This window comes from Sulfitobacter sp. PM12 (genome assembly GCF_045586035.1).
Taxonomy (GTDB): Bacteria; Pseudomonadota; Alphaproteobacteria; order Rhodobacterales; family Rhodobacteraceae; genus Sulfitobacter; species Sulfitobacter pontiacus.
In genome coordinates this window covers 169,911-285,253 of sequence record NZ_CP151534.1, presented here as the reverse complement: position 1 = coordinate 285,253, position 115,343 = coordinate 169,911, and the positions used below count along the sequence as shown (strand labels likewise).

93 protein-coding genes, 3 tRNA genes, 3 rRNA genes and 14 pseudogenes (2 of these 113 cut by a window edge) are annotated in these 115,343 nt (G+C 57.5%); 80 read left to right on the top strand and 33 right to left on the bottom strand.

The window, feature by feature from the left end:
* The 11 genes from AADW22_RS18560 to AADW22_RS18510 form a co-directional block, all read left to right on the top strand.
* Nucleotides 1-510, top strand: the 3' portion of a protein-coding gene (locus AADW22_RS18560; RefSeq protein WP_005848795.1) for an ABC transporter permease. Its footprint begins 432 nt before the window's first position; the window shows 510 of its 942 coding nt (coding positions 433-942); its start codon lies off the left edge, out of view; it ends in the stop codon at nt 508-510.
* Nucleotide 511: 1 nt separating this feature from the next.
* Nucleotides 512-1,399 (top strand): ABC transporter permease, encoded by an 888-nt coding sequence (locus AADW22_RS18555; RefSeq protein ID WP_064216922.1) that lies wholly within the window; start codon nt 512-514, stop codon nt 1,397-1,399.
* 1 nt (nt 1,400) lies between these two features.
* Nucleotides 1,401-3,086 (top strand): ABC transporter ATP-binding protein, encoded by a 1,686-nt coding sequence (locus AADW22_RS18550; protein WP_407474923.1) that lies wholly within the window; start codon nt 1,401-1,403, stop codon nt 3,084-3,086.
* The gene (locus AADW22_RS18545) at nt 3,083-4,249 is read left to right on the top strand and encodes a M20 aminoacylase family protein (RefSeq protein ID WP_009824267.1); all 1,167 of its coding nucleotides are present in this window, start codon (nt 3,083-3,085) and stop codon (nt 4,247-4,249) included. The genes AADW22_RS18550 and AADW22_RS18545 overlap by 4 nt, the downstream gene beginning before the upstream one ends.
* 70 nt (nt 4,250-4,319) lie before the next feature.
* A complete protein-coding gene (locus tag AADW22_RS18540) occupies nt 4,320-5,459 on the top strand; it encodes a M20/M25/M40 family metallo-hydrolase (RefSeq protein WP_114865640.1) in 1,140 nt (379 codons plus the stop codon).
* Between the two features lie 532 nt (nt 5,460-5,991).
* Nucleotides 5,992-7,451: ribosomal RNA gene (locus AADW22_RS18535) — 16S ribosomal RNA — on the top strand.
* A 245-nt stretch (nt 7,452-7,696) separates the two neighbouring features.
* Nucleotides 7,697-7,772 (top strand) — tRNA-Ala (locus AADW22_RS18530).
* A 100-nt stretch (nt 7,773-7,872) separates the two neighbouring features.
* A tRNA-Ile gene (locus AADW22_RS18525) sits at nt 7,873-7,949 on the top strand.
* 605 nt (nt 7,950-8,554) lie between these two features.
* Nucleotides 8,555-11,420 (top strand): 23S ribosomal RNA (locus tag AADW22_RS18520).
* Between the two features lie 183 nt (nt 11,421-11,603).
* Nucleotides 11,604-11,718 (top strand): 5S ribosomal RNA (gene rrf / locus AADW22_RS18515).
* The 16S, 23S and 5S rRNA genes sit together here with 3 tRNA genes alongside, the layout of an rRNA operon.
* A 69-nt stretch (nt 11,719-11,787) precedes the next feature.
* Nucleotides 11,788-11,864 (top strand) — tRNA-Met (locus AADW22_RS18510).
* Nucleotides 11,865-11,960: 96 nt separating this feature from the next.
* Here AADW22_RS18510 and AADW22_RS18505 read toward each other — a convergent pair.
* From AADW22_RS18505 to tnpA, 4 genes are read right to left on the bottom strand one after another with little or no spacing between them, the layout of a single operon-like run.
* Entirely contained in the window at nt 11,961-12,182 is a 222-nt protein-coding gene (locus AADW22_RS18505; protein WP_407473997.1) for a hypothetical protein, read from the bottom strand.
* Nucleotides 12,183-12,184: 2 nt separating this feature from the next.
* Nucleotides 12,185-13,816 carry an IS66 family transposase gene (tnpC, locus tag AADW22_RS18500; RefSeq protein WP_407473998.1) on the bottom strand — a complete coding sequence of 544 codons (1,632 nt, stop codon included), beginning with the start codon at nt 13,814-13,816 and terminating at the stop codon, nt 12,185-12,187.
* A 60-nt stretch (nt 13,817-13,876) separates the two neighbouring features.
* The gene (gene tnpB, locus AADW22_RS18495; RefSeq protein WP_407473999.1) at nt 13,877-14,227 is read right to left on the bottom strand and encodes an IS66 family insertion sequence element accessory protein TnpB; all 351 of its coding nucleotides are present in this window, start codon (nt 14,225-14,227) and stop codon (nt 13,877-13,879) included.
* On the bottom strand, nt 14,224-14,631 hold the full coding sequence (gene tnpA, locus AADW22_RS18490) for an IS66-like element accessory protein TnpA (RefSeq protein ID WP_407474000.1): 408 nt from the start codon (nt 14,629-14,631) through the stop codon (nt 14,224-14,226). Before tnpA ends, tnpB begins: the two co-directional genes overlap by 4 nt.
* A 176-nt stretch (nt 14,632-14,807) precedes the next feature.
* Between tnpA and AADW22_RS18485 the strand changes: the two are divergent.
* The 7 genes and pseudogenes from AADW22_RS18485 to AADW22_RS18455 all read left to right on the top strand — a co-directional run bounded on the left by AADW22_RS18485 (nt 14,808) and on the right by AADW22_RS18455 (nt 21,838).
* Nucleotides 14,808-15,978: pseudogene (locus AADW22_RS18485) on the top strand (IS3 family transposase).
* Between the two features lie 426 nt (nt 15,979-16,404).
* Nucleotides 16,405-17,213 (top strand): annotated as a pseudogene (locus tag AADW22_RS18480) (transposase); the annotation flags it as partial.
* Between the two features lie 126 nt (nt 17,214-17,339).
* A pseudogene (gene istA, locus AADW22_RS18475) lies at nt 17,340-18,939 on the top strand (IS21 family transposase).
* Entirely contained in the window at nt 18,929-19,720 is a 792-nt protein-coding gene (gene istB / locus AADW22_RS18470; RefSeq protein ID WP_407473986.1) for an IS21-like element helper ATPase IstB, read from the top strand. Before istA ends, istB begins: the two are co-directional and overlap by 11 nt.
* A gap of 94 nt (nt 19,721-19,814) precedes the next feature.
* Nucleotides 19,815-20,390, top strand: a pseudogene (locus tag AADW22_RS18465) (transposase); the annotation flags it as partial.
* A gap of 2 nt (nt 20,391-20,392) precedes the next feature.
* Nucleotides 20,393-21,338 (top strand): annotated as a pseudogene (locus tag AADW22_RS18460) (IS3 family transposase); the annotation flags it as partial.
* A 359-nt stretch (nt 21,339-21,697) separates the two neighbouring features.
* Nucleotides 21,698-21,838: a hypothetical protein gene (locus AADW22_RS18455; protein ID WP_288960592.1), complete on the top strand. Its 141-nt coding sequence runs from the start codon at nt 21,698-21,700 to the stop codon at nt 21,836-21,838.
* Between the two features lie 319 nt (nt 21,839-22,157).
* Here AADW22_RS18455 and AADW22_RS18450 read toward each other — a convergent pair whose 3' ends face one another.
* On the bottom strand, nt 22,158-22,472 hold the full coding sequence (locus AADW22_RS18450; protein WP_288960593.1) for a putative quinol monooxygenase: 315 nt from the start codon (nt 22,470-22,472) through the stop codon (nt 22,158-22,160).
* A gap of 337 nt (nt 22,473-22,809) precedes the next feature.
* On the opposite strand from AADW22_RS18450, the gene AADW22_RS18445 reads away from it, so the two are divergent.
* From AADW22_RS18445 to AADW22_RS18420, 6 genes are all read left to right on the top strand, one after another.
* Entirely contained in the window at nt 22,810-24,336 is a 1,527-nt protein-coding gene (locus tag AADW22_RS18445; RefSeq protein WP_407474922.1) for an acyl-CoA synthetase, read from the top strand.
* 100 nt (nt 24,337-24,436) lie between these two features.
* Nucleotides 24,437-25,600, top strand: a complete 1,164-nt coding sequence (locus AADW22_RS18440) for an acyl-CoA dehydrogenase family protein (protein ID WP_407474929.1) — start codon at nt 24,437-24,439, stop codon at nt 25,598-25,600.
* Nucleotides 25,601-25,652: 52 nt separating this feature from the next.
* Nucleotides 25,653-26,630, top strand: coding sequence for an NAD(P)H-dependent flavin oxidoreductase (locus AADW22_RS18435; RefSeq protein ID WP_407474921.1), 978 nt, complete (start codon nt 25,653-25,655; stop codon nt 26,628-26,630).
* Between the two features lie 31 nt (nt 26,631-26,661).
* Entirely contained in the window at nt 26,662-27,399 is a 738-nt protein-coding gene (locus tag AADW22_RS18430; RefSeq protein ID WP_288960597.1) for an enoyl-CoA hydratase/isomerase family protein, read from the top strand.
* Between the two features lie 42 nt (nt 27,400-27,441).
* A complete protein-coding gene (locus AADW22_RS18425; RefSeq protein ID WP_407474920.1) occupies nt 27,442-28,647 on the top strand; it encodes an acyl-CoA dehydrogenase family protein in 1,206 nt (401 codons plus the stop codon).
* Nucleotides 28,648-28,659: 12 nt separating this feature from the next.
* Nucleotides 28,660-29,793 carry an acyl-CoA dehydrogenase family protein gene (locus AADW22_RS18420; RefSeq protein ID WP_407474919.1) on the top strand — a complete coding sequence of 378 codons (1,134 nt, stop codon included), beginning with the start codon at nt 28,660-28,662 and terminating at the stop codon, nt 29,791-29,793.
* A gap of 44 nt (nt 29,794-29,837) precedes the next feature.
* On the opposite strand, the gene AADW22_RS18415 is transcribed toward AADW22_RS18420, so the two are convergent.
* Nucleotides 29,838-30,482: a TetR family transcriptional regulator gene (locus AADW22_RS18415; RefSeq protein ID WP_005848303.1), complete on the bottom strand. Its 645-nt coding sequence runs from the start codon at nt 30,480-30,482 to the stop codon at nt 29,838-29,840.
* A gap of 398 nt (nt 30,483-30,880) precedes the next feature.
* On the opposite strand from AADW22_RS18415, the gene AADW22_RS18410 reads away from it, so the two are divergent.
* From AADW22_RS18410 to AADW22_RS18325, 18 genes are all read left to right on the top strand, one after another.
* The gene (locus AADW22_RS18410; protein ID WP_407474918.1) at nt 30,881-32,449 is read left to right on the top strand and encodes a long-chain-fatty-acid--CoA ligase; all 1,569 of its coding nucleotides are present in this window, start codon (nt 30,881-30,883) and stop codon (nt 32,447-32,449) included.
* Complete coding sequence (locus tag AADW22_RS18405; protein WP_407474917.1) at nt 32,446-33,456, top strand: phosphotransferase family protein; 1,011 nt, start codon at nt 32,446-32,448, stop codon at nt 33,454-33,456. The genes AADW22_RS18410 and AADW22_RS18405 overlap by 4 nt, the downstream gene beginning before the upstream one ends.
* Nucleotides 33,456-33,848 carry a DUF6285 domain-containing protein gene (locus tag AADW22_RS18400; protein ID WP_407474916.1) on the top strand — a complete coding sequence of 131 codons (393 nt, stop codon included), beginning with the start codon at nt 33,456-33,458 and terminating at the stop codon, nt 33,846-33,848. Before AADW22_RS18405 ends, AADW22_RS18400 begins: the two co-directional genes overlap by 1 nt.
* A gap of 46 nt (nt 33,849-33,894) precedes the next feature.
* Entirely contained in the window at nt 33,895-35,226 is a 1,332-nt protein-coding gene (locus AADW22_RS18395; protein ID WP_184584332.1) for an acyl-CoA dehydrogenase family protein, read from the top strand.
* Nucleotides 35,226-36,077 (top strand): crotonase/enoyl-CoA hydratase family protein, encoded by an 852-nt coding sequence (locus AADW22_RS18390; protein ID WP_407474915.1) that lies wholly within the window; start codon nt 35,226-35,228, stop codon nt 36,075-36,077. The genes AADW22_RS18395 and AADW22_RS18390 overlap by 1 nt, the downstream gene beginning before the upstream one ends.
* Nucleotides 36,078-36,112: 35 nt before the next feature.
* Entirely contained in the window at nt 36,113-36,904 is a 792-nt protein-coding gene (locus AADW22_RS18385) for an enoyl-CoA hydratase-related protein (RefSeq protein ID WP_288960605.1), read from the top strand.
* 38 nt (nt 36,905-36,942) lie between these two features.
* Nucleotides 36,943-38,103 carry an acetyl-CoA C-acetyltransferase gene (locus AADW22_RS18380; RefSeq protein WP_407474914.1) on the top strand — a complete coding sequence of 387 codons (1,161 nt, stop codon included), beginning with the start codon at nt 36,943-36,945 and terminating at the stop codon, nt 38,101-38,103.
* Between the two features lie 132 nt (nt 38,104-38,235).
* Entirely contained in the window at nt 38,236-39,393 is a 1,158-nt protein-coding gene (locus AADW22_RS18375; RefSeq protein ID WP_168593030.1) for a C4-dicarboxylate TRAP transporter substrate-binding protein, read from the top strand.
* A gap of 75 nt (nt 39,394-39,468) precedes the next feature.
* Entirely contained in the window at nt 39,469-40,017 is a 549-nt protein-coding gene (locus AADW22_RS18370) for a TRAP transporter small permease (protein WP_407474913.1), read from the top strand.
* On the top strand, nt 40,010-41,314 hold the full coding sequence (locus tag AADW22_RS18365; RefSeq protein ID WP_005848322.1) for a TRAP transporter large permease: 1,305 nt from the start codon (nt 40,010-40,012) through the stop codon (nt 41,312-41,314). Before AADW22_RS18370 ends, AADW22_RS18365 begins: the two co-directional genes overlap by 8 nt.
* Nucleotides 41,315-41,547: 233 nt before the next feature.
* Complete coding sequence (locus tag AADW22_RS18360) at nt 41,548-42,795, top strand: acetyl-CoA C-acetyltransferase (protein ID WP_407474912.1); 1,248 nt, start codon at nt 41,548-41,550, stop codon at nt 42,793-42,795.
* 88 nt (nt 42,796-42,883) lie between these two features.
* Nucleotides 42,884-43,645 carry an SDR family NAD(P)-dependent oxidoreductase gene (locus AADW22_RS18355; RefSeq protein WP_407474911.1) on the top strand — a complete coding sequence of 254 codons (762 nt, stop codon included), beginning with the start codon at nt 42,884-42,886 and terminating at the stop codon, nt 43,643-43,645.
* A 21-nt stretch (nt 43,646-43,666) separates the two neighbouring features.
* A complete protein-coding gene (locus AADW22_RS18350) occupies nt 43,667-44,446 on the top strand; it encodes an SDR family NAD(P)-dependent oxidoreductase (RefSeq protein ID WP_260005882.1) in 780 nt (259 codons plus the stop codon).
* Nucleotides 44,447-44,552: 106 nt separating this feature from the next.
* Entirely contained in the window at nt 44,553-45,377 is an 825-nt protein-coding gene (locus AADW22_RS18345) for an enoyl-CoA hydratase-related protein (RefSeq protein WP_407474910.1), read from the top strand.
* 51 nt (nt 45,378-45,428) lie between these two features.
* Complete coding sequence (locus AADW22_RS18340) at nt 45,429-46,586, top strand: acyl-CoA dehydrogenase family protein (protein ID WP_005848330.1); 1,158 nt, start codon at nt 45,429-45,431, stop codon at nt 46,584-46,586.
* Between the two features lie 9 nt (nt 46,587-46,595).
* The gene (locus tag AADW22_RS18335) at nt 46,596-47,684 is read left to right on the top strand and encodes a CaiB/BaiF CoA transferase family protein (RefSeq protein WP_407474909.1); all 1,089 of its coding nucleotides are present in this window, start codon (nt 46,596-46,598) and stop codon (nt 47,682-47,684) included.
* Between the two features lie 39 nt (nt 47,685-47,723).
* Nucleotides 47,724-48,494, top strand: coding sequence for an SDR family NAD(P)-dependent oxidoreductase (locus AADW22_RS18330; RefSeq protein WP_407474908.1), 771 nt, complete (start codon nt 47,724-47,726; stop codon nt 48,492-48,494).
* A gap of 156 nt (nt 48,495-48,650) precedes the next feature.
* Complete coding sequence (locus AADW22_RS18325) at nt 48,651-49,679, top strand: phosphotransferase family protein (protein ID WP_407474907.1); 1,029 nt, start codon at nt 48,651-48,653, stop codon at nt 49,677-49,679.
* A 182-nt stretch (nt 49,680-49,861) separates the two neighbouring features.
* Here AADW22_RS18325 and AADW22_RS18320 read toward each other — a convergent pair whose 3' ends face one another.
* Nucleotides 49,862-50,500: a TetR/AcrR family transcriptional regulator gene (locus tag AADW22_RS18320; protein WP_407474906.1), complete on the bottom strand. Its 639-nt coding sequence runs from the start codon at nt 50,498-50,500 to the stop codon at nt 49,862-49,864.
* 70 nt (nt 50,501-50,570) lie between these two features.
* Between AADW22_RS18320 and AADW22_RS18315 the strand changes: the two genes are divergently transcribed.
* From AADW22_RS18315 to AADW22_RS18300, 4 genes and pseudogenes are all read left to right on the top strand, one after another.
* Nucleotides 50,571-51,617: a phosphotransferase family protein gene (locus tag AADW22_RS18315; protein WP_407474905.1), complete on the top strand. Its 1,047-nt coding sequence runs from the start codon at nt 50,571-50,573 to the stop codon at nt 51,615-51,617.
* Nucleotides 51,618-51,630: 13 nt separating this feature from the next.
* Nucleotides 51,631-52,365, top strand: a complete 735-nt coding sequence (locus AADW22_RS18310) for an SDR family NAD(P)-dependent oxidoreductase (RefSeq protein ID WP_288960613.1) — start codon at nt 51,631-51,633, stop codon at nt 52,363-52,365.
* Between the two features lie 35 nt (nt 52,366-52,400).
* Nucleotides 52,401-52,730, top strand: a pseudogene (locus AADW22_RS18305) (acyl-CoA dehydrogenase family protein); the annotation flags it as partial.
* A pseudogene (locus tag AADW22_RS18300) lies at nt 52,722-53,647 on the top strand (acyl-CoA dehydrogenase family protein). The pseudogenes AADW22_RS18305 and AADW22_RS18300, both read left to right, overlap by 9 nt.
* 93 nt (nt 53,648-53,740) lie before the next feature.
* On the opposite strand, the gene AADW22_RS18295 reads toward AADW22_RS18300, so the two are convergent.
* The 3 genes from AADW22_RS18295 to AADW22_RS18285 are packed head-to-tail and all read right to left on the bottom strand — an operon-like array spanning nt 53,741 to nt 56,789.
* Nucleotides 53,741-55,633: a DUF2207 domain-containing protein gene (locus AADW22_RS18295; RefSeq protein WP_407474904.1), complete on the bottom strand. Its 1,893-nt coding sequence runs from the start codon at nt 55,631-55,633 to the stop codon at nt 53,741-53,743.
* A gap of 4 nt (nt 55,634-55,637) precedes the next feature.
* Nucleotides 55,638-56,186, bottom strand: a complete 549-nt coding sequence (locus AADW22_RS18290) for a LemA family protein (RefSeq protein WP_407474928.1) — start codon at nt 56,184-56,186, stop codon at nt 55,638-55,640.
* 60 nt (nt 56,187-56,246) lie between these two features.
* Complete coding sequence (locus AADW22_RS18285) at nt 56,247-56,789, bottom strand: hypothetical protein (RefSeq protein ID WP_180829910.1); 543 nt, start codon at nt 56,787-56,789, stop codon at nt 56,247-56,249.
* Between the two features lie 153 nt (nt 56,790-56,942).
* Between AADW22_RS18285 and AADW22_RS18280 the strand changes: the two genes are divergently transcribed.
* Nucleotides 56,943-57,827: a hypothetical protein gene (locus tag AADW22_RS18280; RefSeq protein ID WP_168593015.1), complete on the top strand. Its 885-nt coding sequence runs from the start codon at nt 56,943-56,945 to the stop codon at nt 57,825-57,827.
* A gap of 333 nt (nt 57,828-58,160) precedes the next feature.
* Here the strand turns inward: AADW22_RS18280 and AADW22_RS18275 are convergent, their stop codons facing one another.
* The gene (locus AADW22_RS18275; RefSeq protein WP_407474903.1) at nt 58,161-59,054 is read right to left on the bottom strand and encodes a LysR family transcriptional regulator; all 894 of its coding nucleotides are present in this window, start codon (nt 59,052-59,054) and stop codon (nt 58,161-58,163) included.
* 103 nt (nt 59,055-59,157) lie between these two features.
* Here AADW22_RS18275 and AADW22_RS18270 point away from each other — a divergent pair, with 103 nt between their 5' ends.
* The 3 genes from AADW22_RS18270 (at nt 59,158) to AADW22_RS18260 (ending at nt 61,921) form a co-directional block, all read left to right on the top strand.
* On the top strand, nt 59,158-60,051 hold the full coding sequence (locus tag AADW22_RS18270) for a pirin family protein (protein WP_407474902.1): 894 nt from the start codon (nt 59,158-59,160) through the stop codon (nt 60,049-60,051).
* Between the two features lie 36 nt (nt 60,052-60,087).
* Nucleotides 60,088-61,176, top strand: a complete 1,089-nt coding sequence (locus AADW22_RS18265; protein ID WP_407474901.1) for an NAD(P)/FAD-dependent oxidoreductase — start codon at nt 60,088-60,090, stop codon at nt 61,174-61,176.
* Between the two features lie 115 nt (nt 61,177-61,291).
* Nucleotides 61,292-61,921 (top strand): hypothetical protein, encoded by a 630-nt coding sequence (locus tag AADW22_RS18260; RefSeq protein WP_407474900.1) that lies wholly within the window; start codon nt 61,292-61,294, stop codon nt 61,919-61,921.
* A 40-nt stretch (nt 61,922-61,961) separates the two neighbouring features.
* Here AADW22_RS18260 and AADW22_RS18255 read toward each other — a convergent pair whose 3' ends face one another.
* The 5 genes from AADW22_RS18255 to hmgA all read right to left on the bottom strand — a co-directional run bounded on the left by AADW22_RS18255 (nt 61,962) and on the right by hmgA (nt 67,149).
* On the bottom strand, nt 61,962-62,531 hold the full coding sequence (locus AADW22_RS18255; protein ID WP_407474899.1) for a hypothetical protein: 570 nt from the start codon (nt 62,529-62,531) through the stop codon (nt 61,962-61,964).
* Nucleotides 62,528-63,601, bottom strand: coding sequence for a DUF3500 domain-containing protein (locus tag AADW22_RS18250; RefSeq protein ID WP_407474898.1), 1,074 nt, complete (start codon nt 63,599-63,601; stop codon nt 62,528-62,530). The genes AADW22_RS18255 and AADW22_RS18250 overlap by 4 nt, the downstream gene beginning before the upstream one ends.
* 296 nt (nt 63,602-63,897) lie before the next feature.
* Nucleotides 63,898-65,148, bottom strand: a complete 1,251-nt coding sequence (gene fahA / locus AADW22_RS18245) for a fumarylacetoacetase (RefSeq protein WP_407474897.1) — start codon at nt 65,146-65,148, stop codon at nt 63,898-63,900.
* A 10-nt stretch (nt 65,149-65,158) separates the two neighbouring features.
* On the bottom strand, nt 65,159-65,794 hold the full coding sequence (gene maiA, locus AADW22_RS18240) for a maleylacetoacetate isomerase (protein ID WP_407474896.1): 636 nt from the start codon (nt 65,792-65,794) through the stop codon (nt 65,159-65,161).
* A gap of 5 nt (nt 65,795-65,799) precedes the next feature.
* A complete protein-coding gene (hmgA, locus tag AADW22_RS18235) occupies nt 65,800-67,149 on the bottom strand; it encodes a homogentisate 1,2-dioxygenase (RefSeq protein WP_407474895.1) in 1,350 nt (449 codons plus the stop codon).
* Between the two features lie 152 nt (nt 67,150-67,301).
* Between hmgA and AADW22_RS18230 the strand changes: the two genes are divergently transcribed.
* Nucleotides 67,302-67,757: a MarR family winged helix-turn-helix transcriptional regulator gene (locus AADW22_RS18230; RefSeq protein ID WP_407474894.1), complete on the top strand. Its 456-nt coding sequence runs from the start codon at nt 67,302-67,304 to the stop codon at nt 67,755-67,757.
* Between the two features lie 17 nt (nt 67,758-67,774).
* Here AADW22_RS18230 and AADW22_RS18225 read toward each other — a convergent pair whose 3' ends face one another.
* On the bottom strand, nt 67,775-68,560 hold the full coding sequence (locus tag AADW22_RS18225; protein ID WP_407474893.1) for an IclR family transcriptional regulator: 786 nt from the start codon (nt 68,558-68,560) through the stop codon (nt 67,775-67,777).
* Nucleotides 68,561-68,679: 119 nt separating this feature from the next.
* Between AADW22_RS18225 and AADW22_RS18220 the strand changes: the two genes are divergently transcribed.
* The 4 genes from AADW22_RS18220 (at nt 68,680) to AADW22_RS18205 (ending at nt 75,112) form a co-directional block, all read left to right on the top strand.
* Complete coding sequence (locus AADW22_RS18220; protein ID WP_407474892.1) at nt 68,680-70,539, top strand: TRAP transporter permease; 1,860 nt, start codon at nt 68,680-68,682, stop codon at nt 70,537-70,539.
* A 19-nt stretch (nt 70,540-70,558) separates the two neighbouring features.
* The gene (locus AADW22_RS18215) at nt 70,559-71,590 is read left to right on the top strand and encodes a TAXI family TRAP transporter solute-binding subunit (protein ID WP_407474891.1); all 1,032 of its coding nucleotides are present in this window, start codon (nt 70,559-70,561) and stop codon (nt 71,588-71,590) included.
* Between the two features lie 75 nt (nt 71,591-71,665).
* Nucleotides 71,666-73,294 (top strand): alkaline phosphatase family protein, encoded by a 1,629-nt coding sequence (locus AADW22_RS18210; protein ID WP_407474890.1) that lies wholly within the window; start codon nt 71,666-71,668, stop codon nt 73,292-73,294.
* Nucleotides 73,295-73,345: 51 nt separating this feature from the next.
* Entirely contained in the window at nt 73,346-75,112 is a 1,767-nt protein-coding gene (locus AADW22_RS18205; protein WP_407474889.1) for a SulP family inorganic anion transporter, read from the top strand.
* Between the two features lie 124 nt (nt 75,113-75,236).
* On the opposite strand, the gene AADW22_RS18200 is transcribed toward AADW22_RS18205, so the two are convergent.
* The 8 genes from AADW22_RS18200 to AADW22_RS18165 all read right to left on the bottom strand — a co-directional run bounded on the left by AADW22_RS18200 (nt 75,237) and on the right by AADW22_RS18165 (nt 83,373).
* Complete coding sequence (locus AADW22_RS18200; protein WP_407474888.1) at nt 75,237-76,547, bottom strand: TRAP transporter large permease; 1,311 nt, start codon at nt 76,545-76,547, stop codon at nt 75,237-75,239.
* Nucleotides 76,540-77,019, bottom strand: a complete 480-nt coding sequence (locus tag AADW22_RS18195) for a TRAP transporter small permease (RefSeq protein ID WP_407474887.1) — start codon at nt 77,017-77,019, stop codon at nt 76,540-76,542. The genes AADW22_RS18200 and AADW22_RS18195 overlap by 8 nt, the downstream gene beginning before the upstream one ends.
* A 199-nt stretch (nt 77,020-77,218) precedes the next feature.
* Nucleotides 77,219-78,328: a C4-dicarboxylate TRAP transporter substrate-binding protein gene (locus AADW22_RS18190; RefSeq protein ID WP_407474886.1), complete on the bottom strand. Its 1,110-nt coding sequence runs from the start codon at nt 78,326-78,328 to the stop codon at nt 77,219-77,221.
* A gap of 376 nt (nt 78,329-78,704) precedes the next feature.
* On the bottom strand, nt 78,705-79,571 hold the full coding sequence (locus tag AADW22_RS18185; protein ID WP_407474885.1) for an oxygenase MpaB family protein: 867 nt from the start codon (nt 79,569-79,571) through the stop codon (nt 78,705-78,707).
* 85 nt (nt 79,572-79,656) lie between these two features.
* A complete protein-coding gene (locus AADW22_RS18180; RefSeq protein ID WP_407474884.1) occupies nt 79,657-80,010 on the bottom strand; it encodes a hypothetical protein in 354 nt (117 codons plus the stop codon).
* A gap of 126 nt (nt 80,011-80,136) precedes the next feature.
* On the bottom strand, nt 80,137-81,009 hold the full coding sequence (locus AADW22_RS18175) for an SDR family NAD(P)-dependent oxidoreductase (RefSeq protein ID WP_407474883.1): 873 nt from the start codon (nt 81,007-81,009) through the stop codon (nt 80,137-80,139).
* Between the two features lie 2 nt (nt 81,010-81,011).
* A complete protein-coding gene (locus tag AADW22_RS18170) occupies nt 81,012-81,779 on the bottom strand; it encodes a crotonase/enoyl-CoA hydratase family protein (RefSeq protein WP_407474882.1) in 768 nt (255 codons plus the stop codon).
* A gap of 61 nt (nt 81,780-81,840) precedes the next feature.
* Complete coding sequence (locus tag AADW22_RS18165) at nt 81,841-83,373, bottom strand: AMP-binding protein (protein WP_407474881.1); 1,533 nt, start codon at nt 83,371-83,373, stop codon at nt 81,841-81,843.
* Between the two features lie 307 nt (nt 83,374-83,680).
* Here AADW22_RS18165 and AADW22_RS18160 point away from each other — a divergent pair, with 307 nt between their 5' ends.
* The 3 genes from AADW22_RS18160 to AADW22_RS18150 all read left to right on the top strand — a co-directional run bounded on the left by AADW22_RS18160 (nt 83,681) and on the right by AADW22_RS18150 (nt 85,974).
* Entirely contained in the window at nt 83,681-84,298 is a 618-nt protein-coding gene (locus AADW22_RS18160) for a TetR/AcrR family transcriptional regulator (RefSeq protein WP_005848500.1), read from the top strand.
* Between the two features lie 118 nt (nt 84,299-84,416).
* Nucleotides 84,417-84,824 carry a Zn-ribbon domain-containing OB-fold protein gene (locus AADW22_RS18155; RefSeq protein WP_407474880.1) on the top strand — a complete coding sequence of 136 codons (408 nt, stop codon included), beginning with the start codon at nt 84,417-84,419 and terminating at the stop codon, nt 84,822-84,824.
* 10 nt (nt 84,825-84,834) lie between these two features.
* A complete protein-coding gene (locus tag AADW22_RS18150; RefSeq protein WP_407474879.1) occupies nt 84,835-85,974 on the top strand; it encodes a thiolase family protein in 1,140 nt (379 codons plus the stop codon).
* Between the two features lie 33 nt (nt 85,975-86,007).
* On the opposite strand, the gene AADW22_RS18145 is transcribed toward AADW22_RS18150, so the two are convergent.
* Both AADW22_RS18145 and AADW22_RS18140 read right to left on the bottom strand, forming a co-directional pair.
* Entirely contained in the window at nt 86,008-87,072 is a 1,065-nt protein-coding gene (locus AADW22_RS18145) for an MBL fold metallo-hydrolase (protein ID WP_407474878.1), read from the bottom strand.
* Between the two features lie 760 nt (nt 87,073-87,832).
* A complete protein-coding gene (locus AADW22_RS18140; RefSeq protein WP_306285956.1) occupies nt 87,833-88,228 on the bottom strand; it encodes a RidA family protein in 396 nt (131 codons plus the stop codon).
* Between the two features lie 250 nt (nt 88,229-88,478).
* Between AADW22_RS18140 and AADW22_RS18135 the strand changes: the two genes are divergently transcribed.
* From AADW22_RS18135 to AADW22_RS18055, 17 genes and pseudogenes are all read left to right on the top strand, one after another.
* Entirely contained in the window at nt 88,479-89,474 is a 996-nt protein-coding gene (locus tag AADW22_RS18135; RefSeq protein WP_407474877.1) for an ABC transporter substrate-binding protein, read from the top strand.
* A gap of 66 nt (nt 89,475-89,540) precedes the next feature.
* Nucleotides 89,541-90,347 (top strand): ABC transporter ATP-binding protein, encoded by an 807-nt coding sequence (locus tag AADW22_RS18130; RefSeq protein WP_407474927.1) that lies wholly within the window; start codon nt 89,541-89,543, stop codon nt 90,345-90,347.
* Nucleotides 90,344-91,195: an ABC transporter permease gene (locus AADW22_RS18125; protein ID WP_306285959.1), complete on the top strand. Its 852-nt coding sequence runs from the start codon at nt 90,344-90,346 to the stop codon at nt 91,193-91,195. The genes AADW22_RS18130 and AADW22_RS18125 overlap by 4 nt, the downstream gene beginning before the upstream one ends.
* Nucleotides 91,195-92,475 carry a cytosine deaminase gene (locus AADW22_RS18120; RefSeq protein ID WP_407474876.1) on the top strand — a complete coding sequence of 427 codons (1,281 nt, stop codon included), beginning with the start codon at nt 91,195-91,197 and terminating at the stop codon, nt 92,473-92,475. Before AADW22_RS18125 ends, AADW22_RS18120 begins: the two co-directional genes overlap by 1 nt.
* Nucleotides 92,472-93,878, top strand: a complete 1,407-nt coding sequence (locus AADW22_RS18115; RefSeq protein ID WP_407474875.1) for an FAD-binding oxidoreductase — start codon at nt 92,472-92,474, stop codon at nt 93,876-93,878. Before AADW22_RS18120 ends, AADW22_RS18115 begins: the two co-directional genes overlap by 4 nt.
* Nucleotides 93,875-94,474, top strand: a complete 600-nt coding sequence (locus AADW22_RS18110) for an NAD(P)H-dependent oxidoreductase (RefSeq protein ID WP_407474874.1) — start codon at nt 93,875-93,877, stop codon at nt 94,472-94,474. The genes AADW22_RS18115 and AADW22_RS18110 overlap by 4 nt, the downstream gene beginning before the upstream one ends.
* 2 nt (nt 94,475-94,476) lie before the next feature.
* Entirely contained in the window at nt 94,477-95,076 is a 600-nt protein-coding gene (locus AADW22_RS18105; protein WP_306285963.1) for an NAD(P)H-dependent oxidoreductase, read from the top strand.
* A gap of 18 nt (nt 95,077-95,094) precedes the next feature.
* A complete protein-coding gene (locus AADW22_RS18100) occupies nt 95,095-96,018 on the top strand; it encodes an isopenicillin N synthase family oxygenase (RefSeq protein WP_306285964.1) in 924 nt (307 codons plus the stop codon).
* Nucleotides 96,018-96,809 (top strand): creatininase family protein, encoded by a 792-nt coding sequence (locus AADW22_RS18095; protein ID WP_407474873.1) that lies wholly within the window; start codon nt 96,018-96,020, stop codon nt 96,807-96,809. The genes AADW22_RS18100 and AADW22_RS18095 overlap by 1 nt, the downstream gene beginning before the upstream one ends.
* Nucleotides 96,810-96,970: 161 nt before the next feature.
* On the top strand, nt 96,971-98,356 hold the full coding sequence (locus AADW22_RS18090; RefSeq protein ID WP_132997220.1) for an IS1182 family transposase: 1,386 nt from the start codon (nt 96,971-96,973) through the stop codon (nt 98,354-98,356).
* A gap of 183 nt (nt 98,357-98,539) precedes the next feature.
* Nucleotides 98,540-99,072, top strand: a pseudogene (locus tag AADW22_RS18085) (IS3 family transposase); the annotation flags it as partial.
* Nucleotides 99,072-99,719 (top strand): annotated as a pseudogene (locus AADW22_RS18080) (transposase); the annotation flags it as partial. The pseudogenes AADW22_RS18085 and AADW22_RS18080, both read left to right, overlap by 1 nt.
* Nucleotides 99,720-99,735: 16 nt before the next feature.
* Nucleotides 99,736-100,072 (top strand): annotated as a pseudogene (locus AADW22_RS18075) (transposase); the annotation flags it as partial.
* A gap of 62 nt (nt 100,073-100,134) precedes the next feature.
* Nucleotides 100,135-100,290: pseudogene (locus AADW22_RS18070) on the top strand (IS3 family transposase); the annotation flags it as partial.
* A gap of 58 nt (nt 100,291-100,348) precedes the next feature.
* A pseudogene (locus AADW22_RS18065) lies at nt 100,349-100,588 on the top strand (transposase); the annotation flags it as partial.
* Nucleotides 100,589-100,829: 241 nt separating this feature from the next.
* Nucleotides 100,830-102,238 (top strand): annotated as a pseudogene (locus tag AADW22_RS18060) (IS110 family transposase).
* Nucleotides 102,238-103,186: pseudogene (locus AADW22_RS18055) on the top strand (IS3 family transposase); the annotation flags it as partial. The pseudogenes AADW22_RS18060 and AADW22_RS18055, both read left to right, overlap by 1 nt.
* Before the next feature lie 109 nt (nt 103,187-103,295).
* Here the strand turns inward: AADW22_RS18055 and AADW22_RS18050 are convergent.
* The 5 genes from AADW22_RS18050 to AADW22_RS18030 form a co-directional block, all read right to left on the bottom strand.
* Nucleotides 103,296-104,441 (bottom strand): glycosyltransferase, encoded by a 1,146-nt coding sequence (locus tag AADW22_RS18050; RefSeq protein WP_407474872.1) that lies wholly within the window; start codon nt 104,439-104,441, stop codon nt 103,296-103,298.
* Nucleotides 104,442-104,445: 4 nt separating this feature from the next.
* Nucleotides 104,446-105,420, bottom strand: a complete 975-nt coding sequence (locus AADW22_RS18045) for a glycosyltransferase family 2 protein (RefSeq protein WP_407474871.1) — start codon at nt 105,418-105,420, stop codon at nt 104,446-104,448.
* A complete protein-coding gene (locus AADW22_RS18040; RefSeq protein ID WP_407474870.1) occupies nt 105,413-106,570 on the bottom strand; it encodes a glycosyltransferase in 1,158 nt (385 codons plus the stop codon). Before AADW22_RS18040 ends, AADW22_RS18045 begins: the two co-directional genes overlap by 8 nt.
* Nucleotides 106,571-106,572: 2 nt before the next feature.
* On the bottom strand, nt 106,573-108,618 hold the full coding sequence (locus AADW22_RS18035; protein ID WP_407474869.1) for an HAD family hydrolase: 2,046 nt from the start codon (nt 108,616-108,618) through the stop codon (nt 106,573-106,575).
* A gap of 181 nt (nt 108,619-108,799) precedes the next feature.
* The gene (locus AADW22_RS18030) at nt 108,800-109,138 is read right to left on the bottom strand and encodes a helix-turn-helix domain-containing protein (protein WP_407474868.1); all 339 of its coding nucleotides are present in this window, start codon (nt 109,136-109,138) and stop codon (nt 108,800-108,802) included.
* Nucleotides 109,139-109,334: 196 nt separating this feature from the next.
* On the opposite strand from AADW22_RS18030, the gene AADW22_RS18025 reads away from it, so the two are divergent.
* The 4 genes from AADW22_RS18025 to AADW22_RS18010 all read left to right on the top strand — a co-directional run bounded on the left by AADW22_RS18025 (nt 109,335) and on the right by AADW22_RS18010 (nt 114,452).
* Nucleotides 109,335-110,123 carry a sulfotransferase family protein gene (locus AADW22_RS18025; protein WP_407474867.1) on the top strand — a complete coding sequence of 263 codons (789 nt, stop codon included), beginning with the start codon at nt 109,335-109,337 and terminating at the stop codon, nt 110,121-110,123.
* Nucleotides 110,124-110,428: 305 nt separating this feature from the next.
* On the top strand, nt 110,429-111,481 hold the full coding sequence (gene sbnA / locus AADW22_RS18020; protein WP_407474866.1) for a 2,3-diaminopropionate biosynthesis protein SbnA: 1,053 nt from the start codon (nt 110,429-110,431) through the stop codon (nt 111,479-111,481).
* Nucleotides 111,478-113,028 (top strand): FAD/NAD(P)-binding protein, encoded by a 1,551-nt coding sequence (locus AADW22_RS18015; protein ID WP_407474865.1) that lies wholly within the window; start codon nt 111,478-111,480, stop codon nt 113,026-113,028. Before sbnA ends, AADW22_RS18015 begins: the two co-directional genes overlap by 4 nt.
* On the top strand, nt 113,025-114,452 hold the full coding sequence (locus AADW22_RS18010) for a Y4yA family PLP-dependent enzyme (RefSeq protein WP_407474864.1): 1,428 nt from the start codon (nt 113,025-113,027) through the stop codon (nt 114,450-114,452). The genes AADW22_RS18015 and AADW22_RS18010 overlap by 4 nt, the downstream gene beginning before the upstream one ends.
* Before the next feature lie 6 nt (nt 114,453-114,458).
* Here the strand turns inward: AADW22_RS18010 and AADW22_RS18005 are convergent, their stop codons facing one another.
* Nucleotides 114,459-115,034, bottom strand: a complete 576-nt coding sequence (locus tag AADW22_RS18005) for a PAS and helix-turn-helix domain-containing protein (protein WP_037941581.1) — start codon at nt 115,032-115,034, stop codon at nt 114,459-114,461.
* 105 nt (nt 115,035-115,139) lie between these two features.
* Here AADW22_RS18005 and AADW22_RS18000 point away from each other — a divergent pair, with 105 nt between their 5' ends.
* Nucleotides 115,140-115,343, top strand: partial view of an acetyl-CoA acetyltransferase gene (locus AADW22_RS18000; RefSeq protein WP_407474863.1) — the beginning only. Its footprint extends 969 nt past the window's final position; the window shows 204 of its 1,173 coding nt (coding positions 1-204); its start codon is at nt 115,140-115,142; its stop codon lies off the right edge, out of view.

Here is a 115,343-nt window from a genome sequence, read left to right as displayed (position 1 = left end):
TTTGTCATCGGCTATATCCTGATCCAGATTTTCGCCATCGACCTGAAATGGGTGCCGGTGCAGGGCTATAAATCGCCAACCGATGGCATCGGACCGTTCTTTAGCCGTGCGATCCTGCCGTCGCTGACGCTGGCTACGATCTATATCGCGTTGATTGCGCGGATGACGCGGGCGTCGATGCTTGAGGTTCTGGGCGAGGATTATATCCGCACCGCCCGTGCCAAGGGGGTGCGCGAGAATGTCGTGCTGTTCCGCCATGCGCTGCGCAATGCGGCGGTGCCGATCCTGACCATCATCGGCACGGGGTTCGCGCTGCTGATCTCGGGCGTGGTGGTGACAGAAAGCGTGTTCAACATCCCCGGGATCGGGCGGCTGACAGTCGATGCCATTCTGGCGCGCGACTATCCGGTTATTCAGGCGATGATCCTGCTGACCGCGGGCATCTATGTGACGGTCAACCTGTTGATCGACATTTCCTATTCATTCTTCGATCCAAGGATCCGGTACTGATATGACGCAGATCCCAAGCTCTCGGCACAGCGCCTTTCAAGTTGTGACCGGTTTATTCTCTGTCCCCAAAGCGATGCGGATCGGTGTCGGTCCGACGATTGCGGCGGTGATCCTTGTGGCGATTGTCCTCGCGGCGGTGCTGGCCCCTTACTATGTGCCCTATGACCCGCTTGAGATGAATGCGATGGCGCGGCTGAAGCCGCCGTCGGATGACTTCTTGCTGGGCACGGACCCTTACGGCCGCGATATCTTTAGCCGCGTCGTGACGGGGGGGCGCGTGTCGTTGCTGATCGGTGTCGGGGCGGCGGTGGTCAGCGTGGCCGTGGGGCTGCTGATTGGTCTGGTCGCGGGGTATTTCCGGCTGGCCGACAGTATCATCATGCGGATCATGGACAGCCTGATGGCGATCCCCGCGATCCTGCTGGCGATTGCGCTGGTCGCGCTGAACGGGCCGAGCGTGACATCGGTGATCATCGCGATCACCGTGCCGGAGGTGCCCCGCGTTGTGCGGCTGGTCCGGTCGGTGGTGCTGACCGCGCGTGAAGAACCCTATGTCGAGGCGGCGATCGCGCTTGGATCGTCAATGCCCAAGGTCTTGTTGCAGCATCTGATGCCCAACACCTTTGCGCCGTTGATCGTGCAAGGCACCTATATCTGCGCCTCTGCCATTCTGATCGAGGCGATCCTGAGCTTTCTGGGGGCGGGCGTGTCGACCGAGATCCCCACATGGGGGAATATCATGGCCGAGGGGCGGAGCTATTTCCAGATCAAGCCGGGGCTGATCTTCTGGCCGGGGTTGATGCTGTCGCTATGTATTCTGGCGATCAACCTGTTGGGCGACACGGCCCGCGATATCCTTGATCCACGTATGAAAAAGCGGGAGGTGTGAGATGGAATTCAAGTCCAAAGACTTTACCGATGCCAAACGCGTGCTGAAAATACGCGGGCTGACGGTGGGGCTGGCGGGGCGGCCCAAGGCCGATCCGGTGTTGCGCGGGATCGATCTGGATATCCGCGCGGGCGAGACCCATTGTCTGGTGGGCGAAAGCGGGTCGGGCAAATCTGTCACCTCGCTGACGGCCATGGGGCTGCTGCCCAAGGATGCGCTGGAAATTCAGGGCGGGTCGATTGATCTGGAAGGGATCGAGATCACCCAAGCCAAGCCGGCGCAGATGCGGGCCTTGCGGGCGCGGCGGATCGCGATGATCTTTCAGGAACCGATGACGGCGCTGAACCCTGTTTTGCGGGTGGGCGAGCAGATCGAGGAAGTGCTGAACATGCACAGCGATCTGTCCCGCGCCGAGGCCAAGGCCCGCACCATCGATATGATGGAGCAGGTGCATCTGCCGGATGTGGAACGCATCTATGCCGCTTTCCCGCATCAGCTCTCAGGCGGGCAACGGCAACGGATCATGATCGCCATGGCGTTGATCCTTGACCCTGATCTGTTGATCGCGGACGAGCCGACGACGGCGCTGGATGTGACGACGCAGTTGCAGATCCTCAAGCTGATTTCAGAGATGCAGGAACGCCACGGCACGGCGGTGCTGTTCATCACGCACGACATGGGCGTGGTCGCCGAGATCGCGGATACGGTCAGCGTCATGCAGAAAGGGCGCATTGTTGAAAGCGCGCCGATCCGGCAGCTCTTGACCGCGCCCAAGGAAGATTACACTCGCAAGCTGTTGCAGGCGGTGCCCAACCTTGATCCGCGCGCCCCTCGGGCACCGGCGGAGGCGCGGGATGTGATCACCGTGGACGGGCTAGAGATGACCTATGGCGGGGGCGGTTTCTTTCGCGCCAGCCAAGGGGTGCGGGCGGCGCAGGATGTGAATTTCACCATCCAGCCGGGGCGCACCCTTGGGATCGTGGGCGAAAGCGGGTCGGGGAAATCCACCGTGGCTCGCGCCATCATGCGGCTGATCGACCCTACGGCGGGAAAGGTGACCGTTGCCGGGACCGAGATCGCGCAGTTGTCGCGCCGTCAGTTGCAGCCGCATCGCAAGCATTTCCAGATCGTGTTTCAAGACCCATATCGGTCGCTGAACCCGCGCTGGACCGTGGCGCGCAGCCTGTGCGAGGGGCCGATCAACTTTGGCACCAGCCGCGCCGATGCGATGGAACACGCCGCCGAGCTGATGGAGCTGGTGGACCTGCCGCGCGATGCGCTGGACCGCTATCCGCATCAGTTCTCTGGCGGGCAGCGCCAACGGATCGCCATCGCGCGCGCCGTTGCGATGAAGCCCGATCTGCTGGTCGCGGATGAGGCCGTGTCGGCGCTGGATGTCAGCGTGCAGGCGCAGGTGCTTGACCTGCTGGATGACGTGCAGGAAAAATTCGGCATCGCCATGCTGTTCATCACCCATGACTTGCGGGTCGCCGCGCAGATTTGCGACGAGGTGCTGGTGATGCAGAAAGGCGTTGTCGTCGAACATGGGCCCGCTGGCGAGGTGCTTGCCGCGCCACGCCACGACTACACCCGCAACCTGATCGAGGCCGCACCCGGCCGGCATTGGGATTTCGCCAACTTCCGTGCGCTGGACCGCACGCCCCCCGTGACAGGAGCCACCCTATGACCACCATTCCAAAGATCGAATCCTTTGCCAGCGATCTGACCGCGATCCGTCAGGATTTCCACGCCCACCCCGAACTGGGGTTCGAAGAGGTGCGGACCTCGGGCATCGTGGCGGCGCAGCTGCGCGCCTATGGGGTGGACGAGGTACACGAGGGCATCGGCGGCACCGGCGTCGTCGGGCTGATCAAGGGGCAGGGGGGTGGCAACCGCCGCGTGGGTCTGCGCGCTGATATGGACGCGCTGCCGATCGAGGAAACCTCGGGCGTGGCCTATGCCTCCACCAATCCGGGGCGGATGCATGCCTGTGGTCACGACGGTCATACCACGATGCTGCTGGGGGCCGCGCGCTATCTGGCCGAGACGCGCGATTTTGATGGCACCGTGGTGCTGATCTTCCAACCCGCCGAGGAAGGTCTGGGCGGTGCGCGCCGCATGATCGCCGAGGGGCTGTTTGAACGCTTCCCCTGTGACGAGATCTACGGGATGCACAACGATCCGAATTCGGAACCCAATGTTGTGTCTGTCACGCCGGGGCCCGCGATGGCGGGGGCGAGCTTTTTCGACATCACGATCAAGGGCACCGGCAGCCACGCCGCCGCGCCGCATCAGTCGAAAGACCCGATCGTTATCGGCTCCGCTTTGGTGCAACAGCTGCAAAGCATCGCCAGCCGCAATATCATCCCTACCAAGCCCATCGTTCTGTCGGTGACCAAGTTCAATGCGGGCTCTGCCTATAACGTGGTGCCCGATACGGCGACGATTGCTGGCACCATTCGCTATTTCCACGACGATGTGTCCCAGCTCGCCGATCAGCGCATCCGCGATATCTGTGCGGGCATGGCGCTGTCTTACGGGGTGGAGATTGATGTGGACCTGCGCAATGTCTTTGACGTGCTGATGAACGACCCCGACCTGACCACCGCCTATGTCGCAGCCGCCGCAGATGTGGTGGGCGCTGACCTGTCGTCAGAATCGACCGAGCAGGCCACCGGATCAGAGGATTTTGCCGATATGCTGAAAGTCGTGCCCGGTGCCTATTGCCGTGTCGGACACGCGGGCAATGTGCCGCTGCATAATCCGGGCTTCGTGCTCGATGACGCGATGCTGCCCGTGGGGGCATCGATCTATGCGCGCATCGTGGAAACACGTCTGCCCAAGGCCTGAAGTTACGCTATCATAAAGAACGTCTGGCGGTGCCGCAGATCACGGCATCGCACTAGGGAGGAGACCCGACATGACCAATCCGCTTGAGCTGCCGTTTGACACGGAAGAGATGATCGCAGGGCTGCGCCCCTGGATTGAAACCGAAAGCCCGACCTTTGACGCGGGGGCCGTGAACCGGATGATGGATCTGGTGCAGCATGATCTGGCGGCCTTGGGTGCGCGGGTTGAACGGATCCCGGGCCGGATGGGGTTTGGCGACAGCGTCCGCGCCACCATGCCCCACCCCCGTGCGGGTGAGGGGGGTATTCTGCTCTTGGGGCATATGGATACGGTCCACCCTGTAGGCACGTTGCAAAAGCTGCCGTTCCGCCGCGAGGGGGGGCTTTGCTATGGCCCGGGGCTGATGGATATGAAGGGCGGGAACTATGTCTTCCTTGATGCGCTGCGCAAATTGCTGGCCGCCGGGGTCGAAACTCCGCTGCCCGTCACCGTGCTGTTCACGCCGGATGAAGAGGTCGGCACACCGTCGACCCGCGCGCTGATCGAGGCCGAGGCCAAGCGCCATAAATATATCCTTGTGCCCGAACCTGCCTGCCCCGACGGCGGCGCGGTGATCGGGCGCTATGCCATCGCGCGGTTTAACCTGCAAACCCGCGGCAAACCCAGCCACGCGGGATGGGCGCTGAAGGATGGCGTGTCGGCGATTGCCGAAATGGCAAAGCATGTCGCCGTGATCGAAGGCATGACCAGCGACGACTGTACCTTCTCGTTGGGGGTGTTCAACGCGGGCCAATGGGTGAACTGCGTCTCTTCGGTCTGCGATGCCGAAGTCCTGTCTATGGCCAAGACCCAGGAACAACTGGATGCGGGCATCGCCAAGATGATGGCCTTGAACGCGGACCAGGGGAATGTGGTGATGGAGGTCACGCGCGGCGTGACCCGCCCCGTGTGGGAACCGGACCAGCCCGGCACGATGGCGATGCTGGGGGTGGCGCAAGAGATCTCGCGCGAGCTGGGGTTCGAGATGACCGGCCAATCGGCAGGCGGCGGATCGGACGGGAACTTTACCGGTTACCTCGGATTGCCCACGCTCGATTCCATCGGGGTCCGGGGGCAGGGGCTCCATACACTGAATGAACATATCGAAGTCGACAGTCTGGTAGAGCGCGCAAAGCTGGCCGCGGGGCTTTACTGCCGGCTTGGGGCATAGGAGCCGGAATGGGGGCACAGCGCCAGCAGCACGCGATATCAGCGCGGTTCCGAATAAAATCGAAAAAAACGATGTTTTTTGAAAAAAGCTGTTGCAGCCCCCAAATCACAGGTCTATAGAGCGTTCTACCGGAGACGCAGACATGCAGACACGGGGCGCTAGACGGGGACGACGGGCTACGGTTCGGGTCTTACGTAGCGGAGAAATTCTGAGGTAATTGAGGCGGGGCGCGCTGAGAAGTTTACGGCGCATCTTGGTTTCTTTTGTCTCGACGCTCTTTGAAATTGATAGATATCTGAAGAGATATGTGGGCGGTTTGGTTCATTCGATGGATCAACGTCTGTATATCGCGCCGATAGCGACGCACTTAGGTGCTTAGCGATTATTCGGTGTCAGCTTCACTGTTTGGACGGCTTGTTGTTACTTTTGTAACTTTAAGCACTTCAAACGGAGAAAACGCCTGTATCATTCAGTAAGTGATGCAGGTTTGATGTGCAGAGGTTCGACGTCAAGGATACGCAGTAATGCGTTTCAACTTGAGAGTTTGATCCTGGCTCAGAACGAACGCTGGCGGCAGGCCTAACACATGCAAGTCGAGCGCACCTTCGGGTGAGCGGCGGACGGGTTAGTAACGCGTGGGAACATACCCTTTTCTACGGAATAGCCTCGGGAAACTGAGAGTAATACCGTATAAGCCCTTCGGGGGAAAGATTTATCGGGAAAGGATTGGCCCGCGTTAGATTAGATAGTTGGTGGGGTAATGGCCTACCAAGTCTACGATCTATAGCTGGTTTTAGAGGATGATCAGCAACACTGGGACTGAGACACGGCCCAGACTCCTACGGGAGGCAGCAGTGGGGAATCTTAGACAATGGGCGCAAGCCTGATCTAGCCATGCCGCGTGTGTGATGAAGGTCTTAGGATCGTAAAGCACTTTCGCCAGGGATGATAATGACAGTACCTGGTAAAGAAACCCCGGCTAACTCCGTGCCAGCAGCCGCGGTAATACGGAGGGGGTTAGCGTTGTTCGGAATTACTGGGCGTAAAGCGTACGTAGGCGGATTGGAAAGTTGGGGGTGAAATCCCAGGGCTCAACCCTGGAACTGCCTCCAAAACTATCAGTCTAGAGTTCGAGAGAGGTGAGTGGAATTCCAAGTGTAGAGGTGAAATTCGTAGATATTTGGAGGAACACCAGTGGCGAAGGCGGCTCACTGGCTCGATACTGACGCTGAGGTACGAAAGTGTGGGGAGCAAACAGGATTAGATACCCTGGTAGTCCACACCGTAAACGATGAATGCCAGTCGTCGGGCAGTATACTGTTCGGTGACACACCTAACGGATTAAGCATTCCGCCTGGGGAGTACGGTCGCAAGATTAAAACTCAAAGGAATTGACGGGGGCCCGCACAAGCGGTGGAGCATGTGGTTTAATTCGAAGCAACGCGCAGAACCTTACCAACCCTTGACATCCTGTGCTAACTCGAGAGATCGAGCGTTCACTTCGGTGACGCAGTGACAGGTGCTGCATGGCTGTCGTCAGCTCGTGTCGTGAGATGTTCGGTTAAGTCCGGCAACGAGCGCAACCCACATCCTTAGTTGCCAGCAGTTCGGCTGGGCACTCTAAGGAAACTGCCCGTGATAAGCGGGAGGAAGGTGTGGATGACGTCAAGTCCTCATGGCCCTTACGGGTTGGGCTACACACGTGCTACAATGGCAGTGACAATGGGTTAATCCCAAAAAGCTGTCTCAGTTCGGATTGGGGTCTGCAACTCGACCCCATGAAGTCGGAATCGCTAGTAATCGCGTAACAGCATGACGCGGTGAATACGTTCCCGGGCCTTGTACACACCGCCCGTCACACCATGGGAGTTGGTTCTACCCGACGACGCTGCGCTAACCTTCGGGGGGCAGGCGGCCACGGTAGGATCAGCGACTGGGGTGAAGTCGTAACAAGGTAGCCGTAGGGGAACCTGCGGCTGGATCACCTCCTTTCTAAGGATGTTTCTAGTCAGATGAGCTTGCTCATCTCGTGAAACACTTAGCAGGTCAGTAAACAAAACTGACCATATTCAAGGCATCGCAAGATGACCTTTCGGACCGAGCCGTCCTCATATCTCTTCAGCAAGCGTCTCACGCAGTGAGGCGCGAAGCCCCGACAGGGTACCGCGCAGCGGTGTCCCGAGAGGGGTCGGGTTGCTTCATGCAGCCAACGTAACACGCAGCCCTCGGGCTACGCTGGGGCCTTAGCTCAGCTGGGAGAGCGCCTGATTTGCATTCAGGAGGTCAGGAGTTCGATCCTCCTAGGCTCCACCAAGCATACGGCCCTTGAATAACCGCTTGGGCTGGTCCCTCTCGGGACATTCCTTCGGAATGCCCTGCCGGGACGTCGCGGTTTTGCTTTGCAAAACACGCTGGGTCGGTAGCTCAGGTGGTTAGAGCGCACGCCTGATAAGCGTGAGGTCGGAGGTTCAAGTCCTCCTCGACCCACCAAGATCTTTGCCAGCTAAAGATCGTCGCCCAAACAGGGTTTTGCGCAGCAAAGCGCGCGTTGGGCAAGCACACGATTTGACCATTAAGCACTGTACGCAGTTCTTAATCGTCCAATCGGACGGCGCGCAAGCGCATGGGTGACATTCCTTTGGAATGCATCTGATTGACATCGTAAAGAGAGATACAGTTACTTTAAGAGTAATCTTGAAGTAACAAACAACACGATCTGATCGCACCGCGTTAGGTGATGATCTCGGTTGCTGCTCCTTTTGGAGCCGGCGTTTACTTGACTGTTTCCTCGGTCTTTTGAACGTATCGCGACTGAAAGCGACGTGTTGTCCAAGTCAAGTACACTAACCAGAGTAGTGACGCCTACTTCCTGCACGGAAGGTAGGCTAGATGCACTACTCGCTGTCCACTCTGAGAGAGTGGGCGGGTAAAAGTATGCTTTTGATCTGGAATAAGGGAAGACAGTTTCTTACCAGCTTCTGTCTCCCGCGTTGGGCTGACGTCCTGCACTCTACCGGCCGTTTGAGGGTCTAAATTGTCCTCAAGTAGCCGAATAGGCGGTAGGACATTAAATCAGTCTTTCTTTTTCTGGATCAAATCAAGCGCGAAAAGGGCGTTTGGTGAATGCCTTGGCAGTAAGAGGCGATGAAAGACGTGATACTCTGCGATAAGCCATGGGGAGCTGAGAATAAGCTTTGATCCATGGATTTCTGAATGGGGCAACCCACCTGATTGTTTATTGTTGTCCTACCGCTTTGCTACTTGAGGACGTAAGTTCGCAAGGTGCAGACGGTGGGTTCATCAGTAAGCAGAACCAGGTATTTATAGACTGAATACATAGGTTTATAAAAGCAAACCCGGGGAACTGAAACATCTAAGTACCCGGAGGAAAGGAAATCAATTGATACTCCCCTAGTAGCGGCGAGCGAACGGGGACCAGCCGAGCCATGAGTGTGGTTAGAATGCGTTGGAATGCGCAACCAAAGTGGGTGATAGTCCCGTATAAGAAGCATGATTGGACGTATTAAGTAGGGCGGAACACGTGAAATTCTGTCTGAAGATCGGAGGACCACCTTCGAAGGCTAAGTACTCCTTACTGACCGATAGTGAACCAGTACCGTGAGGGAAAGGTGAAAAGCACCCCGACGAGGGGAGTGAAACAGTACCTGAAACCGAACGCCTACAATCAGTTGGAGGGTCTTTACGGCCTGACAGCGTACCTTTTGTATAATGGGTCATCGACTTGGTCTCACAAGCAAGCTTAAGCCGTTAGGTGTAGGCGTAGCGAAAGCGAGTCTTAATAGGGCGTTGAGTTTGTGGGATCAGACCCGAAACCGAGTGATCTAGGCATGGCCAGGTTGAAGATAAGGTAACACTTATTGGAGGACCGAACCCACATCCGTTGAAAAGGATCGGGATGAGCTGTGCCTAGGGGTGAAAGGCCAATCAAACTCGGAGATAGCTGGTTCTCTGCGAAATCTATTTAGGTAGAGCGTCATCCGAATACCCTCGGGGGTAGAGCACTGGATGGGTAATGGGGCCCCACAGGCTTACTGATCCTAACCAAACTCCGAATACCGAGGAGTACTAGATGGCAGACACACAGCGGATGCTAACGTCCGTTGTGAAGAGGGAAACAACCCTGACCTACAGCTAAGGCCCCTAATTCATGGCTAAGTGGGAAAGCAGGTGAGACGACCAAAACAACCAGGAGGTTGGCTTAGAAGCAGCCATCCTTTAAAGATAGCGTAACAGCTCACTGGTCTAAATAAGTTGTCTTGCGGCGAAGATGTAACGGGGCTCAAGCCATGAGCCGAAGCTTAGGATGCATTAATTGCATGGTAGCAGAGCGTAGTGTGACATAGTTCCATGTCTCCTTAGCCCTTCGGGGTATTGGAGACGCGGAGCTTTCTGTGAAGCCGGCGCGTGAGCGATCCGGTGGAGAGATCACTAGTGAGAATGATGACATGAGTAGCGACAAAGAGTGTGAGAGACACTCTCGCCGAAAATCCAAGGGTTCCTGCTTAAAGCTAATCTGAGCAGGGTAAGCCGACCCCTAAGGCGAGGCCGAAAGGCGTAGTCGATGGGAACCAGGTTAATATTCCTGGGCCAGATGGAAGTGACGGATCTCGAGGGTAGTTCATCCTTATCGGATTGAATGGGCTGCTTAGAGGTCCCTGGAAATAGCTCCATCGCTAGATCGTACCCTAAACCGACACAGGTGGATAGGTAGAGAATACCAAGGCGCTTGAGAGAACTATGTTGAAGGAACTCGGCAAAATACCTCCGTAAGTTCGCGAGAAGGAGGCCCGGTTCCTAGGCAACTAGGGGCTGGGGGCACAAACCAGGGGGTGGCGACTGTTTATTAAAAACACAGGGCTCTGCGAAGTCGTAAGACGACGTATAGGGTCTGACGCCTGCCCGGTGCCTGAAGGTTAAAAGGAGGAGTGAGAGCTCTGAATTGAAGCCCAGGTAAACGGCGGCCGTAACTATAACGGTCCTAAGGTAGCGAAATTCCTTGTCGGGTAAGTTCCGACCTGCACGAATGGCGTAACGACTTCCCCGCTGTCTCCAACATAGACTCAGCGAAATTGAATTACCGGTCAAGATGCCGGTTACCCGCGGTTAGACGGAAAGACCCCGTGCACCTTTACTACAACTTCACACTGGCATTAGGCCGAACATGTGCAGGATAGGTGGTGGGCTTTGAAGCGTGGACGCCAGTCTGCGTGGAGCCTCCCTTGAGATACCACCCTTGTTCTGCTTGATGTCTAACCGCGGTCCGTTATCCGGATCCGGGACCCTGTGTGGTGGGTAGTTTGACTGGGGCGGTCGCCTCCTAAATCGTAACGGAGGCGCGCGAAGGTTGGCTCAGAGCGGTCGGAAATCGCTCGTTGAGTGCAATGGCAGAAGCCAGCCTGACTGCGAGACTGACAAGTCGAGCAGAGTCGAAAGACGGCCATAGTGATCCGGTGGTCCCAAGTGGGAGGGCCATCGCTCAACGGATAAAAGGTACGCCGGGGATAACAGGCTGATACTGCCCAAGAGTCCATATCGACGGCAGTGTTTGGCACCTCGATGTCGGCTCATCTCATCCTGGGGCTGGAGCAGGTCCCAAGGGTACGGCTGTTCGCCGTTTAAAGAGGTACGTGAGCTGGGTTTAGAACGTCGTGAGACAGTTCGGTCCCTATCTTCCGTGGGTGTAGGATACTTGAGAGGAGTTGCCCCTAGTACGAGAGGACCGGGGTGAACGATCCACTGGTGGACCAGTTGTTATGCCAATAGCAGTGCTGGGTAGCTATGATCGGACAGGATAACCGCTGAAGGCATCTAAGCGGGAAGCCCCCCTCAAAACAAGGTATCCCTGAGAGCCGAGATAGACCATCTCGTCGATAGGCCAGAGATGTAAGCGTAGTAATACGTTCAGTTGACTGGTACTAATTGCTCGATAGGCTTGATTTGATCCAGTAGAAGAAAGACTTCTTACTAGGACAAAAGCATACACATACAATCAGTCGTACTGACTTGGACAAATCCTTACCCAGAATGGTGAGGGGGCGGGAACGCGCATCCTTCGGATACGCTCTCTCCCGCTTGTTGCTCTTTTGCCAATGGCAAAAGCAGCAACATAGAGGTTTTACTCGGTTTGGTGGTCATAGCGTAAGCAAAACACCCGATCCCATCCCGAACTCGGCAGTTAAGTGCTACTGCGCCAATGGTACTGCGTCTTAAGACGTGGGAGAGTAGGTCACCGCCAAACCTAGCAAAACCTCTACGTATCTCTCAACGATGACAATTAATAAGCCAATACAATAACATTGGCCACAGCCGCGGGATGGAGCAGCCCGGTAGCTCGTCAGGCTCATAACCTGAAGGTCGTAGGTTCAAATCCTACTCCCGCAACCAACTTTGACGAACAGGCCGCAGTCGAAAGACCCGCGGCCTTTTTGCTGTTCGAAAAGCTCGATAGCTAGTAAGCATCCGGCGTAGGCCACAGGTGGGTTATCGGTCGCGATCACGGTCCATTTCGATGAGCTCTTGCAGGTTTTCGATCCCGAATGGAGTGAATGCGATGACACCGTCGTCGCCGGGGCCGTAGACCCAGATCACACCATCTTCGGTTTCCATACCGATGGCGAGATCAAAGATCCGATCAACGGTTTCGCCCAGTTCGACAGCGACGCGGTCGATTGTCTTGACCGAATACACCTTGTTCAGCTGCATGGTTACGCTGCTTGTGGAAGGGATAGAGCTTTCCAGTTCCAAGGCAGAAGCTCATGCACGCGCGAGACGGGCAAGTCGGGCAGCCGGGCGAGAACATCGGCGAGCCAGGCCTGCGGATCGATGTCGTTCATTTTGGCGGTGACGATAAGGGTATACATGGCGGCAGCCCGTTCACCGCCGCGCTCGGACCCTGCAAAGAGCCATGACTTTCTGCCCAAAGCTATGCCACGTAAGGCGCGTTCGGCCGCATTATTTGTCAGACAGATACGCCCGTCATCGAGGAATGCCGTGAAGGCCTGCCAACGGCCATGCTTCTCAAACATGTAGTTGATCGCCTTGGCCACCTTGTTGTGTCTGGACAGTTTCGCGCGCTCTTCCTGCAGCCAGTCGTGGAGGCCGTTTACCAGGGGACGGGACAGGTTCTGGCGGGCGACGAGCCGGGCATCAGCATCCAGCCCATTGATCTCGCGCTCGATGTCGAAGATGGCGTCGATCCGTTTTACCGCTTCCAGGGCGACCGGCGAGATCTGATGGGCGGGTTTGCCCTTGCGGACGTTGCCCGCGATGTCAGCCAGCTCGAAGAACTTCCGGCGCGCATGCGACCAACACAGCGCGCTGGTCACGGGCCCCGCGTCTCGGTCCTCTCGATAGAGGTCGTTGTATCCACCATAGGCGTCCGCTTGCAGCACCCCTTGCCATTCTGCCAAATGCTGATTGGGATTGGTTGCGCCACGATCTCGGGAGAAGCGGAAGAACGCGGCCGGCGGTGCTCCGCCATTCCAGGGGCGGTCATCACGGACATAGGTCCAGAGCCGGGCCTTTTTTGCACCGCCCCGCGCCAGAAGCGGCACGGTGGTATCATCGCCATGTAGGCGGTGACCGGCACGCACGTGGGCCTCGATCGGCGCATGGATCGGCTGCAGGGCGAAAGTCGCGTGCCCGACCAGGTCTGCCAGGGTGGAGAGGCTCAGATCAACGCCTTCACGGGCAAAGCGCTCTGCCTGCCGGTTCAGGGGTTGGTGCTGTCCGTATTTTTCGAAGACGAGCATGGCGATCAGGCTGGGTCCGGCCCATCCGCGCGGGATCGCATGGAACGGGGCCGGCGGCTGGCTGATCTTCTCGCAGGCCCGGCAAGTGAACTTCTCACGCACAGTCTGGATCACCTTCCACTGACGCGGGATCACCTCCAGCGTCTCGGTGACATCTTCACCCATCTTTACGATCCGGTCCGAGCCACAGCAGGTGCAAACGGCAGGTGCTTCGACGACAACCCGCTCGCGCGGCAAGTGATCGGGGAACGGCTTTCGCCCGAAATGGCGGCGTGTGCAGGCGCGCACAGTGCTGGCTTTCTCGCTTGCTTGATCTGCGACTAAGGCATCCTCGGTAGCCGCCGCTTCCATCTCTTCAAGCTGCAGCTCCAGTTGATCGATCAGCCGGGCGCGTCGTTCTGACGAGATACCGTATTTGTCACGGCGCAGTTTGGCGATCTCAAGCTTGAGCTCTTGGATCATCGCCTCGGAGCAGGAGACAACCGCGCGGGCCTGCGCCAGCTCGCTTTCCGCCACATCTGCACGGGCCTCTGCGGCGGCCAGGGCAGCGCGTAATTTAGCGAGTTCAGAGGCGGCGTCAGACATGACCAATATTTACCAGCCGAAGCCGCGAAGCACCAATAAAAACAGGCTTTATGGCGCGAATTAACCAGCCTTTGCAGGACGTTGTGTCCAGCGTGGGTTACGCCAGTCGATGCCCTCCAGAAGATAACCCAACTGCGCCGCCGAGATCTGCACCGCTTCGCCCGACCGGCTCACCGGCCAGATGAACTTACCTGCCTCCAAACGCTTCAAATAGAGCGACATACCCACCCCATCATGCCATAGGATCTTGACCAGATCGCCTTTACGGCCCCGGAAGCAAAATATCTCACCCGTATGGGGATCACGGTCGAGCCCTTCTTGCACCTGTAGTGCCAGCGTGTTCATGCCCCGCCTCATATCGGTGACGCCGCCTGCGATCCACACCTTCACACCCGCCGGGAACGCAATCATTGCCCGTCCACCACTGCCAAAATCCGGGCAAGGGCTTCGGTCTCGACGTCCACCGGCACGATGAGCCGACGCCCATTCGGAAGGGCAATCTCAACCTGACAGTCCGAAGGTGAACAGGAGTTGACTGGATTAGCTCGTGACACGGGCGTTTCCTTCGACACAGTCACCGGCGCGAAAGATACCGGACGAGAAGACCCAAGCTCTCCGTTACGAAACTGCCGCCGCCAAGTGGTCAGCAGCGACCGGCAAATGCCATGCCGCCGCGCCGTGGCTGTCGCTTGGCGGTGGCCAATGAAGCTTTCTTCCACAATGCGCAGTTTGTCATCATCCGACCAATGCCGGCGGCGTTCACCATCGGCTGCGGAAAGTACTTCGATTTGAGGACAATTGATAAAGTCGGACATAAGGTCGGACTTACCATCGGATTGAGCCTGAGATCAGACGGCCGCCGCCGGAGGTTTACGATAGCTACAGGGTAATCCCCCCTAAAATTAGAGGTGTTCAAAAGTAGAATTTATGGACCTGTCGCGGTTTGATGCCGCTCCTTTGATAGCATCTACTGCAACAAAGGAGACTAACTATGGGACTGAAACGCACAGATGAATTCCGCGCTGATGCGGTGCGTATCGCGCTAACCAGTGGACTGACGCGCAAACAGGTGGCTGACGATCTGGGCGTCGGCATGTCGACGCTGAACAAATGGATCACTGCACATCGAGACACGGATGTGGTGTCAAAAGAGGATCTTAGCCTTGCCGAAGAGAATGACCGTTTGCGTCGTGAGAACCGCATTCTCAAGGAGGAGCGGGAAGTGTTAAAAATGGCCACGGTGTTCTTTGCGAGCCAAAAGCCGTGAGGTTTAAGTTCATTGAAGAACACCGAACAACATTTTCCATCAATCTGATGTGCCGGGTTATGGCAGTCAGCCCGCGTGGTTTGCGGGCGCATCGTAGCCGTCCAGCCAGCCGCAGGCAGCGGTCTGATTTGGTCACGCTGGCCCATATCAAAGAACAATCCCGTCTCAGTTTGGGCAGTTATGCACTGCACGGCAGGGTATTGCGCAGCAATGTCCCGAGAGTGGCAGGCCGCGTATGACCGAAGAGCTGAAGGAAATTGGTCTGAATGTAGGGCACCGCCGCGTAGGCAGGCTGATGCGTCAGAACGGCATATCGGTCGTAAGAACTCGTAAATACAAGGCGACAACGGACAGTAATCATAAGTTCAATATCGCGCCAAACCTGCTGGGTCGTGACTTTAACGCTGATGCGCCCAACCAAAAGTGGGCAGGCGATATCAGTTATATTTGGACGCGCGAGGGGTGGCTGTACTTGGCTGTGATATTGGACTTGCATTCACGGCGTGTAGTTGGCTGGGCGGTCTCGAACCGGATGAAACGCGACCTTGCGATCAGGGCTTTGAAGATGGCCATCGCGTTCCGTCAGCCGCCCAAGGACTGCATCCATCACACGGATCGTGGGTCGCAATATTGTTCGCACGACTACCAGAAGATCCTGCGCCAGCACGGGTTCAAGGTGTCGATGTCTGGCAAGGGAAATTGCTATGATAATGCCGCCGTCGAGACCTTCTTCAAAACCATAAAAGCCGAGCTGATATGGCGGCAGTCATGGGAAACGCGCAGGCAAGCTGAGATAGCGATCTTTGAGTACATCAACGGCTTCTACAATCCGCGACGCCGACACTCAGCATTGGGTTGGAAAAGCCCTGTCGCTTTAGAACGCAAGGTGGCCTAACGAGCACCTGGGGGGCACGAAAGCGCGACAGGTCCAAAGCGCGCCGGACGCTTGAGCAACTTGAGGACACCGCGCCCGACGCACTTGCCCAAACCAACGACGACGAATATAAAAAACAGACCCGCAGACTCTCGTTATAAATGAGGGAGCCTCGGGGGGCAGGTCAGAGCGTGACATCCTAATAAACCGTTCCGAGTTGTGGCCCGCCTGCGCGCGGTAGAAACAGCCTGTGCTATCGTTGCTCTATGAAGGGCAGCGGCCGTTCGCTTATTGGTGGTCTGTCTTGGGTCAGAACCCCGTTAAAAAACGTGGTCCATGGGTTGATGCGAACTTGAGAGTGGTGACGCTGTTTTGCAGTGATCCCGGTTAGGAAGATGACAGATCTGCATAGCCCACGCCCTTCTGTAGCCAACAGGAGGACAGACAATGGCAGAGCAAAAGACCTGCAAGGCCCCAGCAATTGAGACTGTGAACGTCGGAGCTGCGGCAGTTGATATCGGTTCGCGTGAACACATGGCTGCAGTGAACCCTGACGTGACAGATGCACCCGTGCGTGCGTTTGGAACTTTCACGCATGATCTGCATGATTTGGCCTATTGGTTCAAATCGCACGGTGTGACCAGCGTCGCGATGGAATCCACGGGCGTGTATTGGATCCCAGCCTACGAGATACTCGAACAGCACGGCTTCGAGGTTATACTGGTCAACGCCCGCTACGCCAAGAACGTACCAGGTCGGAAGACGGACGTCAGCGACGCAAGTTGGCTGCGGCAGTTGCATTCATATGGGCTCCTGCGTGGCAGCTTTCGACCAACGGCTGAGATTGCGACGTTGCGGGCTTATCTGCGCCAGCGCGAACGGTTGGTGGAATATGCAGCTGCTCACATCCATTGACCGGCAGGGTATCGCTTAGCGATGTCCCGAGAGGGGAGCACATGCAGAAGGCACTGATGGAGATGAACGTCCAGCTGCATCATGTCGTCTCTGATATCACCGGCGTGACGGGGATGAAGATCATCCGTGCGATTGTTGCGGGCGAACGGGATTTGGAGGTGTTAGCTGCGTATCGCGACGTGCGTTGCAAGGCTTCAACAGAGACAATCAAAGCCGCGCTCAATGGGAATGATCGCCCCGAACACATCTTCGGGCTGACCCAGTCGCTCGAACTCTATGACTTCTATCAGGCCAAGATGCTGGAATGTGATCGTCACCTCGAGGCGACGCTGGCGGCATTAGGGGTTGTTACGGTATTGATTGTCACCGAGAACTGACCCGGCAACTGTAGAAATTGTCATTGAGAATTGACCCATGTGCAACCTTGCCCCTGCTTGAATCAGCTGGGAGCTATTGGAGTGTTAGACATGGGATTTCTGAGGATTATTCGGAAATGGGCTCTGCGAGACAAGATGCCCATCCGCGAGATTGCGCGCCGGACAGGGGTGTCTCGCAACACGATCAAGAAGTATCTGCGGACAGGGATAGTTGAGCCCGAGTTCCAGATTTTGAACCGACCGAGCAAGTTGGACCCTTATGCTGATAAGCTGACAGGCTGGTTGCTGTCTGAGCAGCGTAAATCACGGAAGGAACGGCGAACGGCCAAGCAGCCTCTCGTGACATTGCCTTTGGCAATGCACTGTCAGCCAGTGGATGCATGCGGATCTGGTTCAGCTCGGTTTTGATGGTTCATATGAGCGTGTCGCGGCCTTCGTGCGGAACTGGAAGGGCGAACGACAGCGCGCTCAACATACGACTGACCGTGGTGTTTTCGTGCCGTTGGTCTTTCAGCCAGGCGAGGCGTTCCAATTCGATTGGAGCGAGGACTGGGCCTATGTCGGGGGCGAGCGCCTCAAGCTTCAGGTCGCCCATATCAAGCTGTCACACAGCCGCGCATTTCTGGTCCGGGCCTATCGGCTGCAAACGCATGAGATGCTGTTCGATGCCCACTGGCATGGCTTTCGGGTGTTTGAGGGTGTTCCGGGGCGTGGCGTCTATGACAACATGAAGACAGCCGTCGACCGGATTGGCGTCGGAAAGAAGCGCGATGTAAACGCACGGTTCCTTGCGATGACCAGCCATTATGTCTTTGACCCTGAGTTCTGCAATCCCGCGGCAGGGTGGGAGAAAGGTCAGGTTGAGAAGAGTGTGCGCGACGCCCGCCATCACGCCAAAGGCGTGCCTGCAGCACGACGGCTTTGGCAACTCATGCCCGCCTTTCCGAACCTCAATGCGCTGAATGAATGGCTGGAGGAGCGCTGCAAGCTTCTGTGGGCCGAGACACCGCATGGCAGATTGCCTGGCAACATTGCGGATGTCTGGGACGCCGAGAAGGCCGCGCTGATGCCACTGCCCAAAATGTTTGACGGCTTTGTCGAGCAGAGCAAGCGGGTATCCCCCACTTGTCTGATAGCATTCGACCGTAATCGCTACTCAGTGCCTGCCAGCTTTGCGAACCGCCCTGTCAGTCTCCGCATCTATCCTGAACGGCTGGTCATCGTCGCCGAAGGCCATGTGGTCTGCACGCATGAGCGCATTATTGAACGCTCACACCGTCAGCCAGGGCGCGTTATTTATGACTGGCACCATTATCTGGCGGTGGTTCAACGCAAACCCGGCGCGCTGCGCAACGGGGCGCCCTTCGTTGAGATGCCAGAAGGGTTCCGGAAGCTGCAGGATCATATGTTGCGTAGGCCAGGTGGTGACCGCGAGATGGTCGACGTCCTGTCCTTGGTGCTCCACCATGACGAACAGGCCGTGCTTTGCGCGGTGGAAATGGCGCTGGAGGCGGGCGTGCCAACAAAAACCCATGTCTTGAACCTACTTCACAGGCTGGTGGATGGCGCACCGATAGACCAGCCTGATGTGACCCCGCCTGCGGCCCTTTCTTTGAATAAGGAGCCCGAGGCCAATGTCGCACGATATGACGGGCTACGCACCACGGAAGGAACACGTCATGCGTCATGATCCCGCCGGTGCTGCCATCGTCATCATGATGCGCAGCCTGAAGATGCCGGGCATGGCACAGGCTGTGCAGGACCTGCATGAGCAGGGATCGCCCGCTTTCGATGCAGCGATCCCCATGTTGTCGCAGCTGCTTAAGGCCGAGATGGCTGAACGTGAGGTGCGTTCCATCGCCTACCACATGAAGGCAGCACGCTTTCCGGCATACAAGGACATCTCTGGCTTCGACTTTGGCGCCAGCGAAGTCCGCGAAGCATTAGTGCGCCAGCTTCACCGATGCGAGTTCATGGACGCGGCTGAGAATGTAGTGCTGATCGGGGGCCCTGGAACGGGAAAATCGCATATCGCTACCGCCCTCGGCATTCAAGCAATCGAGCATCATCGCAAGCGTGTGCGCTTCTTCTCCACGGTCGAGTTGGTCAACGCGTTGGAGCAAGAAAAGGCCCAAGGCAAGGCAGGAAAGATCGCCGAGGTGCTGGTGAAAGCCGATTTGGTGATCTTGGATGAGCTGGGATATCTGCCGTTCAGCGCTTCGGGTGGCGCGTTGCTGTTCCACCTTCTGAGTAAACTCTACGAGCGCACCAGCGTCGTTATCACAACCAACCTGAGCTTTAGCGAATGGGCCAGCGTGTTCCGTGATGCCAAGATGACCACCGCGCTCCTCGACCGCCTCACACATCGTTGCCACATTCTCGAGACCGGCAACGACAGCTATCGGTTCAAGGCCAGCTCGACGACAGCCAAACAAAAACGAAAAGAGAAAGCAGCATTGACGCCATCATAAAGCAAAGAACATAACAACTGGGGGGGGTCAAGTCTCGGTGAAAATGCTGGGTCAGTTCTCAGTGACAATCAACATTGTTACGGAACATGACCCAAGTGATTTGCCGCGCCCGCGCACTAAAACCAAGCAGGTCAGCACCCCATCGTTCGATGTCCGGGCAGCGTTGTTCGGCGTCCTCGGCGTTGATCTGACCCAAATCCACGGGATGGGCCCGTCTCTGTCACTCAAATTGGTTGGCGAATGTGGCACTGACCTGCGCGCATGGCCGAGCGCCAAACACTTCACGTCGTGGCTCTGCCTGGCACCGGGGAACAAGATATCTGGCGGTAAGGTGTTGTCATCTCGAACGCGGCGATCATCCAGCCGCGCTGCAGCCCTATTGCGTTTGGCTGCGGTCACGATCGGGCGCAGCGATACCGCTCTTGGGGCTTTCTACCGCCGACTGGCAGCACGCGCGGGCAAGGCCAAAGCAGTCACTGCGACAGCGCGCAAGATTACCGTCCTGTTCTACAATACCCTCCGACACGGCATGACATACAAAGATCCCGGCGCGTCCCATTATGAAGAACGATACCGCAATCGCGTGCTTGGCAATCTCAAACGTCGAGCCAAGTCATTCGGGTATGATTTGCAAGAGTTACCACTGGAGGCCGACATGGCTGTTTCTTAGGAAGCGGCCGCGTACTTCGCGAAGGATGCAAGGTGAAGTACGCGTTCATTGTCGAGCACCGCGCTCAGTATTCGGTACGCAGGATGTGTCGTTATCTCAATATCCATCCCAGCGGGTTCTATGCATGGATTAAAAATCCATTAAGCCACCGTGCGCGTGAGGATGCGCGTCAGACCAAGCTGCTCGAAGAAGCTTGGAACGACAGTGGCAAGGTCTACGGATACCGTAAGCTGCATGACGATCTGGTGGAGTTGGGTGAGACCAGTTGCCCAAACCGTGTTGCTAGGTTGGCCCGTTTGGCCGGGATCCGCGCTGAGATCGGGTACAAACGTAAGCCGGGCAAGTATGGTGGAAGGCCGTCAGTCGTCGTCGACAACACGTTAGACCGGCAGTTTGATGTGACAGCGCCAGACACCGCCTGGGTGTCTGATATTACTTACATCAAAACCTATGAGGGGTTCCTCTATCTGGCGGTTATCATCGATCTCTACTCACGACGTGTGATCGGCTGGGCGACACAATCGCGGCAACCAACAGACCTCGTGCTGCAAGCCCTTCTGATGGCTGTCTGGCGACGCAAACCTAAGCGACGCGTCCTGATCCACACGGATCAAGGCAGCCAATACACCAGCAGGGACTGGGCGGCGTTTCTGCGGGCCCACAATATCGAACACTCGATGAGCAGGCGCGGGAATTGCCATGACAATGCGCGCGTCCATTGTCCTCGGACCAATGGCGGACAAAGATTTGCCTGAGAGCTTCTTCAACCTGCTCAAACGGGAACGCGTCCGGCGTCGAACATATAAGACCCGCGAGCAGGCCAGACAGGACATCTTCGACTACATCGAAATGTTCTATAACCCGAAACGCAAACATGTCAGAAACGGTATGCTGTCGCCTGTCGACTTCGAAAACAGACAGTTCAATGTGAACCAAGAAGGTGTCTAGGGAACCAGGGGCTATTCACTGCGCGGATCTCTTAGAATTTCACACTACGAAATTCACAATTTCCGGCTTCTCTTATTATGCCTGGCTACGTGGAGCGGTGGGTATCAACGGCTCGGCAACGGCGGTGAATATGGCTAACTTCAGCAGTCATCTAGACTGCGCGGGCCGGTACGTTGCAAATCTGGTGTGCATCTTCCGGGGCGATAGTGTCTCTGGGCGTGGTGTAATTCCGACGGTAGCGCGGGCTGAGTGGAGCCACGCGTTGCTTAGGCGGAGCCCGCGCGGTTTGCTGGGCGACCGTGGACGTTCTCCGGTAGGGTTTGGGTGGCACACCTAACCTACTAATCAAGAAGAACCCAATGACCGAGGACATGATATCAGAAACAGCAGCGTTGAAAGCGCTTCTCTCGGAGACTGCGGGCCATCAAGTTCTGGCCGAGATGCTGGGTTTCGGTGCCGATCGGTTAATGGCCCTCGATGTCGACCATCTGCGAAGATAACATCATAGACCCGGCAAAAATCGCCGGCCTTTAAACCGGCTCAACATCCAGCCGGAGAACAAATTAGACCACCTGCTGGGAAACTATCCGCATATAGGCATCGGTTAGCACTTCGTTGCGCCGGGAAGTCCCAGCAGAACGAATTCATTGAAAGCATCAAACTTCAGCAGTCGGCACTAAGGTCGAGGGGACTTGGGGCCCAGGTCAGTGGATGTGTGAGGGTCAAGCCCATCAAGCTAGCGCATTCAACTAAATCCGCGCCGCAGGATCGTCTGGGGTGCCGGGCGCGAAAATGGCGTGGTGTGGGCTGCGTCGGTGATTATGCGGGCGACAGAATGTGGATTTTGCTATCGGCGACCATGTTCTTGGATTGTTTGCTATACTCTTTCATATGTGGTGCTGCAGCATGTGCCCCTAGGGCCTGCATGCTCTCCCATTGTTCAACGACAACAAATGTATCTGGCCCAAATTCCGCCTGCATTGGTCCTGCACCTTCTACGTCGACTGTGGCCTCGTAGGCGATGCATCCTGGTTCAGCTTTTACGGTAGGGACGTTTTTATTGAATAGATCCAGAAGTGCTTGGCGTTGTCCTGGCCGGGCTGTGATGACGGCAATAACGTGGATATTTGGCATAGGTAACCTTCTTTGGTTGGCGGGCACTTTGGGTTTAGCTTCGGATTAATCGGGCACTTAGATGTGGCTTTGATCCTGTGAGTTTGAGTGCTGTTTCTTATGAATATTTGGTGTAAAACACTAAACCTACAGCGGATGATAAAGCAATGCTTGAAATATATTAATTCAGCAGTTAATTAGTGCAAAGTCGGGGCGTTGGGGGGAGGATTCTTCGCCCGTCGATGTTCTATGATACCGTGCCTTGGGAGGGGATAATGGTTCACTGCAGCAGTCAAAGCGGCGCAAATCGTGAAGATGGCAAGATGCCCGGCGCACCGGAAAACGCTGTGGTTGCGTCATGAAGCATCCATCCTACACGGCCAAAACTGATCCTGATAAAATTGCCTATGAAATGGCAGGTAGCGGCGAAACCCTGAGTTTTGGGCAGCTGGACAAGCGATCCAACCAAGCCGCGCATGGCTTTCGGAAACTGCAAGTGGAAGCCGGCGAAAACATTGCACTACTATTTGAAAACTGTCTGGATTTTGTTGTTATCACATGGGCGGCTCAGCGGTCGGGGGTGTTCTACACCGCCATAAGCTGCCATCTGACTGCGAACGAGATCAGTTATATCGTAGGCGATTGCGCCGCGAAAGTGCTAGTGCTCTCCTCCAAATATGCGGAGCTTTTTCCTGCAATCCAAAGCGCTTGTCCGGATGCTAGAATTTTTGTGAGCGGGAAATGCGACGATCCGGAGATGGACTGGAACGCCTTTGTGCGCGATATGCCCAGTGATCCAATCCAAGACGAGACGGTGGGCGCGGACCTGTTGTATTCCTCAGGTACGACGGGGAGGCCCAAGGGCGTGGTGCGCGAATTCACCCGCCAGCCAATCGAAACGGTCATACCGCCGCTGATGACGGTGCTGTGTGAAACGATGGCGAATATGAACGACCAAAGCGTCTATCTGTCTCCAGCTCCTCTTTATCATGCAGCCCCTTTGCGCACATCAATGATGGCGGTCATGCTGGGTGGCAAATCAATTATCATGGAGCGGTTCGACGCCAGCGAAATGCTACGACTGATCGATCGACACCGGGTGACGCATACTCAGGTTGTGCCAACTATGTTTGTGCGGATGCTCCGTCTACCCCGTGCTGAGCGCGAGGCGTATGACCTTTCCTCGCTAAAGGTGATTTTCCACGCGGCAGCACCTTGCCCGCAAGAGATCAAGAGACAGATGCTGGATTGGGTTGGTCCGATCCTGATCGAATATTACGCAGGTTCCGAGGCAAATGGAGTAACCGTATCGACTTCGGATGACTGGCTGAAGTATCCGGGCACCGTGGGGCGCTCCCTGATTGGTGACATACTTGTGGTCGATGAGAACGGCAGGGCGTTGCCTGCCGGAGAGATAGGCGATGTCTATTTCGACAGCGGTATCGAATTTTCCTATCGTGCAGATCCCGATAAGACTGCCAAGGCTTACTTGCGTCCCGGGTGTTCCACGCTGGGGGACGTCGGCCATGTGAACGAGGAAGGGTTTCTCTTTCTCACAGACCGTGCGTCGTACACGATTATTTCCGGTGGCGTGAACATCTATCCACAAGAAACCGAAGATCTGCTTGCGTGCCATCCTGACGTTGCAGATGTCGCGGTGTTCGGCGTTCCCAATGAGGAAATGGGCGAAGAGGTAAAGGCGGTCGTGCAGCTTGAAGATGGTGTCGCCCCGTCGGCGGCAAAGTCAGAGGAACTGATGGAATACTGCCGCTCTCATCTGTCCCGGATCAAAGCGCCGAAAAGCATCGACTTTCGCACCGACCTACCGCGAACACCGACAGGAAAGCTGACCAAACGAAAGCTCAAGGACGAATACTGGAACTGAGCGTTAAAGCTTGCTGGGGCAGCGCATAACGCCCAGACTCACCGCTCTGATGACAAGAACTGGATCACCGAAAATGACTTTTACCCTCGATAACAGCCGGATGTCCGAACGGGCGTTGGACATCGCCGACCGCGTAGAGGCTTTCGTTCGCGAAAAGATCGTTCCTTATGAAAAGGACGGCCGCCGCAACAGCCACGGCCCGACGGAAGCGCTTGGCGACGAGATGAAGGAGGCGGCCCGACAGGCTGGGGTGATGACGCCCCATATCCTCGAGGACGGCACGCATCTGACCCACCTTGAAACAGCATGTGTGTTGATCCGGTCGGGCCTGTCGCCGCTCGGTCCGGTCGCTTGCAACGTGGGCGCGCCCGACGAGGGCAACATGTATCTGCTGGGCAAGGTCGGATCGGCCGAGATGAAAGAGCGGTTTTTAGCACCGATGGTCGAAGGCAAGATGCGATCCGCCTTTTTCATGACGGAGCCCGCGACCGAAGGCGGTGCCGGGTCTGATCCGATGATGATGCAGACGACCTGCAAGATGGACGGGAACCACTGGGTCATCAACGGGCGCAAGACGCTGATCACCGGCGCTGATGGGGCGGGGCTTGGCATTGTCATGGCAAAATCCGAGGACGGGGCCTGCATGTTCCTTGTTGATCTGCCTGATCCCGCGATCCGGATTGAACGGGTGCTGGACACCATCGACGATTCAATGATCGGCGGACATTCGGTCATCAACATCGACAATCTGCGGGTCCCTGCGAGCCAGATGCTGGGCGAAAGCGGTGAAGGTTTCCGCTATGCTCAGGTGCGTCTGTCGCCTGCGCGTCTGACCCATTGCATGCGCTGGCTCGGTGCGGCGATCCGCGCCAATGAGATCGCGAGCGACTATGCCAACCGGCGTATGGCTTTTGGCAAACCGCTGGTGGATCACGAGGGCGTCGGCTTTATGCTGGCCGAGAATATGATCGACCTAAAGCAGGCCGAGCAGATGGTTTACTGGTGCGCGGATGTGCTGGATACCGGCGAGCTGGGTACGGTCGAAAGTTCCATGACAAAGGTGGCTGTCTCCGAAGCGCTGATGCGGGTCGCGGACCGATGCGTTCAGGTGATGGGCGGGCAGGGCGTGACTGGCGATACGATCGTCGAACAGGTGTTCCGCGAAGTGCGCGCGTTCAGGATCTATGACGGCCCGACCGAAGTGCACAAATGGTCGCTGGCCAAAAAGGTCAAACGGGATTGGAAAAAGGCGCAGGGCGAATGAGCCCTGTCCGTTTCAGTTTGAATTCAACCATTATGAAAGCGGGGGTATTCTGATGGCTCTTCATACGCGGGTCACCGAAATGCTGGGGATTGAAACCCCGATTGTACAGGGTGGCATGATGTGGGTCGGCACCGCCGAGATGGCTGCCGCGGTTTCGAATGCCGGGGGGCTTGGCATATTGACTGCCCTGACCCAGTCGACGCCTGACGCCCTGGCCGCAGAGATCGAGCGCTGCAAGGCTATGACGGACAAACCGTTTGGCGTGAATCTGACCGTGTTGCCATCGGTGAGCCCGCCACCCTACGGCGACTACCGCCGTGTGATCATCGAAGCGGGGGTCAAGATCGTGGAAACCGCAGGGGGGCGGCCACAGGAGCATGTGGAGGATTTCAAAGCCCATGGCATTACGATCCTGCATAAATGCACCTCGGTCCGTCACGCGCTTTCGGCGGTCAAGATGGGTGTGGATATCATCTCTATCGACGGGTTCGAATGTGCGGGCCATCCGGGCGAAGATGACGTGCCCGGTCTGGTTTTGATCCCTGCTGCCGCTGACCAGATTGATGTGCCTTTGCTTGCGTCAGGCGGGTTCGGCGATGGCCGCGGGCTTGCCGCTGCTTTGGCCTTGGGGGCCGACGGGATCAATATGGGAACGCGGTTCTGTGCAACGGTAGAAGCGCCGATCCATGAGAAGGTTAAACAGTTTTTGGTGGCGAACGGGGAACGGGACACCAACCTGATTTTCCGGGGGTTCAAGAACACGGGCCGCGTCGCCAAAAACTCGGTCTCTGACATGGTGGTCGAGATCGGCTCGAAACCGGGTGCCGAATTTGGCGATGTCCAACCCTATGTCTCCGGTGTCAAAGGCCGCGAAGCCTTGATGTCTGGCGATCTCGACAGAGGATTGATCTGGGCGGGGCAGGTGCAAGGGCTGATCAACGACATCCCCACCTGCGAGGCATTGATCGCGCGGATCGTGGCGGACGCAGAATCCATCGTCTCTACACGGCTTGCACGACTGATTGCGTAAGGGTCGACGGTTTGAGAAAGGGAAGAGTGCATTGGCTGAATTGGTACTACGCGAGGACAAGGACGGCTGGACGGTTCTGACGCTGAACAGGCCGGAGAAGTTGAACTCTCTGACCGTCTCGCTGTTCAAGGAGCTGCGCCAGCATATTATTGATCTGCGCGATGACGACGCGGTCCGTTGCGTTGTCTTGCGCGGCGCGGGCAAGTGTTTTTCGGCGGGCCATGACCTTGGCGATATTGCCGAGGGGGAGGATGTGCCGTCAGCCGGGTGGCACTCCGAGACCTTGCGGCTGATGGAAAAGCTGCCAAAGCCGGTGATCGCCGCGGTGCATGGGCATTGCTACACCGGCGCGCTCGAAGTGGCGCTGGCCGCCGATTTCATCGTCGCGGCGGATACAGCCCGTTTCGGTGATACCCACGCCAAATGGGCCCTGACCCCTGTCTGGGGGATGAGCCAGCGGCTGCCCCGGCGTGTGGGCATCGCAACAGCCAAGCGGCTGATGTTTACGGCGGACATGATCGACGCAGATGAAGCGGTGAGGATCGGGCTGGCCGAGTATGCGGTTCCGCTTGATCAGTTCGACGCCGAGATCGAAGGTTTGGTTGCCCGCATCATCGCCAATTCTCCGTTTTCCCATGCCGCGAACAAGCAATTGCTTGAAGCGACAGACATGCGCCCGATGGATGCGGGATTGCAGTGGGAAGTGATGGAGACTGCCGGCATCGGCCCGGACATGGCGGAGCGGATCGCCGCCTTCACCAAAAAGTAAATCCGGCGCGTTTCGGACGAATTTCTTCAGGAGGATTGCAGGATGACGACCCAGACCAAAGAGGAACTGGACGCGTTCCGGGAAGAGGTGGCAGCCTACTTGGACACTGCCCCCACCGACGCGATCCGCGAAGCCGGGCGCAAAACCACCAGTGCCTTTGCACCGTTTGAACAAGGCGCGGCGTGGCAGGCCATTCTGAACGAAAAAGGCTGGGCCGCGCCCGATTGGCCCGAGGAATACGGTGGTACGGGCTGGTCCGCCGAGCAGCGCACCATTTTCGAGGAAGAATACCGCAAGCGGGATCTGCCGCCCTTGCTGCCGAACTCTCTCAAGATGGTGGGGCCGTTGTTGATCGACCTTGGCACCGAAGAGCAAAAGGCCAAATATCTGCCCCGGATCCTGTCGGGCGAGGATTACTGGACGCAAGGGTATTCGGAGCCGAACTCCGGTTCCGATCTGGCATCGCTGAAATGCAGCGCGGTTGCGGATGGGGATGATTACATCATCAACGGCAGCAAGATCTGGACAACCTTCGCCCATAAATCGAACCGGATGTTCATGTTGGTGCGCACCAGCAGCGAGGGCAAGAAACAGCAGGGCATCACCTTTCTGCTGCTGGACAGAACCGACTTTCCCGGAATGGATATTCGCCCGATCAAGGGCCTGGATGGTCATGCGGAATTTTGCGAGGTGTTTTTCGACAATGTCCGAGTGCCGCAATCCGGTCGGGTCGGGGCCGAAAACGAGGGCTGGAGCGTTGCGAAACATCTGCTGAAGCACGAACGCAACGGATCGGCCAACAGCCCCGTTCTGGTCCGCTATCTGAGACGGATCACCGAGGCGGCGCAGGATGAAACATCCCCCTTTGGCGGCAAGCTGTCTGACGACCCGGTGTTCCAGTGCGACCTGGGCGCATTGTACGCGGATGTCGCGACGCTCGCCCAGTTCGAGTGGCTGATCATGGGCGGTCACGAGATGGTCAACGATCCCGCGTTGCCTTCGATTGCCAAAACCATGAACTCTGAATTGATCCAACGTGTATCGGTGATGATGACGCGGGTGGCCGGGCTCGAGGGGCTGTCCATGCAGCTTGACGCGCTGACCGTGGGGTCGGGGGTGGATCCGATGGGAAGCGAGCTGGATCTGATCTCCTTGCCGTTTTACCTCAACAGCCGCGCGACGACGATCTATGCGGGCACCAATGAGGTTCAGCGCGACTTGATCGCACGCAGCCTGCCGATCGCTTGAAAGGGTACTCAGATGGATTTCTCTCAGACCGACGAACAGAAGATGCTGCAAGAGAGCGTGAAGCGCCTATTGGAGCGGAGCTATGATTTCGAGACCCGTCAGAAAATGCTGCAATCCGGCCGCCCGTGGTCGCCCGAGATTTGGCAGGCACTGGCCGAGATGGGTATTCTTGGCCTGCCCTTTGCCGAAGATGTCGGCGGGTTTGGTGGGTCGATGGCGGATGTCGTTGCTGTGGCTGAACCCTTTGGGGCGCATCTGCTGATCGAGCCTTATGTTTCTTCGATCCTGCTGGCGGGGTCTTGTCTGGGGCAATCCGATAGCCCTGCCGCGCAAGCGCAACTTTCCAAAATCATAACGGGTGAACAAACGGCAGCCTTCGCCCATGAAGAGGGGAAGGGGATCGCGGATCCGGCACTTGTTTCATTGGCCGCAACCGAGGCAGCGGACGGATTCACCCTGAGCGGTGAAAAGCGGATGGTCCTTGGGGGCGCGCAGGCCGAAGCGCTTGTCGTATCGGCACGAGCGCGCGGCACGGCACCTGACAAGGATGGCCTATCTTTGTTTATGGTCGATCCAAAACAGCAAGGGGTCAGCATCAGATCTTTCATCACCATTGACGGCCGCCACGCCGCGCATATCACGTTCGATGCGGTTCAAATCCCGTCCGAGCGCAGGATCGCCGAAGATGCCCATAGCGTACTGCAAACAGTGATCTCTAGGGCAATCGTCGCGCTCTGCGCTGAAGCCGTGGGCGCTATGGGGGCCTTGCTGCGACTGACAAGCGAATATGCATCGACGCGCAAACAGTTCGGCACGCCTATCGCCACGTTTCAGACCATTTCGCACCGCTTGGCGGATATGAAGATCGCCTATGTAAAGGCCCGCTCCTGCCTGCTGTACACGACGGCGCTGATGGATGCCGGACAGGCAGGCGCGCAGGATATTTCGATCCTGAAAGGGCAGATCGGCACATTGGGACGAGAAATTGGCGAAGCAGCGATCCAGACCCATGGCGGCGTCGGTATGACGGACGAGGTCAGCATAGGTCACTTCCACAAGCGGATCCTGACAATCAATGCGCTGTTCGGAGATAGTGAGTATCACTTCCGTGCGGTCGGCAAATCTCTCGCCACTGCCAAAGCGTAGAAATATGATGCGGAGGGAGGTATGGCTATCTCACCTCCGCGATATCAGCTACGCGCCATTAGGCCGCCCAAGATGACCGCGATCATCTGCTCCGTATAGGAGCGGCGTATGTCGTCATCAATTCTATCGACGCCGTGCATATAGTTCAGCACTTCTCGGGACGAGAATATCTGGTCACATGCCCCGATGACGATGAAGTAGAAAAACTTGTAGTCGACAGACTGGAACTCTCCTGCCGCGACACCTTCGGAAATCATCCGCTTGTAGGCGTCATGGATCGGTTCGATGTACGACTTTATCATGGTCCGTCTGACTTCTTCGGTTTCGTCGCGCATCGTCGCGGTCAGCAGGCGCTGTAAGTAAGGGTATTTGAAGTACATGTTGACGAGACCGGAGAGGTGGTACCGCATCTTCGCGGTCGGGCGCATGTCCATCTCGACCAAGGCTTCAAGCTGGGTGACCGCTTCCGCCAGATCTCGGTGAAGAAGGGCGCGCATCAAGCCGCTTTTGTTGCCAAAGTAATACTTCACCAAAGCAGAGTTCACCCCAGCCTTCGCCGCAATATCGATAATGGGCACCAGCAAGGTGTCCCGTTCACACATGAGCTCGCTTGCGGCGGTGAGCAAATCATCTCTTGTTGACGCACGTTCTTCGAGTGGTGCGGTGACTGCGGCTACCTTTGAATTCATTGCTCAACTAACTCCTGTAGGTAGAACCTTATTACTCAGTGCCGATCAGAATGTCACGGACGATTCGGTCGCACTTCAAGCCAAGAAGCCATTGAAGCTTGCCAGTCCCGCCTCCTTTGCGACGAGATCGGCTGGGGGATCGCATGAGAGTTTGTGATATTACTGTTCTTTATAGCGGTGGCGCATGGTCTTAAAAACCTCATTAACTACACAATTATCACTTTACAGGCGCAACTTAACTGCGTAGCTAATATGCCTATGTGATGTGCTTGGTCTGGGAGGTCGCCCATCACGATTGGTAATTAAGCGCGACGTTTTCGCATACCAAGAAGGCTGTGTCGCAGCGCGGTACCGTCCGCCGGGCCATGAGGATGTCGGTAACGTCGGGAGGAGACGAGATGATTGATCCAGAGGCAATGAGCTCGATTAGCGCGGTCGCACGAAGCGCTGCACAGCGCGCACCTGACAAGATCTGCAATCGGTTTGAAGGGCGCGATACGACCTTCAAGGATTTTGATCGTCACGTCGATCAGGTTGCACACGGCTTGGACGCGGGCGACGCCAAAGTCGTCGCTTACCTTGGGAAAAACTGCGACCACGTCTTCGAGATTTTCATCGGCGCGACGCGCGTCGGTGGGATGTTCGCGCCCTTGAACTGGCGGCTTGCGCCTGCCGAAATTATCGAGATTTTACGCCAATACCCGCCACAGATGCTGTTCTTCGGGCCTGAGTTCTCGGAAGCGATCAAGGAAATCAGCGCAGCACTTCCGGACATTCAGATCCTCGCTATGGAGGAGGGCGATGGACCTTGGGAAACATACGAGGCATGGCGTGATGCTCAGTCGAGCGAACCTGTTGTTGACCGCGCTTCAACGCATGATCCGGCTATGGTTTTGTTTACATCCGGCACCACAGGTGTGCCGAAAGCCGTGCTACTGAGCCACAGTAACTTGCTACAGCCGAAACTGGACTCCCTGGCCGTCAAACATATCTATGACCACTGGGACGACGAGGATATTGGGTTTGTTGCGATGCCCTTGGCGCATATCGGCGGCATTGGTTTTTGGACAATCGCCTTTGTGAACTGCTGTACCAGTGTCATCCTCCGAGAGTTTGACCCTGTAGCGGCCCTTGATGCAATCCACACAGAGCGCGTTTCAAAGCTGTTCGTAGTGCCTGCTGCCTTGCAGATCGTCATCCAGCACCCAGAAGCAAAGCGCGTCGATTTTTCTTGCGTCAAAACCGTGATGTACGGTGCTGCGCCCATGCCCCTGCCGCTACTGAAAGAGGCCATCGAAGTCGTTGGTTGCCAGTTTATCCAATGTTACGGCATGACGGAGACGACGGGCACGATTGCGATACTTCCACCAGAGGACCACGTGCCCGAGGGATCCGAGCGGATGCGTAGCGCCGGACGGCCCGCGATGGGGTGTGAAATCGCTATTTTCGACCCAGACGGCAAGCCCGTCAAAGCTGGCGAGATCGGCGAAGTGGCCGTCCGGGCACCGGCAAATATGCTGGGATACTGGAAGAACCCGGAGGCGACGACCAAGACGCTGCGCGACGACGGTTGGCTGCTGTCGGGCGATGCGGGCTATCTTGACGAGGACGGCTACCTGTTCATCCACGACCGCATCAAGGACATGATCATTTCCGGCGGCGAAAATGTATACCCTGCCGAGGTGGAGAGCGCGCTATATGCGCATCCCTCCATCAGTGAGGCAGCGGTGATTGGCGTGCCTGACCCCAAGTGGGGCGAGGCCGTTCGGGCGGTTGTGACGCTCAAGCCCAATGCAACCCTTGACGAGAAAGAAGTGCTGACTTGGATGCGCGGTAAGCTCGCTGCATTCAAATGTCCCAAGGCGATTGACGTCATCGACGTGATGCCGCGCAATGCGTCCGGCAAGCTGCTTAAGCGCGACCTGCGCGCGCCCTATTGGGAGGGCCGCGAGCGGCAGGTGAATTGAACGCAGCACAAGACATCTTGCATCCTCAGACGACCCTCGAGAACGGATTGGCGCGGCTGGTGCCCACCCTCGATCCTGCGGCGCAGGGTATCAAGGGGCTGCGGCGGCTATCGGGCGGGGCCAGCCAGGAAACCTGGTCTTTTCAGATGGATGGTGGGCAGGGGTACCACTTGATCTTGCGCCGCGAACCTGCCGCGGCGCGGTCGGGCGGCACCGGCATCGGCATGGCGGCCGAAGCCCGAGTGATCAAACGCGTGGCTGCAGCAGGCGTGCCCGCACCACAGATCGAACATGAGCTGACGCCAGATGACGGCATCGGCGCAGGCTTTGTCATGCTGCGCATCGACGGGGAGGCGCTGCCCCATCGCATCCTGCGCGACGACAGCTATGCCCCGGCGCGGGCGAAGTTCGCCCGTCAGGCCGGTAAAATTCTGGCGAGAATTCACCAGAGCGACCCGACTGGCCTGCCCATTCCCGTGCTGTCTCCGCGCGAGGTGTTGGATGATCTTGGCCATCGACACCGCGCATTTGGTGCCGCGCGCCCTGTCTTTTCGCTTGCGCTGCGCTGGCTGGCCGAAAATGCGCCAGAGCCGCGCGGGCCAAAGTTGGTGCATGGGGATTTCCGCATGGGCAATCTGATGTTTGGTCCTGAAGGGATACGCGGTGTTCTGGATTGGGAACTGGCGCATATCGGTGATCCGATGGCCGACATGGGTTGGCTTTGCATGGAAAGCTGGCGCTTTGGTAATACCGATCCCGTTGGCGGTTTGGGCCGTCGCGAGGATTTGTTTGCAGGGTATGAAGCGGCAGGGGGCGATCCTGTCGATCCGGCTACGGTGCGGTGGTGGGAAATACTCTCGGCGTTGCGGTGGGGTGTCATCATCGAAGAGATGGCCGCGTGGGTGCGCGAAGGTACTGACACCAGCGTGGAACGTCATGTGATCGCGCGGCGCGCCTCGGAAACAGAAGCGATATTATTGCTTCATCTGCTGGAAGGGGCCGCATGATGCAGGACCAGCCAAGCCCCGACGCGATTTTGACGGCCGTTGCTGCATGGCTGCGTGGCACCGCTGCGGATGCACTGCCTGCGCATGCCCGGTTCGAGGCCAAGGTCGCGGCAGGCGTGGTTGAACTTGTCCGGCGCCAGATCGGGGCGGAACCGTCCGAAAGCGAGGAAGCCCGGATGCTGTCGGCGCTGGTGGGTGCCACGGGCGGGCTGGACGCGTTGACCGCGCGTCTTTGCGCACAGATCGAAAATGGCGAAACGGATCTATCGACGCCGGGGCTGTCGGACCTGTTGATCGCAACCACGCTGAACAAGATCGACATCGATCAACCGGAGTTTTCCGCGGCAGCCCGCTTGCGGGCATTGGCGCAGCGCAGGCGAGGGTTGCCGTAGCAGACCAACAAAAGCCGCCGCCAATCGACACAAGGAACACCCGCAGATGAACTTTGATCTACCTTCTGAAATTACCGATCTTGTGACCCGCCTTGATACGTTTATCGAAGCAGAAATCGTACCGTTGCAGGCCGAGGACGATAACGAACGGTTTTTCGACCATCGCCGGGAATACGCGCGCACGGATTTTGAAAACGGCGGGCTGCCCCGGCCCGAGTGGGAAGCCTTGATGGCCGAGGCCGTCCGCCGCGCCGACAAGGCCGGGCTGTACCGCTTTTCCCTGCCTGCGGAATTCGGCGGGCAGGACGGCGGCAATCTGGCCATGGCCGTCGTGCGCGAGCATATGGCCGCCAAGGGGCTGGGGCTGTTCAACGACCTGCAGTCAGAGCATTCGGTAATTGGCAATTTTCCGGTCATCGTCATGCTACGCGATTTCGGGACAGAAGCGCAAAAGCAGACATTTATCTCGGGCGCGCTGAGCGGCGACATCCGCATGGCCTTCGGGTTGACCGAGGAAGCGCATGGGTCGGATGCCACGCATATGGAAACCCGTGCTGTGCGCGAGACCCGCGATGGCAAATCCGGCTGGCGCATTGACGGTGAAAAAATGTGGACCACAGGGATGCACACCGCGACCCACTGCGTCACCTTCGCGCGCACCTCTGGCGAAGATGGCGCGGCGGATGGGATCACCGCTTTCTTGGTTCCTGCCCAGACACCGGGGCTGAAGATCGAGGAATATCTCTGGACCTTCAACATGCCCACCGATCATCCGCGGATCAGTTTCAACGACGTCTGGGTGCCGGATGATCTGATGTTCGGACCAGAGGGCGGCGGCTTGGCGCTGGCGCAGGCGTTTGTGCATGAAAACCGCATCCGGCAGGCGGCGAGTTCGCTGGGGGCTGCGGTATATTGTATCGAGGAATCCGTGCGCTATGCCCGCGCCCGAAAACCATTTGGCAAAGAGCTGGCCGCAAATCAGGCGATCCAGTTCCCCTTGGTCGAATTGGCCACGCAGGCAGAAATGCTGCGCCAGCTCATCCGCAAGACAGCCTGGGAGATGGACCGCATGCCACACCCCGAGGTCGCCAAGAAACTGTCTGACAAGGTGAGCATGTGCAATTATCAGGCCAACCGTCTGTGTTGCGAGGCCGCGGACCGCGCCATGCAAATTCATGGCGGCATCGGATATTCCCGGCACAAACCGTTCGAACATATCTACCGTCATCACCGCCGCTACCGCATCACCGAAGGCGCAGAAGAGATCCAGATGCGAAAAGTCGGCGCATGGCTGTTCGGTTACCTTGGCCCCCGACGCGGCAACATTCCCGATCCGACGCCGCGCAGCGTTGCGGCCCCGCTAAAGGGAGAGAACTGATGGCTGTTGTACGCACTGATCTGACGGGCGGGGTCATGACGCTCACCCTCGATCGGCCGGAAAAGTTGAACGCCTTCACGATTGAGATGATGCAAGAGCTTATCGACGCCTTCGATGTGGCCGATGCAGATGACGCGGTCCGCGCTGTTGTGGTGACCGGGGCGGGCCGGGCGTTTTGTGCCGGTGCGGATATTTCCGGCGGGACCAAGGGCTTTGTGGATGTGGAAAAGCGCAAGATAGGCGACGGCATCGTGCGCGATGGCGGCGGTCTGTTGACCTTGCGCATCTTTGACAGCCTCAAACCCGTGATCGCCGCCGTCAACGGCGCGGCTGTCGGCGTGGGTGCCACGATGCAGTTGCCGATGGATATGCGGCTTGCCTCCGAGGATGCCAAATTCGGTTTCGTCTTTAGCCGCCGTGGCATTGTGCCAGAGGCCTGTTCATCGTGGTTTCTGCCGCGTGTGGTCGGTATCTCCAAGGCGATGGAATGGAGCACGACGGGTCGCATCTTTGATGCGCAGGAAGCATTTTCCGCCGGATTGGTCCGCTCGGTCCACAAACCCGCCGATCTGATTGGGGCCGCGCAGGAACTAGCCGAGGAAATAGGCGCAAACAACGCCCCGGTTTCTGTCGCTCTGACACGTCAGGTGATGTGGCGGATGTTGGGCGCCGATCACCCAATGCAGGCGCACCGCGTCGACAGCCTTGCGATTGAACTGCGAAGCGCCTCCGCCGATGCCGCAGAGGGTGTGCGCAGTTTCACGGAAAAGCGTCCGGCGGTTTTTCCCGACAAGGTCAGTACAGATTTGCCCGACATCTTTCCCGATTGGTCGGCGCCGAAATGGCAATAGCCAACCCGATCCCCGAAATTAAAGGAGCCCTGCCGATGACAACTTCTACTCTTGATGACCGTCTCGCAGTCACCCGCGAGGGGCGTGTCAGCACGGTGCGCCTGAATGACCCCAAGACGTTGAATTCCATGGATACGCCGATGGCCCTGTCCCTGCGCGAAGTGTTGCGTGCCGAGGCCAAGGTTTCCGGTTGCATCATTCTGGCGGGCGGAGCGCGCGGATTTTGCTCTGGGGCCAACCTGTCCGGCGATCTTGCCCCCGGTGACGGGGAACTGGATGCAGGTCAAACACTAGAGGACGCCTTCAACCCCTTGGTTGAAACGATCCGGACCTTGCCAGTGCCTTTCATCACAGCGGTGCGCGGTGCAGCGGCGGGGGTAGGTGCGTCTCTGGCGATGTCGGGTGACATCATCACCTGCGGTCGATCGGCCTATTTTCTTGAGGCCTTTGCGCGGATCGGGCTGGTTCCCGATGGCGGCGCAGCGTGGTTTTTGACGCGCTCGGTTGGACGGGTGCGGGCAATGGAATTGATGATGCTTGCAGAAAAACTACCGGCGGAAAAGGCGTTTGAGTGGGGCCTGATCACCAGGTTGTTCGAGGATGACGTTGTCGAGGCGGAAGCGATGAAGATTGCGCAAAAACTGGCGGACGGGCCAACCCGTGCACTGGCGCTGACCCGGCAATCTGCATGGGCAGCGGCGGATTCCAGTTTCACCGAAACCCTGCAATTGGAACGTGTTCTACAACGCGACGCGGGCAATCACCCTGATTTTGCCGAAGGTGTCGCGGCATTCATGGAAAAGCGTGCCGCGCGTTTCGGCGGCTAAGCAGGCGTTCTGCGCCCTACCTAAAGGAAGGTAATAAAATGACCGAAGCTTATATCTGTTCTGCATTGCGCACCCCTGGTGGCCGTCGTGGCGGCAAGGTGTCCGGGTGGCACCCCGTGGATCTGGCCGCGCGCGTTTTGGACGCCACGGTGCAGAATACCGGCATTGATCCCGCTGCCATTGAGGATGTTATCATGGGCTGCGTCGGTCAAAGTGGCGAACAAGGTTTGCATATCGGTCGCAATGCGGTGCTGGCCTCGTCCCTGCCCGAAAGCGTACCGGCGGTTTCGATTGACCGCCAATGCGGCTCTTCCCAGCAGTCGATCCAGTTTGCGGCGCAGGCCGTCATGTCCGGCACTCAGGACCTGGTGATTGCTGCGGGCGTTGAATCCATGTCGCGGGTACCGATGGGGACCACAGGCGTCTTCACGCGAAACTTCGAGCCCGGCTCGGCCAAGTCGCCGGGTCTTGACGCCAAATATCCCGGCGTGGCCTTTAGCCAGTTTTCCGGCGCCGAAGCGATTGCGCGCAAGCATAACTTCAGCCGCGAGGATCTTGATGCATTTGCTTTGCTGAGCCATCAGCGTGCGGCAAAGGCGACCGAAGCAGGTGCATTCGACCAAGAGATCGTGCCCCTTGAGCTCGAGAATGGCGAAATGCACCGGACGGACGAGGGCATCCGTGCCGACGCCTCGATGGAGGCGCTGGCCGGCGTGAAGACGCTGAAAGAGGGCGGCGTGATCACCGCCGGCAACGCCAGCCTGATTTGCGACGGTGCCTCGGCGGTTCTGATTGCCAGTGCCGCGGCGGTCAAGGCCCACGGGCTGACCCCCCTCGCACGGATCAGGTCCATGACGGTAACGGGTGGCGATCCGGTAATCATGCTCGAAGAGCCGCTTTTCGCCACCGATCGCGCCTTGGCCCGCGCAGGCATGACGATCGACGAGATTGATCTTTACGAGGTTAACGAAGCCTTCGCCTCGATCCCTCTTGCTTGGCTCAAGCACACAGGTGCCGACCCTGATCGTTTGAACGTCAACGGCGGGGCCATTTCGCTGGGTCACCCATTGGGCGCTTCGGGTGCCAAGCTGATGGCGACATTGGTGCATGGATTGCGCGCCCGCGGAAAACGCTACGGGTTGCAGACCATGTGCGAGGGCGGCGGGCTGGCGAACGTCACCATCGTCGAAGCGCTTTAAGCTAAATTCTGGCTGCGGTTCGTGGAGTATCTCAGCCGAATGACCGCTCCGCTGCGTCGCTTCGGGGCACAGACAGTCACCAACAAGTCGGGGAAAACCGACGACTTACTGAAAATCAAAGGGAGAAGTTAAATGAAGTTTTCTAAATTGTTCAAAAGCAGCGCGTCTGCTTTGGTTCTTGCAGCAGCATCAGTGGGCACATTCTCGACATCGGCCGAGGCACGCGATTTACGCTATGCGATTGGCTGGCCCCCGGGCGCGCTGCCGACAGAGGCGATCGAGACCTATGCTGATGCCGTAGAAGAGGCATCTGGCGGCGACGTCACGGTAAAGGTTTTCCCACTGTCTTTGCTTAACTTTCTGGAGTCGACATCGGGTGTACGTGACGGGATTGCCGACATAACAACTGTTTTGACACCGTATTTCCTATCCGAATTCCCCAATACAAACTTCGTGACCGAGCTGGCTAGCTTTAGTGAAGTGGTGGAAGGCGACCCTGATCGGATGGCCTTTGCTTTCACCGGCGCGATCATGGAATACGTCATGTTCAACTGTGGCGACTGCTTGAGCGAGTTTGCGGCCCAGAACCACGTTTACACAGCGGGTGCGGGGACACCCCCCTACATGCTGCAGTGCACAAAACCGGTCGTTTCGGCCGAGGATCTGAAGGGTGCTCGTATCCGCACGCCTGGTGCCTTCTGGAGCCGCTGGATCGAGGCGATGGGGGCCACGCCCGTCTCCATTTCGATCAACGAGACTTTCGAGGCGCTGAACCAGGGCGTCATTGACTGTACCGCATCATCAGCGTCGGAGCTGACGAACTTCAGCTTTATTGATGTGGCGACAGACATCACGACAAACCTGCCGGGGTCTTCCTTTGTATCAGGTCTTACAAATGTGAACGCCGATACATGGGCTGGCCTTGATGACGCAGGCAGAACCGCGATGTTGAAAGGGTCTGCCGTCGTGGCGGCGGAAATGAACTGGGCCTATTATGGTGAGGCACGAGACAACATTGCCAAGGCCAAGGAACAGGGGATCACTTTCCACGAGGCAGAAGCAAGTTTGCGCACGCAAAGCGTCGAGTGGATCAACGAAGACATCTCGAACGTCGTTGACATCTACGCCGAGCGTGGCGTTACGGGCGGTGAAGAAAGTGTCTCGAAGGTGCGTGAGCTCATGACCAAATGGGTTGGTTTGGTGAAAGACGTACAGGATGCTGATGCGCTGTCCGATCTTTACTGGACCGAAGTTCTGTCGAAGGTCGATGTATCGACCTACGGGCAGTAAGCGATCTGCTGCACCGACGGTACGTCGTTTTCCGACGGTGCAGCAATCTTCATCCCACAGATAAGTGAGGCTCGAATGAAGCTTTTTCAACGCGTGCTCGAACCGTTGGTCTCGGTAATGGGACTGGTCGGCATCATCTGCGTAACGCTCATGATGTTGCACATTACGACCGATGTAGTTTTGCGGTTTGTTTTCAATTCGCCGATCAGAGGTACGATCACTATCGTTTCCCATTATTACATGGTGATACTTGGCTTTTGTTCGCTGGCGGTGGCTGAATCGCGCGATGCCCATGTTTCTGTCGAAGTCTTCACCGAGCTGATGCCGCGCAATGTTCAAAGCGGGCTGGCCGCGATCGCCGCGTTTCTGGCTGCGATTGTTTTCGGGTTCGTCACGGTTCGTACCTGGATAGAAGCTATTCACAAAATGGAAATCAGCGCGGCAATCCAGCAAGGGTCGCTGACCATCCCTGTGTGGCCAAGTTATTTCGCGCTGCCTTTGGGCTGCGGTTTGATGGCTGTAACCGCGCTATGGCGTGCGCAGGCGATTGCCAGAGGCGCACAATCTACTTTTGGCCCTGACATGAATGGCGAATTGCCAGCGGAGGAGCTTGCAAATGGATGATATCGGTATTGGTCTCAGTGGCTTGGGGCTTTTGTTTGTCCTGATTGCCTTGCGCGTTCCTATCGGCGTTGCTTTGATCGGGGTAAGCTTCGGCGGGCTCTATGTTCTTTTGGGCTGGAGGGTTGCCTGGGGCGCGCTTGCGGTCATGCCCTATCAGTTTTCCGCAAACTGGGTGCTTAGCTCGGTCCCCATGTTCTTGCTCCTTGGGTTTATTTGTTATCATGCTGAGCTGACCCAAGGGATGTTCAGGGCCGCAAGGGTATGGACGTCAGCGCTCCCGGGCGGGCTTGCCATTGCGGCGGTCTTTGGTTCTGCAGGTTTTGCGGCAGTATGCGGGTCGTCCGTGGCATGTGCCGCGGCAATGGGGCGTATTGCCGTGCCCGAGATGATGCGCGCGCGCTACAATGCCGAACTTGCGACAGGCACAGTTGCCGTCGCGGGCACCATCGGAGCCTTGATCCCGCCCTCGATCATCTTGATTTTGTATGGTGTCATCGCACAGGTATCAGTGCCGCAGTTGTTTCTGGGCGGCATCACTGCGGGGGTGATCTCGGCGATTGGTTACTGCGTGGTCATTCTGGTTCGGGTCAAAATTAATCCAGCTATGGCACCCGTAGGGGTTCGCGCCTCATGGGCAGAGCGACTTTCGGCGCTCAAAGATACCTGGCCGATTGTCGTGGTCATGATCGGGATTTTTGGTGGGCTTTTCTCTGGTGCTTTCACTCCGACAGAGGCTGGCGCGATTGGCGCGTTCCTTTCATGCCTGGTGGGGCTGGCCCGCAGGACACTGAATTGGCGTCGCTTCCGGCTTGCCGTTGAGGAGACGATGATTACGACTGCTGCCTTGATCGTCATCGGCGTTGGCGCGACATTGCTGACAAGATTTCTGACCCTGTCAGGTGCCGGAGATTACCTGTCAGACTCCATCATCGGATTATCGGCCAATCCGGCCATGATCCTCTTTGGCATCATATTGGTCTATCTCATTCTTGGTATGTTTCTCGAGCCGATTGGCGCGATGCTGCTGACGATGCCGATTGTTCTGCCGATCGTGCAGGACGCCGATTGGTCACTGCTTTGGTTCGGGATCGTGCTCACCAAACTCCTGGAAATCGGGATGGTGACGCCCCCAATCGGGATGAATATTTTTGTCATCAAGGGTGTCGTCGGAAATATTGCCACAACAACCCAGATTTTCCGTGGCGTGATGTGGTTTATCCTTATGGACCTAGTGGTGCTGGCGGTGCTGGCGATCTGGCCTGAAATCACACTATTCTTGCCCGAAATCATGAAGTGAGACGCACCAAATTCCCACGCAACACTTATTGTGTCGCCTCACTTTGTGAACGAGGCGGCGTTATAATTAACAGACTATTCGCGCAGTTAACTTAATTAACTACTTGACTAATTAACGTTGTGGTGAGAAGCCTGCAATAAGTGAATTTAACTGTCGGCTTAGGCGGCGGTGAACTGGGCGCGAAGCAAACGGCAGGCGGCGCGCCGGCCGAACTTTAGAGAAGGAAACCCTCAATGGCTGAAGCATATATCATTGACGCTTGCCGCACCCCTCGCGGTGTTGGGAAGGTCGGGAAGGGCGCGCTCGCGCACCTGCATCCTCAACACTTGGGGGCCACTGTCCTAGCCGCGCTGCGGGATCGCAACGATCTGAACACAGCTGATGTGGATGACATTATTTGGGGTACGAGTACGCAAAAAGACAAGCAGGGCGGCGACCTTGGTCGCATGGCGGCGCTGGATGCGGGCTATGACGTCAAAGCGTCAGGCGTCACGCTTGACCGTTTCTGCGGCTCCGGGATCACCACGGTTTCGCTGGCTGCAGCCCAGATCATGTCAGGGATGGAGGATGTCGTCATCGCGGGCGGCACCGAAATGATGAGCTATACCGGGCAGATCGCTGACCCGAAGAAACCCTTTATGATGGACGCGGGCAACCTGAGCCTGCGAGCGAAGCACCCGCAGACCCAGCAGGGTTGCAGTGCAGACGCCATCGCGACGATTGAAGGCATTGATCGCGCTGCAGCAGATCAGCTGGCCGTGACGAGCCAAGAACGCGCTGCCAAAGCCATCGCCGAAGGTCGTTTCGACGGCTCTATCGTACCAGTGCGCGACCCCGAGACCGACGAACTGGTTTTGGACAAGGAAGAATTCCCGCGTCCCGGCACCACGCTTGACTCTCTTTCGACCCTCAACACGGTTTTCGACAAGTTCATGGAGTTCCCGATCGATGACAAGGGGACAACCTACGGTGACATGATTTATGCGCGCTATCCTGAGTTGAAGGGGAAAATGCAGCACATCCACCATGCGGGGAATTCCTCTGGCGTTGTGGATGGCGCGGCGGCACTTTTGCTGGCGTCCGAAGGCTATGTAAAAAAGACAGGCATGAAGCCACGCGCGCGCATCGTGGCGACGGCGAACATCGGCGACGATCCGACGTTGATGTTGAACGCTCCTGTTCCGGCAGCACGCAAGGTTCTGGAGAAAGCGGGTCTGACCACTGACGATATCGACGTTTATGAAATCAACGAAGCCTTTGCCGTGGTTGCGGAAAAGTTCATTCGGGATCTCAAGCTCGACCGTTCCAAGGTGAACATCAACGGCGGCGCGATGGCGCTCGGTCACCCTATCGGTGCGACCGGTTCCATTCTGATCGGTACTGCCTTGGATGAACTAGAGCGTTCTGGTGGTCGGTATGGCCTGATCACGATGTGTGCGGCCGGTGGCATGGCCCCCGCAATCATCATCGAGCGGGTGTAAGCCTTTATCCGTGCAGAGGGCTGGTCATGATCGCCCTCTGCAAGTTTTCGCTCCCTCGAAACGAGACGACCCCAAGAAGAGACCTAGAATGACCCCACCCTTAAGTATCGACTTGAGCCAAAACAGAGCGCTGGTCACAGGAGCATCGAGCGGCTTAGGCGCACATTTTGCTTCTGTTCTTGCGGCGCAAGGGGCTGATCTGGTTCTCGCAGCACGACGCACAGACAAGCTGGAGGAGGTCGCAGCGCCATTGCGTGCGATGGGGCGCGATGTCCAGGTTGTTCAAATGGATGTGGGCTCCCCCGAAGCGGTTCAGGCGGCGTTTGCGGATATGCCACCCTGTGACATCGTTATTAACAATTCGGGTATCGGTCAGAATTCTTGGCTTGCCGATATGGATGAAGACGAGTGGCAGCAGTTGATAGATGTCAACCTGAGCGGGGTCTGGCGTGTGTCCAAACAGGCTGTCGCAATGTTTCGCAAAGAGAAGACAGCCGGGGCCATCGTTAACATTGCGTCAATTACAGCATCGCGAACTGCGCTCAAATCAGGGGCGTATGCGGTAACCAAGGCCGGTGTTATTCATATGACCAAATCGCTTGCGATTGAGGTCGCGCGTGACGGCATTCGAGTCAATGCATTGGCACCGGGTTATTTCCAGACAGAGTTGAATGCGGATTTTCTGGGATCCGAAGCGGGGAACCGCATGGCTGCGCGCATTCCGCAACGCAGGTTTGGGGCCATGGAAGAATTGAATCTTCCATTGCTCATGCTGGCGGCCAAACAGAACAGCTACATGACCGGCGCGACCATAACCGTGGATGGCGGTCATAGCATCAATGCCCTTTGAGATAACTTACGGAGAACGCGAATGAAACTTGATAACTCGATCTCGGCAGTCATCACAGGGGGTGCCTCCGGACTGGGGCTTGCCACAGCGCGTGCATTGGCTTCACATGGCGTGAAGGTCGCACTGTTTGACCTGAACGAGGAAGCCGGCGAGACCATTGCAGCTGAATTGGGGGGCGTGTTTTGCAAGGTGAACGTGGCGGACGAAGCCAGCGTCGACGCTGGCTTTGACAAGGCGCGCGCGGCCAACGGTCAGGAACGTATTCTCGTTAATTGCGCGGGCATCGGGAATGCGATCAAGACCGCTGGTCGGGATCGCAAAACTGGTGGTATTTCCCAGTTCCCGATCTCCGAATATCGCAAGATTATTGAGGTCAACCAGATCGGCACCTTCATCTGCACCGTGAAGGCCGCCGCGGGTATGATGACCCTCGACCCGGAGGACGGAGAGCGTGGCGCGATCATCTCGACCGCTTCCGTTGCGGCAGAGGACGGTCAGGTCGGCCAAGTCGCATATTCGGCGTCGAAAGCCGCGATTGTTGGTATGACCTTGCCAATCGCCCGTGACCTTTCGGCGGAGCATATTCGCGTCAATACAATCCTGCCCGGTCTCTTCGAGACGCCGCTTTTGATGAGCCTGCCCGAAAACGTTCGGCAATCCTTGGGGGCGATGGTGCCCAACCCTGCTCGCCTTGGTAAGCCGGAAGAATATGCCTCTCTGGCTCTCGAAATGGTGCGCAATCCCTACCTGAACGGCGAAGACATTCGCTTGGATGGTGCTATCAGGATGGCACCGCGCTGATTGGCCGCTGTGACGTTGGGGGAGGGGGCGGTCCCTCCTGCCACATCACGGCACTGCAAAAGTCGACGTGGGAACCTGACTGCGCCGCGGGAAAATGGAGAATGGAATGACTGACGTAAAAACCAAAGATGCCAAGGATATCTGGGCGCGCGATTTCGACTATATCTCGGTCAAACGTGACGGCCATATCCTTGAAATTACGATTGATCGCGCGGATCGCTACAACGCTCTTCACGGCGGGGCGCATCAGGAATTGCACGATATCTTTGATGGATACGAGCAGGACCCGGATCTGTGGGTCGCCATCATCACCGGGGCCGGGGACAAAGCTTTTTGCTCGGGCAACGATCTGAAAGCCACAAGCGAAGGGCAGGATATTGAACCCGCCAGCAGCGGCTTTGGCGGTCTCACTGATCGCTGGGGTCGGGAAAAGCCGGTTATCGCGGCGGTGAATGGCGTGGCAATGGGCGGTGGATGCGAGATCGTTCTAGCATCCGATATTGCCGTGGCGGATGCCCATGCGAAATTCGCGCTGCCCGAGGTGAAGGTTGGCCTGTTCGCAGCTGCGGGTGGCGTGCAACGTCTCACGCGCCAGATTGGTCGTAAAGCCGCGATGGAGCTGATCCTGACAGGCCGTGCGATTACAGCCGACCGTGCCTGCGAACTAGGCATCATTAACCGCGTTGCAGGTGAGGGTGAAACGGCGATGGATATCGCACGTGAAATCGCCAAGGAAATCACGCTGGTATCGCCGACTGCCGTCAGGGCGTCAAAGCGGGTGCTCAACGCCCTTGAAGAAGACATCGAGCGTCTGCCCGAAGCCTTCGCAGGCAACACGGTTGAATTTGACGTCGTGCTGAAATCCAATGACGGTAAAGAGGGCGTCAAAGCCTTTGTCGAAAAACGCGCGCCGAACTGGACGAATAGCTAAGCCGTTTGTGCCACCGATGCCCAGACCCATCAAAGCAACGAGGGATGTCCCATGATCAAAAGACGTATTTTTGAAGAAGAGCACGATATGTTTCGCGACAGTGTTCGCAAATGGATCGCGGCCGAGGTTGCCCCCCATGCTGAAAGCTGGCGTCAGAACAAACACGTTAGCAAGGAAGCTTGGAAATCCGCTGGGGACAACGGTTTTCTGGCGATGTTTGCCGATGAAAAATACGGCGGCATGGGCCTTGATGATTTCCGCTTTGACATGGTTCTCAACGAAGAACTGGGCAAGGTGGAGAGCTCTTTCTTTATCACGCTGCACAACCGCATCGTGGCACCCTATCTGCAAAAGTTCGGCACCGACGATCAGCGCGACCGGTACATGCCGGGGATCGTTTCGGGCGACACCATTCTTGCGATCGGCATGACCGAACCGGGATGCGGCTCGGATCTTGCGGCGATCAAAACCCGCGCCGAAAGGCAGGGGAACCATTGGGTCATCAACGGATCAAAAACCTACATCTCAAACGGTCAGATTGCTGGCCTCTACCTGATCGCCGCGAAAACGGACCCCGATAATCCGCGCTCTATCGGGCTGTTCTGGGTTCAAGAAGGGGCAGAAGGCTTCTCCAAGGGTCAGAACCTCAAGAAGATGGGGCTGCAAGCGCAGGATACGTCCGAGCTGTTCTTTGATAACGTCAAGGTGCCGGCATCGGATCTGGTTGGCGATGGGACAGATGGCTTCAAATTGATGATGACCAATCTGGCCGAAGAACGGCTGGTGGGGGCGGACGGCTATCTCGCCCGTGCGGAACGCGCTTTCGAGATCACGATGGAGTTCATCAAAGAGCGCAAAGCCTTCGGAAAACCGGTCGGCACCTTCCAGAACAGCCGCTTTGTCATGGCTGATGCGCGCACCAAACTCGATGTCGGCTGGGCCTACCTCGATCATTGTGCGATGGCCCATATAGATGGGGAATGCACAGCCGAAATGGCGGCGCAGGCCAAGTTGTTCACATCGGAGATCGAAGGCGAAATCATTGATGCCTGCCTGCAATTGCACGGCGGTGCTGGATATATGGAAGAGTATGAAATCTCTCGGCTTTATGTCGATGCGCGGATCAGCCGTATCTATGCTGGCACGTCCGAGATCATGCGTGAAATCATCGGTCGCGGCCTTGGGCTGGATGATCGTCAAAAAGGCTGAGGGTTAGTTATGTCGGGACCGCTGAAAGGCCTGGAAGTCATCGAAATGGCCGGGATCGGTCCCGGCCCTTTGGCGGGGCAGTTGCTGGCCGATCTGGGTGCGGATGTGATCGTCATCGACCGCGCCGAAGCGCCAGCTGACAAAACCGATGTGAACCGGCGCGGCAAGCGGTCCGTCTTTTTGGATCTGAAATCTGAAGAGGGGCGCAGTACCGCGCAGGCGCTGATCAATCGGGCTGGCATCGTCATCGAAGGTTTCCGGCCCGGCGTGATGGAACGGTTGGGGCTCGGGCCAGATGACCTTGACGAGACAGTAATCTTTGGCCGGATCACAGGCTGGGGGCAGGACGGACCGCTGAGCCAATCGGCGGGGCATGACATCAATTACCTTGGCCTGACGGGTGCTTTGGCTGCAATGGGCACGGTTGATAACCCGCCGCCGCCGCCGTTGAATCTGGTCGCGGACTATGGCGGGGGTACGATGTTCCTGCTGCTTGGCATCCTTGCCGCTGTGTTCGAGCGGCAGACATCGGGCAAAGGTCAGGTGGTCGATGCGGCAATGGTTGATGGCGTAAGCGCGATGATGGGGCTTTTCCACACCTTCAAAGCGCGTGGCGCGTGGAGCGAGAACCGCGCGTCCAACCTGCTGGATGGCGGCGCTCCTTTCTATCGCTGCTATCGGACCAAGGACAATCTGTTCATGTCTGTCGGCCCGCTAGAGCCGCAGTTCTTTGCCCTGCTGCTGGAAAAGGCCGGGCTGCCCGCCGAGCATAGCGTGGATCAAAACGACCCTGCCACTTGGGCCGAGCGTGCCGAGCTTTACGCACAGGCTTTCGCAAGCAAGACACAGGCGGAGTGGTCCGGCATCTTTAGTGGGACCGATGCCTGCGTGGCCCCCGTGCTGAGCATGGATGATGCGGTAACCCATCCTCATATGGCCGCGCGTCAGACGCTGGTCGAGGTGGACGGCGTTTTGCAGGCCGCTCCTGCGCCGCGTTTCTCGCGCAGCAAACCGACAGGGATCAATACGCCGAAGGCAATGGGCGGGGACACTGCTGCGATCCGCCGAGCGCTGCATGAGGCTCCGAAGTCCGAATGAACATCGCGGCGGGAAACTCTTGCCGCATGGAGGCTGCACATGTTTGATCTGACAGGAAAAACCGCCTTGATCACCGGCGGCAACAGCGGAATTGGTCTGGGCATGGCCGAGGGGCTTGCCAAGTGCGGTTGCGATGTCGCCATTTGGGGCAGGAACGCCGAAAAGAACGCGCAAGCGGTTGAAACGCTGTCGACCCATGGCACAAAGATCAGCGCATACATCTGCGATGTGACCAGTTCAGAGGCCGTGAATGACACATTCGCCGCCACTCTGAACGACCATGGTCGCGTCGATGGCTGCTTTGCGAATGCCGGATTTTCCACGCCTAGTTCGAGCTTTGACCAATCCGAGGATGCGCATTGGCAGCAAATGATCGATATCAACCTTAATGGTGCCTATTACGTCCTACGTGCGGCGGCCGCCCATATGCGGGAGCGGGCCGAAGGCGGGGACAGGTTCGGACGTTTGGTCGGCACCTCCAGTATCGGTGCCTTGAACGGCATGCCCCGCAATCAGCATTATGCGGCTGCCAAGGGCGCATTGATCTCGATGATCCGATCGCTGGCGGTGGAATATGCCCGCTACGGTGTGACCGCCCACAGCATTCTGCCGGGGTTTGTCGAAACACCGCTGACGGACGAAAGCTTTGCCTCGCAGGCGTTCGCCGACAAGGTGCTGCCCAGAATTCCTGCAAGGCGTCTGGGGCAGGGGTCGGACTTCAGCGCGATTGCAGCTTATATCATGAGCGATGCCAGCGCATGGCATACCGGTCAGGATTTCATCATAGACGGCGGGTATATGGTGTTCTGAGCTGGCGTCATGGGCGTAAAGAACAACGAATAGAATTCGATCTACATCAAAAGCCCAAACCGGTGCCGTAATGTCATATCTGTGGATCGGCCAATTCGACCGCATTGCCGGTAGCATAAAGACAGAACGACGGGATTTTGGGATATGGGGGCGCGTATGGACACGGTAGCAAAGGGTGCAATGGATTTCGAGCCGGAAGCGCTTGCCGATTTCCTTGCTGAAACTTTCGGAGGCAAGGCGCCGGTCACGATCGAGCGGATTGCGGGCGGGCAATCGAACCCGACGTATTTTGTCACCCGCGGGGACGTACGGCTGGTCTTGCGCAAACAACCGGGCGGCCCGATTTTGCGCGGGGCCCACGCCATTGATCGCGAGTACCGCGTGCTCGAGGCGCTGCACCCCCAAGGCGTCCCGGTGCCGCGCCCGATCCTGTATCATGCGGACCCTGATCTTTTGGGCACCCCGTTTTATCTGATGGAGCGGATCGAAGGGCGGGTTTTTGCGGATGGTGCCTTGGCGGCGGCAGACAAAGAGGAGCGTCATGCCTCGTGGATGGGTTTGGCCGACGCGATGGCCGCCATGCACAACGTCCGCCCCGAAGCGGTAGGGCTGGAGGATTTTGGCAAACCGGGAAATTACTTTGCCCGGCAAATCGCGCGCTGGTCACGACAGTGGGAAGAAAGCCAGAGCGACCCGATCCCGGAGCTGGATGAATTGTCGGCCTGGCTTGTCGAACATCAACCGCAGGATGACGGACGGGTGAGCCTCGCCCACGGGGACTACCGGATGGGGAACGTCATTTTTCATCCGACCGAACCGCGTGTGGCCGCCATTCTGGATTGGGAGCTTTCTACGCTGGGGCATCCGCTTGCCGATCTCGGCTATTGCTGCATGGCCTGGCACACGGCACCCGAAGAATACGGCGGACTCCTTGGGCTGGACCTCGCGGCAGAAAACCTGCCGACCGAAGAGGCATTCGTTGAGCGCTACATGTCACACTGCCCCGACCTGCCACCGCTGACCTCGTTTCACAAGGCTTTCGCGTTGTTCCGTTTTTCGGTCATCTGGGTGGGCATCGCCGACCGCGTGCGTGCGGGCAATGCGGCGGGCGCGGACGGTGCGGACCCCGTACATCTTGCCAGATGTTTCGCGAGACGTGGTTTGGAAGTGATCGAGCGCGGCTGACGAGAACTCCATTAGGCGGCTGATGGCTAGCCCCCAATCTTAACCAGACATCTCGAACCTGACCGCTATTTGACTGCGGCGCTTTCGGTGGCGGGGACGTCGTGCGCTTTGACATCCTTGATACGTGTCAACGCACTCGGGGCAAAAAACCCGTGCCATGCTATCTACATTGCTTGCAAGGATCACTCCATCTCAAGCATCCATGTGACTGTGGCTGCGAAATGCGCCAGCGTTGATGCGTCGCTCCAAGTGGCGTGGGCGCGGCTCGTGTCACCCAGCCTTGTCTCACGCGCGCTGAGCACTCCGCCCAGATAGGATTCCAGAAATATAAATCGTTGATTTTGTATGGTCCGGCTTTGCGACGGCATCAGCATACGCAGATGTTCCAGGCAACGCTGATAGCCTGAGTTCCAGCGGCCCTCTAGGGCGTCATCGAACAGGGTCCTGTGGGACATGGTGAGCATGTGGAGAAAGCGGTTGTATGTGTCCGTTTCGCCATCTGCTGCTAAGTTGACAGAAGGATAGATAAGAATATCCACGATCTGCGAAATCCGCGTGGGGCCGCCGTCTGCTTCCAGAGCATCAAGCTGGGCGTTTCGGCGTGCGTCGATAACCTTTGCACCGTCCACGATAAGCTCGCGGATCAGCGCCTCCTTCGAGCCGAAGTGATACCCCACAGCAGCGGGGTTCTTTTGGCCAGCAGCTTTGGCGATGTCACGCACTGTAACGCCATCAATGCCCCGATTGGCAAAGAGGCGCTGTGCCTCGCCCTTGAGCCGTTCAACCGATAGGCTGGGCACCTTTGAAGACAGTCTGGTCATATCACGATCCTCTAGAGCACAGAAAATAATGGGTTCCAATAATTCAAATGATTAATACAAATGAATTATGATGAATCAAGCAAACACGGAAACGATCCCGGTCGACCTGCAGGCGCTCACAGCGTGGATGGACGATATCGGGTTGGAACGCGGCCCGCTGAGCAATCTGCAGCTTCTTGCAGGCGGGACGCAGAACATCTTGCTGCGCTTTGACCGGGGCGGCAGAGAGTTCGTGCTGCGCAGGCCGCCGCTTCATCTGCGCAAGAATTCCAATGAGACGATGAAGCGCGAGGCGCGTATTCTGGAAGCGCTTAGCGCGACTGACGTGCCGCACCCCAAGTTCATCGCAGGTTGTGACGATGAAGCCGTGCTTGGTGCCTGCTTTTATCTTATGGCTCCGGTTGAGGGCTTTAATCCTGCAAACGGATTGCCGCAGCTTCACGCCAGCGACCCGGCGATCCGCGCGCGCATGGGGTATTCCTATATCGAAGGGATGGCCGCACTCGGGGCGGTTGACTACAAAGCGGTAGGCTTGGAAGGATTTGGCAAGCCCGACGGGTTTCTGCAACGGCAGACAGGCCGGTGGATGAGCCAGCTGGAAGGCTACGCCGCTTTCGACGAATGGACAGGCTTCAAAGAACTGCCTGATGTCGAAAGGATTGTCTCTTGGCTTGAGGATAATCTCCCCCAAGATTTTACGAGCGGAATTTTTCACGGTGACTGCCATTTGGCAAACACGATGTTTGCCCCTGACAGTCCCGAGCTCGTCGCCTTTGTCGATTGGGAGCTGGCTACGATTGGCGATCCCTTGATCGACCTTGGCTGGGTCATGGCCACTTGGGCCGATGAACATACGCCCGTGGTGGGCGATATCGAGCCCTGGGACGGGTTCCCGACCCTCGATGAACTCATTGCACATTACGACAGGCATTCGACACGCAGTCTGGATGCGGTCGCCTGGTATGGTGTGCTGGCCTGTTTCAAGCTGGGGACACTCCTGGAGGGGACCCATGCACGCGCCAGTGCTGGCAAGGCGCCAAAGGAAACCGGCGATCACCTGCATGCGATGACGATTTCACTGTTCAATCGCGCGCACCGGTTGATCGCGAAGAACTGAGAAGGGAACTGTTATGAATGATTTGGACTTTTCGGGAAAGCGGGTGCTGGTCGTCGGCGGTTCTAGCGGGATCGGCAACGGCATTGCCCGCGGCTTTAGCGCGCGTGGGGCAGAGGTGCATGTCTGGGGCACGCGCGCCTCGGCAGAGGATTACGCGGGTCAAGAAGGCTCTGATCTGGATGGGCTGCATTACGCGCAGGTCAATGTGGCGGACTTCGACGAGTTAAGCGCCTATGCACCGCCCTTCGACAGTCTGGATGTGCTCGTCCAGTCTCAGGGCTTTGTCCGGTACAAGCAGGCGGAATATGCCAAGAAGGGCTGGGACGAGGTGATGGATATCAACATCAACTCGGTCATGCATACGGCGACCAAGTTCAAGCCCATGCTGAGCGCGGCCAAAGGCTCCATCGTGATTGTCAGTTCGGTCTCTGGCTTGCAGGCGAATATCGGCAACCCCGCCTATGCCGCCTCCAAGGCTGCGGCAATCAGCCTTACCAAAACGCTCGGCCAGTCCTGGGCGCGTGACGGGATCAGGGTGAACGGACTGGCCCCCGGACTGGTACCAACCAAGCTGACTGCCGTTACCACACAGAACAAGGAGCGCGCGGAGGCATCTTTGCGCGCAATCCCGGTGCGCCGCTTGGGCACGCCGGAAGAAATGGCCGGTGCCGCCATGTTCCTTGCCTCGCCGCTCGCCTCCTATGTGCAGGGCCACACTCTCATCGCTGATGGCGGTCTCACGCTGTAACAAGCGACCCAGAACAAGTTTAGAACACCCAAATCATGTTCTTTGATTATACCGAAAAAACACAAAACCTGATCGACAAGCTGCAAGCCTTTGTCGATGCCAACATCCTTCCTGTGGATCGCGAGGTCCACGCATGGAACGCCGATCCGGCCAATCGCTGGAAGCCTTGGCCCGGCTTGGAACCTCTCAAGGAAAGGGCCAAGTCGGCTGGCCTTTGGAACCTGTTCCTGCCCGAGGAATATGGCGAATACAGCCCCGGCCTGACAAACCTAGAGTATGCGCCCCTGGCAGAGATCATGGGCCGCAACATGTGGTCTGCCGAAGTCTTCAACTGCTCCGCACCTGACACCGGCAATATGGAAGTCTTTGCCAAGTTCGGCACCGCCGCCCAGAAAGAGGAATGGCTGCTGCCGTTGCTAGCGGGCGCAATACGTTCGGCATATTTGATGACCGAACCCGATCATGCCTGCTCTGATGCGACGAATGTCCGCACTGAAATCCGCAGTGACGGCAACGATTATGTCATCAACGGCAAGAAATGGTGGATTTCAGGCGTCATGGACCCGCGCTGCAAGGTCCTGCTGCTGATGGGCCAGACCAATCCGGAAAACCCGCGCCACACGCAGCAATCAACCGTTATCATTCCACGTGACGCGCCGGGTGTTAAGGTGTTCCGCGCCCAGACAGTATTCGGCGATGTCCATTCACCCGGCGGGCATTGCGAAGTGCATCTGAAGGATGTGCGCATCCCCAAAGAGAACATCATTCTTGGCGAGGGGCGGGGCTTTGAAATCGCACAGGGCCGCCTTGGGCCTGGCCGCATTCATCACTGCATGCGCTCCATCGGATCGGCGCAGCGTGCCTTGGAACTGATGTGTCAGCGCGTGACAGAGCGCAAGACCTTTGGCCGGATGCTTGCGGATCTTCCAGCATTCGGATGGAAATCGCAAAGAGCTATTGCGACATCGAACAGGCGCGCCTGCTCACGTTGAAAGCGGCGGATGCGATTGACCGTCACGGGGCCAAGAACGCCAAGGATTTGATCGGCGCGATCAAAGTCGTGGCCCCGCAAATGGCACAAACCGTGGCGGATCGCGCGATTCAGATCTTCGGCGGCATGGGGGTGAGCGATGACGTGCCCTTGGCAGAAATCCTCGCCACACAGCGTTTTATCCGCCTTGCAGATGGTCCCGACGAAGTGCACGCATCCCAGCTTGGCAAGTTCAAGATCGCGCAATACGCAAAACCCGGTGCCGGTTGGAATAACATCTCTGAAACTTGACTGCTACGATTGTGACTATGGTATTGCAGCTCTGCCCGTCCGCGCAGGGCGTCGATCCTGCAAGGCCCTGACCCTAACGGGGTTTCGCAGGGACTACCAACCTCCACCACCGCCGCCGCCGCCGCCCGATCCGGCAGAGCTGTTGCTATCGTCTGCACCGCTATGGAGCGATGCAGCAACAGCTTCTGCGAAACGTGATAGTCCGCTGATTGCGTCGTCATCATCGCCTACAAACCAGCTTGGTGCATAACTGGGTCCTGTGAGTGACTGGCCTGATATTAAATGAGCTTTGAACGCCTCGCGCCAAGGTTTTTCGATACCGAGGGCGATCGCGCTTGGCAGTAGGGTTTCGAAATGCGCTGGCGACAATTCCGGTGCGTCGCGGATGTTCATGCGGTCCATCTCTCCTACCGTGAGATAGAGGCGCAGCCCCGTGATGTGATCCCTTATCTTTGCCCCTGCACGTGTGGTTGATCCGATCAGCACAAGGAAGATCTGGTTGAACGTCACGCCACCCCAGACGACCAACAAAGCCTGAAAGGCGATATTCATTCCTGTGTCTTCGTAGAGCATGGCGCAAAACAATAGCGCCCCGAAGACCCACATGCCCGCAAGGATTGCCAATCCCAAAAAATTCAGGAGCCGCTTCATCCAAGAGTACGGATTCCTGCGCGATTTCAGCAGCTTCCAGATGCCTGCATTAAGGAATAGGGGCGCGAGACTGGAAAAGAATACGAGCTTCATGGCCGACTCATTAAGATCAATAGCCACCAGCCAGGCAAAGGCAGCCGCACCCGATATGATGATGCCCAGATGGAACAGAATTTTGTTTTGACGGTAAAAGCGCCCGTCGTTTTCAGCCTCGACGCCAACTTTGAAGTTAAGCAAAACTGCTTCGATATCATCTTCGTGTAGTGAGGCCAGGGACATCTCACCTTCATGCGCATGAAGCATGTCCAGAATAGCGATATGACCGGCAGGCAGCCCGTCTGATATGGGCAAGTCAGTCCGCCTGATGGTGACCAGATGATCAAGGCCGTCGAGAACCACGTAGCCCTTCACAGCGAGATCCAGAACCGTGGCAGTAAGCGCCGTTTTCCCTTCATCCCGCAAGGTTCCATCAACGATATAGCTCATCAATGCTGGCGAAATCCCCATTGGAAGATCCCACCGAGGGACGATTGTTCCTGCCTTGGGATCGCGCCCGAACCAAAGCCACGTAAATATCATATAAGCAAAAACGGCCGCAAAGCCGTAGATTAAGACGACCCATCCCAGATTGTCCCGCCACCACCAGTCTGACAGTTGCGCGGTGGTTGGAGGTGCAACAGCGCCCTTGGGGAGCTGTACCATGATCGTCAGCCCTTCGAATGGATCAAGAGCGTGGGTGGTTTCAAACGTGGCACCGCGCCCGGATACTGTCGCGACTGCATCGGCCAACTTGCTGCCGCGGGAACCGGTAAAGGCTATCGGTTCAAAAGGCTGTGCGCCGCTCGACAGGATGACGTGCGCAGATGCACTCAGGATCGGGAAACTCCACTCGTCGCCAGTGACGTTCCAGCGCAATCTGTCGCTCGCGTCTCCGAAGATAATCTGTCGGTCGGTCAAATAGCGGATCTGGTAGATGTGGTTGCCGGTCGAAACGAGCTGAAACTGATCACCGATGCGAATCTTGGTGCCCAGATCGGTGTCAGTTGCCTCCCATGGTTCATTTTCCCCGTTGCGTGTGACCGAAAGGATCTCGAAGCTTACCTTGTATCGCGTGCCGTCCGGCGTAGTGACATATTGCGGGAAGTCGCGATAAATCCCGTGCTGGATATCTGTTCCATCGGCATTCACTTTGATCGTTTCGGTCACATCAAGGACACCATCCTCCCGCACGAGGATATCGGCGTTGAAAGATCGGATCACGTCGCCAGCGTGCGCCCCGTAGGCCCAGATAGAAAGTAATACAGCGGCAAGGACGCGCGCGATGTGCTTGGTCACAGCGTTAAAATCCAACCGTTGGGAGTCTGCGATCCGCGGGCTCTTCGATCTCGAAGAAAGCACTTTGTTCGAAGCCGAAGCTTTTGGCGACCAGATTGGAGGGGAAGCTTTCGACCTTGATATTCAGATCTCGCGCCGCGCCATTGTAATATCGTCGGGCCATTTGGATCTCACTCTCGACAGTATCAAGGTTAGCTGCCAGATCGCGGAAGTTATTGCTTGCCTTCAAGTCCGGATAGGCTTCGGCCAGGGCAAACAGCTTTCCGATGGCCTGCCCCACCAAGTTTTCCGCGCGTGCACGTTTTTGCACATCAGAAGGGTTCAGGGTGGCCGCCGAATTACGGGCTGCAACGATCTCGTCAAAGGTGGCGCGTTCGTGCGCGGCGTATCCTTTTACGGTTTCGATCAGGTTGGGGATCAGATCTGCGCGTCGTTTCAACTGGACATCGATACCGGACCACCCCTCTCGAACGCGCTGACGGGCGCGCACAAGCGCGTTGTACAAAGAGATGAGCAAGACACCAGCAATCGCAACTACGGTAATAATAATCAGAAGCGTATTCAAAGGGTGGTTCCTATTCCAAGTGGAGCATTCAGGGTTGGGGCAAGTGGATCAGAACCGGCAATCGGGCAGGGCAGTCGCGTCAAAACCCCCTTCCACGGGCTCGTCGAAACTGGCATCTATTCTGATCGGATCGAAAGGGGCATAGTCTTGGGCGTCGGGGGAAAGCCGGACGACGTAGTGACAACTCGATCTGACGATGGTCGCACCCTCATTGGTTTCCATCTCTACAACGACGGGCACCGCCGAGACCTCTGTACCGACACCAGCGCTGGTGAATCCCAGTTCGAAGCGCAGGTTAATGCTGCGGATATCCTGGAATTTGTTGCGAAACGCATTGTAATCAGCGGCAAGCTGGTTCGCATCTTTTTCGGGAGTGCCTTTAAGGGTGTAACTGAAAGCGCGTGCCAGCTGCCCCGTGCCGATTGCGTTGTAGTAAGACTGGACGAGATCAAGCGCTGTTGATCTATTGTCGTAATACGTTGATGCGGCGGTCAGGTGTAGCGCGGGTTCCTTAGCTTGTGCCTGGGTGTACGGCAGCACCGCGCATAACCCTGCGCAAAGCAGTGGGCGGAACGCTTTTCGGATATGCATGGGAGCACCTTCTGAAGAAAATGTTTTCAGAAGAGATGTTTATAAGTTGTTCGTTTGTCCACAATGGGCAAAAATTTTTAGCCCAGATATGAGTTGAGAGCGGCGCGGTCGATGCTGTTGTGCGCCCCTCTAGAAAGCGAAACTAGATAGATCATGATCCAGACTGCCGATACCGCACCTTCTTATGACGCAGCACAGCTTATTGCGCGCCCGATGTTCTGGGAGGCGCTGAAGGGAGAGGCAAGCGATCTGTTGAAGGTCCACGCCGTTGCTCCAGAGGTTGTGCATTACCTCGCCGATATACGGCACTGGATCTTGATCCATATGGCGATTGCCTTGCATTTCGAACGCAAGATTGACCCGGCCGCGCCGCCCTTAACGCCGAAAAAGCTTCTGACCGAACTGGCTGGCACGGGGATCGCCAGTCGCAATACTGTGCAGTCCTTCTTGCGAGAACTTTTGCGAATTAAGCTGACAGAACCGCCGAAAACCGGGACATTGCGCCAGCATGCGACTGAAGTCTCGGCAAAAAGCGAAAAGCTTATGTTTGTCTACATCGACATCCACCTTCGCGCGCTCGATATGGTTGATGGGGGCGGGCGTAGTGCACTCTTTAACCGGACCCCGACGCTTTTGCATAAGCTTCAACCCGCTTTCGCCCGAAAAATTTGTTTGAACCCTGCGTGGTACAATCCGCCGGCAATGGTCAACTGCTTTACCAATAGCGTCTCCGGCAGCAGCATCTTGCATGAAATGGTGCTGTCCACCCAATCCAACGAGCCGGATGGGGATGGCCGGTTCTGGCTCGGCACCGTGTCGACAGCGGGTTTGGCCGCACGCTACCACGTATCCGACGCTCATATTTCGCGCATACTGATAAAGGCACAGCAGGTCGGCGGTATCGGCTGGGAAAACGAAAGGCGACGCGGGGCGTGCTGGCTGTCAACGACACTGCGCGACGCTTATCTTTTATGGCAGGCCGAAAAACTGGCTGCGTTATCGAGCGCGTTTAATCGGTGCGTCAGCGCAACCGCATAGGGACAACTTTAAATCGCTCGATGACACTTAGCTGCATTGAGCCAGAAGTATGAGAGCTGGTGGCGTGTTTATATGCAAGGGAAGCCTAAGATTCGGGCCAAGATATTAGGATACCGATAGCGACAAAGGCCAGCAGGGATAGACCCCCGTCGATTTCGAACAACGGTAATCCCTGTAAAACCGCGCTTCGAAGTCCGATAGCTATGGCAGGGGTTTCAATGATACCCTTGTCGGAAGCACGGGGATAGCCGGCGCATTACTTTCATAAAAGATTAGCCGCAGAAATGCGTCGGAAAATCGGCCATCAAAGCCGGCTTTTACGATACACATGTCTTACATCGCATGGGCTTCAAATTCTTTCCACAGCAATGCCGCTACCGCGCGGACGATTGGCTTGGACTGGCGAAACGCATAGATGGTGACGTCGAACGCAAGATGCGTGTGTCGCAAATCTATCTCGCACAGCCGCCCTTGTTTCAACTCTTCCGCAATCATGTGCTCTGGCAGGCGGCCCCAACCGAGGCCTGCGATCAAAAGGTGCTTTTTTGTCTGAAGGTCGCTGACGTACCAACGGCGTTGGCCTTTCTGGACGCCGATTTCGCGGTCGAACAGTCCTCCGGCTTGCCCGCTGTCGCTTGCGATGACCTGATGGAAGCGCCGCAAGTCTGCGAGGCGCTTGGGATTGTCCATCTCAGCCCAAAGGGAGGGTGACGTAACATTGCGCAACGTTGATGTACCGACGGGGATATAGTCGAAACCCTCTTCCTCGAGCATGACCGAGGACATTGGCGAAACAGCGATTGCCGCGGTTCCTGTTTTTACGGCCTCGATGGCACCGGACAGTACCTCGGGGCGCAAGACCACGCGGGTCTCGGGAAAACCTGTTTGCAGTTTGCATAAGACGGGGGTCAGTGCGTTGAGGTCAGCGATGGCATCCACCGCGATCGTGATCGTCTCTTCCTGCCCTTTTTCGAAATGATGGATCAGTTGACCCAGATCCTCTGCCTCCGTCAAAACGCGCAAGGATTGAAGATAGACCCGTTTGCCGACGGGTGTGAGTTCAAGCCGATACCCTGACCGGTCAAACAATTCGGTCCCAGTCTGGAATTCCAGAGCCTTCAATGCCTGGCTGATCGCGGGCTGTGTCCGGTTGAGACGTTCGGCAGCCGCTTTGACCGAGCCCGTTTCAACAACAGCGCGCAAAACATTCAGTTGATCGAGCTTCATCAGGCACCAGAAGTTAAGATTAGATTATATAGATGCGAAATAAGTATAAATATCAATCAAGTTTCGTTTCGCTTATCATCGGATCAACATCCGGAGCAACTCAATGAAACAAGTTTCTTTTCAAGAGCCAGCGCAGCCCGATCAGGTCGGTACATTTACCATCGGACGTGCCCTTCCGAACCGGGCTGTGAATGCGGTCGGCCCTTTCCTGCTTCTTGATCATCTTCCCAAGCGCGAAATTTCTGCCGGTGAGTTACCTGAGCCGGACGGCAGCTTTGCCCATCCCCATGCGGGTATCGTGACCTTCACCTATGTCATGGAAGGTGCGATGACCCATTTTGACAGCCTGGGAAACAACAGCTCCGTCACGGCGGGAGGCGTGCAATGGATGAAGGCGGGCAATGGCATTGTCCACGACGAAATGCTCGCGACGCCCCTGCGCCGGGATGGCGGGGTGCTGCATTCCTTTCAATTCTGGATCAACCTGCCCGCGGCAAACAAGCGCGAGCCTGCGCAATACATGCCTGTCTCATCCCCGGACCTGCCCGTGGCAATGCTCGCGGGTGGGCGCGGGGAGGTCAAAGTTCTGCTTGGCCAGTATGATGGACAATCCTCGCCCATCCCCACCTATGCGGGCGAATTCATCTGGCACGTCAGGATCGAGCCGCTTGCGACGGTCGACATCGCCTTGCACGCCGGTCTGCCAGTCGCGGGATTCCTGCCGACGCATGGGGCCGTGGTCGGTGATGCCAAGATCGACGCTCATACCATCATCGGATTGGACGCCCCGGATGGGACGTTGGAGATCACCAACCCGGCTGTTGAACCGCTCGATCTGCTGCTGTTTGGCGGTGAAGCGATCACCGACCCCATCGCCATGCGCGGCCCGTTTGTCATGAACAGCGACAGCGAGCTGGCGCAAGCGTTCCGCGCGTATCGCGCCGGGAAATTCGGACAGATCACCTATCCCGCCGATCACGCTGCCTACAAATCATAGAATAACGCCGTAAGGCTCCCCAAAAGGTTAGAAATCATGTCACAGAAAATTGCCATTGTTGGCGGCGGTTACATAGGCGCCGAACTCGTGAAGTCTCTCGACGACACCGCGGACGTCACATTGATCGAGCCGCGCAGTCACTTCGTTCACGCGCCGGCCATGATCCGCGCGGTTGTTGATCCTTCGTTGCTGGATCGCGCTCTCATCCCCTATGATCGGCTGCTCACGAACGGCAGGGTCATCGCGTCCAAGGCGACGGTTATCGACGCGGAAGGTGTCACGTTGGAGGACGGCACTCGGGTAGAGGCGGATCAAATCGTTGTTGCCACCGGGTCCAGCAATGCGATGCCCTTCAAGCCTCAAGGTGCCGATATTGCGGGCCTTAGGGGCGACAACCAGCGCATTCATCAGCAACTCAAAGCGGCGCGGCGCATCGGCATTGTCGGGGCTGGTGCCGTTGGCACCGAACTTGCGGGCGAAATCTCCTATGCCATGCAGGACAAGAAGGTGACGTTGATCTCAGGCGACGAGGCGTTGTTCGGGGCGATGCCGTCAAAGCTGGGCACGTCTTTGGCGGCGAAACTGCGCAAGGCTGGCGTCGCGCTCATTCTCGGCCAGCGGGCAGAGAACTTGGAAAGCATGACCGAGCCCTACGCGGGCAGCCTGCAACTTGCCGATGGGTCACAGCACGACTTCGACCTGATCTTTCCGGTTATCGGATCGCGCGCGAATTCCGAGGTGCTTGAAACGCTTGCCGGTGTCCAGAAAACGACGGCCAACCGGATCAAGGTCGACCCATGGATGCGCCCATCCTCGCTGCCGAACGTGTTTGCGGCGGGCGATGTTGCGGATGTCGGCGACGCCATGACAATCGTGGCCACAAGCCGCCAACTCCCTTGGCTCAAGGCGACGCTATCCGGATTGGCAGCGGGCAAGGCGATCGAAGACATGAAGCCCTACAAGCCATGGGGCAGCAAGGCGCCGATCCTCGTGCCGCTTGGTCCCAAACAGGGGAATTCCTTCCTTGTTTTCTTCACCGCAGGAGACTTCCTGACCCGCAAGATGAAGGGCGCGGACCTGTTTCTCAAGAAATACGCAAAGTTGCTGAACCGGCCTGAAAGCTGATCGGCCTACCACCTCTTTCAGAAGGAAATACTATGAAAATCTCCCGAAGATCCCTTTGGTCGTCGACCTTGAACTTGTCGCGACCGTTGAATCCTGGCATGCCGGATCCGGTGCGATGTATTTCGACGAGGCGCTGACGGTGTTTAACGCGCATGTCGTGCCCGCACCACGCGCAGTTGTGAACGGCACCATTCAGATCGCGGGCGAAACCATCGCTATCGAGGATGGTCACGGCTGTCACGACCACAATTGGGGCAATGCCGGTATCGAAGGTGTTCTGAAGGCGTGGCACTGGGGCCGTGCGGAATGCGGCGATTTCACGCTGAACTTCTCCTATATTCTTCACAACGCAGATTACGGCAACAAGGTCGTCTGCAAGTTCATGTTGGCAAAGGATAGTGACATCCTGCTCAGCACGGGTGAATTCGAGGACAGTTTCGTTGGTGAAATCCATGTCGGCCCGCAGTCCGGCAACGGCTGGCCTGACGGCTTCCTGATCGAAGCGCCCTACAATGACAACATGATCCGTATCGAGATTTCAGGCAATTACCTGTTGAGCGACGCGCTCAATTCCGACCAGCAACCGGATGACGAAACTGCACGGCCAGGCTATATCCGTCTTGGTGGCGACATAAGAGTGACGGTGCCGCTAGCGGGCGGAACCGAGGTTGCAACCGGCAACATCATCCACGAAATGTCCTTTTCGGAAAGTATACCCAAAGCGGAAGCAAACTGGCTTTCATAGGTCAAAGCGCGCCCTTGTGAACGGCGCAAGGAAGGCTGGATCACTCGAGCCCAGTTGCGCGCAGGTCTAGGGGAATACCTTTCTCCGCATCGAGAAAACCAAACTCCGCAATTTGGCGCGCGTCTCTATTCTGCATGAGAAATCGCACTGTCGCACGGTGATTTCGCACTTCGTGCATCACGGCGTCGTACTTCAGTACGAGAGAATTTGGTTCAATCTCAACACTTGCCGCGCGCCACTGAGTAACGATTTGTAGAAAATGCCCGACATGATCGTGATAGGCAGTCTGAATACGGGCGTCGTAAAGCGTCAGTGGCAGTGAGGCACCGCCCGCAGTCAATGAGAGATGGCGATGGAGATAACTGACCAAGCGGTCCTCCATTCTATGCGACAGCGGTTCGTCAGCCTTCATCCCTTCAAGCACCGCAAGCTCGGGTTCGGCGATGATCGCATCTTCTAATGGGAACTGGATTGTGAGTCTCAGTTCTGACTCGTCTTGTCGTATTAGAAGTGAACTACCGGGCAAAGCATGGGCCAGTACGCTCCCCGCGCCTCCAAAAAACAATGCATACGCAAGCAAGCTGGCGCGAATAAAACAACGCCATATCATTTTTTCTGGCCGCCATAATCGTCATTCAGATCACGCCAAACCGAATGCGGATGGTTACCGACTTTGCCCGTAGACTTGTTTGACTGCAATGAAAACTCGATCCAGAGGGAAGGGCCGTGAATTCGAACATAGTCGTCTTCGGCGCTTAGTTGCGGCGTTCCGGAATGCCCAAGGTAGGTGTCCGGCAGCTCGGTCGTGTATTTCTGCATGTAGGCTGCGGATTCGACTTCGGTTAAATCCCCGACGTAGGTTTCGATTGCCGCAACAAGCAATGCAATAATATTCTCGTCCAACGCAGCGACGGAAAGGCCCTCGAAACTGTCTGGTATAGCGTTGTCAGCCTGAGGCCCGGCGATGATATCGCGATAGGTCCCTTCAAGTTTTGCGGCCATGCGTTGCTCGTCCGAGAGGGCGCTGAGCAAGGTGGCAAAAGCGTCGCGCTCCTGCGTGAGGGGCTGGTTCACCCGACCGTTCATCTCGAAATAAGGGAAGGGCTCGACGCCTCGGAAAGAGGGCGTGGCCCCTGCCAATTTCCCGTCGGTGTAGGTGTTGGCAAAGGCCATATGGTGACCACCGTAATAAAGCTCCCATGTGCCATATGGTCCGGGTGTACCCAAAAAGGCAAACTTTGTGTTGTAAGAGGAATAGCCAGCCTTGTAGTCGGCGCTGACGGTATTGATATAGTCATCGGCGTTCAAAGTTTGGATCATTTCGTCGAAACCTTCGTCGACATCGTGGCTCGTGGCCTCCATCATGATCGCCTTGACCAGGCCACGCTGCTTGATGCTCAGTTCGCCCAGCAGAACACCGGGGCGTTTGGGAAAGGCCCCGGCGGGAAGATTGCTCCAATGCTCGGCCTGTGAGCGTGAATACTCTACCTGAAGGGTTTCCAAAATGTCGTGGGGAACGTCCTCCTTCAGCAGGTCGATCAGGCAAAGCATACGGTCATAGCCGGGCGTACCACCGCAGCTGGAAGCGTTGTCAGGGACGGGAACGGTTTCCATTAAGGCACTCGTGTCACCCATGCGCAATTGAAGAGCTTCGCTAAGCGCCTGATCCTCTTCAGACATCGGAGGCGGACCGTCGTGAGGTTCTTGCGCGAAGGCCCATGCGTTCGAGAGCGCGGCTAACGCAGCTGCGCAGACAAGACTAGTGTGACGAGGCATTATGAAACCTTTTCCGAAGAAGCATATTCAAATTTTAGTCGCACATCAATCTCTTGGGAAACCGCCCCTCTGTTTCCAAATTTATCAAGCAAAGCGTTTACACATCTGGGGGTTATTCGGTTCACTTAGAGGGACGGGAACGGTCGACGACGGCGCTGCTATAACGCCGCCGACGTTTCTCTTCTGCCGGGATGGTCCGTTCAGTCGATCGCGGGGGCGGGTCGCAGGGTGCCTGCACAGTCGCCAAAACCAATTTTATAACCATCACCCTTTGCCGCGCCGCGCAGGGTGAGCGTGTCTCCGTCCTCAAGGAAGGTGCGCGTCTCGCCGGTATCGAGCGTGAGAGGTTCCTGCCCGCCCCAGCTGAGTTCCAAGAGGCTGCCCCGGTTTTCCTTTTCGGGGCCGGAAATCGTGCCGGAGCCGAGCAGATCGCCCACGCGCATCGGGCAGCCGCTGGTGGTATGGTGGGTGAGTTGCTGCGCTGCCGAGTAATACATCACGTTGTAATTGGTGCGCGACAGGATTGTTTCAGGCTTGCCTTCAGGGGCGAGAGCAACCTCCAAGTCAATATCATAGAGCATTGGGCCGGGTTCTTGCAGATAGGGCAGAAGCTCCTTTTCGCGCGGCGGGGTGGAGGCGCGGAAGGGCTCTAGCGCGTCTTTGGTCACGATCCAAGGGCTGATGGTGGTCGCGGTCGCTTTGGCCTGAAACGGCCCGAGCGGCTGGTATTCCCATGCCTGAATGTCGCGCGCGGACCAATCGTTCAGCAGGACATAGCCGAAGATCATGTCGTCGGCCTCTTGCACGCTAACACGGCCTTTCGAGGGTCTGCCGACAATGGCACCCATTTCGAGTTCCAGATCAAATCGTTTGGACGGGGCGAATACCGGCATCTCCGCATCCGGCGCCTTCAACTGCCCATTAGGGCGGGTCACATCAGTGCCGCTGACCACAACAGAGGAGGCGCGGCCATTATAACCGATGGGGATGTGCAGCCAGTTCGGCGGTAACGCATTGGCCGGATCGCGGAACAGGGAGCCCACGTTGAACGCGTGGTGGCGACCCGCATAGAAGTCAGTGAATTCGGTGACAGTGAAGGGCAATTCCAGCGTCGCGTCTGCCATCGGCACCAAATGCGTTTGCAAGGTGGTTTGCTCAGCGCTTCCTTCCGCCAAAGTGGCAGTCAAATAGGTGCGAAAGCTGCGCCAGACGTCAGCGCCGAGCGCCATGAAATCGTTCCAGGTGCCACGGGCAAAGACTGCCTTGGCAGGCAGATCGAGCAGGCCAGCCTCTTCCAGCGCGGTCACGTCAAGGATCTGATCGCCGATGGCGACGCCCGCGTGCAGGTCGTCTCCGGCGACATGGAACGCGCCGTAGGGCAGGTTGTTCAGGGGAAAGTCGGTCTTGGCCGTATTGGCACTGTCGACCCATGAGCGCATGAGCTGTGTCATATTACTTCCTTTATTTGGCGTCTGGCTGATTTTCGGGGCGCGCGGCGTCAAAGGCCGGGAGGCGCAGGGCCTGCTGTTCGATGTCGAGCAGCCGCGCGAAGGGGGTCATATCGACGCCCCACCGGTGGGCGTTGTAAAGTTGCGGGATAAGGCAAAGATCGCAGAGCAGGGGGGTATCCGCAAAGCTGAAACTTGGGCCGTCCGGCAGCAAGGCTTGATAGGCATGCAGCCCTTCGGTCATCCAATGGCGCATCCAGGCTGTCCCCTCATCGGCGGTCAACCCATGCTGGGTTTTCAGGTGGCTGACGACTTTGAGGTTGTTGATCGGATGAATGTCCGTCGCGATCACCTGTGCCGCTGCTAGTACCTGCGCCCGCTCAAACGCAGGTTCAGGGAGAAGCGCAGCAGCAGGCGCGATATCGTCCAGATAGGACATGATCGCCAGCGATTGGGTTAGCGCCTTGCCATTTTCAAGCAACAACGTCGGCACCCCCTTGATCGGGTTCTTGGCGACATAGTCCGGGGCGCGTTGGTCCCCAGCCACGAGATCGACCGGAACCACCCGATAGGGTAGCCCTTTAAGGTTCAGCGCCACCCGCACGCGGTAGGCCGTGGTCGAGCGCCAGTAGGAATAAAGCGTCAACATCGCGGTTATTTCTTACCCGGCGTGCCGTCGAACTTCTTTTCCATATCCGCCCAGCAATCGATGTAGTTATCCTGAAGCGGGGCCTCTTTCCCGGCAAACTGGGTCAGCTGCTGCGGAAAGCGGGTTTCGAACATGAAGGACATGGTATTGTCCAACTTCTCTGGCCCGAGGTTGGCGTTCGAGGCTTTCTCGAAGGCGTTCCGGTCCGGCCCATGCGGCAGCATCATGTTATGCAGGCTCACCCCGCCGGGCACAAAGCCCTGTGGTTTCGCATCGTATTCGCCGTAAATATTGCCCATCAGTTCGGACATGATGTTCTTGTGATACCACGGCGGGCGGAAGGTGTTTTCGGCCACCATCCAGCGCTCGCGGAATAGCACGAAATCAATGTTTGCTGTGCCTTCTTGGCCCGAGGGTGCGGTCAGCACCGTAAAGATCGAGGGATCTGGATGGTCGAAGAGGATCGCACCGACCGGGCAGTAGGTCCGCAGGTCGTACTTATAGGGGGCGTAATTGCCATGCCACGCGACCACATCGAGCGGGCTTTGACCGATCTTTGTCTCATGGAACTGCCCGCACCATTTCACGGTGACAGTAGACGGCACTTCGCGGTCCTCATAGGCCGCCACCGGCGCTTTGAAATCACGCGGGTTGGCCATGCAATTTGCGCCGATTGGACCACGGCCGGGAAGTTCAAACTTCTGGCCATAGTTTTCGCAGACAAACCCACGCGCGGGACCGTCGAGAAGTTCGACACGGTAGACAAGGCCGCGCGGCAGGATGGCGATCTCCTTGGGCTCGACATCAATGATTCCCAGCTCGGTCGCAAACCGCAGGCGACCCTCCTGCGGGACCACGAGCATCTCGCTGTCGGCGGAGAAGAAATAGGCGTCCTGCATGGATTCGGTCACCAGATAGACGTGGGTGGCCATCCCGACTTGGGTATGCACATCACCTGCCGTGGTCATGGTCCGCATGCCGGTCAGCCAAGTCAAAGGCGCGTCCGTGTGCGGGACCGGATCCCAACGGTACTGGCCAAGGCTGGTCACCGCGGGGTGGATATCGGGTGCAGAGCGGAAATAGGGCAGGTCGATCTTTTCGTAGCGGTGACTGTGTTTGACCGACGGCCGAATGCGATAGCACCACGTGCGCTCTGGCCGCACATCGGTGAATGCGGTGCCGGATAGCTGTTCGCCGTAAAGACCGTAGTTGCATTTCTGCGGGCTGTTCATGCCTTGAGGTAGAGCACCGGGGAGCGCTTCGGTTTCAAAATCATTGCCGAAACCGGGCATATAACCCCGGGTAATCGTCCCTCCATCGGCCTGGATCAGAGAGCTTTTGCCAGTGTCAGTCATAGTTTTTCCCTTCCCTCGATGCTGTGACTTTTGGGCTAGAATACCGATCAGATCCGCCCTATGAGAATCGTTGCACTTGCAACGAATAGGCTGCTGTGGGACACTCCGTCAAGAACATTTCATTTGCAACGATCTAGGAAGGGCGGGCGCATATGGCATCAGATGACTTCAGTCTGTCGGATTTTTTGCCCTACAGACTGTCTGTATTGGCTGCCCAGATGAGCAAGAAGCTGTCGAAGGTTTACGGGGAGCCCTACGGTCTCTCCACGCCGGAATGGCGGGTGCTGGCGCATGTGGCGCATCGCGAGAAAATGTCGGTGCGCGAGATCCATGATAGTGTCTCGCTCGACAAGCCGAGCGTCAGTCGGGCCGTGTCAAAGCTTGAGAAAGCCGACCTTCTTGCCAAGTCGACCAGCGACCGGGATCATCGTTTGGTTGAAATCGAAGTGACCGACAGGGGGCTAGAGGTTTTTCAACAGATCGTGCCTGAGGCTTTGGCCTTTGAAGCGGCGGTACTGGAAGCCTTTAGTGCGCAAGAGCGCCTGCAACTGGACGACCTGCTAGCCCGATTGCAGGGTGTTTTGGACGGGCAGACGGGCAAAGCCTAAACAGTCGATCAACGAAATTAGCCAATGTGGGCGGCGTAGAGCTCACCGATCTCCCGTGCCGTGGCGGTCAGTTTTTCCAGATGCGCTTTGGCGACAGAGGCGACGCTGTGCTGCTCGGCCAGCCAAATGAGGCTGACTGCGCCGACGATGTGACCCCGAGAGCTGATGGCGACCGCTATCGCGCTTGGGATGCCACCGTAGTCTACCGCACGCCCCCAATAGCCGTCCTCTCTTGTGGCGAAACCCTGCACCCGCACTTCGCGCAATTTGGCTGGCAGCGCTAAGGCGGCGACGCGATCCCTACCGGTGGTATGAACTGCCAAACGGGCGGTGTATTCAGCTTCTTGCGCGGGGTCTAACGCGGCAAGAAATGCACATCCCAAGGCAGACCGAAAAGGCGAGGGTCTGTAGCCGATGCAGTCGGGGAAAACGCCATGCTCTGAGAAGGTCCGCGTCGTATCGACGATCTCGACCCGCCCGTTGCCGATGGGTGCGGCAAGGTCCACGCCAAGTCCGGTTGCCTCAGAGAGCGCGAGGATCGCAGAGGCACCGGCTTCGACCAGAGCATCTATCGAATCGGGGTGTGCGTTGACCCGCGGAAATCGGGAGCCAACCCTGTAGCGGCTGTCACTTCTGCTTTGGCTAAGCCAGCGCTGTTGGACCAAAGTGGCGCAGATTCGCAGGATCGTCGGCTTAGGCAATCCAGTCCGTTCAGCCAGAAAGGCCAGGGAACAAACGCCATTGCTGGAGATAACTTCAAGAATGTTGAGCCCGCGTTCGACGGACCGATTTAATTTTGTCATAGCGTTCCACCTAGTGAAATTGGTGTTGGACCGTCAACCCTCTACTGTCTAATTCTTGTGCGGTCGCGTTGTGGTCGAGGAGGACCATGCCGGGCTGCATTTGGAGGAGATGAGGACCGATGCAAAATGTGTTTTCAAAAACCGTGACCGGATTGAATCTGGCACTATCGGCCTTGATCATCGCCGTCGTCTTTTACGTGTCCGTGTTTGGCGTTTTCAGCGAGTCGTATCTGCGCGTGGGGATGTTGTTGGTCGGAGGGCTATTGATCCTGCTAACCCAAATGGAAAATCCACTCGTCGCGGTGGAGAAACCTCTGGCACTGGTCACTGCGGTGTTGCTGGGAGTTTCTGTTTTTCAGTATTTTCGCGCAGCGGCAGAGATCGAAACCGGGCTCTATTTCCTCACTTCCACCGACATCTGGCTCGGCACATTAGGACTGATTGCGGTGATCGAGCTCACACGCCGATCTGTCGGTATGGTCATGGCGAGCGTCGCGGCGCTGGTGCTTCTTTACGGTGCATTCGGACAATATGCGCCGGGTTTCATGCGCCATGCGGGCATGACCTCTGAGGAGTTGATCCAGGTTCTGTGGTATTCCTTTGACGGTGTTTTTGGCCGCCCTATGGCGACAGTGGTCTCGACCATCCTGATCTTTATCATCTTCGGCGCATTTCTCGAATTTCTCACGATCGACCGTGTGCTTGTGAAGCTGGCTCTCGCGGCTACAGGGCGTATTCGTTCGGGTCCGGCGGCGGCGGCGACCATTGCCAGCGGATTGTTCGGCACGATTTCCGGCAGCGCCGTAGCCAATGTTGTCGGCACGGGTGTCATCACGATACCGCTGATCAAAAAACGCGGATTCAAAGCTCATTTTGCTGGCGCGGTTGAGGCCGCTGCCTCGAGCGGGGGGCAGATCACCCCACCGATTATGGGGGCCGTGGCCTTCATCATGGCCGATGTCACCGGCGAGCCCTATCTGACCATTTGTGCTGCCGCCGCCGTTCCGGCGATCCTGTATTACGCGGGTTTGTTCATGTCGACGTCAAGTGCGGCACGGGACATGGAGCTAGACGTTTCCGTACAGCCAAAACTCAGCTTCGTCTGGCGTGAACTTGCGCAGATTATCGTCTTTATGATTTCGCTGACGGCTATCGTCGTTGCCATGGTCGGCGGCTCTTCCCCGGCCTATGCGGGTTTTATCGGCGTGGCCTTTGCCGTCGTGCTTGGGTTCGCGATCAAGCCCGGCTTGCTGACCGACGTGTCTTCTTGGGTCAGGTTCATTCGCGCGGCGGGGCTGATCTCGGCCCAGTTGGTGGTGATCGTGGGCGCGGTTGGTATCATCATCGGGATCTTGAACCTGACGGGGGTCGGGCTGCGGTTCGCGTCGCTCGTGGCAAGCTATGCCGATGGGCAACTGGCTGTATCCTTGGTGCTCATGGCCGTGGCCTGTTTGCTCTTGGGTATGGGGATGCCCACGGTGCCTGCCTATCTGATCATCGTGCTGGTCATGGGGCCTGCGCTGCAACGACTTGGGGTGCCGATCATTCATACCCATATGTTCGTGCTGTATTTCGGCGTGCTCTCTGCGGTGACCCCGCCTGTCGCCCTAGCGGCCTTTGCGGCCGCACCCATCGCCGGAGCCGGCGCGATGCGCACAGCGATTGAAGCCTCACGGTTGGCGCTGCCCGGTTTCGTAATCCCCTTCGCCTTTATCTATCAACCGGCCATGCTGCTTGGTACCGGATATCCGCTGGCGGAATCCGCGCAGTCGATCCTGTTTGTGACGCTCGCCGTGCTGCATATCTCGCGGGCTTGCTACCCCGCGAAAGGCAAGCTGCGCTACGCACCGGTAGGCCTTGGCATTGCCTTTGCGCTTTTGTTTTTCGGACCGCTGGTGTCGTGGATTGCCGTGGCAGCCACCGTGGCACTTTGGTCGGCCGTTCGGTTCGGCGCGTTCATGACGCCCGAAGTTTCATAATACAGAGGAGGACTAACCAATGACCAATTCAACATTCTCGCGCCGTGGCTTTCTCGGCACCGCTGCAGGTGCTGCTGCCCTCGCCGCTATGCCGGGGGGGGCTTTTGCAAAAGACATCCTGCGCATGTCGACCCTCGGGCCGGGCACCAGCCCGAACCTCGTAATGACGACTTTCGCGAATATCGTGAACGGCGCGTTGTCCGACTATGAAATCCAGCTGAATGCCACGGGTGCAGCCAGGCGCCATGTGCTGGAAGTGGCGATGGGGCGCAGCGACTTCTGCATGTCCTCGCCCGTCATCCACTCGCTGATGCGCCGTCAGGCGGCCATGTATGAGAAGATCGAACAGGCGCCTGAACTGGTCAACAATCTGCGCACCGTGCTGAACTTCCCGATGGGGGTCTATCACATCGCGGTTTACGACTCCTCAGGCATCACGTCGATGGATCAGATCGCCGGCAAGCGCGTCTTCCTTGGCCCTCCCGGCGGCGCGGCCTACACCACAATGGCACGTCTGTTCAAAGCCGTAGCGGGGCTGGAAGAGGGCACTGACTACGAAGCCGTCAAACTTGGCTGGGATGCGGCAGCGGCGGCCTTCCAAGATGGCAACCTCGATGTGTACTGTAACCCCACAAACGCCCCTAGCCCCGCGCTGACCCAGATCGCGGTGACCAACAAGATCCGCTTCCTTGGTATCCCTACGGATACGCTGGAGTCTGCAGGCGTTCAGGCGCTCGTGGGCCGCCCCGGCTTCAGCGCCGCGACACTGCCTGCGGGCATCTACGGTGATAATCAGGTGAACGATGAAGACGTCACGACATTGGGCGTCACCGTTGGGATCGTCACCAACAAGGACGCCGATGAAGAGATGGTCTATCAGATGACCAAGGCCTTTTACGTAGGTGTCAAAGAGGCGGGCGAGAGCGCGCCTTGGCTGCGGGCGATCACGCCAGAGGGGGCGGTGCAAGACATCAACCTACCTCTGCACCCCGGCGCTTTGCGTGCCCTGACCGAAATGGGTGTCGAAATCCCCGATGCGGCGAAAGCCTAAAACCAGTGGCCGGGGCTCAAGCAGTTCCGGCCACCCCAACCAACGTCTGAATACTTCTCGAACCCGGACATCTTCATGACAAAAAATGTACTCTTCATCATGTGTGATCAACTGCGATGGGATTACCTGTCCTGTGCGGGGCATCCGGGGCTTGATACGCCGCATATCGACGCCTTGGCCAAACGAGGTGTGCGGTTTGACCGCGCCTATGTGCAATCTACGATCTGCGGCCCCTCACGCATGTCTTTTTACACGGGCCGCTACGTCAGCTCGCATGGGTCGACGTGGAATAACGTACCCTTGAAAGTGGGCGAAATGACCTTGGGCGACCACTTGCGCCCTCTGGGCGTGCGCACGGCGCTTTGCGGCAAGACGCATATGAGCGCCGATGCGGAAGGGATGAAACGTCTTGGCCTGTCGCCGGACAGTGCCATCGGCGCTTTGGTATCTGAATGTGGCTTCGAGCCATACGAGCGCGACGACGGACTGCACCCAAGCACCAGTTACGGCAAGCGCAACAAAGCCTATGATGACTACATGAAAGACCGCGGCTGGGAGGAAGAAAACCCTTGGGACAGTGTCGCCAACAGTGGCGAAGATGAAGACGGCAACATCCTGAGCGGCTGGTTCCTCGACAATTCTGACCTGAAGGCCCGTGCGTCGGACGAAGAAAGCGAAACCCCATACATCACCCGCCGCGCGATGGATTTCATTCAGGAAGCGGGCGACACACCGTGGTGCCTACACCTGAGCTATATCAAGCCGCATTGGCCCTATATCGTGCCTGCGCCCTATCACGACATGTACCCACCCGAGACCCATCAGCCGGTGCTGCGCAGCGAGGCCGAAAAGACGGACCCGCATCCGGTTTTCGGTGCCTTTATGGAAGAGCGGGTGTCCAAAGCCTTCACCAATGACGTCACCCGGACCAAGGTGATCGGTGCCTATATGGGCCTGATCAAACAGATCGACGACCAGATGGGCGAACTGATGGCGTTTCTGGATGCCAAGGGTCTGACCGATGAGACCATGATTGTTTTCACCTCGGATCACGGTGATTATCTTGGGGATCACTGGCTTGGCGAGAAAGAGCTGTTCCACGATCCTTCGGCCCGTATTCCGCTAATTGTAGTCGACCCCAGCAAAGAGGCAGACGCCACACGCGGCACGGTTTCGAATGCGCTGATCGAGGCGATTGACGTGGTGCCGACCATTCTTGACTATTTCGGCGGTACTGCCGTCCCGCATATTATCGAGGGCAAGTCCCTGCGCCCGCTCATGCAGGGCAAGGAGGACCGGCTGCGTGATTTTGTCGTTTCCGAGTACGACTACTCCTTCCGGCAGGCGCGGCGCCGTCTGGGCGTCAGCGTTGCCGAAGCGAAGCTGACGATGCTTTTCGATGGGCGATGGAAATACGTTTTTGCCGAAGGCTTCCGCCCGATGTTGTTCGATTTGCAGGCCGATCCGGATGAGTTCAATGATCTGGGCAACGATCCGAAGCACGCGCATGAATGTGAACGTCTGCAAAAGCTGTTCTTCCAGTGGACCCGCCGCATCAGCCAGCGCACCACGATGTCCGACGCTGAAATCGAACGGCGCGGTGCTGACCTAAACGAAGCGCGGGCGGGTGTGCTTATTGGCTTTCCAACGGAGGCCGACCTTGAAGCTGCCTTTGCAGCAGCAGGTGCCAAACCGAAGGGTTAACCCTTTCTCGAGCTGAAAGCAGAACCTGAGACGCAGGTTCGGGAGAAGCATATGCATCACCGGTTGACCGCGTTGTTCTTGGCGCTTGGCCCCGCGCGACCGTGGTTCAAACAGGTTGATCGTAGCACGGTCAGGGCTGATGCCGTGGCCGGTCTTTCGAATGCGGCCGTCGTATTGCCGCAGGGGGTGGCCTTTGCCATCATCGCGGGTCTGCCGCCGGAATTCGGACTGTTCACCGCTGTCGTCGTGTCATTGATTGCCGGCATCTGGGGATCGTCGATGATCATGGTGTCGGGGCCGACCACGGCGATCTCGGCGGTTGTGTTTGGCTCGATGTCACAGTTCGCGGTCCCGGGCTCTGACGACTATATCGCGTTGGTGCTGTCCCTGACGCTGATGGTGGGGGTGATCCAGATTGTCGCGGGCGTGTTTAAGCTTGGCGGGTTGATCTCCTTTATCTCGCACTCGGTTCTGATCGGGTTCACTGCGGCCGCGGCGTTTTTGATCGCGGCTAGCCAATTGAACGGTGCGCTTGGCTTGTCCAAAGGGGCGGGCGGTGGTGTGTTTGAACGTCTTTACCACGCGGCGGAAAACATCGGCGGAGTAAATGCCACCGCAATGCTCATCTCAGCCGCGACGATCCTCACTCTCGTGCTTATGTCCCGGGTCAGCAAGAAAATGCCCGCGTATATCATTGCTTTGGCCGTAGGGACCGCGGTCGCGTGGGTGCTGGATGCGCCCGCGCAAGGGGTTGCGATGTTCTCTCCACTTCGCTCTATCGTGCCCTCCTTCGGCGCGCCCGAAATATCTTTTGATCTCGTGACGGAGCTGTTGCCCGTCGCGGCGACCGTTGCGTTTGTCGGTCTGCTCGAAGCGATCTCCATCGGGCGTTCTTTTGCCCTGCGGCGGGATGAGCCTTACAACTCCAGCCAAGAGATGGTGGGGCAGGGGCTGTCCAATGCGGTAGGGGCATTCTTTCAGTGCTACGCGGGGTCGGGGTCTTTCACACGGTCGGGGCTGAATGCGGATGCGGGTGCGCAAACCCCGCTGGCAACGATCTTTGCGGCAGGGTTCTTGGTGATCCTGCTTTTCGTGCTGGCCCCCTATCTGGAATATGTCCCAGTTCCCGCGATGGCGGGGGTGATCCTCTTCGTTTCCTACCGGCTCATCAACTTTCACGAGATCCGCCATATCCTGACCTCGAACAAGAGGGAGACAGCTATCTTGGCGGCGACCTTTCTGACCGGCATTTTTACCGAGTTGGACCTTGCCATTGTTATCGGCGTCATCACGTCGCTTTGCGTCTTTCTTTACGATAGCGCCCATCCCATCGTCGCGGTCGGCTCTCCGACAGAGATTAATGGAAGACGGGTGTTCAAAAACGCGGCCAACTATGGGCTGCCGGAATGCCCGCAGATTTCTGTCATCCGGGTGGATGGCCCGTTGTTCTTTGCCTCTGTCGAGAATGTGGAACAGCAATTCAGGCAGGTGGAAGAACGAAGCCCGGTCCCGAAAACGAAGCTTATGGGTTTGAAAGGTCTTTGGAAAATTGACCTATCGGGCGCGGGTCTGCTGTTGAAAGAGATCAGACGCGCGCGCCGGGCGGGCGCTGATTTCCACATCTTTACCACCAACGCACCCGCATTACGGATCATGCGGCAGTTGCATGTATGCGACGAGCTTGGCGAAGATAACATGCACAACAACAAGGGCGAGGCGATTGCCGCTGCGGTCAAAGCTGCGGATGACGACATTTGCCGCAGCTGTGAGCTAAGGATATTCATGGAATGTGCGTCAAAACCCGGTCCTGAAAAATAGCGCGCCTATATCGCCGGGAGCTTTGCTGCTTGGACGTTGGTATTGGCGGGTGACTTACCAAGCGCGAGGAACCGATAGCGAGTTTTGGCGTGACTAAAACCGATTATTCCAGCCCCCTTTTGGTTCATTGACCCATGTAGTTAGGCAACCATAGAGACAATGCTGGGTAGGCAACCAAAAGTACCATGATGAATACCTCGCAGGCGAGGAACCAGCTTACGCCGCTGAACACAGTTGACAACGGTACGCTGTCTCCCGCGACCTGTTTGACCACATAGACGTTGATCCCGACAGGCGGCGTCAGCAGCCCGATCTCGATCATCTTGACGACGATCACGCCGATCCAGATCAGGTTGAGATCGGCTGCCTCAAACGCGGGCAAGAATATCGGAAGCGTCACCAGCATCACACCGATGGGGTCAAGGAACATGCCCAACAGCAGGAATACGATGGCCATGGCAATGACCAGCTGAATGGGCCCGAGGCCGAGATCGGACACCACTTCCGCGATAAAAGTAGGTATACCGGCAATAGCCAGAAAGCGCGTCAGGATCACGGCACCGATGGCGAGGAAGAACAGCGAAGCGGTTGTGTTCATCGTGTCATCCATGCTTCGCCACAGGACTGCCCAGGTCAGCTTGCCTTTGGCTGCCCCGATGACGAAAGCCATCACGGCGCCAACCGCGCCTGCTTCGGTCGGTGTGGCGATGCCGGAATAGATGGAGCCGATGACGCTTAGAACTAGAACCGGCATTGGCCAAACGGCAGCCAGCGCCTGCATCTTTTCCTTCAGGGTGACGTGCTCAGTCATTTTCGGTGCAAGTCCGGGTGACTTTATGCAACGCAGAATGATCATCAGCGTATAAATTGCGCCCGTCATGATCCCCGGAATAAGGCCTGCGATCAGCAGTTTACCGACGGACTCGCCCGTGAACCAGCCGTAGAGAACAAAGGCAATCGACGGGGGAATGAGCGCGCCTAGCGTGCCGGACGCCGCGACGGTGCCGGTGGCGAGGCCTTTGTCATAGCCATACTTCAATATTTCCGGGATCGCCAACCGTCCGACAGCAGCCGAGGTCGCGACTGAAGATCCAGAGGCTGCGGCAAAGCCCGCCGCAGTGAAGTTCGTGGCGACAGCGAGGCCGCCGGGCAGCTTGTTCAGCCACAGTCGCGCGGCGGAATACAGGCTTTGAGTAAGGCCGGTCTGGAACGCCGCCGCCCCCATGAGCAGGAACATCGGCACGGCAGAAAGCTCCCACGACGAGGCAAAGCTGTGCGGTAAGGATCCGAGCATGTTGAGCGCCGCATTCCATCCTCGGACAAGGATAATGCCGACGAACGAAACGCCGCCCAGAACGAACGCGATCGGGACACGCAGTGCGAGCAGGATGAGTATGGCGACAAGAGCGCCGCCGCCGATGGCCAGATCAGTCATGGTTAATTCCTGCAGAATGTTTGGTATCGCCCTGTTTCGACATTTCACGGGCGATGGGTGAACGCCCTGTCAGTACGACGAACACGTGAGACACGGCGAGGAGGGCAAGCCACAAGATCATGAGGCCAATCCCCAGCGGAAAGAACCAGCGGGCGGGCCAGACCGGCAAGTGGGCGGTGGCGGCCTCCCAATACTCGCCGCGCCCGGTCATTTTGATGGCTTGGGCAATCGCGGGGTCCAGCATGTAAATTCCGTAGATGATCCCAAATACACAGCCAAAAAGCTTGATCGCGGCAAGGGGGCGCCCTGCCATGCCTTGGGTGAATAGTTCGACCTCAAGGTGCGCTTCGGTGCGCGTCACATTGCCAAGGGGCAGGAAGCAAATGGCGGGCATGAAATATGCCGCGACCAGCTCCAGCGTCATGGGGACGGGCGCGTTGAAAAGGTATTTGAGGACTACGTCGGACGCCACAAGGAGCATCATTGCGCCTACGAGAAGGGCTGCAAAAATCGCTGGAATTCTCGCAACCCAATTTGCAAAGTGAACCAACTTGGCCATGCTGCTTTGATCCTTGAAATATGCGTCGATTGTCTGAGGGGGGGCACCTGCACCCCGGCACGTCAAAAACCATGGGCAACCATAATGGCTGCCCGCAGTTCTTCGGGCAGGATCATTTTGGCAGTTTGGAGTAGATCTCTGTGCGCAGCGCCTCTTCATAGGCGGCTTGATCCATGCCGATATCAGCTACAATGGCGCTCCACTTTTCCACCAGTGCTTCAAAGTCGGTGGTGACCCGCTCCGCAACTTTGACACCTGTGCCTTCGGCCGTGGTGATGGCAGCGGCGAAGGTAGCACTTCGGAACTCGGTGATCTCTGCCTTGAATTTCTCATCGGGTTCATAAATTTTCAGACCATTTGCTTTGGCGGCTTCGATGGCCTGGTCCGCGTCGGACAAGCCTTCAAAGTTGATCTGTGCTACGAAGGCCGGAAGCTCATCAATGAACGCGGCCCGCTGAGCTTCGGAAAAGTCATTCCATACGTCGAGGTTAAACAGAATGTTGCCCGAACTGATGTAGTCGTTAATCGGCTCGTTAATCATCGACTTCACAAATTCGCCGAGCTTGTATTCATCCAGCCAGGCAGCCGATCCTGTGCTGCAATCGGCTTGGCCGCGCTGCATGGCCTCATACATTTCTGCTGTCGTCACCGACACAGGCACCGCGCCCATTTGCTGCATCAGGTTGGCAACATTGCCGACAGCGCGCACTTTTTTACCCGCCAAATCTGCGGTCGAAGTTACTTCTGGCTTGCACATGAGATAGTATGGCGCGGTCGCCGTTGTCGCCAGCAGCTTGACGTTGTTATCTGCATAGTCGGCAGAACATTCCGGACATTTAAGCAATTGCTGTTCTGTCACGGCAGCCGAATAGGCGAGCATATCGGCGTTGGATGACACCAGCCGACCAAAGTCCGAGAACATCGAAGCCGTTGGAATGCTCGACCGCAGGTAGGCGTCGACGATCCCGCCCGCGTCTACGGTTTGGCTGCCAATGGTGTCCAACATTTCTACCGGCCCTCCCATGGCACCGGCCCAGAACGTCTCGAACGTAAGCTCTCCGCCGGTTGCTTCGGATACGCGGTCGAAATAGGCGACAGTCGCGTCCCTTATCGACCCCGCGGCGGGCAGGAAATGTGCATAGGTGATTTCACGCGCGGACGCGATGCTCGTGCTAAGCGCGAGCGTGGCGGCGGTGATGGCAATGGTTTTCTTCAGGTGCATAACGATCCTCCTTCGTTGTATTTGCCCCCCGCCCTGATGAAATCACGGCGTTGGTGGTGTCGCTCCAAAACCGCTGACGCGGGTCATGGGCAGTCACTCTTTCTGATGTCTTCCTCCGTGTCGCCTCGAACCACCTAACCTCCCAGTGATCCGCGGAACTCCCTCAAAAACTTTAGTAGTTGCTTGTTATAAAGCAAGTAAATTCTTGTGTTCGCTATTTTTCTTGGCAGGTTCGCATGGGTATGCAGTAAGTCGCTGTTATTATTTGATATTACTGAATGGTGGTTGGCACTTCCGACCCTTGCAGCGCTGTTAGCTTGCGCAGATCGTCGGGGCACCCAGAGTTCAATGCGGCGCTACATCCCATCATACACGCTTAGAATTTCGATTGGGGCCGGTAGACCAAGTCTGCTTCGCCAAGCTGGCGTTTCACCCAATTCCGGCGTTGTTCCGTCATGCGGCGGTCGAGCCTGTCTGCGTAGGACGTGCTTCGTTTGCGCCGCGTATCCTGAATGAACGTTTTTGGCGCATGGCCAAGGAAGTAGACCAGCGTCCAGAACTTTGAATTCGGAACATTCAGCAATGCGCGAGATTCCGGCGGCACGAACATCATCAGATGCGCGATGTTCACTTTATGCTCGGCCCAACGCTTCACTTTGACCCAACCGCGAAGATCTTCTGGGGGCGTGAAGCTGTCGATATAGGATTGTCCCAAGCGTATGCCGTCGTCATCGTCGGTTTTCACGCTAATACAGCTGAGATGGAATAGGGCGTTTACGGAATCTTCGATTGTTTCAGGGAATTTGCAGAACTCTTGATATCCCATGATATAGGTGACATAGCGCCAGAAATGGTTCATGTCCTCAATTTCGGCGTCCGTGGTGCGATAGCCCAAAGCGCGGGTGAACAGCCCCATTCCAGGTGAGCCAAGCATGGGCGCGGCCAAAAGGCCCAATTGGCTGATCGGCATGCCAAGTTCTTTTTCATTCCAACGATCGCTGCCGTATACAGCCCGCCGGATCAGGGTATGCAGCAACCGAATACGCAGAGCTACTTTCCAACCCTCACCGTGCAGGCGCATGCCACCTTCTTCGGAGACTTGAAGCCAAAAGTTGCAGGTAAGCAGGAAACGCTTGAATGCGGTCTGATCGCTGTATTGCCCCGTCGACATTAGCGTGCGGCTGATATTGGGCGACCGAAAGCCGTCGATGGAAATGGTACCGGCAAACTGATAGGCGAACACGCCAAACCTGCGGAACACCTTGGCACCGCGTTCCAGTTTTTCCCAATCCAGCCATTCAGGGTCTTCGGAAACCTGCTTCCAGATCTCAACCGAGTTCCTCGGGCGGATTTTCTACGGCGTCGATGCCACCTTCCAGAAATTTGGCGGTGATTTCATGAGGATTGCGCCCACCTCGGCGGATCGACAGCACGGCCTTGTCCGACAGGGGATCACCGACCCAATTCATCATTGCCAGTTTTTTTGCGTATTCCGGGTCATACACCGGCTCCACGCCCGACAACTTTGTCAGCATTTTCTTTGTGTGGGCGGTTCCGGGTCTGCGTCCCGGATCGTCCAGATTTGTGCAAGCAGGCGCGAAGTCATAGCGACCATCGAGGCCCTGCATTCTTGCGTCGATTTCCAACTCGGATTGTAGGTCTTTTTCCTGCATGAGTTTCATGGTGGAATTCCTTAAGCTATACTGACAGAGCTCAACTCGGCTACTTGAGACTGAACATTGAGACAGCGTATGCGATCACGACATTTTCGCTAGGAGAGCGATGCCCTTACCGCTGCGCAGGAAGCATCAGGACATTCCGCCGCCCGAACCGCCGCTTGCCGACATCACCTGGCCAGTGACGTAGTCAGACAGGGGCGAGCACAGGAAATAAACAAGGCCCGCGGCCTCATCGATGTGACCGGCGCGGCCCAGCGGGATCTGCTTGATCTCGCGCTGCTTATAGATGTCTCCGGTTTCTATCTCGTGGTCGATGCCCATGGCTTGCAATGTCTTGACCGGAACACCCAGGCTCACCTCTTCGCCACCGACCTTGATCTGGTTCTGTTCGCTTTGCGGCAGCCCAAGCCGGGTCTGGATCACGCCGAATGCCGCAGAGTTCACGCAGATCTTGCGCGGCCCCCATTCCTTGGCGAGCGATTTGGTCAGCCCGATCATCCCGGCTTTTGCGGCAGAGTAGTTGGACGCGCCGATGTTGCCGAATGACGCAGCAAGCGAGGAGACGTTCACGACCTTGCGCATGACTTCGCGGCCTGCCTTGGCATCTTCGGTGGCGGCAGCGAACATGACGGGTGCCGCGGCCTGAAGTACCCGGAAGGGGACTGTCATATGGATGTCGAGCATGGCCTGCCATTGCTTTTCAGACATTTTGTGAAACATTGCGTCCCAGTGATACCCGGCGTTGTTGACCACAATATCCACACCGCCGAACGCATCGACAGCCGTGTCGATCAGCGCTTTCGGCACCTCGGGGTCCAGCAGATCGCCGACATGCGCCTTGGCGCTCGATCCCAACTCCTGTTCCACCTTCGCGGAAGCTTCACCATCGACATCGGCGAACACGACCTTGGCACCGTTCCCTGCCAGTATTTTCGTGATTGCATAGCCGATGCCCTGTGCGCCGCCGGTAACAACCGCGACTTTTCCTTCAAGCGAGTTCATGGTCATTTTCCTTTCCAGACGGGGTCACGTTTTTCGGCAAAGGCAGCGAGGCCCTCTTTGAGGTCATCAGAGGCTAGAACCGGCTTGATGATCTCTTCCTGAATGCGCCATCCGTCCTCATCGCGCCATTGCTCTGTGGCGGAACGGTGAGCGATCTCTTTGGACGCCACCGTGGCAAGCGGTCCGTTGCGCACGACAAGGGCCGCGTATTCCATCGCCCCTTCAAGGGTGTTGCCCGGTTCCACCAGTTTGTTGACATAGCCAAAGCTGTGCATGTCTTCGGCAGAGCGCGGCTCGGCCGTGATGATCATCTCCATCGCGATGTTGTGGGGGATGCGGTGGGGCAGGCGGAAGCAGCCTCCGCCGATGGCAACCAACCCGCGCTTGGCTTCAGCCAACCCAAAGACCGCGCCCGTTGACGCAACGACCATGTCGCAGCACAGCGTCAATTCCATGCCGCCGGCCAGCGCCTGGCCCTCAACCGCTGCGATAAGGGGCTTGTTGGGCGGGCGGCCCATGATCCCGAAACCCCCGCGCCCCTTAGTGACCGAGCGTTCCCCCTTTGCCGCCGCGATCAAATCCTGACCCGCCGAGAAGGTTGGCCCGTTTGCCTGAATGATGGCACAGCGCAGCTCGATATCGTTCTCGTAGCGGTCGATGATCGCCTCCAGTTCCTCGGACATGGCGAGGTTGAAAGCATTGCGGGCGTCGGGCCGGTCCAGCGTGATGATCAGGACATGACCATCGGTTTCAGTCTTGATATAACTCATTGTTGCACCTTGTTTTCCTTCAGCCCGAAAGCTGTCCCTTGTGATGTCGAACAGGGAAACATCATTCCGCCAGCATGGCGCGGACGGCCTTGCGATCCGGTTTTCCGATAGCCGTCAGCGGGATCGCGTCGACGACATGGATGGCCTTGGGCGCATAGATCGGCCCCTTCTTGTCTTTGACAAAACTCGACAAGGCGGCGCTGTCGATGGTGCAGCCTTCGCGCTGCACGACAACTGCGGTAACGGCTTCGCCCCATTTGTCATGCGGCACGCCCACGACGGCAACGTTGGCAACATCCGGGTGGCTCGAGAGTGTATCTTCAACCTCACGCGGATAGACGTTGAAGCCGCCTGAAATGATCATGTCTTTCTTGCGGTCAACCAGATAGAGGTATCCGCCGTCATCCTCGCGCGCCATGTCACCGGTGTGCAGCCAGCCCGAGCGAAGCGTTTCGGCGGTCTCTTCAGGTCGCTTCCAATATCCATCCATGACCATCGGGCTGCGAATACACAGCTCGCCTACCTCGCCGCGTGCGACAGGTTGATCATCCTCATCAAGGATCGCGGTCTGCACGGCTGCAGTCGGGTGTCCGCAAGACGCCAGCAGTTCGGGTCGCGCCGGGTCGTGGTCTTCGCGCCGCAGGATGGTGATCTGCAACGGCACCTCGGTTTGCGCGTACCCCTGCAAAAAAACAGAGCCAAAGAACTTGAGCGCCTGTTCAAGGCGGGACGGCGATATCGGCGAGGCACCGTAGATTATCAGCTCTAGCGATGACATCTTTTCGACGACAACATCTGGATGGTCAAGAAGCGCATAGATCATCGTCGGCACGACAAATGTCGCGGTGATCTTGTGCTCAAGAATGGTGTCCTGGAATCCTGTCGGCGTAAATCCGTTCGCCATGACAACCATGCCGCCCTTAAGCAGGACGGGAAGCACCAACAGGCCAGCCGCATGAGAAATGGGAGCAACGATCAGCATCCTCGTTTCCGCGGGCCATTCGTATTCGCCCAAGACAGTTTGAACGCTATTCACAAAGGACGGATGACGGTGGATGACCCCTTTGGGCATACCGGTTGTGCCGCCCGTATAAACCACGCAGACGATCTGCGATGAATCTAGTGTCGGGGACAGATCGCCGGGCGTTTGCTGATCGGCGAGGGCACTGATGTCGGTATGCCCCTCCGAAGGCCCCAAGGTTGCGATCTTGCACGCTTTTGAAAGCGGTTCGATACGCGCGGCATAGGCCGTCGGCTCAACGATGAGCATGTCGATTTCAGCGTCGCCGACGATGAACAGATGGTCATCAAGGCTGCCCATCGGGTGTAGCGCGGTGTAGCGAACCCCCATGCATATCGCCGCAGCCATAACGCTGTAGGCTTCAATTGTATTGGTTACTAGCAGCCCCACGGCATCGCCGTTCTTGAGGCCAAGTGCGGCAAATGCTGACTTATACTGTGAAATCCTTGCGCCCAACTGGCGGTAGGTCAGCTTGCTTTTGCCATCGACGATCGCGGGACGGTCGCCAAATCGGCGTATCGCGCGGTCAAACAACTCGCCCATTGTGCAGGTCGAGCTTCCAAGTGTGCTCATCGCAAATCCTCCATTGCGCTGGTCAGCTCACACGATCCTCCCTGTGCCCCGCTAATTAGCTTGCTGACCATCAAGCAAGTTTATTGTGGCGAATTCTAATCCGTCAAGTAGTATCATTGGTGGTAGAAGAATTTGTGATGCTTCGGCATATATCAGTGATGACCAATCTTGTCGGTCATTTGCTGGACCACCAACAAACTATTACATACAATGTATATGGCGCTTCTTTAATAGGGGGCATGCAGCCCGTACCGATATGGGCAGTAGCTCTCATCTGGGCCTACACAGACAAAAATTGGACAGACTGATGCCGGCAGACGTGACACCCAAGAAACGCAGAACTCAAGTCGAACGGCGAGAGAAAGCTGAGGCTAAGCTGATAGGGGCAGCGACGGATCTCGTCGCGAGGAAGGGTTTCGATGGCTTTTCTCTTGCCGAGGTTGGCGATCTGGCGGGATTTAGCCGCGGGCTTCCGGGCCATTACTTCGGTTCAAAGATTGAGCTTCAGAACCGTGTAGCGGAATATGTCGTTTCGGAATTCTACAAGGACGCGGCTGAATTGCCAGTTCGCGAACGGGGGATTCAGCGGATAAACGACCTCATCCGGCACTATATCAAAGTGTCCAAGCTCGAACGGGTTAAGGCACTCACCTTCCTGTTCACGCAGGCACAGATCGAAGAGAGCCTGAAGAAAACAATGACGCGCCTGCACAATCAGGCGATCTCGACGCTCAAACAGGAAATCGAGATCGGTATCGAAAGCGGAAACATCCGCAGTGATGTTGACCCATTGCTACAGGCCGGTGTCATTTACGCATTCTTGCGGGGTCAATTGGCGTTTGCCGTGCTGGATACCAATTACGAAACCGTTCCGCTGGGAGAGGCTTTCATCTCCAATCTCAAACAGTCCATTGCGGCCAAGTAATCTATAACCAGTCATGGTGCGCCAAGATCGCAGCAGTGAGACCTGTGCAACTATAAACTTGTCAAACAACAAGCAAATTTATAGTCTCCTTCAGACGATATGGCGTAGGGGAGACACCATGACCGAAGAAGTGCACGAGTTGTTTCAAGCAGGGGGGACGGAACAACTGCCGGATAACCCGGCGTTGATCGGCGGAGTCTGCAAAGAGTGCGGATATGTGTTTTTTCCGATGCAGAATTATGGCTGCGAGAAATGCGGCTCGACGGAACTAAGCCCAAAAACGCTCACGGGGCGCGGTACTTTGATTGCTTCCGCATTTGTGCATATGCCTGTCGGCACCCCGCGCGATAAGCCATTTCTGGTCGGTTCGATCCAGACAGAGGATGGCGCGATCCTGCGGTCTGTTCTGGAGGCCCCTGATGACGCCATACTGACACCGGGAATGTCTATGATCACGAAACTCGTTCCCGAAACGCGCCCGAACCACGGCGTGCAAGACCTTCGTTTCATACTGGTTGAAGATTGAGGATCAGCACATGGCCAAACTTATCAGCGATCTTCGCCCCGTTTACGTTGTCGGCATCGGCTTTCACCCGTACCAGCGCAGCAGCGATACCAGCTATGTCCAGCTCGGTCTGACCGCCGTTCGCGAAGCGCTTTCAGACGCCGGCGTGACGTGGGAGGACGTCGAGTCGTCCTATGTGGCGCATGCCCTTCTAGGCATGGCGGTTGGCCGCCCGATGCTGCGCCATCTCGGCGATAGCGGTCGCCCCATCGTACACATCGAAAACGCTTCCGCCTCCGGGTCGGCTGCGGTACGGCACGGCTGTATGGAAGTTGCCTCTGGCATCAGCGACGTCGTCCTGGCGGTCGGCGTTGACAAGCGGGAGCGCCCCGAAGTCTATCGCGCCAGCACCGGGCTCCCGGATCTGGCAGAGGACAGTATCCTTCCCTTCACCCACTTCGCTCTGCTGACGGATGAGTATGCGCACAAACATGGCGTAACCCCCGAAGACATGGCGCTTGTCGCCGTGAAAAACCACGCGAACGGCGCGAAAAACGTCAATGCCCAACGTCAGAAGGTCCGCACGATCAAAGAGGTGATGAGCCGACCGATTTCGGGCTCGATCACCGCCTTGCAGTGCACCCCAATCGGCGAGGGCGGCGCGGCGGTCATTCTTGCTTCTGAGGAGGGTATCAAGCGGCTGGGTCTGGATATGGGCCGCGCCGTGCGGATTGCTTCCTCCGCTGCGGGCAGCGAACGGGCGGGCAACAATCTGAACCCCGACACCGCGCTCACTGCTGACATCATGCGCCTTGCCATATCCCAGGCCCAGATCGCGGCGACGGATCTGGATGTGCTGGAAGTGCACGATGCCTTTTCGGTCGAAGAGCTGCTCTATGCCGAGGCCATCGACATCTGTAAACCGGGCCACTACGTGCCGATGCTAAAAGAAGGCGCATGGGATATTGGCGGGCTCTGTGCTGTCAGCCCCTCAGGCGGATTGCTGGCGATGGGCCATCCCGTGGGCCCGACCGGTATCGGTCAGGTGGGCGAGATTACCCGGCAACTTCGCGGCGAGGCGGGTGCACGCCAGCACAAGAACGCCAAGACCGGACTGGCCCATATGGTGGGGGTCGGCGCCGTTTGCTACGCGCATGTCCTGATGAAATAGAACGTATGAAGCATGTAAGGTGATCGGGCGATTTCAAATCGCCCGCCACCACGCGACACCTTGAGCATCGATGTCGCGCGTGGCCTGACCGCGCGTACGTAGGCAGTGGAGATTGGCCAATGCCTCGCCAGCGGCAAGACCATAAATGCTTTCCGTCACTTCGCGGTTAAAGAGAACGGTGAACAGGTCGATGACCCGCTTGGGCTCCCGGATCTCCGCGAGCGCATTTTTCAGGTCTTGTTCATGGCCTTCGATCAGCGTGTCGATGCGTGCATGCAACCCGCGATATGGATCGCCATGCGATGGCAGCACCAACACGTCATCCGGGATCTCCGACTTGATGCGCGCCAGACTACCAATCCAATTGGTCATCGGGTCCGCTTCGGGATTGCGCGCGCGAACCGATACGTTGGGCGTGATCTTCGGCAACACCTGATCGCCTGCGATGAACAGTTTTCGTTTTTCGTTATAAAGACAGGCGTGTTCTGGCGAATGGCCGGAGCCTATGACGACCCGCCAATCGTCTCCTCCCAACGTCAGAATGTCACCTGCTGCAATCCGTTCAAACTTCTCCGGCGGAGTGCAGACAAGCCCGCTATAGCATCGTTGAAGATCCATATTTGCCTCGATCAAAGCATCACTACCGCCAGCCGCGCGAAAGAATGCCGCCTGGCGCGCATCACGCTCCGGCGACATGCCCTTGGCCAATGCAACCAGCTCTTTCTCTTCCTCCGAAGTGATCAGCACCGGCGCATCACAAAGCTTACTAATCCACCCGGCCAGCCCCCCGTGGTCAGGGTGTCCATGGGTCAGAACCAAACGGCCTACGGCGTGTCTCTGAATGGTGGAGTTAAAGATTTTTTCCCAAGCCGCAACGGTTTCCGGAGAGTCGATGCCCGTATCAATGATATCCCACGCCCCATCATGACTGAACAGCCAGATGTTGACCGACACCAGCCCACCACCAACCGGCATACGTGCCCAAAGCAGGTTATCATTCACCTCAACAGTAGAGCCATCGCCGATGAGCGGGGCATCTCCTGCAAATGGATATTGGAGAACATTTTTGACCGCGGCTGAGGCTACTTCGCAAACCATCTCGACTCGTCCTAAACTGGCGTAATCAAAACAGAAATATACACTTATTTGCTATTCATCAAGCAAGGTAACGACCCGAAGTCACCTTCTTGGTCCTTGAGTGACGTAGGCCTCAAAACCGCTTGATATGAGACATTGGCAACTGTCATACCAGAAAGGTAGCTGCCTCGACCGAGGTGGAAGTAACTCAGTTTTCCTGAGACGTATATTTACCTCAAATTCCGGTGATCTTTCGTCGGAGCATATTTAGTACGATCTAGGCTTCCAAGGCTAACGTTTACCCATAATTAGGATTATGTAATAACATGTTCGTCCAAGCGTTCCCCCGAACCCATATTCCGGCTCATATGTGCCGCGGCAGAAACGTATGGGCGTCGCTGTCAAATAGCGCCGCGCATGAGAAGACCTCGACGTAGCCCGACCCCCGCGCGAGCACGGCTACGCTGCATCGCATCTGAGGTCGGTTGGGGCCCGAACTACGCACGCGGCGCGTAAGGCCAGCTGGTCCGGCGAGAACGGCCCATAGGCACCGCATTCACACTTTACGATGCGGTTCCTTCGAAGAAGACATTGCCGAGAGCTCCCGGCAATATAGGGGCCATCGTCGTAAGTCGGGCAAACGGGTCATTCACTAAGGCGGCCTCGAGGTCTATTTTCGTTTTTAGAGGCGTTGCCCAAATTCCACTTCGCATACTGCCTCGGCGAGAATCCGATGGTTAACTACTGCCATCGATATTCACCTGCGGTTCACAACGACAGATCAATCTCTCTGAATAGCAGTCGCTTCGATCTCCACTTTGAATTCTTCGCGGGTGAAGCCACTGACGACAAGCAGCGTGGAGGCAGGGCGGATGGTGACGCCAGCCAGCCATTCATCACGCACAGCCATATAGTCGGGAAAAAAGGCGCGGTCGGTGACGAAGGCGCTGAGCCGTATAACATCAGCGCGGTCACAACCTGCCTCATGCAGGATCGCGTCGATGTTGGCAAAACACTGTTCTGCCTGCTTGCGCACATCTGTAGAGCAGCTTCCATCGGGGGCAAGTCCAAGCTGCCCTGAAGTGACAACCAAGCAGGACGCAGGGGCGCTTTTGATTCCGTGGCTATAATCGCCAAACGGCGGCGCAATGCTGGTCGGATTAAGGGCTGTGGCCATGATTGGAATGCCTTTCTGTGCTAGTTTTGAGTCGTCACGTGATCCCATAAATTAGTTAGCACACGTATAGTTCACAGCTTGAACCGGGCGAACTGAAGTTAGTTATGCCCTTTACTTGGGCGGTTCGGTGAGCAGTGCGTAAATATTAACCCAAGAAGCGCGCGAAGAGATGAATTCTGTCGATCTCTCTGTGCGTACCATGCGGGCATCGCACTAACGTCATCTTCGGAATTTACCCTAGGAGACTTCTATGCCCCTTAAGCAATCCGTTGTCGTCGCAACACTGGCCGCCGCGACCGCAAGCACCGCGATGGCCCAAGACCTTACGCCTGTTTCATTCGGCACCAATTGGTTGGCGCAAGCCGAACACGGTGGATTTTATCAATCCGTAGCAGATGGCACCTATGCGGAATGTGGTTTGGACGTCACGATCGTGCCTGGTGGCCCTCAGGTGAATAACCGCGCGCTCATGTTGGCGGGGCGCATTGATTATCATATGGGGGGCGATCTGTTGCAGGCCTTTACGGCCGCCAAGGAAGGGATCCCCGTCGTCGCGGTGATGGCGACATTCCAAAAACACCCGCAGGTGATCATTTCTCATCCAGGTCAGGCGAAAACATTCGAAGACCTCAAGGGTCTGGACTTGTTGATCGGCGACAATGGATTTGCATCCTACTACCAATGGATGATCGCGGAATACGGCTTCACGGTTGAACAGCGCGAACCCTATACGTTTAACCCCGCGCCCTTTATTGCGGATAAAGGGATGGCAATGCAGGGCTTTTTGTCTTCCGAACCCTATGTGATCGAAAAAGAGGCCGGGTTTGTTCCTGATATCTTCCTGATCGCAGATGCCGGTTATTCAACCTACGCCACGACGGTCGAAGCGATGGCCGATACCATCGCCGACCACCCCAAACAGGTTGCATGCTTCGTAGAGGGTTCGATCAAGGGATGGTACAATTACCTGTACAATGATCACTCCGCAGCCGATGCGATGATCATCGCCGCCAACCCCGACATGACCCAGGACAAGATCGACTTCGCCATTTCGAAGATGCTCTCGGAGGGGATTGTCGACAGCGGCGACGCGCGCGAGCTTGGGATCGGGGCGATGACCGACGCAAAGATCGACGACTTCTACGGCAAGATGGTCGAGGCCGGCGTCATCGAAGGTGATCTGGACTATTCCTCCGCCTATACCACGCAATTCGTCAATGCGAAGGTTGGAATGGACCTGCGCTAAACCCCGCCCGAATTGAATGACGGGGGCGACATTCTTCGCCCCTGTCGCTGCTCAAGAAAGCCTCAAATGTCCAATACTTCTTCTATTCCTCCCATAGGGCAGCGTGACGAGCTGCTGCAAATGTCGAATGTCGATAAGGTTTTTAACGGCAGCGTCGAGGCCCTCAAGGACCTGAACCTGACCGTGAACCAAGGGGATTTCATATCGCTGCTTGGACCATCGGGATGCGGAAAATCCACTGCACTGCGCCTGATCGCCGGCTTGATGCGCCAAACGTCGGGGCAGATCACATGGAACGGCGGGTTAAACGAAGGCGACCTTGGGGTCGTATTTCAAGAACCCACCCTGATGCCTTGGGCGACTGTCGAACAAAACGTCTGGCTGCCGCATCGCTTGCGCGGAAAATCGATGGATGATGTGCGCGGAGATATCATGTGGGCGCTTAAAATGGTGGAGTTGGAGAGCTTTCAAAAGTCCTACCCCCGCGAATTGTCGGGCGGTATGAAGATGCGGGTTTCAATTGCCCGCGCACTGGTCACGCAACCGCGTCTTATCCTGATGGACGAACCCTTTGCCGCGCTTGATGAAATCACCCGGCACAAGCTTAACAACGATTTGCTGATGCTGCGCGACAAGCTTAAATGCACGGTCATTTTCGTCACCCACTCCGTTTTTGAATCGGTATTCCTGTCGGACCGCATTGTCGTCATGGCAGCACGACCCGGTCGGGTGTCTGCCGAAGTCACCGTCGAGGCACCATACCCCCGTACCGAAGAATTCCGCACATCCGCTGATTATGCTGAGCTGTGCCGCAAAGCCTCCGAGGCTCTGCACGGCGCGATGAACCAACATGGCGAAAGGGCATCAGCATGAGTGTGTCGGATATGCAGCCGCCGATCGTAGACCTCGAAGAACAGCAATTCGCGCGTGCACAACGGCGCGAAAGTATTGCAAAATGGGCCTTGCCCGCGATTATGTTGGTGTTGGCGATTTATTCCTGGGACCGAATTGTCGTATGGAGTGACATCCCGCACTATATTCTGCCGCGCCCCGGACTGGTGATGCAGACACTTGTCGCAGATTGGGCGATGTTGTCAGACGCCCTTTGGGTAACGCTTAAAATCACGCTTATGGCGCTTGGTGTTGCTGTCATTGGTGGTGTCGGGCTTGCAGTGCTATTCACGCAGTCGCGTTATTTCGAAATGGCGTTCTACCCTTTCGCGGTGATTTTGCAGGTTACTCCTGTGGTCGCGATCGCACCATTGATTTTTATCTACGTCGATAATCGGCTGGCGGGGTTGCTGTTGTGTGCGTGGATTGTGGCGTTCTTTCCGATCCTTTCCAACACGACGCTTGGACTTAGCTCCACGGATCACAACCTGCGCGACCTATATAAAATTTACGGCGCTACACGCTGGCAACGATTGCGGTATCTGCAATTGCCAACGGCCTTGCCCTACTTCCTTGGCGGGCTACGGATCGCCGGCGGGCTGTCGTTGATCGGGGCGGTTGTGGCCGAATATGTCGCCGGAACCGGCGGGATCGGGTCCGGCCTTGCATTTCGCATCCTTGAGGCAGGGTATCGCCTTAACATTCCTCGCATGTTCGCGGCGCTTTTGCTGATCGCCGTCACGGGGGTAGTGATTTTCACACTCGCCTCCCTACTTAGCCACGCGCTTTTGCACAAATGGCATGAAAGCGCCATCAAACGGGAGAATTAATGGAATTTTGCGTTTTGCCCAGCGGCGCGAAGACTCTTCGAAATGTCACTATACCGGCCTGTCTTATGGGTCAAAATGGTGACCTCATGACCACGGACCTCACCATCAAGGATGGTCTGATTACATCAACGGACGCTGGGCAACCGGCCGAAACTGTAATCGAAATGAACGGCGCAATGGCCCTGCCATGCTTTGTCGATATGCACACGCATCTGGACAAAGGGCATATATGGCCGCGCGCCTCAAACCCTGACGGGTCGTTCATGGGGGCGTTAGCGACGGTACGCGATGACCATGTGAACTGGACGGTAACAGATGTAGAGGCGCGCATGGATTTCGCCTTGCGCTGTGCCTATGCCCACGGCACCAAGGCCATGCGAACCCATATCGACAGCGCCGATGACCTTGCAGCGTCATCCTTTGGCGTGGTGGCGAAACTACAGAAGAAATGGGAAGGCAAGATTGCACTGCAGGCGTCCTGTCTGGTCGCCATTGATCGTGTGTTCCGCACCAAAGACATCTTTCCGGAAGTAGCCAAGCTTGTTGCCGAGACAGGGAATGTCCTCGGCGCGGTGACCTATCCGGTGCCTGACTTGCAAGAGCGCCTGAACGACTTCTTCTACTTCGCGCAAAAATATGACCTCGACGTGGATTTCCACGTAGACGAGACCAATGACCCGACCTCAGACACCTTGCGTACAATCGCTGAAACCGTGCTCGCGCTTGGGTTCAAAAATAAGGTCACTGTGGGGCATTGTTGTTCGATTTCGGTCATGCCTGATGACGTCGCCGCCGGGATCATCGCGCTCGTTGCCAAGGCAGGGTTGCATGTCGTGTCCCTGCCTATGTGCAACATGTATCTGCAAGACCGCGAAGCCGGTCGCACGCCGCGTTGGCGCGGCGTCACGATGGCACATGAACTAAAGGCGGCAGGCGTCAACGTATCGTTTGCTTCTGACAACACCCGTGACCCGTTCTACGCCTACGGAGATCTCGACATGATCGAAGTGATGCGCGAAGCCACGCGGATTTGTCATCTGGATCATGGGCTTACCGACTGGCCCATGTCCTTTGTCACCAACCCGGCACATGCCTGCGGTTTCGAAACGCCAAGCCTGAACCCGGGCACACCCGCCGATCTGATCCTGTGCAGTGCACGCACATGGACGGAGTTTTTCGCGCGCCCGCAGTCGGATCGCATCGTGTTGCGAAACGGTGATCCGATCGACCGCACCCTACCGTCTTACACAGAACTCGACATGATTGTGAGCAAGCCATGACCCCCAATATCGCCGACGCCAAAGCCAAACTGTCCCATCTGGATATGGAACAAAACCCTGCTACCGTGCGGAACAAGTCGCGTGATTTCTTTTGGTATTCCCCAGTTTTGAAGGACGCGATGGATCACCTTGAAGCCGACTTTGTGATCAACGCAAAATCCGAAGACGAGATCATCGAGATTTTGCGTGTCTGCTATGCTCACGATGTCCCCGTGACCATGCGCGGGGGGGGCACAGGCAATTACGGCCAAGCCATGCCGCTTGCGGGGGGCTGTGTGATCCACGTCGCTAAAATGAACAAGGTCAAAGAAATCGGCGCGGGGTATGTTGTTGTAGAACCCGGCGCAGTGATCAAAGAGATCGACGACGAGCTAAAGGAAAAAAGCGGCCAAGAATTGCGGATGTATCCATCAACCTATTCGCAAGCGACCATCGGTGGATTTATCGCTGGCGGTTCAGGAGGGTGCGGCTCTGCTGCTTGGGGTGCGTTGCGCGATATCGGCAACATCAAGCGTCTGCGCGTCATCACGATGGAGGCTGAACCACGAATTCTGGAATTCACCGGTGAAGAGCTCCACCGCGTGTCCCATGCTTATGGCACCAACGGCATCATCACCGAGTTGGAACTGCCCTTGGCGCCGGCCTATGATTGGACAGAATTGTTCGTACGTTTCGACACCTTCCGCGCGGCGACAGAGTTTGCAGGGGCCGCCACCGCGGAGCCCGGAATATTGGTCAAGCTTGCGTCAGTTTACGCGGCCCCCATTGCGCATGCTTACTTTCAACGGGTCAAACCCCATGTCACCGAAGACGACCACCTTGTCGGACTGATGGTCGCGCCGCACAATATGGATGGGTTGGTGACGTTGCTCGAACGCTTTACAGGCGGCAATGTCATCTACCGTTCTGACGACGTCACATGGGATCGCCACCCCGGACCGATGTATGAATTCGGCTGGAACCACACGACATTGCGGGCCATGAAATTCAATAAGGGCCTGACCTATTTGCAGGTTCGCTATGGTAACGACATTGAAAAAGTCATGGCCGCTTACGAGGCCTTTGAGGGCAAGCTACACATGCACCTCGAGGTGATGCGGGAAGGCGCGGGCATCTCGTTTGCCGGTCTGCCAATCGTGGAACCGATGGACAAAGACGCGCTTGATCAGTTGGTCGCAGAGCATGAAGCCATGGATTGCATGATCTTCAACCCCCACCGCTACACGCTTGAAGAGGGTGGGCGGCAATCTACGGATATGCGCCAGTTGGACTTCAAACGTGAATCCGACCCCAAGGGGCTTCTTAATCCCGGCAAGATGATTGCGTGGGACGAACCGGATTTCGATTACGCCGACATGTATTCCTACAAAAACATCCGTGCCAAGCCCGAGACCGCCGCATGACGGCGGCATCATCTAAGGGGCGCGTATTGGTCCTTTTCGCCCACCCCTGCCCCGAAAGCTTCAATGCTGCGGTGCATGAGGTCGTCGTGCAAACGTTGATCAAATCGGGCTGGGAGGTGGATGATTGCGATCTTTACAAAGAGGGGTTTCAGCCCGTCCTGACCGAGATCGAGCGGCGCGGCTACCATGAGGAACCTAAGAACATCGAACCTGTTCGGCCCTATGTCGAACGCGTTAAAGCCGCTGATGCGATTGTGATGGTATTTCCCGTGTGGAATTTCGGGTACCCCGCGATCCTCAAGGGTTTCCTGGATCGTGTATTCCTGCCCGGTATTTCGTTCAGATTGCGCGACGGAAAGGTGCGGCCCGGCCTGACAAACATCAAGAAACTATATGCCCTCACAACGTATGGCGGCACCCGTTGGCGCGCCATTCAGAATGCAGACCCACCCCGCAAAACTGTGACCCGGGCGGTATGGTATGCCTGTGGCATGCCGCGGAAAAAATACATCGGTCTCTATGACATGAACCGAAATTCGCAAGCGAGGCTGAAGGCACACCTTGAACGGGTCCGCCGCGAGATGGAGGCGTATTAGCAATGAAAGCGCTGGTTGTGTACTGCCACCCCCGCGAAGATTCATTCAATGCCGCAATTCGCGATTTGGTCATTTCGCAGTTGAAGGAAAATGGTGCCGAGTATCGCTTGCTTGATCTCTATGCGGAGCGGTTCGATCCGACGCTATCAGCGCATGATCACGAGGTCTACGAGACAGTTCCCGAAAACCGTGCGCGCGTGGACCGCGACTGCCGTGATCTGGAATGGTGTGACGCGCTGATCTTTATCTATCCGACATGGTGGTACGGGTTGCCCGCCATGCTAAAGGGCTGGCTGGATCGGGTGATGGTTCCCGGGGTGTCGTTTATCATGCCCGATGCCGATGGCGGATTAATCAAGCCGGGCTTAACGCATATCACAAAGCTGGGCGTTTTTACGACATGTGGTGCATCCCGTTGGCTTACCTTCTTTGTCGGGGCTCCGGGCAAACGTACGCTTTTGCGTGGTGTGCGCTTGCTGCTGGCGAAACGGTGCAAGACCAAGTTTGCAGCACATTTCTTAATGGACAGCTCCACGCCTCAAACCCGCGCAGCACATCTGAATGTCGTCAAAGCCCGCCTGAACCAACTTATTCGTATATAACATACAGGAAACCGAATTATGGACATACCTGTCATTGACTGGAGCCGCTTTACGAGCGGCGATGACCCTGCCGGGGTCGTGGCAGATATCGGTCAGGCCTGCCGCGAGACCGGATTTTTCGTTATCACGGGCCACGGTATTTCCCAAGATCTGATCACGAATGTCTTCGCGATGGCTGACACGTTTTTTGCGCTTCCCGTGCGCGACAAAGAGGATGTTGCCATATCTAAAAACCCGCATAATCGCGGGTGGGCCCAGGTAGGCAGCGAAGCGTTAGATGAAACGTCGGGTCTTAAAGATCGCAAGGAAGCATTTAACGTGGGGTTCGACTTGGCCACCGATGATCCGCGCGTGATCGCGGGTGATCCATTTCGGGGCGTGAACGTTTGGCCCAAGGTGACTGGTTTCAAAGAGGTCATGCTAGAGTATTACGCCAGTGTCCTCACCCTTGGTCGTGCATTGCACCGCGCGTTCGAGACCGACCTGGGGCTGCCATCTGGCTATTTTGAACCGCATTTCACCGAACCTATGGCGACGTTGCGGGTGTTGTCTTACCCCGCCGCCCCGGATGGCGAGGGGATCGGCGCGGGGGCGCACAGCGATTACGGGTCGGTCACGCTGCTGATGACCGATGGCGTTGCTGGCCTGCAGGTCAAGCCGCGCGGGGGGGATTGGACATCTGTGCCCCATATCAATGGCGCATTTATCGTGAACATCGGGGACTGTCTGATGCGCTGGTCCAACGACATCTATGTGTCGACGCCACACCGCGTTTTGCCCCCAAAAACCGCGCGTCGATCTATCGCCTTTTTCTTGGATCCGAACCCCGACAGTCTCATCGCAGCGTTGCCCGGTACAGGACCCGCCAAACACGCCCCCATAACAGGCGCGGACTATCTGCGCGCGCGCCTTGATGCCACCTACAAGCCGGAGCCTACATAATGAGACGCCTTGACTGGACCGAATTCCGCACGACAGAGTTCGCCGACTTCGACGGCGAAAAAACCATCGCAATTTTGCCCACGGCCGCGATCGAGCAGCACGGGCCTCACCTGCCAGTAGGCGTGGACACGTTCATCAACGAAGGGATGCTTGCCCACCTGCGAGAGACCTTGCCCGATGACATCACTGTTGTGATCCTTCCTGTTCAGGCTATCGGTAAATCGAACGAACACATCCACGCCAAGGGCACGCTGACATATACAGCCAAAACGGCGCTGGATGCGTGGATGGAAATCGGGCTGTCCGTGGCGCGGGCGGGCATCAAGAAAATGGTGATCGTCAACTCACATGGGGGGAACCTCGATCTGATTTCCATTCTGGGCCGCGAGTTGCGGGTGCAGGCTGGCATGATGGTGGTTAAGTGCCAATGGGGTAATTTTGGCAAACCTGAAGGCATGTTTTCAGATCAAGAGAACAAATTCGGAATCCACGGCGGGGACTACGAAACGTCGTTAATGCTGCATTTCAAACCTCACCTTGTAGACATGGCGAACGCCAAAGACTTCCGTTCAACCGCAGAAACGGCACCCATCTCTCCAATCGGGCCCGTTAATCTTGCCTGGGTTTCCAAAGACCTGAATGCAGCTGGTGCTGTCGGCGAAGCGCATCTTGCGACGGCCCAGAAAGGAAAAGCTGCGTGTACATTCCAGGTGGCTGGTTTCATCGACATGTTGGCGAAATTGCGTGATTTACCTACAGATGGGTATGATCGCACAGTTCCGGGTAAGTGAGCTGGGGAGTGCGCCTAAGGTAACTGTCGCATTCCCGCGCCTTTCCGTCACCCACCCGAAGCGCAGCGTCTCTTACACTGGGCGTATTTTGTTGAAAAACTCTTCCTTGATCGCGGCCTGAACTGCTGATTCAATTCCTTTATTCGGGGGGAGTATTGGCGATGATGGGACCACGACAGGAGGCGCAACCGGCGCTGTTCTACGAGTTCTCGCTGGAGGATCATGTTCCCCAAGATCACCTGCTTCGATCCATTGATCGGTTCGTTGACCTGAGCAGCATCCGCGCCCACCTTGCGGATTTCTACAGCCATACCGGCCGCCCGTCGGTCGACCCCGAGCTGCTGATCCGGATGTTGCTGGTCGGCTATTGCTTCGGCATTCGCTCTGAGCGACGGCTCTGCGAAGAGGTGCATCTGAACCTCGCGTATCGCTGGTTCTGCCGCCTCGATCTGAGCGACCGGGTCCCGGATCACTCGACGTTTTCCAAGAACCGGCATGGGCGTTTTCGCGACAGCGAACTGCTGCGCCACCTGTTTGAGACGACTGTCGCGCGCTGCATCGCCGAAGGTCTGGTCAGCGGCCAGCGAATGGCGATTGACGCCAGCCTGATCGAAGCCGATGCGAACAAGCAGAACTCCACGCCGAAGGAAGACTGGGACGCAGCGCACATTGATCCGGCTGATGCGCCCCGCGCCGTGCGCGAGTATCTCGACACGCTGGATAAGGCTGCATTTGGCGCGGCCAGCGAGGTGCAGCCCAAGTTCACCTCGCATTCTGATCCCGCCAGCCAATGGACGGCGGCGCGTAAGGGTCCGGCATTCTTCAGCTATTCCGATAACTACCTGATAGACACGGATCACGGTGTCATATTGGACGTTGAAGGCACCCGTTCGATCCGACAAGCCGAGGTTGGATCGACCCAGACCATGCTTACACGGGTGAAAGCCAAGTTCGGCCTGGTCCCCGACTGGATGATCGCCGACACAGCCTATGGTTCAGGCCCCATGCTCGGCTGGCTCGTGGAACGCAAGATCGATCCTTACATCCCTGTGATCGACAAGGCCGGACGCCCCGATGGGACCTGGACACGCACAGATTTTGACTGGGATGCGCTGAACGACCAATACATCTGCCCCGAGGGCCACGCGCTCAAACAGTTCCGCCGGAATTACTCTGATCCAAGCCGGGGGCCGACGGGCAAGGGCACCGCGCGCTATCGCGCCTTGAAAGAAGTCTGCCAGGTCTGCCCGTCCAAGCAAAAATGCTGCCCCAACGCTGAGGCGCGCAAGATCACCCGCGAGGAGCACGAAGACGCGCGTCAGGTTGCCAGAGATTTGGCCAAAACTGACGAATATCAGATTGCGATGAAGCTCAGAAAAAAGGTCGAAATGCTCTTTGCCCACCTCAAACGCATTCTCGGGCTGGGACGACTGCGATTACGCGGCCCATGCGGTGCAAATGACGAATTCCTCCTCGCCGCAACCGCCCAAAACCTCCGCAAACTGGCTAAGATTTTTCCTGCACCGCAGCAAACGCGCAAAGCCTGATAGGAACGACGCTCGCGCGCTCTTCAAAGCGCAGCTTTCTGCGCAAGCAACACGCTGTTTTTCCACAGAATGGGCTCAAAGACGTCGTACGGGATGTAAGAGGTGGGTGCGCAAATCTGAACAGCGGGGATAAGTGGATTTTCCGCGCAACAGCAGCATGATGCTGCAAGTGAGGAGACGACTATGACAAGACGACCGTGCCGGAATCACAGTCCGGCATTCAAGGCAAAAGTGGCCGTGGCCTCGATCAAGGGCGAAAAGACGCTGATCGAGCTGGCACAAGATTTCGACGTTCATCCGAACCAGATCAAGCAGCTGCGCGATCAGCTGCTTGAGGGTGCGACTGGTGTTTTTGGGGACGCCGCGAAGGCCGAACCAGAACCGGTGATCGACGTGAAGACCCTGCATGCGATGATGGGAGAGCTGACGCTTGAGAACATTTTTTGACCGACGCGCTCGGCAGGGCGGGTCTGTTGCCGAGCGCAAAAAAATGATCGATCCCACAGCCAAGCTGAGCGTCAGCCGCCAAGCGATCATGCTGGGGCAGTGTCTATTACGCGCCTCGCGCCGTGTCGGACGCCGATCTGAAGCTGATGCACCGGATCGACAAGCTGCACATGGAGTTTCCCTTCGCGGGTAGCCGCATGCTGCGGGGCCTGTTGGTGCAGGAAGGTTTCAAGGTCGAACGGCTGCACGTTGCCACGCTGATGAAGCGCAAGCCCGTCGGATCGCATTGCAGATCATCCAAACGACAATTGTCTGTGCCCCTGACCGGCTGCGTGAACTTTTGCGCAACATGACCCGTATGAAGTTGATGCGCACCCTGGCAGCTTGGCGTCCGGATCTGACAAGGTATCGGGACGTCGAGGAAGCCTACAAGATCGCGCTCAAATCACTGGCGCGTCGCTATCTCGAACTGCATGATGAAGTTGCGGACCTTGACGATATGATCGAGGCAATCGTCACAGATTTAGCCCCAGAGCTGATTGCACGTAACGGCGTGGGCCTGAACAGCGCTGCACAGTTGTTACTTACGGCAGGTGATAATCCGGAGCGTCTCAGATCCGAAGCCAGCTTTGCTGCCTTATGCGGTGTCAGTCCAGTGCCCGCCTCATGAGGCAAAACAACACGACACCGATTAAGCAGATGTGGTGACCGCGCGGCCAACAGTGCGCTCCACATCATCGCGATAGGAACGTTGCGGCTTGATCCGAAGACCCAGGAATATGTCTCGCGGCGTATAGCAGAGGGCCACTCCAAACTCGAGGCAATCCGTTGTGTCAAACGATACATTGCACGTGAGATCTTCAACGTCATCGCCCGCCGCCACAAACAAATCAATCAGGCTCAGATCGCCGCTTGACACTTAGAAGGGCGTCCAGGGCAGTCAGTTTACTTCGACCGACTTCATCAAGGTACTGGCCGCCCGAGAGATCAAAATCAGCACGCCTCTCGGGACATTGCCTTGCGATGCCCTGCCGGTAATAGATGGCAAGGGGGCTTGGCGCGACAACGTCTTCATCGAGCGTCTGTGGCGGAGCATCAAATATGAGGAGGTCTACCTGTGGGCCTATGCCAGCGTCGCCGAGGCACGCGCCGAGATCGGCCGGTATCTGACGTTCTACTACAGCCGACGTCTCCATTCATCGATTGGCGGTAGAACTCCCCGATCAGGCCTACTTTAACCAGCCAATGCCCCAAGCGGTGGCGGCGTAACCAAGGCGCAAAACAACTTAGAAAACGCCAGGAACCTGTTCAAGTAAACCGAACCACCTCAGTTCAAGGTGTCCCTGTCTGGGAAAGGAAATTGCTTTGACAATGCTGCCGTCGAAACGTTCTTCAAAACCATCAAAGCAGAACTCATTTGGAGACAATCCTCGCCAAGCAGACGCGCTGCTGAATTTGCAAACTTCAACTACATAAATGGATTTTATGAACAGCCTCTAGATTTGTAGACGCTTTCTTCCCTAACTTTGAGGCAAGGAGGCCGTTATGGAGAAGCCAAATTTCAGTGAAAATTTCAAGCGCGATGCCGTCCATCAGATACCAGTGCGGGGCTATGCCGTTCGCGAGGTTTCGGAACGGTTGGGCGTCAGTACATATTCGCTCTACAAATGGATGAAGCTCTACGCCAAAGCTGCGTCACAGACATCGTCTGTTGACCATGAAGCTGAGAACCGCAGGCTCAAGCGTGAGTTGGCGCGGATGACGGAGGAGCGTGACATCCTAAAAAACCGATCCGGGTTGTGGCCCGCTTGTGCGGGGTAGAAACAGCCTGTGCTATGTTGCGCTATGAAGGGCAGCGGCCGTTCGCTTATTGGTGGTCTGTCTTGGGTCAGAACCCCGTTAAAAAACGTGGTCCATGGGTTGATGCGAACTTGCGAGTGGTGACGCCGTTTTGCGGCGATCCCGGTTAGGAAAATGACGGATTTGGATAGCCCACGCCCTTCTGTTGCCGACAGGAGGATAGATGATGGTGAAGCAAAAGACCGAACGGCCCCCTACCATTGAGACCGTCGACATTGGCGCTGCCGCTGTTGATATCGGTTCACGAGAACACATGGCTGCAGTGAACCCTGACGTGACAGATGCACCCGTGCGTGCGTTTGGAACTTTCACGCATGATCTGCATGACTTGGCCTATTGGTTCAAATCGCACGGTGTGACCAGCGTCGCGATGGAATCTACGGGTGTCTACTGGATCCCAGCATATGAGATACTCGAGCAGCATGGCTTCGAGGTCGTCTTGGTGAATGCGCGCTACGCCAAGAATGTACCGGGCCGCAAGACAGACGTCAGCGACGCAAGTTGGCTGCGGCAGTTGCATTCATATGGGCTCCTGCGTGGCAGCTTTCGACCAACGGCTGAGATTGCGACGTTGCGGGCTTATCTGCGCCAGCGCGAACGGTTGGTGGAATATGCAGCTGCTCACATCCATTGACCGGCAGGGTATCGCATAGCGATGTCCCGAGAGGGGAGCACATGCAAAAGGCACTGATGGAGATGAACGTCCAGCTGCATCATATCGTCTCTGATATCACCGGCGTGATAGGGATGAAGATCATCCGTGCGATTGTTGCGGGCGAACGGGATTTGGACGTGTTAGCCGCGTATCGCGACGTGCGTTGCAAAGCTTCAACAGAGACAATCAAAGCCGCGCTCAATGGCAATGATCGCGCCGAACACATCTTCGGGCTGACCCAGTCGCTCGAACTCTATGACTTCTATCAGGCCAAGATGCTGGAATGTGATCGTCACCTCGAGGCGACGCTGGCGGCATTAGGGGCCGTTACGGAACATGACCCAAGTGAGTTGCCGCGCCCGCGCACTAAAACCAAGCAGGTCAGCACCCCGTCGTTCGATGTCCGGGCAGCGTTGTTCGGCGTCCTCGGCGTTGATCTGACCCAAATCCACGGGATGGGCCCGTCTCTGTCACTCAAATTGGTTGGCGAATGTGGCACTGACCTGCGCGCATGGCCGAGCGCCAAACACTTCACGTCGTGGCTCTGCCTGGCACCGGGGAACAAGATATCTGGCGGTAAGGTGTTGTCATCTCGAACGCGGCGATCATCCAGCCGCGCTGCAGCCCTATTGCGTTTGGCTGCGGTCACGATCGGGCGCAGCGATACCGCTCTTGGGGCTTTCTACCGCCGACTGGCAGCACGCGCGGGCAAGGCCAAAGCAGTCACGGCCACCGCGCGCAAAATTGCCGTCCTGTTCTACAATACCCTCCGACACGGCATGACATACAAAGATCCCGGCGCGTCCCATTATGAGGAACGATACCGCAATCGCGTGCTTGGCAATCTCAAACGTCGAGCCAGGTCATTCGGGTATGATTTGCAAGAATTGCCAATGGAGGCTGACATGGCTGTTTCTTAGAAAGCGGCCGCGTACTTCGCGAAGGATGCAAAGTGAAGTGCGCGTTCATTGCCGAGCACCGCCCTCAGTATTCGGTAAGCAGGATGTGTCGCTGCCTCAATATCCATCCCAGCGGGTTCTATGCATGGATTAAAAATCCATTAAGCCACCGTGCGCGTGAGGATGCGCGTCAGATCAAGCTGCTCGAAGAAGCTTGGAACGACAGTGGCAAGGTCTACGGATACCGTAAGCTGCATGACGATCTGGTGGAGTTGGGTGAGACCAGTTGCCCAAACCGTGTTGCTAGGTTGGCTCGTTTGGCTGGGATCCACGCTGAGATCGGTTACAAACGTAAGCCGGGCAAGTATGGTGGAAGGCCGTCAGTCGTCGTCGACAACACGTTAGACCGGCAGTTTGATGTGACAGCGCCAGACACCGCCTGGGTGTCCGATATCACTTACATCAAAACCTATGAGGGGTTTCTCTATCTGGCGGTTATTATCGACCTCTACTCACGACGTGTGATCGGCTGGGCGACACAATCGCGGCAACCAACAGACCTCATGCTGCAAGCCCTTCTGATGGCTGTCTGGCGACGCAAACCTAAGCGACGCGTCCTGATCCACACGGATCAAGGCTCACAATACACCGGCAGGGACTGGGCGGCGTTTCTGCGGGCCCACAATATCGAACACTCGATGAGCAGGCGCGGAAATTGCCATGACAATGCGCGCGTCCATTGTCCTCGGACCAATGGCGGACAAAGACTTGCCTGAGAGCTTCTTCAACCTGCTCAAACGGGAACGTGTCCGGCGTCGAACATATAAAACCCGCGAGCAGACCAGACAGGACATCTTCGACTACATCGAAATGTTCTATATCCCGAAACGCAAACATGTAAGAAACGGTATGCTGTCGCCTGTCGACTTCGAAAACAGACAGTCCAATGTGAACCAAGAAGGTGTCTAGGGAACTAGGGGCTATTCATTATAACGCTCGAAGAAAACACTCAGCACTGGGCTGGAAAAGCCCCTTTGTTTTGAACGAAAGGCCGCATAAACGAGCTGCAGGAGCGGCACTAAAACGGGACAGGTCCACTTTGTATAAGTGTCTTAGATTGATATGGCGGAAGCTGAAACGCTTCGAACGAAGGCGTGTTAAACCCGTGATCTACACTTTCAACTGCTCGGCCATACAACCCCTCATACCCCACCAACATGCGCGCCAGCGTAAACAACCGTTCCACCCGTTCCCGCGCAGCGCCCCGGGAAATGTTGATCGTCTCCCTCAACGCCACAGCCAGCTCCCCAGCATCCGCCCCCGCATACCGCGCCACGTCCCCCGCAACCTCTCGGATCGCGCCATTCTCAACCGCTGCAATCGGCAGGCCGCACGCCATTGCCTCAATCGCCGCCAGTCCGAAGGGCTCATCCCATAGCGGGGTGAACAGCAGGACAGAGGCGCGGGCGATGGCTTCCGACAAGTCCGCCCCCTGTAGGTGACCGCCGTATTGTACGTCCTCTCCTAACAACGGTGCAATTTCGGTGTCGAAATATCCCTGATCCTCAATCGCGCCGTAAATCCGAAGCGGGATGCCAGCGATCTTAGCCGCCTGAGCGGCCAAATGCGTCCCCTTGGTTGGCGTGATACGGCCCATCCAGACCGCGGTGCCATCGCCTTGGCGACGGAACGGCCAGTCCGCAAGATCAATGCCATTCGGTACAACACGGGCGAAGGGAGCATCTCCGTCATCAAACCACGCCCCCAATTGCCGCTGCGAACAGGTGGTAAACAACGACCACGGCGCCCCGCCATCGGCAACGGCACGTTTCAGTACATCGAAGGGCGGCACGTGTAGGGAGGTCACCATCGGGATCCGGTGCCGCGCGGCGAAGCGCGGGGGGAAGCGGTGCAGGGAATTGTTATGCACCACGTCGAAACCGCCCTCGGCAAGGCGCGGTAGGAGACGTTCGAACGCCGCATCCAAATGCCCCGTAAGCTCCAGCGTGCCATGCCATTTATGCCAAGGAAACTCTCGGTCATAGTGGGTGTCCACGACGGGCTCGAGCTTACCGCCCCAGTCGCTGTCGCCGGCGGCGAAAAGGGTCACCTCATGCCCCCGTGCCCGCAGACCGCGGCAGAGGTGCCAGCAATGCGCTTCCATCCCGCCCATGAAGGGGCGCGCGATGGGGAAACGCACATGTCCGATGACGGCGATCTTCATGGCGTCACTCCGCCGCGATGGCAGAGATACGATCCTCGCCCGTTTGGGCAGCGGCGCGGCGCTCTTCCTCAGTGTCCAGATCGTGCAACAGCTTGTCCATCACCCGGCGGCTGTTGGCATAGGGCATATCGCCGGTCTGGCGGCACATCTCAAAATCCGCATCATTTGGCGCGCGCAGGATCGTTAGCGCATCGTCGCTGTTTTCGATCAGCCCCATCAGGTGAAAGGCGTGCAACCAGTGCCCCATAGTACGGTGCCCCCAGCGGGTGGCGAAATATTCGGCGTTGCGGACCACGGCGTCGACGTGGTGGATCGGCGGCATGCAGTGGTCGTGATATTGGTGATAAACCTTGGCCCCCTTCATCCACCAGATGTCGATCCCGCGGGCGTCGAGCACACGACCAAAATCCGTATCCTCACCGCCATAGCCGAAATAGCCTTCGTCAAACCCGCCGCTGCGTTCCCAATCGGCGCGGTGCATGGCGAAGTTGAGCGACCAGAAACAGCGGTAATCCTCGCAATAGCGCAGGCCTTCCGCCGGTGGTCCCTGCCGGTCGGAGTGTTTGACGCCGATTTTGTCGAAGTGATCGAAATCGAGGCCTCTCTCCGTCGCACCTTTGGGAAGATAGGCAACCTCCCCCATCACCAGACCGCGGCCCTCGTGGCATGCTTCTGCTACATCGGCGACAAGTGCGGGATGCGGGATGCAATCGACATCGACAAAGGCAAGAACGGCACCGCTTGCCTTGGCCGCCACAGCATTGCGCGCGGCGGCGAGGGGAAGCTCCCCATCGGGGCGGGTGACCTGAGTTTGATGGATGGGAAAGGGCGCGTCGGGCAGCCCCTCGTATAGCTCATCCTGCATGGCGGCGATCACCAGCTCGCGCGGGGGCACGGTTTGCGCGGCCAAGCCACGGATAACATTGTGCAAATGCGCCTCGCGGCCGCGGGCGATGGTCAGAACGGATACGTCACGCATGGTGAATCTCCTTTAAAGATGTTGAAATTTCAGGGCGGTCCCAAAGTCGGTCTGCCAGATCATTAAGCCACTGCGCGGTACGGATCGCCGCGTCACTGCCCCCTGCCAAAGCGCGTTGGCGTGCGGGATCATGCTGGTTCTGCGCCTGTTCAACCGCCGCGCGCCAGGCATGGGCAGAGCTCGGCATATGCGGCAAATGCAGCGCGGCACCGGCTTGGCCCAAGGCGCGGGCTTTCTCGACTTGCTCGTCGAAATAGCGCCACTCCGGCACCACGATCCAAGGCTTCGCAGCGGTGAGTACTTGGGCACAGGTGGTATTGCCCGTGGACGAGATCACCAGATCCGCCGCCGCGATATAGTCGGGTGCATTATCGACCCAGCCTTTATGCATCAGGTTCGGCGGCAAGGTCGCATGCCAATCACGCTGCACTTCGCCAATGGTGATCCAGTCCATCTGCGGATAGCTCCGCGCGGCGACGCCCAAAGCGGCCTCGGAAATGCCATTGCCGCCACCACCACAGACGACCAGCGCCATGGGGCGTTTGCCAAGCTTTAGCGTCGCGCGGGCCTCTTCGGGCTTTGGCAACGAGACATTCACCCCCAAACCGGGAGCGTAGTGAATTTTCTCCGCCCACGCGGCCCAACTCTCCTGCGCCAAATCCGCATGGAACGGGGCGAGCAACCCCGCGGCGCCGTCATAAGCGGCACGATGCCCCACATCGCTGCGATCACCATGCTGGAGGATTTTGACATGCGGTACCGAGCAAAGCCGCGCCAGCTGCGCCACCTCGGCCGAGACATCGACAATCATCAGCTCCGGTGCCTCGGCAGCAAAGAACTGCGCCATCGCGGCCATTGCGTCGCGGATGCCGGACCAGCCAACAGGCGCACAATGGGTTGTGTCGGGTGTATCGAGCAAAGCGGCACCCCGCGGCTCATCACCCCGCGCCTCAAACAGCGAGGGCAGTTTTTGCACCATCACATTCTCGCGCAAGGGTGGAAAAATATCGTCGCGCGCGCAGAAAATCCGCACCGGTCGCGCTTCGGGCAAAGCATTGATAACGGCAGCGCAGCGTTCCGCGTGGCCGCGCCCTTGATGATGCACGAAATAGCCGAAGGGCCGCAGGGGTACGTCAGGAAAATCACGCATGATTATTCGCCCGCCATCAGCATCGGCTGCGGTGTGCGGTAATATTGCACCCCATCCAAAACCCCGGCCGCATGCTTCAGCGAAGACCGATAGACCGAGGCCAGACCATCCAGCTCCGCCAGCGCGTTTGCCGGCAGCACGGCGTTCTCGAAACGAGACAGCATATCCAGATCATTGCCGCTATCCCCCGCCACGATCACGCTATCGTCCGACATGCCACGCCGCGCCGCCTCGAACCGGATCGCGGCGGCCTTGCCGGCCTGCACGGGGATGATGTCGATGAATTTCTCATGGGACGGAATGATGCGCGCCAAGACCCCCGCCTGATGCAAACGCGCCTCGATCGCAGGCACATCGCTGATGGTGCCGAACAGGCTGACCTTCCAACGACGCTGGTCATAGACCGGCTGGAATTTCGCATCGGTGCCATCCAACGCGGCACGCACCGCCGACGCGTCCCACTCCTGCACGATCAACGCTGCGTACTCCTCACATAGCGTAAAACCACTGCCCGAACGGTGCCAAATCTCTGTGCCCGTCGAGCTGATGATCGTATCTGGCGTGGGCAGATTCCATTCCGCCAGCACCCGCTGCGCCTCTGCGATAGAGCGTCCGGTGGCGACGGTGAAAGCATAACGCTCCCCCTCGCGCCCGAGCCACTGGGCAAAAGCACGAGCGCCATTGCGACACCCCGTTAACGTATTGTCGATGTCGCAGGCGAGCAGGTGTTCATGTTGGTGTACAGCGACGGTTTGACCCTGCCGCCCGCGGACTACCCCTTGCATCACGGCTTGCGTCCGCTTCGCCCAAGCCGTCCAATCATAGGTCTGCCGCGCAATACGCTGCGCCCGCCGCGCCGAAAGCTCGCGATCTGGCGCGGTCAGTACATCACGCAACCCGCGCGATAGGCTCGCCGTATCATAGGGGTCGATCAAAGCGCCAAACCCAAGCTCCGGCAGAATATCCGACGGCCCGCCCGATTGCGTCGCCACCAAAGGCACACCCGCCTGCGCGGCCTCGATCAGGGTCAGCCCAAAAGGTTCGTGAAACGCCGGATTGCAGAACACGCCGCCCTCCGCCGCCAGCGCGTAAAGGTCGCTGATATCCTGCGCGGAGTGTTGTCGTGGCAGCGCCACCTTGCCCCAAAGATCATGTCGGTCGACCCCGTCAAACAGATCCGCAATCACCGCATCACGCTCGCTGCACCCCTGCCCCAAGCCATCCCGCAGCCCCGCGATAACCACAAGGTTCGCGCGGTCTTGCAGCGTGCGATCAGACGCATAGGCATCGACCAACCGCCGCAGGTTCTTCTTCCGAATGGGCCGCGCAATGGCGAGAATAATCGGCTTGCTCACATCCCGCAAAAACACGCCCAGCATCTGCCGCGCCCGCGCTGCATCGCCCTGCGCCTCTACGCAAACCCCCGGCCCAATCCGATGCGCGCGCCCTTCCGCAGCCGGCACCAACTTGGGGATCTGCCGCTCCACCTCATCCCGCGAGGAGGCGACAATCGCATCCGCCTCAGCCAACGCACGCGTCTCACGCCCAATCCGCGCCTTCAACTCAGCCGAAGGAACCTCTCCCGGTGCCAACTTCTCCGCCCCCAGCGAATGCGCTGTATAGAGCACCGGAATCCCAAACCTCTCCCGCGCCGCCAGCGCCAGCTCCGCCGCATCCGAAAAATGCGCATGAATCACATCCGGCCGCGCCGCGCCCATGTCTTCAAGCGTCTCTAACAAAGCGTTTTGCAGCGAAGGAAGCTCCCCCACCAAATCACCCTTTTCCAAATACTCAGCCCGATCCGAGGCCAGACGCACCACCCGACACTTAGGCGCAATCCTTTCCTCGGCCTGCGCGAAAACAGCCCCCAACTCCGGCGCATCAAACAGCCGCGTCACGATCGTGACCTCTTCAACCTCAGGGAGTTTTGCCTGCGCCATCGCAGCGCCAAGAACATAGGCGATATGCCCACCGGTATCTTCCGTCATGCCGTACTTAACGGGCGGAGCGGATAGACACCCGCCCAGCGAAATATGCATGATGCGCATATCAGCCTCCAAAAATTTTGATGTATTCAGAGCTGCAAAAACGCGAGCCTCGCAAAGATAACAGTAAAGTTACCTTATGGTTCCCGTCGGAATTGAGTTTTGTTTTGGATAGCTAAGCGAAGCCATATTTACGATGGGCAGAAAAATCCACACATATAGGATCTTAGTCGGTCTCAGCACGTCAGAAGTCATTGTCTAACTTCCCGCGGCTGGCTTGGAAGGCGCGCTGACGCAACAGCGCATTTGTCCGCCGTTCGGTGGCGAGCCGTGTGGTCAGCTGTTCGTCATCTTCCTCAAATAACGGGACGCCGAGGATGGTGGCGATTTCGAAAACGGCACCAAGGGATACGGTCATATCGCCCTTTTCCACCCGCGACAGCAGTGGACGAGAGACCCCTGCCCGTTCCGCCAGTTCCTGCGCGGTCATGTTCCGCTCCAACCGCGCGGCGCGGATCATCAGCCCCAGAAGCTCTGCAGCCTTTCGGGCGGTTGGCGAATAGGGGCGTGTTGGTTTGGCCATCGGTATCCAGAGTAATTTGTAATATCTATATTACATAATGCACTTTAATGATACGTATATGTTACAATAACTCGAGTTTCTACCAAGTGCTATCATTGGGGTCCCAATTCCCTTCGACTTCTCCGCTACTGCTATAGCGTACCTTGCCACCCCTCCCCCACAGCCTACCTGACCCTCGCAAGACAAAGGGGCCTCCATGACACCACATCGCTATATCTTCGTTGGCGGGCTGCACCGCTCCGGCACCAGCCTCGTGGCGCGGCTGATCGGTGATTTGCCCGGTGTCAGCGCGATCAACGCCGCCCCCGTGCCAGAGAATGAGGGCGTCTATCTGCAAGGCGCCATCCCCCATACCGCGCGGCATGGTAGCCCCATGCATTTTGCCACCGACCCCGCGCAGCACCATATCGAAGGATCGCATTTCGACAGGTTAGAGACGCAAATGCGGCTGGAGCGGGACTGGGCGCCCTATTTCAACGAAGCCCCGTGGCGCGTTGAAAAGTCGCCCGTAAACCTGACACGCATGCGGCTGTATCAGCAACTCTTTCCCCTGTCGCAGTTTGTGGTTGTCACTCGCCATCCAGAGGCGGTTGCCGCGGCCACTTCCAAATGGGTCGACATGGCCCCCGCTGCGATGATGGATCACTGGCTAGATGCTCATGACATCGTACAGCGCGACATCGATTACCTGCATGCCGTGATCACCATCCGATACGAAGATCTGGTCGCCGACCCCACCGTAACCGTGGCGCGGTTGGCGGCGTTTTTGGATGTGGACACGACACTCGCTCCGTCCGATATCCGCGATGGCAATCAGGACTATGCGGGGACGGCCACGCTCTCCCCCGCTCAAGCGGAGCGTGCTTCTGCGTGGGGATATGGCGCGGGCTTGCAGGTGCAGCCTTGGGCTGGCGTGACCCGCCACCCTTTGCGGCGCATTGCCGAGAATGTCGAAGCGGCGGCGGGTGGGGCACCGTCGACCTAACTGCGGCTTGATACAAATATGACGCTAAACCGCAGGTTAGAGACAGATACTGTCGACCCAAGGCCCCCATTACACACCCCCTCCCGACCCCCAATTCCATCCCAGTTGCACAGAAGACGGAACTTTATTCCGCCCACGAGGTTCAATCCTAAATAGCAATTTTCGACCATCGTTCTCTTCCTCGCAACCCCGTTTCCCTCCACCTGAGGGCTCAACAGCGCGCGACGTGAAAGAGACGCAACACGATCCGCGACGGCGCGGTCCTGCGCCGCTTGCGAGACTTGGCTTCCCGAAAGGCTGCGCAGATGAATATTCGTACTCAGGTAAAGACCCACTCCCACACGGCGACGCCTTTCGTGGCGACGCGGATCGCGGACAATGTGCTCGACCTTATTGGCCAGACGCCGATGGTGCGCCTGCCCCGCTATCTTGACCGTGAGGACGTTAACTTGGTCGCCAAGGTCGAGGCGCTGAACCCCGGTGGCAGCGCCAAGGACCGGCCCGCGCGACACATGATCGAACGCGCTTTGGCGGACGGTCGGTTGCAGCCCGGAGATACGGTGGTTGAATCCTCCTCGGGCAATATGGGCATCGGTCTGGCGCAGGCTTGTGCGGTGCATGGGCTTCAGTTCATCTGCGTCGTCGACCCCAATGCGCAGTCCCAGAACGTGGCGATTATCCGCGCCTTGGGGGGCCAGATTGAACTGGTGGATCACGCGCCTGACGGAGATTTCCTCGCCGCGCGACTGGATCGGGTTGCCAAGCTTTTGGAAGAAGACTCCCGCCGGTTCTGGCCCAACCAATATGCCAACCTCGACAATCCGGAGTCCCATGAACTCGGCACCATCGCCGAGATCGACGCGGCACTTGGCGGGCAGATCGATGTGCTTTTCGTCGCCTGTTCCAGCACTGGCACCGCGCGCGGGTGTCGCGATTACTTGCGCCGGATGGGGCGCAAAACCAAGGTCGTCGCGGTGGATGCCATGGGCAGCACGCTGTTCAACGGCACCGCAGGCCCGCGTAAAATCTCGGGCATGGGTGCGGGTCGTATTCCCGAACTCGCCAAGGGGCAGGAGTTCGATGATCTCGTCCGCGTTTCCGATGTGACCTGCGTCGCTGGGTGTCGCCGTGCCGTTGCGCGCGAAGGGCTGCTGGTCGGCGGCTCCGGCGGTGGTGTGCTTGAGGCGGTGCGCGGGATGCAGGATGAGCTTGCCGGTTTGACCGTCGCCGCGATCATCCACGATTCCGGCTCGCGCTACTTGGGCACCGTCTTTGACCCCGAATGGGTCGAGCGGGAGCTGGGGATTTGCGAAGCGGACGTAACCGCATTGGCAGGATTGGCCCCCGCGGATTCATGAGCGACACAGAGATTGCCATTGTCGGCTGCGGTCCCAAGGGGCTCTACGCGCTTGATAGCCTGTGCGAGGCGGCTCGGCGCAGACCGCAGCACTTTTTTACCGTCCATATTTTCGAACCCTCGGCGCATCCTGGGGCGGGGCCGATCTACGATCCTCGCCAGTCGGAGGTGCTGCTCATGAACTTTCCCGCCGGTCTGATCAACGCCTGGACGGACGGGCGCGGGCCGTCGTTTCTGGAATGGGCTTTGAGAAGCCCGAAGCCCGTCGATGCGGGCGACTATGTGCCCCGTGCGCATGTGGGTCGGTATTTGTTCTGGAGCTTTGAGCGTGTCGTCGCACAAGCCCCGTCGAATGTGAGACTAATCCCGCACAAAACGCGCGTCGATTCGGTGAACCGCAGCGGGGATCGATGGCACATCTCCCCTGAGAACATCACCGTTGACCACGTCCTGATCACGACCGGTCACCAAGACGGGTTTCGCCACAGCGCGACGGAGACGCGCGACCATATCCCTTCCCCCTTCCCCATCGATCGGCGTCTGACCCAGACCGCCGTACCGCCCGAATATACAGTACGCTGCAAAGGTTTCGCGCTCACTTTCATCGATACGATGCTCGCGCTGACCGAAGGGCGCGGCGGGGTCTTCGCCCTCTCCGCCACCGGCTATACCTATACCCCGTCAGGACAGGAGCCGCGCCGCATCGCCCCCTTCAGTCGCAGCGGCCGCCCGATGCGCGCCAAGGTCGAGGCAGCTTTGTTTACCCAGCCGCAAGACAACGCCTTCTGGGATGATCGACGCGCCGCGCTTTCGCACATTCTTCGTACCCCAAACGCGACCTTCACCCACCACATCTGGCCCGCGTTTTTGTCTTTCGCCGATCAGGTTCTGGGCAACCCCTCCGGCACCAGCGCCGACTTCTTCACCCACCGGACCAAAACCACCTTCACCCCCGACGAGATCCGCCAAGACCTGCGCATCGGCTATGACATCGCCATGGGGCGCCGCGCTCAAGACAGCGCTTGGGCCTTGGCCGAGGTCTGGCGCCGCTGCTATCCGCAGCTGATCAACTGGATAAGCCACCGCGAGTTAACCCCCGACGATGCCCACCACTTCCGCCAGATCGCGGCAGAGATGGAGCGGCTCGCCTTCGGCCCGCCCGCGCAGAACATCGGCAAGCTGATCACGTTGGAACAGGCGGGCATCGTCAGCTTTGACCATATGTCCGGCGACGCCGCAGCAGATGTCACGATCAACGCCACGATCCCGCCCGCGGGCGGTGCCGCGCTTGCCGCCCCGCTCGACGGTCTTTTGCGCGACGGGCATCTTAGCATCGGCTCAATGGCTGGTGTTAGGGTCGATAAAGACGCGCACGCCCTGACACGCGACGGCACCACCAAGGGCCTCTCCATCATCGGCCGCGCCACCGAAGGCTGCGTGCTTGGCAATGACACGCTGTCACGCTCCCTGCATGATCTTCCCGAAAACTGGGCCGCCGCCGTTGTAGAAAGCGCCCGCCAATCCAACGCGCTGGAGCATTCCCTATGACCATCCCCCAATCTATCTTCAGCCCCTGCCACGGCGTCGTGCCCCTGCGCCCGCGGCTGGAAAACTGGATGGCAGAGCTGTTGCAAGATCGCCCCCGCCTCGACGCGCTGACCGACCGCTTTGGTGCGCCGCTCAACATCCAATCCGTCGACCCCTTCCGCCGCAATATCGCGCAGCTGACCGATTGTGTGACCGACTATGGCCTGCCCTTCCTGCCCATGTTTGCACGTAAGGCGAATAAATGTCTCAGCTACGTGCAGGCCGCGCGGGATATGGGCATCGGCATCGATACGGCCAGCCACGCAGAGGTGGAACAATGCCTCGAACAAGGTCTGCCGGGTGACCGGATCGTCTGTACCGCCGCCGTTAAGGATCGGGCGCTGATGACCCTTTGCGTGGGTGGCGGCGTGACCGTGATCGTTGATAACGAAGATGAGCTGGAACTGCTGGAGGATGTCGCCGAAGGGGCGAGCAAGGCTGTCTCTGTCGGCCTGCGCCTCAACGGGTTTGAGCGTGACGGCACAAAGCTTTATTCGCGTTTCGGCTTTCCGTTGACGCAGATTCCTACCCTCGCCGCCCGCATTGCCGCATCGGAGATACTCCGCTTCGACGGGCTGCACTTCCACCTCAACGGCTATAGCGCCGAGGATCGCATCGCCGCGATCATGCAAACGCTCCCTCTGATCCACAAGATCAAGGGCGACAGCACCGCGCCCTTCTTCCTTGATATCGGCGGCGGCATCCCGATGAACTACCTCGACGACGCGGCGGAGTGGGAGACTTGGCTGGCCGAGCTTGACCGCGCCCTGTCCGGTGACCGCACCCCCATCACCCAACACAATGACGGGCTTGGGCGCAAAGCGGGCGGTGAAGGCAAGGTCGACAGCTACCCCGTTGCGCAAACGCTGGTGCAAGAAGACTGGATGCGCCGCATCCTCGACCACATGGCAGACGGTCAAACCGTGGCCGCACATTTGAGGGATGCCCATATCTCCCTGCGCTGCGAGCCGGGGCGCTCCCTGCTCGACGGCTGCGGCATGACCCTCGCCCGCGTCGCCTTTTGCAAGCGCGACAGCGCTGGCACCCCCGTGATCGGCGTGCAAATGAACCGCACCCAGTCCCGATCCGGCTTCGCCGAATTCGCGCTCGACCCGCTGATGGTCCCCGCCCCCGGTCCGCGCAAGGAACCTATCGAAGGCTATCTCGCCGGCACCTATTGCACCGAAAGCGAATGGCTGACGCGCCGCAAGATGTCCTTCCCCCAAGGCGTCAAAGCAGGCGACCTCATGGTCTTTCCCAACACCGCCGGCTACCTGATGCATTTCCTCGAAAGCCGCTCGCACCAGTTCCCACTGGCGCGGAATGTGTTCGTGACGGAAGGGAACGCGGGAGCGGTGGCGCTGGACGATATCGATGCGGGGTAGTCGCCCTTAGAAGGCGTGGACAATCTCTGACACCAATGCGGCGGTATTCTTGACGTTGAACTTCCGCATCAACCGCGCGCGATGCACTTCTACCGTCCGGTGCGAGATATTGAGCGCCTCGCCAATCTCGCGCGAGGTGCGGCCGTTGACCAGATGATGCGCCACCTCGCGTTCCCGCGGGCTGAGGTCGACAGAACGATAGCTTTTGTCCGCGATCTTTTCGAACGACCAGATCATCAGTGAAAACGGATCCTGCGGGGATAGGGTCGCCCCCTTGGCCTGCACCCAGAAGATCGTCTTGTCCGACGCCTGCATAAAGCGTTCGTCTTCATAATGCGTATCTCCCGTCTCGCGCATGCGTGCTTCGCAACGCTCCCCGATCTGGTTGAAATCGGCGGTCGACGGGTAAAGCCGCTGAACCGACCGGTTGATCAGATCGGCCCTTGTGTAGCCGAACAAACGCTCTACCGCCTTGTTGGCCTCGATGATGCGGCGATAGCGCACGATGATCTGCGCCACGGGTGATTCCTGAAACCCGAGGCTGGAGGCTTTTTGCGTGGTAGAGGTATCGATCATCTGCATTTCTACTTAGTCCACTACGTAGTGATACGTATCATATTACGTGTTTCTACCAATAGAACGCGGATCGCACATCCGTAAAATGATCCTCATATCAGGGAGGATATTATGACCACCGGAGTTTCCATCGTCGGGAGCGGCCACACGCAATTTGGCCGTCTGCAAGAAAACCTTGAAGAGCTGATCGTCGCCGCAACGCGCGAAGCGGTCGAGGAGTCCGGCATTGATCCCAATGATATCGACGCTGTCTTTCTGGGGCATTTCAACTCTGGTATGGTGACGGATGGTTTCGCGTCCTCGCTGATCCATCAG

Coding starts and splice junctions, on each gene's coding strand:
- AADW22_RS18555 (WP_064216922.1), top strand. CDS start 512: ATGACGCAGATCCCAAGCTCTCGGCACAGCGCCTTTCAAGTTGTGACC.
- AADW22_RS18550 (WP_407474923.1), top strand. CDS start 1,401: ATGGAATTCAAGTCCAAAGACTTTACCGATGCCAAACGCGTGCTGAAA.
- AADW22_RS18545 (WP_009824267.1), top strand. CDS start 3,083: ATGACCACCATTCCAAAGATCGAATCCTTTGCCAGCGATCTGACCGCG.
- AADW22_RS18540 (WP_114865640.1), top strand. CDS start 4,320: ATGACCAATCCGCTTGAGCTGCCGTTTGACACGGAAGAGATGATCGCA.
- AADW22_RS18505 (WP_407473997.1), bottom strand. CDS start 12,182: ATGCAGCTGAACAAGGTGTATTCGGTCAAGACAATCGACCGCGTCGCT.
- tnpC (WP_407473998.1), bottom strand. CDS start 13,816: ATGTCTGACGCCGCCTCTGAACTCGCTAAATTACGCGCTGCCCTGGCC.
- tnpB (WP_407473999.1), bottom strand. CDS start 14,227: ATGATTGCGTTCCCGGCGGGTGTGAAGGTGTGGATCGCAGGCGGCGTC.
- tnpA (WP_407474000.1), bottom strand. CDS start 14,631: ATGTCCGACTTTATCAATTGTCCTCAAATCGAAGTACTTTCCGCAGCC.
- istB (WP_407473986.1), top strand. CDS start 18,929: ATGCGTCATGATCCCGCCGGTGCTGCCATCGTCATCATGATGCGCAGC.
- AADW22_RS18455 (WP_288960592.1), top strand. CDS start 21,698: ATGACCGAGGACATGATATCAGAAACAGCAGCGTTGAAAGCGCTTCTC.
- AADW22_RS18450 (WP_288960593.1), bottom strand. CDS start 22,472: ATGCCAAATATCCACGTTATTGCCGTCATCACAGCCCGGCCAGGACAA.
- AADW22_RS18445 (WP_407474922.1), top strand. CDS start 22,810: ATGAAGCATCCATCCTACACGGCCAAAACTGATCCTGATAAAATTGCC.
- AADW22_RS18440 (WP_407474929.1), top strand. CDS start 24,437: ATGTCCGAACGGGCGTTGGACATCGCCGACCGCGTAGAGGCTTTCGTT.
- AADW22_RS18435 (WP_407474921.1), top strand. CDS start 25,653: ATGGCTCTTCATACGCGGGTCACCGAAATGCTGGGGATTGAAACCCCG.
- AADW22_RS18425 (WP_407474920.1), top strand. CDS start 27,442: ATGACGACCCAGACCAAAGAGGAACTGGACGCGTTCCGGGAAGAGGTG.
- AADW22_RS18420 (WP_407474919.1), top strand. CDS start 28,660: ATGGATTTCTCTCAGACCGACGAACAGAAGATGCTGCAAGAGAGCGTG.
- AADW22_RS18415 (WP_005848303.1), bottom strand. CDS start 30,482: ATGAATTCAAAGGTAGCCGCAGTCACCGCACCACTCGAAGAACGTGCG.
- AADW22_RS18410 (WP_407474918.1), top strand. CDS start 30,881: ATGATTGATCCAGAGGCAATGAGCTCGATTAGCGCGGTCGCACGAAGC.
- AADW22_RS18400 (WP_407474916.1), top strand. CDS start 33,456: ATGCAGGACCAGCCAAGCCCCGACGCGATTTTGACGGCCGTTGCTGCA.
- AADW22_RS18395 (WP_184584332.1), top strand. CDS start 33,895: ATGAACTTTGATCTACCTTCTGAAATTACCGATCTTGTGACCCGCCTT.
- AADW22_RS18390 (WP_407474915.1), top strand. CDS start 35,226: ATGGCTGTTGTACGCACTGATCTGACGGGCGGGGTCATGACGCTCACC.
- AADW22_RS18385 (WP_288960605.1), top strand. CDS start 36,113: ATGACAACTTCTACTCTTGATGACCGTCTCGCAGTCACCCGCGAGGGG.
- AADW22_RS18380 (WP_407474914.1), top strand. CDS start 36,943: ATGACCGAAGCTTATATCTGTTCTGCATTGCGCACCCCTGGTGGCCGT.
- AADW22_RS18375 (WP_168593030.1), top strand. CDS start 38,236: ATGAAGTTTTCTAAATTGTTCAAAAGCAGCGCGTCTGCTTTGGTTCTT.
- AADW22_RS18370 (WP_407474913.1), top strand. CDS start 39,469: ATGAAGCTTTTTCAACGCGTGCTCGAACCGTTGGTCTCGGTAATGGGA.
- AADW22_RS18365 (WP_005848322.1), top strand. CDS start 40,010: ATGGATGATATCGGTATTGGTCTCAGTGGCTTGGGGCTTTTGTTTGTC.
- AADW22_RS18360 (WP_407474912.1), top strand. CDS start 41,548: ATGGCTGAAGCATATATCATTGACGCTTGCCGCACCCCTCGCGGTGTT.
- AADW22_RS18355 (WP_407474911.1), top strand. CDS start 42,884: ATGACCCCACCCTTAAGTATCGACTTGAGCCAAAACAGAGCGCTGGTC.
- AADW22_RS18350 (WP_260005882.1), top strand. CDS start 43,667: ATGAAACTTGATAACTCGATCTCGGCAGTCATCACAGGGGGTGCCTCC.
- AADW22_RS18345 (WP_407474910.1), top strand. CDS start 44,553: ATGACTGACGTAAAAACCAAAGATGCCAAGGATATCTGGGCGCGCGAT.
- AADW22_RS18340 (WP_005848330.1), top strand. CDS start 45,429: ATGATCAAAAGACGTATTTTTGAAGAAGAGCACGATATGTTTCGCGAC.
- AADW22_RS18335 (WP_407474909.1), top strand. CDS start 46,596: ATGTCGGGACCGCTGAAAGGCCTGGAAGTCATCGAAATGGCCGGGATC.
- AADW22_RS18330 (WP_407474908.1), top strand. CDS start 47,724: ATGTTTGATCTGACAGGAAAAACCGCCTTGATCACCGGCGGCAACAGC.
- AADW22_RS18325 (WP_407474907.1), top strand. CDS start 48,651: ATGGACACGGTAGCAAAGGGTGCAATGGATTTCGAGCCGGAAGCGCTT.
- AADW22_RS18320 (WP_407474906.1), bottom strand. CDS start 50,500: ATGACCAGACTGTCTTCAAAGGTGCCCAGCCTATCGGTTGAACGGCTC.
- AADW22_RS18315 (WP_407474905.1), top strand. CDS start 50,571: ATGAATCAAGCAAACACGGAAACGATCCCGGTCGACCTGCAGGCGCTC.
- AADW22_RS18310 (WP_288960613.1), top strand. CDS start 51,631: ATGAATGATTTGGACTTTTCGGGAAAGCGGGTGCTGGTCGTCGGCGGT.
- AADW22_RS18285 (WP_180829910.1), bottom strand. CDS start 56,789: ATGCATATCCGAAAAGCGTTCCGCCCACTGCTTTGCGCAGGGTTATGC.
- AADW22_RS18280 (WP_168593015.1), top strand. CDS start 56,943: ATGATCCAGACTGCCGATACCGCACCTTCTTATGACGCAGCACAGCTT.
- AADW22_RS18275 (WP_407474903.1), bottom strand. CDS start 59,054: ATGAAGCTCGATCAACTGAATGTTTTGCGCGCTGTTGTTGAAACGGGC.
- AADW22_RS18270 (WP_407474902.1), top strand. CDS start 59,158: ATGAAACAAGTTTCTTTTCAAGAGCCAGCGCAGCCCGATCAGGTCGGT.
- AADW22_RS18265 (WP_407474901.1), top strand. CDS start 60,088: ATGTCACAGAAAATTGCCATTGTTGGCGGCGGTTACATAGGCGCCGAA.
- AADW22_RS18260 (WP_407474900.1), top strand. CDS start 61,292: ATGTATTTCGACGAGGCGCTGACGGTGTTTAACGCGCATGTCGTGCCC.
- AADW22_RS18255 (WP_407474899.1), bottom strand. CDS start 62,531: ATGATATGGCGTTGTTTTATTCGCGCCAGCTTGCTTGCGTATGCATTG.
- AADW22_RS18250 (WP_407474898.1), bottom strand. CDS start 63,601: ATGTCTGAAGAGGATCAGGCGCTTAGCGAAGCTCTTCAATTGCGCATG.
- fahA (WP_407474897.1), bottom strand. CDS start 65,148: ATGACACAGCTCATGCGCTCATGGGTCGACAGTGCCAATACGGCCAAG.
- maiA (WP_407474896.1), bottom strand. CDS start 65,794: ATGTTGACGCTTTATTCCTACTGGCGCTCGACCACGGCCTACCGCGTG.
- hmgA (WP_407474895.1), bottom strand. CDS start 67,149: ATGACTGACACTGGCAAAAGCTCTCTGATCCAGGCCGATGGAGGGACG.
- AADW22_RS18230 (WP_407474894.1), top strand. CDS start 67,302: ATGGCATCAGATGACTTCAGTCTGTCGGATTTTTTGCCCTACAGACTG.
- AADW22_RS18225 (WP_407474893.1), bottom strand. CDS start 68,560: ATGACAAAATTAAATCGGTCCGTCGAACGCGGGCTCAACATTCTTGAA.
- AADW22_RS18220 (WP_407474892.1), top strand. CDS start 68,680: ATGCAAAATGTGTTTTCAAAAACCGTGACCGGATTGAATCTGGCACTA.
- AADW22_RS18215 (WP_407474891.1), top strand. CDS start 70,559: ATGACCAATTCAACATTCTCGCGCCGTGGCTTTCTCGGCACCGCTGCA.
- AADW22_RS18210 (WP_407474890.1), top strand. CDS start 71,666: ATGACAAAAAATGTACTCTTCATCATGTGTGATCAACTGCGATGGGAT.
- AADW22_RS18205 (WP_407474889.1), top strand. CDS start 73,346: ATGCATCACCGGTTGACCGCGTTGTTCTTGGCGCTTGGCCCCGCGCGA.
- AADW22_RS18200 (WP_407474888.1), bottom strand. CDS start 76,547: ATGACTGATCTGGCCATCGGCGGCGGCGCTCTTGTCGCCATACTCATC.
- AADW22_RS18190 (WP_407474886.1), bottom strand. CDS start 78,328: ATGCACCTGAAGAAAACCATTGCCATCACCGCCGCCACGCTCGCGCTT.
- AADW22_RS18180 (WP_407474884.1), bottom strand. CDS start 80,010: ATGAAACTCATGCAGGAAAAAGACCTACAATCCGAGTTGGAAATCGAC.
- AADW22_RS18175 (WP_407474883.1), bottom strand. CDS start 81,009: ATGAACTCGCTTGAAGGAAAAGTCGCGGTTGTTACCGGCGGCGCACAG.
- AADW22_RS18170 (WP_407474882.1), bottom strand. CDS start 81,779: ATGAGTTATATCAAGACTGAAACCGATGGTCATGTCCTGATCATCACG.
- AADW22_RS18165 (WP_407474881.1), bottom strand. CDS start 83,373: ATGAGCACACTTGGAAGCTCGACCTGCACAATGGGCGAGTTGTTTGAC.
- AADW22_RS18160 (WP_005848500.1), top strand. CDS start 83,681: ATGCCGGCAGACGTGACACCCAAGAAACGCAGAACTCAAGTCGAACGG.
- AADW22_RS18155 (WP_407474880.1), top strand. CDS start 84,417: ATGACCGAAGAAGTGCACGAGTTGTTTCAAGCAGGGGGGACGGAACAA.
- AADW22_RS18150 (WP_407474879.1), top strand. CDS start 84,835: ATGGCCAAACTTATCAGCGATCTTCGCCCCGTTTACGTTGTCGGCATC.
- AADW22_RS18145 (WP_407474878.1), bottom strand. CDS start 87,072: ATGGTTTGCGAAGTAGCCTCAGCCGCGGTCAAAAATGTTCTCCAATAT.
- AADW22_RS18140 (WP_306285956.1), bottom strand. CDS start 88,228: ATGGCCACAGCCCTTAATCCGACCAGCATTGCGCCGCCGTTTGGCGAT.
- AADW22_RS18135 (WP_407474877.1), top strand. CDS start 88,479: ATGCCCCTTAAGCAATCCGTTGTCGTCGCAACACTGGCCGCCGCGACC.
- AADW22_RS18130 (WP_407474927.1), top strand. CDS start 89,541: ATGTCCAATACTTCTTCTATTCCTCCCATAGGGCAGCGTGACGAGCTG.
- AADW22_RS18125 (WP_306285959.1), top strand. CDS start 90,344: ATGAGTGTGTCGGATATGCAGCCGCCGATCGTAGACCTCGAAGAACAG.
- AADW22_RS18120 (WP_407474876.1), top strand. CDS start 91,195: ATGGAATTTTGCGTTTTGCCCAGCGGCGCGAAGACTCTTCGAAATGTC.
- AADW22_RS18115 (WP_407474875.1), top strand. CDS start 92,472: ATGACCCCCAATATCGCCGACGCCAAAGCCAAACTGTCCCATCTGGAT.
- AADW22_RS18110 (WP_407474874.1), top strand. CDS start 93,875: ATGACGGCGGCATCATCTAAGGGGCGCGTATTGGTCCTTTTCGCCCAC.
- AADW22_RS18105 (WP_306285963.1), top strand. CDS start 94,477: ATGAAAGCGCTGGTTGTGTACTGCCACCCCCGCGAAGATTCATTCAAT.
- AADW22_RS18100 (WP_306285964.1), top strand. CDS start 95,095: ATGGACATACCTGTCATTGACTGGAGCCGCTTTACGAGCGGCGATGAC.
- AADW22_RS18095 (WP_407474873.1), top strand. CDS start 96,018: ATGAGACGCCTTGACTGGACCGAATTCCGCACGACAGAGTTCGCCGAC.
- AADW22_RS18090 (WP_132997220.1), top strand. CDS start 96,971: ATGATGGGACCACGACAGGAGGCGCAACCGGCGCTGTTCTACGAGTTC.
- AADW22_RS18050 (WP_407474872.1), bottom strand. CDS start 104,441: ATGAAGATCGCCGTCATCGGACATGTGCGTTTCCCCATCGCGCGCCCC.
- AADW22_RS18045 (WP_407474871.1), bottom strand. CDS start 105,420: ATGCGTGACGTATCCGTTCTGACCATCGCCCGCGGCCGCGAGGCGCAT.
- AADW22_RS18040 (WP_407474870.1), bottom strand. CDS start 106,570: ATGCGTGATTTTCCTGACGTACCCCTGCGGCCCTTCGGCTATTTCGTG.
- AADW22_RS18035 (WP_407474869.1), bottom strand. CDS start 108,618: ATGCGCATCATGCATATTTCGCTGGGCGGGTGTCTATCCGCTCCGCCC.
- AADW22_RS18030 (WP_407474868.1), bottom strand. CDS start 109,138: ATGGCCAAACCAACACGCCCCTATTCGCCAACCGCCCGAAAGGCTGCA.
- AADW22_RS18025 (WP_407474867.1), top strand. CDS start 109,335: ATGACACCACATCGCTATATCTTCGTTGGCGGGCTGCACCGCTCCGGC.
- sbnA (WP_407474866.1), top strand. CDS start 110,429: ATGAATATTCGTACTCAGGTAAAGACCCACTCCCACACGGCGACGCCT.
- AADW22_RS18015 (WP_407474865.1), top strand. CDS start 111,478: ATGAGCGACACAGAGATTGCCATTGTCGGCTGCGGTCCCAAGGGGCTC.
- AADW22_RS18010 (WP_407474864.1), top strand. CDS start 113,025: ATGACCATCCCCCAATCTATCTTCAGCCCCTGCCACGGCGTCGTGCCC.
- AADW22_RS18005 (WP_037941581.1), bottom strand. CDS start 115,034: ATGCAGATGATCGATACCTCTACCACGCAAAAAGCCTCCAGCCTCGGG.